The organism is Pseudomonas sp. dw_358 (assembly GCF_018449655.1).
GTDB lineage: Bacteria > Pseudomonadota > Gammaproteobacteria > Pseudomonadales > Pseudomonadaceae > Aquipseudomonas.
Genome location: NZ_JAAVUX010000002.1, coordinates 398,542 through 480,528 on the forward strand (window position 1 = coordinate 398,542; position 81,987 = coordinate 480,528).

General features: G+C 58.6%; 78 protein-coding genes, 1 tRNA gene and 1 pseudogene (1 of these 80 only partly in view). 28 read left to right on the plus strand and 52 right to left on the minus strand.

Going from position 1 to position 81,987, the window contains the following annotated elements; genetic code table 11:
- On the plus strand, positions 1 to 44 hold the end of the coding sequence (htpX, locus tag HB675_RS05390; protein WP_213876427.1) for a protease HtpX. 844 nt of this gene lie to the left of the window's left edge; 44 of the gene's 888 nt are visible here — the last part of the coding sequence; its start codon lies off the left edge, out of view; it ends in the stop codon at positions 42 to 44.
- Between the two features lie 152 nt (positions 45 to 196).
- Positions 197 to 964: a class III extradiol ring-cleavage dioxygenase gene (locus HB675_RS05395; RefSeq protein ID WP_213876429.1), complete on the plus strand. Its 768-nt coding sequence runs from the start codon at positions 197 to 199 to the stop codon at positions 962 to 964.
- An 81-nt stretch (positions 965 to 1,045) separates the two neighbouring features.
- Here the strand turns inward: HB675_RS05395 and HB675_RS05400 are convergent.
- Positions 1,046 to 2,744, minus strand: a pseudogene (locus HB675_RS05400) (DEAD/DEAH box helicase).
- 306 nt (positions 2,745 to 3,050) lie between these two features.
- A complete protein-coding gene (locus HB675_RS05405) occupies positions 3,051 to 3,752 on the minus strand; it encodes a spermidine synthase (RefSeq protein WP_213876580.1) in 702 nt (233 codons plus the stop codon).
- 219 nt (positions 3,753 to 3,971) lie between these two features.
- Here HB675_RS05405 and HB675_RS05410 point away from each other — a divergent pair, with 219 nt between their 5' ends.
- Positions 3,972 to 5,318 carry a 3-deoxy-7-phosphoheptulonate synthase class II gene (locus HB675_RS05410; protein ID WP_213876433.1) on the plus strand — a complete coding sequence of 449 codons (1,347 nt, stop codon included), beginning with the start codon at positions 3,972 to 3,974 and terminating at the stop codon, positions 5,316 to 5,318.
- Between the two features lies 1 nt (position 5,319).
- Here HB675_RS05410 and HB675_RS05415 read toward each other — a convergent pair whose 3' ends face one another.
- Positions 5,320 to 5,541: a DUF1127 domain-containing protein gene (locus HB675_RS05415; protein WP_256737466.1), complete on the minus strand. Its 222-nt coding sequence runs from the start codon at positions 5,539 to 5,541 to the stop codon at positions 5,320 to 5,322.
- A 96-nt stretch (positions 5,542 to 5,637) separates the two neighbouring features.
- Between HB675_RS05415 and HB675_RS05420 the strand changes: the two genes are divergently transcribed.
- Positions 5,638 to 6,492, plus strand: a complete 855-nt coding sequence (locus tag HB675_RS05420; RefSeq protein WP_213876437.1) for a LysR family transcriptional regulator — start codon at positions 5,638 to 5,640, stop codon at positions 6,490 to 6,492.
- Here HB675_RS05420 and HB675_RS05425 read toward each other — a convergent pair.
- Positions 6,482 to 7,231 (minus strand): sulfite exporter TauE/SafE family protein, encoded by a 750-nt coding sequence (locus HB675_RS05425; protein WP_213876439.1) that lies wholly within the window; start codon positions 7,229 to 7,231, stop codon positions 6,482 to 6,484. The genes HB675_RS05420 and HB675_RS05425 overlap by 11 nt on opposite strands.
- A gap of 192 nt (positions 7,232 to 7,423) precedes the next feature.
- Here HB675_RS05425 and HB675_RS05430 point away from each other — a divergent pair, with 192 nt between their 5' ends.
- Positions 7,424 to 7,897, plus strand: coding sequence for a MarR family transcriptional regulator (locus HB675_RS05430; RefSeq protein ID WP_213876440.1), 474 nt, complete (start codon positions 7,424 to 7,426; stop codon positions 7,895 to 7,897).
- A gap of 156 nt (positions 7,898 to 8,053) precedes the next feature.
- Entirely contained in the window at positions 8,054 to 8,473 is a 420-nt protein-coding gene (locus HB675_RS05435; RefSeq protein ID WP_213876442.1) for an organic hydroperoxide resistance protein, read from the plus strand.
- A gap of 73 nt (positions 8,474 to 8,546) precedes the next feature.
- Here HB675_RS05435 and HB675_RS05440 read toward each other — a convergent pair whose 3' ends face one another.
- Both HB675_RS05440 and earP read right to left on the minus strand, forming a co-directional pair.
- Positions 8,547 to 9,116, minus strand: coding sequence for an elongation factor P (locus tag HB675_RS05440; RefSeq protein WP_213876444.1), 570 nt, complete (start codon positions 9,114 to 9,116; stop codon positions 8,547 to 8,549).
- Between the two features lie 46 nt (positions 9,117 to 9,162).
- Positions 9,163 to 10,296, minus strand: coding sequence for an elongation factor P maturation arginine rhamnosyltransferase EarP (gene earP, locus HB675_RS05445; RefSeq protein ID WP_213876446.1), 1,134 nt, complete (start codon positions 10,294 to 10,296; stop codon positions 9,163 to 9,165).
- 135 nt (positions 10,297 to 10,431) lie between these two features.
- Here earP and HB675_RS05450 point away from each other — a divergent pair, with 135 nt between their 5' ends.
- The 3 genes from HB675_RS05450 to HB675_RS05460 all read left to right on the plus strand — a co-directional run bounded on the left by HB675_RS05450 (position 10,432) and on the right by HB675_RS05460 (position 13,203).
- A complete protein-coding gene (locus tag HB675_RS05450) occupies positions 10,432 to 10,887 on the plus strand; it encodes a hypothetical protein (protein ID WP_256737467.1) in 456 nt (151 codons plus the stop codon).
- Between the two features lie 31 nt (positions 10,888 to 10,918).
- A complete protein-coding gene (locus tag HB675_RS05455; protein WP_213876584.1) occupies positions 10,919 to 11,401 on the plus strand; it encodes a GreA/GreB family elongation factor in 483 nt (160 codons plus the stop codon).
- Between the two features lie 674 nt (positions 11,402 to 12,075).
- Entirely contained in the window at positions 12,076 to 13,203 is a 1,128-nt protein-coding gene (locus tag HB675_RS05460) for a DegT/DnrJ/EryC1/StrS family aminotransferase (RefSeq protein WP_213876448.1), read from the plus strand.
- Between the two features lie 97 nt (positions 13,204 to 13,300).
- Here the strand turns inward: HB675_RS05460 and HB675_RS05465 are convergent, their stop codons facing one another.
- On the minus strand, positions 13,301 to 14,665 hold the full coding sequence (locus HB675_RS05465; protein WP_213876450.1) for a hypothetical protein: 1,365 nt from the start codon (positions 14,663 to 14,665) through the stop codon (positions 13,301 to 13,303).
- Positions 14,666 to 14,982: 317 nt separating this feature from the next.
- Positions 14,983 to 15,072, minus strand: a tRNA-Ser gene (locus HB675_RS05470).
- Between the two features lie 211 nt (positions 15,073 to 15,283).
- Between HB675_RS05470 and HB675_RS05475 the strand changes: the two genes are divergently transcribed.
- Complete coding sequence (locus HB675_RS05475) at positions 15,284 to 15,967, plus strand: crotonase/enoyl-CoA hydratase family protein (RefSeq protein WP_213876451.1); 684 nt, start codon at positions 15,284 to 15,286, stop codon at positions 15,965 to 15,967.
- A 98-nt stretch (positions 15,968 to 16,065) separates the two neighbouring features.
- Positions 16,066 to 17,037: a magnesium and cobalt transport protein CorA gene (locus HB675_RS05480; protein ID WP_213876453.1), complete on the plus strand. Its 972-nt coding sequence runs from the start codon at positions 16,066 to 16,068 to the stop codon at positions 17,035 to 17,037.
- A gap of 30 nt (positions 17,038 to 17,067) precedes the next feature.
- On the opposite strand, the gene HB675_RS05485 is transcribed toward HB675_RS05480, so the two are convergent.
- The 10 genes from HB675_RS05485 to HB675_RS05530 form a co-directional block, all read right to left on the minus strand.
- The gene (locus tag HB675_RS05485) at positions 17,068 to 17,781 is read right to left on the minus strand and encodes an amidotransferase (protein WP_213876455.1); all 714 of its coding nucleotides are present in this window, start codon (positions 17,779 to 17,781) and stop codon (positions 17,068 to 17,070) included.
- Between the two features lie 539 nt (positions 17,782 to 18,320).
- Complete coding sequence (locus tag HB675_RS05490; protein WP_213876457.1) at positions 18,321 to 19,160, minus strand: transglutaminase family protein; 840 nt, start codon at positions 19,158 to 19,160, stop codon at positions 18,321 to 18,323.
- Positions 19,157 to 20,107 (minus strand): alpha-E domain-containing protein, encoded by a 951-nt coding sequence (locus tag HB675_RS05495; protein WP_213876458.1) that lies wholly within the window; start codon positions 20,105 to 20,107, stop codon positions 19,157 to 19,159. Before HB675_RS05495 ends, HB675_RS05490 begins: the two co-directional genes overlap by 4 nt.
- A 13-nt stretch (positions 20,108 to 20,120) precedes the next feature.
- Positions 20,121 to 21,530, minus strand: a complete 1,410-nt coding sequence (locus HB675_RS05500; RefSeq protein WP_213876459.1) for a circularly permuted type 2 ATP-grasp protein — start codon at positions 21,528 to 21,530, stop codon at positions 20,121 to 20,123.
- Between the two features lie 371 nt (positions 21,531 to 21,901).
- Entirely contained in the window at positions 21,902 to 22,243 is a 342-nt protein-coding gene (locus HB675_RS05505) for a ribonuclease E inhibitor RraB (RefSeq protein ID WP_213876460.1), read from the minus strand.
- A gap of 191 nt (positions 22,244 to 22,434) precedes the next feature.
- Positions 22,435 to 22,680, minus strand: coding sequence for a hypothetical protein (locus HB675_RS05510; RefSeq protein WP_213876461.1), 246 nt, complete (start codon positions 22,678 to 22,680; stop codon positions 22,435 to 22,437).
- A 139-nt stretch (positions 22,681 to 22,819) separates the two neighbouring features.
- Positions 22,820 to 24,895: an LTA synthase family protein gene (locus HB675_RS05515; protein WP_213876462.1), complete on the minus strand. Its 2,076-nt coding sequence runs from the start codon at positions 24,893 to 24,895 to the stop codon at positions 22,820 to 22,822.
- A 175-nt stretch (positions 24,896 to 25,070) separates the two neighbouring features.
- Complete coding sequence (locus tag HB675_RS05520) at positions 25,071 to 25,262, minus strand: PLDc N-terminal domain-containing protein (RefSeq protein WP_213876463.1); 192 nt, start codon at positions 25,260 to 25,262, stop codon at positions 25,071 to 25,073.
- A gap of 67 nt (positions 25,263 to 25,329) precedes the next feature.
- Positions 25,330 to 25,857, minus strand: coding sequence for a hypothetical protein (locus HB675_RS05525; RefSeq protein WP_213876464.1), 528 nt, complete (start codon positions 25,855 to 25,857; stop codon positions 25,330 to 25,332).
- 69 nt (positions 25,858 to 25,926) lie between these two features.
- The gene (locus tag HB675_RS05530) at positions 25,927 to 26,451 is read right to left on the minus strand and encodes an ankyrin repeat domain-containing protein (protein ID WP_213876466.1); all 525 of its coding nucleotides are present in this window, start codon (positions 26,449 to 26,451) and stop codon (positions 25,927 to 25,929) included.
- A gap of 360 nt (positions 26,452 to 26,811) precedes the next feature.
- On the opposite strand from HB675_RS05530, the gene HB675_RS05535 reads away from it, so the two are divergent.
- Positions 26,812 to 27,090 (plus strand): DUF3509 domain-containing protein, encoded by a 279-nt coding sequence (locus HB675_RS05535; protein ID WP_213876467.1) that lies wholly within the window; start codon positions 26,812 to 26,814, stop codon positions 27,088 to 27,090.
- Between the two features lie 84 nt (positions 27,091 to 27,174).
- On the opposite strand, the gene HB675_RS05540 is transcribed toward HB675_RS05535, so the two are convergent.
- Genes HB675_RS05540 through aroC form a run of 3 tightly spaced genes read right to left on the minus strand, consistent with a single transcriptional unit; the run spans position 27,175 to position 29,959 of the window.
- Positions 27,175 to 27,720 (minus strand): acireductone dioxygenase, encoded by a 546-nt coding sequence (locus tag HB675_RS05540; protein ID WP_213876469.1) that lies wholly within the window; start codon positions 27,718 to 27,720, stop codon positions 27,175 to 27,177.
- Positions 27,717 to 28,865 (minus strand): MFS transporter, encoded by a 1,149-nt coding sequence (locus HB675_RS05545; RefSeq protein WP_213876471.1) that lies wholly within the window; start codon positions 28,863 to 28,865, stop codon positions 27,717 to 27,719. Before HB675_RS05545 ends, HB675_RS05540 begins: the two co-directional genes overlap by 4 nt.
- 2 nt (positions 28,866 to 28,867) lie before the next feature.
- Positions 28,868 to 29,959: a chorismate synthase gene (gene aroC / locus HB675_RS05550; RefSeq protein ID WP_213876473.1), complete on the minus strand. Its 1,092-nt coding sequence runs from the start codon at positions 29,957 to 29,959 to the stop codon at positions 28,868 to 28,870.
- Positions 29,960 to 30,095: 136 nt separating this feature from the next.
- Here aroC and HB675_RS05555 point away from each other — a divergent pair, with 136 nt between their 5' ends.
- Together HB675_RS05555 and HB675_RS05560 are read left to right on the plus strand one after the other, a co-directional pair.
- Complete coding sequence (locus HB675_RS05555) at positions 30,096 to 31,067, plus strand: alpha/beta hydrolase (RefSeq protein ID WP_213876586.1); 972 nt, start codon at positions 30,096 to 30,098, stop codon at positions 31,065 to 31,067.
- A 441-nt stretch (positions 31,068 to 31,508) separates the two neighbouring features.
- Positions 31,509 to 32,315, plus strand: a complete 807-nt coding sequence (locus HB675_RS05560) for a hypothetical protein (protein WP_213876475.1) — start codon at positions 31,509 to 31,511, stop codon at positions 32,313 to 32,315.
- A gap of 21 nt (positions 32,316 to 32,336) precedes the next feature.
- Here the strand turns inward: HB675_RS05560 and prmB are convergent, their stop codons facing one another.
- A complete protein-coding gene (gene prmB, locus HB675_RS05565; RefSeq protein ID WP_213876477.1) occupies positions 32,337 to 33,245 on the minus strand; it encodes a 50S ribosomal protein L3 N(5)-glutamine methyltransferase in 909 nt (302 codons plus the stop codon).
- A 155-nt stretch (positions 33,246 to 33,400) separates the two neighbouring features.
- Here prmB and HB675_RS05570 point away from each other — a divergent pair, with 155 nt between their 5' ends.
- The 5 genes from HB675_RS05570 (at position 33,401) to HB675_RS05590 (ending at position 36,079) form a co-directional block, all read left to right on the plus strand.
- Positions 33,401 to 33,991: a cysteine hydrolase family protein gene (locus HB675_RS05570; RefSeq protein WP_213876479.1), complete on the plus strand. Its 591-nt coding sequence runs from the start codon at positions 33,401 to 33,403 to the stop codon at positions 33,989 to 33,991.
- Positions 33,992 to 34,129: 138 nt separating this feature from the next.
- Complete coding sequence (locus HB675_RS05575; protein WP_213876481.1) at positions 34,130 to 34,450, plus strand: hypothetical protein; 321 nt, start codon at positions 34,130 to 34,132, stop codon at positions 34,448 to 34,450.
- Positions 34,451 to 34,511: 61 nt separating this feature from the next.
- Positions 34,512 to 35,069 carry a Smr/MutS family protein gene (locus HB675_RS05580; RefSeq protein ID WP_213876483.1) on the plus strand — a complete coding sequence of 186 codons (558 nt, stop codon included), beginning with the start codon at positions 34,512 to 34,514 and terminating at the stop codon, positions 35,067 to 35,069.
- Positions 35,070 to 35,138: 69 nt separating this feature from the next.
- Entirely contained in the window at positions 35,139 to 35,684 is a 546-nt protein-coding gene (gene folE / locus HB675_RS05585; protein ID WP_213876485.1) for a GTP cyclohydrolase I FolE, read from the plus strand.
- A gap of 29 nt (positions 35,685 to 35,713) precedes the next feature.
- Positions 35,714 to 36,079, plus strand: coding sequence for a glutathione S-transferase N-terminal domain-containing protein (locus HB675_RS05590; RefSeq protein ID WP_213876486.1), 366 nt, complete (start codon positions 35,714 to 35,716; stop codon positions 36,077 to 36,079).
- A gap of 51 nt (positions 36,080 to 36,130) precedes the next feature.
- Here HB675_RS05590 and HB675_RS05595 read toward each other — a convergent pair whose 3' ends face one another.
- Positions 36,131 to 36,733, minus strand: a complete 603-nt coding sequence (locus HB675_RS05595; RefSeq protein ID WP_213876488.1) for a glutathione S-transferase family protein — start codon at positions 36,731 to 36,733, stop codon at positions 36,131 to 36,133.
- A 9-nt stretch (positions 36,734 to 36,742) separates the two neighbouring features.
- Positions 36,743 to 37,909: an aminotransferase class I/II-fold pyridoxal phosphate-dependent enzyme gene (locus HB675_RS05600; protein ID WP_213876490.1), complete on the minus strand. Its 1,167-nt coding sequence runs from the start codon at positions 37,907 to 37,909 to the stop codon at positions 36,743 to 36,745.
- An 82-nt stretch (positions 37,910 to 37,991) separates the two neighbouring features.
- Here HB675_RS05600 and HB675_RS05605 point away from each other — a divergent pair, with 82 nt between their 5' ends.
- A complete protein-coding gene (locus HB675_RS05605; protein WP_213876492.1) occupies positions 37,992 to 38,435 on the plus strand; it encodes a MarR family transcriptional regulator in 444 nt (147 codons plus the stop codon).
- Between the two features lie 97 nt (positions 38,436 to 38,532).
- Positions 38,533 to 39,726 carry a benzoate/H(+) symporter BenE family transporter gene (locus HB675_RS05610; protein WP_213876494.1) on the plus strand — a complete coding sequence of 398 codons (1,194 nt, stop codon included), beginning with the start codon at positions 38,533 to 38,535 and terminating at the stop codon, positions 39,724 to 39,726.
- A 149-nt stretch (positions 39,727 to 39,875) separates the two neighbouring features.
- On the opposite strand, the gene HB675_RS05615 is transcribed toward HB675_RS05610, so the two are convergent.
- Positions 39,876 to 41,831: a methyl-accepting chemotaxis protein gene (locus tag HB675_RS05615; RefSeq protein ID WP_213876496.1), complete on the minus strand. Its 1,956-nt coding sequence runs from the start codon at positions 41,829 to 41,831 to the stop codon at positions 39,876 to 39,878.
- 155 nt (positions 41,832 to 41,986) lie between these two features.
- Positions 41,987 to 42,748, minus strand: coding sequence for an SDR family oxidoreductase (locus HB675_RS05620; protein WP_213876498.1), 762 nt, complete (start codon positions 42,746 to 42,748; stop codon positions 41,987 to 41,989).
- Between the two features lie 151 nt (positions 42,749 to 42,899).
- On the opposite strand from HB675_RS05620, the gene HB675_RS05625 reads away from it, so the two are divergent.
- A complete protein-coding gene (locus tag HB675_RS05625) occupies positions 42,900 to 43,907 on the plus strand; it encodes an NADP-dependent oxidoreductase (protein WP_213876500.1) in 1,008 nt (335 codons plus the stop codon).
- Between the two features lie 78 nt (positions 43,908 to 43,985).
- Here the strand turns inward: HB675_RS05625 and pyrF are convergent, their stop codons facing one another.
- Complete coding sequence (gene pyrF / locus HB675_RS05630) at positions 43,986 to 44,687, minus strand: orotidine-5'-phosphate decarboxylase (protein WP_213876588.1); 702 nt, start codon at positions 44,685 to 44,687, stop codon at positions 43,986 to 43,988.
- 175 nt (positions 44,688 to 44,862) lie between these two features.
- On the opposite strand from pyrF, the gene HB675_RS05635 reads away from it, so the two are divergent.
- Both HB675_RS05635 and HB675_RS05640 read left to right on the plus strand, forming a co-directional pair.
- Entirely contained in the window at positions 44,863 to 45,030 is a 168-nt protein-coding gene (locus HB675_RS05635; protein WP_213876502.1) for a DUF2897 family protein, read from the plus strand.
- 92 nt (positions 45,031 to 45,122) lie between these two features.
- Positions 45,123 to 45,683, plus strand: a complete 561-nt coding sequence (locus HB675_RS05640; RefSeq protein ID WP_213876504.1) for a TetR/AcrR family transcriptional regulator — start codon at positions 45,123 to 45,125, stop codon at positions 45,681 to 45,683.
- Between the two features lie 18 nt (positions 45,684 to 45,701).
- Here the strand turns inward: HB675_RS05640 and fabF are convergent, their stop codons facing one another.
- From fabF to HB675_RS05660, 4 genes are all read right to left on the minus strand, one after another.
- A complete protein-coding gene (gene fabF / locus HB675_RS05645; protein ID WP_213876506.1) occupies positions 45,702 to 46,976 on the minus strand; it encodes a beta-ketoacyl-ACP synthase II in 1,275 nt (424 codons plus the stop codon).
- Positions 46,977 to 47,536: 560 nt separating this feature from the next.
- Entirely contained in the window at positions 47,537 to 47,848 is a 312-nt protein-coding gene (locus HB675_RS05650) for a helix-hairpin-helix domain-containing protein (RefSeq protein ID WP_213876507.1), read from the minus strand.
- A 112-nt stretch (positions 47,849 to 47,960) separates the two neighbouring features.
- Positions 47,961 to 48,845: a glycosyltransferase gene (locus HB675_RS05655; protein ID WP_213876590.1), complete on the minus strand. Its 885-nt coding sequence runs from the start codon at positions 48,843 to 48,845 to the stop codon at positions 47,961 to 47,963.
- A gap of 245 nt (positions 48,846 to 49,090) precedes the next feature.
- Positions 49,091 to 50,011 (minus strand): glycosyltransferase family 2 protein, encoded by a 921-nt coding sequence (locus tag HB675_RS05660; protein WP_213876509.1) that lies wholly within the window; start codon positions 50,009 to 50,011, stop codon positions 49,091 to 49,093.
- 218 nt (positions 50,012 to 50,229) lie between these two features.
- Between HB675_RS05660 and HB675_RS05665 the strand changes: the two genes are divergently transcribed.
- A complete protein-coding gene (locus HB675_RS05665) occupies positions 50,230 to 51,432 on the plus strand; it encodes an O-antigen ligase family protein (RefSeq protein WP_213876510.1) in 1,203 nt (400 codons plus the stop codon).
- A 104-nt stretch (positions 51,433 to 51,536) separates the two neighbouring features.
- On the opposite strand, the gene HB675_RS05670 is transcribed toward HB675_RS05665, so the two are convergent.
- Positions 51,537 to 53,534 carry a nucleoside-diphosphate sugar epimerase/dehydratase gene (locus HB675_RS05670; RefSeq protein WP_213876512.1) on the minus strand — a complete coding sequence of 666 codons (1,998 nt, stop codon included), beginning with the start codon at positions 53,532 to 53,534 and terminating at the stop codon, positions 51,537 to 51,539.
- A 75-nt stretch (positions 53,535 to 53,609) separates the two neighbouring features.
- Positions 53,610 to 54,644 (minus strand): glycosyltransferase family 4 protein, encoded by a 1,035-nt coding sequence (locus HB675_RS05675; RefSeq protein WP_213876514.1) that lies wholly within the window; start codon positions 54,642 to 54,644, stop codon positions 53,610 to 53,612.
- 267 nt (positions 54,645 to 54,911) lie between these two features.
- Here HB675_RS05675 and cysC point away from each other — a divergent pair, with 267 nt between their 5' ends.
- Positions 54,912 to 55,493, plus strand: coding sequence for an adenylyl-sulfate kinase (gene cysC, locus HB675_RS05680; RefSeq protein ID WP_256737468.1), 582 nt, complete (start codon positions 54,912 to 54,914; stop codon positions 55,491 to 55,493).
- Positions 55,490 to 56,869, plus strand: a complete 1,380-nt coding sequence (locus HB675_RS05685; protein WP_213876518.1) for an FAD/NAD(P)-binding protein — start codon at positions 55,490 to 55,492, stop codon at positions 56,867 to 56,869. The genes cysC and HB675_RS05685 overlap by 4 nt, the downstream gene beginning before the upstream one ends.
- A gap of 99 nt (positions 56,870 to 56,968) precedes the next feature.
- Here the strand turns inward: HB675_RS05685 and HB675_RS05690 are convergent, their stop codons facing one another.
- The 19 genes from HB675_RS05690 to HB675_RS05780 form a co-directional block, all read right to left on the minus strand.
- Positions 56,969 to 59,533 carry a hypothetical protein gene (locus HB675_RS05690; RefSeq protein WP_213876520.1) on the minus strand — a complete coding sequence of 855 codons (2,565 nt, stop codon included), beginning with the start codon at positions 59,531 to 59,533 and terminating at the stop codon, positions 56,969 to 56,971.
- 194 nt (positions 59,534 to 59,727) lie between these two features.
- Positions 59,728 to 60,129 (minus strand): GtrA family protein, encoded by a 402-nt coding sequence (locus HB675_RS05695; protein ID WP_213876521.1) that lies wholly within the window; start codon positions 60,127 to 60,129, stop codon positions 59,728 to 59,730.
- Positions 60,110 to 60,784: a methyltransferase gene (locus HB675_RS05700; RefSeq protein WP_213876523.1), complete on the minus strand. Its 675-nt coding sequence runs from the start codon at positions 60,782 to 60,784 to the stop codon at positions 60,110 to 60,112. Before HB675_RS05700 ends, HB675_RS05695 begins: the two co-directional genes overlap by 20 nt.
- Positions 60,777 to 61,745, minus strand: coding sequence for a glycosyltransferase family 2 protein (locus tag HB675_RS05705; protein WP_213876525.1), 969 nt, complete (start codon positions 61,743 to 61,745; stop codon positions 60,777 to 60,779). The genes HB675_RS05700 and HB675_RS05705 overlap by 8 nt, the downstream gene beginning before the upstream one ends.
- A gap of 162 nt (positions 61,746 to 61,907) precedes the next feature.
- Positions 61,908 to 63,209 (minus strand): glycosyltransferase, encoded by a 1,302-nt coding sequence (locus tag HB675_RS05710; protein WP_256737469.1) that lies wholly within the window; start codon positions 63,207 to 63,209, stop codon positions 61,908 to 61,910.
- The gene (locus HB675_RS05715; protein WP_213876528.1) at positions 63,164 to 64,153 is read right to left on the minus strand and encodes a glycosyltransferase family 2 protein; all 990 of its coding nucleotides are present in this window, start codon (positions 64,151 to 64,153) and stop codon (positions 63,164 to 63,166) included. The genes HB675_RS05710 and HB675_RS05715 overlap by 46 nt, the downstream gene beginning before the upstream one ends.
- Positions 64,150 to 65,082 (minus strand): NAD-dependent epimerase/dehydratase family protein, encoded by a 933-nt coding sequence (locus tag HB675_RS05720; protein ID WP_213876530.1) that lies wholly within the window; start codon positions 65,080 to 65,082, stop codon positions 64,150 to 64,152. Before HB675_RS05720 ends, HB675_RS05715 begins: the two co-directional genes overlap by 4 nt.
- A 1-nt stretch (position 65,083) precedes the next feature.
- Positions 65,084 to 67,540, minus strand: coding sequence for a rhamnan synthesis F family protein (locus HB675_RS05725; RefSeq protein ID WP_213876532.1), 2,457 nt, complete (start codon positions 67,538 to 67,540; stop codon positions 65,084 to 65,086).
- 18 nt (positions 67,541 to 67,558) lie between these two features.
- Positions 67,559 to 71,539 (minus strand): glycosyltransferase, encoded by a 3,981-nt coding sequence (locus tag HB675_RS05730; RefSeq protein WP_213876534.1) that lies wholly within the window; start codon positions 71,537 to 71,539, stop codon positions 67,559 to 67,561.
- Entirely contained in the window at positions 71,536 to 72,960 is a 1,425-nt protein-coding gene (locus tag HB675_RS05735) for an ABC transporter ATP-binding protein (protein ID WP_213876536.1), read from the minus strand. Before HB675_RS05735 ends, HB675_RS05730 begins: the two co-directional genes overlap by 4 nt.
- Complete coding sequence (locus HB675_RS05740; RefSeq protein ID WP_213876538.1) at positions 72,950 to 73,786, minus strand: ABC transporter permease; 837 nt, start codon at positions 73,784 to 73,786, stop codon at positions 72,950 to 72,952. Before HB675_RS05740 ends, HB675_RS05735 begins: the two co-directional genes overlap by 11 nt.
- Positions 73,787 to 73,913: 127 nt before the next feature.
- Positions 73,914 to 74,864 (minus strand): glycosyltransferase family 2 protein, encoded by a 951-nt coding sequence (locus HB675_RS05745; protein ID WP_213876540.1) that lies wholly within the window; start codon positions 74,862 to 74,864, stop codon positions 73,914 to 73,916.
- 146 nt (positions 74,865 to 75,010) lie between these two features.
- Positions 75,011 to 75,982, minus strand: coding sequence for an NAD-dependent epimerase/dehydratase family protein (locus HB675_RS05750; RefSeq protein WP_345945749.1), 972 nt, complete (start codon positions 75,980 to 75,982; stop codon positions 75,011 to 75,013).
- Between the two features lie 5 nt (positions 75,983 to 75,987).
- Positions 75,988 to 76,884 (minus strand): dTDP-4-dehydrorhamnose reductase, encoded by an 897-nt coding sequence (gene rfbD, locus HB675_RS05755; protein ID WP_213876591.1) that lies wholly within the window; start codon positions 76,882 to 76,884, stop codon positions 75,988 to 75,990.
- A 191-nt stretch (positions 76,885 to 77,075) separates the two neighbouring features.
- Positions 77,076 to 77,990 (minus strand): glycosyltransferase, encoded by a 915-nt coding sequence (locus HB675_RS05760; protein ID WP_213876544.1) that lies wholly within the window; start codon positions 77,988 to 77,990, stop codon positions 77,076 to 77,078.
- 113 nt (positions 77,991 to 78,103) lie between these two features.
- Positions 78,104 to 79,465, minus strand: coding sequence for a phosphomannomutase (locus HB675_RS05765; RefSeq protein ID WP_213876546.1), 1,362 nt, complete (start codon positions 79,463 to 79,465; stop codon positions 78,104 to 78,106).
- A 209-nt stretch (positions 79,466 to 79,674) separates the two neighbouring features.
- The gene (locus HB675_RS05770) at positions 79,675 to 79,980 is read right to left on the minus strand and encodes a LapA family protein (RefSeq protein ID WP_213876548.1); all 306 of its coding nucleotides are present in this window, start codon (positions 79,978 to 79,980) and stop codon (positions 79,675 to 79,677) included.
- Between the two features lie 21 nt (positions 79,981 to 80,001).
- On the minus strand, positions 80,002 to 80,295 hold the full coding sequence (gene ihfB / locus HB675_RS05775) for an integration host factor subunit beta (RefSeq protein WP_213876549.1): 294 nt from the start codon (positions 80,293 to 80,295) through the stop codon (positions 80,002 to 80,004).
- Positions 80,296 to 80,470: 175 nt separating this feature from the next.
- Positions 80,471 to 80,770 carry a hypothetical protein gene (locus tag HB675_RS05780; RefSeq protein WP_213876551.1) on the minus strand — a complete coding sequence of 100 codons (300 nt, stop codon included), beginning with the start codon at positions 80,768 to 80,770 and terminating at the stop codon, positions 80,471 to 80,473.
- A 256-nt stretch (positions 80,771 to 81,026) separates the two neighbouring features.
- Between HB675_RS05780 and HB675_RS05785 the strand changes: the two genes are divergently transcribed.
- On the plus strand, positions 81,027 to 81,485 hold the full coding sequence (locus tag HB675_RS05785; protein WP_213876593.1) for a transposase: 459 nt from the start codon (positions 81,027 to 81,029) through the stop codon (positions 81,483 to 81,485).
- The last annotated feature ends 502 nt before the right edge of the window (positions 81,486 to 81,987 follow it).

Here is an 81,987-nt window from a genome sequence, read left to right on the forward strand (position 1 = left end):
CGCCGCTGGAAGATCGCATCGAAGCCCTACGCCGTCGCGGTTGACCTCTGCCGGACATGGCAGGACCGAACTTGCTCGGTCCTGCCTTGGAGCCTGGAATTATCGATAGATACGATTATTTCACTTCAAAAGTTGACTTGGATTTCGATCAATCTGTCGCTCATGATTAAGCCATTCCACGTTCAGGACCCTAATCATGCTCCCCAGCCTGTTCATCTCCCATGGCTCCCCCATGCTCGCCCTGGAGCCGGGCGCCAGTGGCCCGGCGCTGAAACGCCTGGCCGCCAGCCTGCCGCGCCCCAAAGCCATCGTACTGGTTTCCGCCCACTGGGAAAGCCGCGAGCTGCTGGTTGCCAGCAACCCTGCCCCGGAAACCTGGCATGACTTTGGTGGCTTTCCCCCGGCACTGTTCGCCGTGCAGTACCCTGCGCCGGGCGAGCCCCGCGTGGCAGCACAGGTGGCCGAGCGCTTGAACGCGGCAGGCCTGCCGGCACGCCTTGACCCTCGTCGCCCCTTCGACCATGGCGCCTGGGTGCCTTTATCGCTGATGTACCCTGCGGCGGACATCCCGGTGGTGCAGGTTTCGCTGCCGACCCAAGGCGGCCCGGCCCTGCAACAGACGGTCGGCAAGGCGCTCGCCGGGTTGCGTGAAGAGGGAATTCTGTTGATCGGCTCCGGCAGCATCACCCACAATTTGCGCGAGCTCGACTGGCACAGCCGTGGCGACAGTGCCAGCCCCTGGGCTCAGGCCTTCCGGGACTGGATGGTAGAAAAGCTGACTGATGACGACGACGGGGCCCTCCTCGACTACCGCCGCCAGGCGCCCCATGCCCAACGTAATCATCCGAGCGATGAACATCTGTTACCACTGTACTTTGCGCGTGGCGCAGGGGGTGAGTTCACCCTTGAACACACAGGGTTCACCCTCGGCGCCCTGGGCATGGACATCTATCGCTTCGGCTGAAGCGTTGCCCGACAGATCGCCAGGCAAAAAAAATCCCCGACCAGGTCGGGGATTTTTTATCTCAACACGTCACACGCAAGATCAATCTTCGCGATAGCGACGCAGCTTCAACTGCTTGCCCGCGACACGAGTGTCCTTGAGCTTGGTCAGCAGCTTCTCGAGGCCATCTTCCGGCAGCTCGACCAGGCTGAAGCTGTCGCGTACCTGGATACGGCCGATTGCTTCGCGGGCCAGGCCGCCTTCGTTGAGAATGGCACCCAGCAGGTTCTTCGCGGCGATACCGTCGCGAGCACCCAGTGCAGTACGGCAGCGAGCACGACCTTCACCCAGAGGCATAGGTGCGCGACGCTCGCGATCACCACGCTCAGGACGGTCTGACGTGCTGCGCTCGCGCGGTGCGTTGTTCGGCACCAGCGGTTGCTCTGCCTGCACGGCGTCCAGGGTCAGGGCCTGACCGTTGGTGGCTTTGCGCAGCAGCGCAGCGGCCAGGGCACGCGGGCTGCAACCGATATCGGCGGTCAGACGGTCAAGCAGATCGCCATGGGTGCTTTCGGCATCGCCAACCAGCGGCGCGAGGCTGTTGGTCAGTTTGCGGATACGGGCATCCAGTACAGCCTGGCCATCAGGCAGGCGCACTTCAGCGACTTTCTGACCGGTCACACGTTCGATCACTTGCAGCATGCGGCGCTCGCGCGGAGTCACCAGCAGCAGCGCACGACCTTCGCGACCCGCACGGCCAGTACGGCCGATACGGTGCACGTAGGACTCGGGGTCGTACGGCATATCGACGTTGAACACGTGAGTAATGCGCGGAACGTCCAGGCCACGGGCAGCAACGTCGGTGGCCACAACGATGTCCAGACGGCCATCCTTGAGCGACTCGATGACGCGTTCACGTTGGTTCTGCGCGATGTCGCCGTTCAGGGCGGCAGCCTTGTAGCCTTTGGCTTCAAGGGCACTGGCCAGATCCAGGGTCGCTTGCTTGGTGCGCACGAAGGCGATCAAGGCGTCGAACTCTTCCACTTCCAGCAGGCGCAGGACAGCGGAGGTTTTCTGGTCGGCGTGAACCAGCAGGTGAGCCTGCTCGATCGCGGTGACGGTCTGAGTCTTGGTCTGGATCTTGACGTGATGCGGTTCTTTCAGGTGACGCTCGGCAATCGCACGGATCGACTGCGGCAGGGTCGCCGAAAACAGTACGGTCTGGCGGGTTTCCGGCATGGCCTTGAAGATCACTTCCAGGTCGTCCATGAAGCCGAGCTTCAACATCTCGTCGGCTTCGTCGAGCACCAGGTGGTTCACGGTGGCGAGCACTTTCTCGTCACGGCGCAGGTGGTCGCACAGACGGCCAGGAGTGGCAACGACGATTTGCGCGCCGTTGCGAATGGCTTTGAGCTGCGGGCCCATCGGGGCACCGCCGTATACAGCTACCACGGTGACGCCCGGCATTTGCTTGGCGTAGGTTTCGAATGCGGTAGCAACTTGCAGCGCCAACTCACGGGTTGGCGCCAGGATCAGGGCTTGCGGCTCGCGCTTGCTCGGGTCGATACGGCTCAGGATAGGCAGGGCGAAGGCAGCGGTTTTACCGGTACCTGTCTGCGCCTGACCAATCATGTCGTGACCGGCAAGGATGATCGGGATCGATTGCTGCTGAATAGCCGAAGGCTCTTCATAGCCGGTAGCGATAACGGCTGCAACAATAGTGGGGTGAAGTCCGAGACTGGCGAAGCCGCCGGTTTCCTGGGTCATGGGTCTGCCTCTAAGTGCATCCGCAAAGACCCATGCTCCAAAGCTGCGCATGCCTTGTAAGACTCGAGAGTCACCCTGGCAGCTTTGTCGGCGGGGATTTGCGAAAACGATTGAATGAAGGAATCGTCAGGGAGTGTCCGAAAGTGCCGGACATTGCAACCGAAGCGGGCTTCGGGGATTGCGCTACCTGAACATGGCCTTGTTAAAGGCCGGCGCGCACTATACCTGAAATCCCTGCTTACGTGAGGAATTTTTACAGGACCCCAGCGCCGCTGTCTAGAGGCGCTGAAGCGTTTCATCTTGCTAGCACCCACTGTCTCCGGGCATTAGAAAGGGGCGCCTAGGACGCAGGACGGATCTGGGCAATCAGCCCCTCCAGCGAATAGCCAAGACGCGGCGCCAGCGCCTGTGCACGCTGGTTCAGGCCAGCGAGATCGAGGGTCTGATCGAGGTCGGCAGGCACCATCACGATGACGTTGCCCTCCTTGACCGCCAGCTCCCAGTAATGTCGATGGTAGAGGCCACGCAGCAGCGCGGCGCCCAAGGGTTTGCCGTCATCGCCAGCCCACTGGTTGATCACCAGCCAGCCGCCCGGGTTGAGGCGCTGCTGGCAGGCTTCGAGAAAACCCCAGGCCAGATGTGCGGAGGACGGGCCGGTGTCCGTATAGAGGTCGACGAAAATCAGATCGGCGGGTTCGGCACTGGGCAACAAAGTCAGGGCGTCACCTATACGAACATAGAGGCGCGGGTCATCGTCCAGGCCCAGGTACTCGATGGCCAGCCGCGGCACGTCCGGCCGCAACTCGATGCATTCGACGTCTTCGAGGGGCAGAAACTGCAGGCAGGCCTGGGTCAGGGTGCCAGCGCCCAGGCCCAGAAACAGCGCGCTTTCCGGTTGCAGGTGACACAGCGCACCAATCAGCATGGCACGGGTGTAATCGTATTCGAGCCAGCTGGGGTCGGCGGTGAACACGCAACTCTGCTCGATGGCATCGCCGAACTCGAGGAAGCGATAGTCTTCCACTTCCAGCACCCGAATCATGCCGAAGTCATCATGGACCTCGGCCAGAATCCGCTCGACACGCTCGCGTGCACCCTGATCATCGTTGTCGTCTTCCACCGCACCGGCTCGTCACGAAAGCTTGAAGGCGGGGATTGTCGGGCACCTTGGCCCTCAAGGCCAACTTTTATTCAAGGCGTCCTGCGCAAGCAGCGGACTGTTAACATGCGTATCTAACCAAAAACAACAGAGCCTGATCCCATGACCCAACCCTGGAGCCCTGCCAGCTGGCGCGCCCTGCCGATCCAGCAGCAACCCCGCTACCCCGACACCGCGCATCTGGCCAAGGTCGAGCAGAGCCTGGCCAGTTACCCCCCGCTGGTGTTTGCTGGCGAAGCCCGCGAATTGCGCCGCCAGTTCGCCGAGGTCACCGAGGGCCGGGCCTTCCTGCTGCAAGGAGGCGACTGCGCCGAAAGCTTCGCCGAGTTCTCGGCGGCGAAGATTCGCGACACCTTCAAGGTGCTGTTGCAGATGGCGATCATCATGACCTTCGCCGCGGCCTGCCCGGTGGTCAAGGTGGGGCGCATGGCCGGACAGTTCGCCAAGCCGCGCTCGGCCAACGATGAAACCATCGCCGGCGTGAGTCTGCCGGCTTACCGCGGCGATATCGTCAACGGCATCGGCTTCGACGAAAAAAGCCGCACGCCCGACCCGGAAAGGCTGGTGCAGGCCTACCACCAATCCACGGCCACGTTGAACCTGTTGCGCGCCTTCGCCCAAGGCGGGTTTGCCGACCTGCATCAGGTCCACAAATGGAACCTGGACTTCATCGCCAACTCGGCCCTGGCCGACAAATACCACCAGTTGGCCAACCGCATCGACGAAACCCTGGCCTTCATGCGCGCCTGCGGCATGGACAGCTCGCCGCAACTGCGCGAGACCTCCTTCTTCACTGCCCATGAGGCGCTGCTGCTCAACTACGAAGAAGCCTTCGTGCGCCGCGACAGTTTGACCCACGAGTTCTACGACTGCTCGGCCCACATGCTGTGGATCGGCGACCGCACACGCCAACTCGATGGCGCCCACGTCGAATTCCTGCGCGGGGTCAACAACCCCATCGGGGTCAAAGTAGGCCCGAGCATGAATGACGAGGATCTGCTGCGTCTGATCGACGTGCTCAACCCGGACAACGACCCCGGGCGCCTCAACCTGATCGCGCGCATGGGCGCCGACAAGGTCGGCGAGCATTTGCCACGACTGGTACGGGCGGTTCAACGCGAGGGCCGCAAGGTGCTGTGGAGCTCGGACCCGATGCACGGCAACACCATCAAGGCCAGCAGCGGTTACAAGACCCGTGATTTCGCGCAGATCCTCGCCGAGGTCAAGGCATTCTTCCAGGTGCATCAGGCCGAGGGCAGCCACGCCGGCGGCATCCATATCGAAATGACCGGGCAGAATGTCACCGAATGTATCGGCGGCGCCCGCCCCATCACCGAGGACGGCCTCTCGGACCGCTACCACACCCACTGCGACCCGCGCATGAACGCCGACCAGTCACTGGAACTGGCGTTCCTGATCGCCGAAACCCTCAAGCAAGTACGTAAATAGCTCACTTGCGCAGCGGGTCGTCCCAGAACGGCCGCTCGCTTTCTTCGAGGATGTCGGCGCGGCTCAGACCGATGTCCTTGAGATCGCTTTCCGTCAGTTTCGCCAGTTCCCTGCGCTGCCGGGCCAGTTCGTACCAGCGCAGCACGTGGCCCAGGCTGCGGCGCAGCGTGCCGGCAACGTCGCCTTCGCGGCGGATCAGTGCATAACCTTTTTGACCTTTCATCGTCTTGCCCTCCGTGTGGGATGGCTCGAGTCTCGTCTCGACGTTAAGATCAATCCAACGAATGTTTCTTATGCACTGCATCTAGGAGATTGATGAATGTCCCACTACCAGAGCATCGACTCCGAAGTGCTGCGCACCTTCGTCGCCATTGCCGATCACGGCGGGTTTACGCGCGCGGGAGAAATGGTCAATCGTACCCAGTCGGCCGTCAGCATGCAGATGAAGCGGCTGGAGGAAGACGTCCTGCAGCGTCGGCTGTTCGAGCGTGACGGGCGCCAGGTGCGCCTGACCGCCGAAGGACAGGTTCTGCTGGGGTACGCGCGGCGCATCCTCAAACTGCACAGCGAGGTGTTCACCACCCTGCGCGAACCGCACATGGTCGGTACGGTGCGCATCGGTACGCCGGATGATTATGCGATGCGCTTTTTGCCGGGGATTCTTTCCGGTTTTGCCCAGGCCTTCCCGCTGGTGCAGGTGGAAGTGCATTGCGAAAGCAGCAAGAACCTGCTGCAACGCCAAGACCTGGACTTGACCATCGTCACCCGTGAGCCCGGTCAGGAGGTCGGCCAGTTGTTGCGCCAGGAACGTTTTGTCTGGGCGCAGGCGGCAGGGTTCTATCCCCACGAACAGTCACCGATGCCGCTGGCCATGTTCAACAACGATTGCTTTTGCCGCGCCTGGGCCTGCAACGCGCTGGACGCCGAGCAAAGGCCCTACCGCATCGCCTATTCCAGCCCGAGCCTGTCAGCGATCATGGCGGTGGTCAGTGTCGGCCTGGCGGTGACTGCGCAGTTGCAGAGCCTGATCCCCGCGGACATGTGCGTGTTGGGCGAGGCCGAGGGGTTGCCCTTGCTGCCCATGGCCAACGTCATGCTGCTGCGCAACCCGAGCACCCAATCGCCCATGACCGAAACCCTGGCAGAGCACATCGCCGAGGGTTTCAGGCTTTGAGAAACAGCATCACCGCGCAGATCACCAGGAACACGCAGAAGGCGCTGCGCAGCAAGCGTTCGGGCAAGGCATAGGCGACTTTGACGCCCCAGCTGACGCTGAGAAGCCCGCCAACGGCCAACGGGATGCCCATGGCCCAGTCGACATGGCCATGCACGCCATAGGTCAGCAACGTCACTGCAGTACTGGGCGCCGCGAGGGCCAATGACAACCCCTGCGCCACCACTTGCGTGGTGCCGAACACACTGGTGAGTACAGGGGTGGCCAGAACGGCGCCGCCGACGCCGAAGAAACCGCCCAGCAGCCCTGACCCCGCACCCAGCGGCAGCAGCCATTGCCAAGGATGGCGCAGCTGGCTGCTGGGGGGCGGCTTGCGCAGAAACATCTGCAGGTAGTTATAGGCCGCCAATGCCAGCATGAACACGGCAAAGCCGATACGCATGGCATTGGCGTCCAGACGCACCGCCAGGGAGGAGCCGAGCGCCGCCGCAACCACGCCGGACAACCCCAGCGTCAGCGCGTGGCGCGGATTGATCGGCGTACGTTGATGGTAACGCCAGGTCGCCAGCATCACGTTAGGCACCACCATGACCAGCGCCGTGCCCTGGGCCAACTGCTGATCCATGCCGAACAACAGCGCCAGGGCCGGGATGGCAATCAAGCCGCCGCCAATGCCGAAGATGCCCCCAAGGGTGCCCATGCCCACGCCCAACACCAGATACAGCAACGCGTTGATCATCCTGCCCCCCATGGCCAATGGCAGGCATGGTAACAGCTGACCCTGAAACCTTGTGCAACACAAACGAACTCTGCACCCTCTTGCCGCTCGAATCACAGGAGAGCAGTTGCAAAACGACGCTACTGGCACTATTACCCGTTGCGTTAAAGGTCTGGACGCCCATTTCAGACGTACCATGAAACAAGGATCAGCATGAACGCCGACCGCCCGACCGCCGACAAATCCGCAGCCAGCTGCGACGACCTGCTGCTCGACAGCCAGATGTGCTTCGCGCTGTATTCCACCTCATTGCTGATGACCAAGGTCTACAAACCGCTGCTCCAGGCGTTGGGACTCACCTATCCGCAATATCTGGCCATGATGGTGCTGTGGGAAAAGGATGGGCTGACGGTAGGGGAAATCAGCACGCGCCTGCTGACCGATCCGGGCTCGTTGACACCATTGCTCAAACGCCTGGAAGTTGAAGGCCTGCTCAGCCGTACCCGCAGCCGTGAAGATGAACGTGTGGTGATCGTGCAATTGACCGATGACGGGCGCGCACTGCGGGAGAGGGCCCTGCATGTCCCCGGGTGCATCCTGGAGGCATCGGGTCAGTCGGTGGAGCGGTTGAAGGCATTGCAGGCGGAGTTGGTGCTGTTGCGGGGCAGCTTGCAGGATTCGCTATAGCGCGCGCAGGTCAGGGCAAAGAGGAAAGCCACAGGTGACCGTTCATCTCCCTGAAGACTTCACTTACACATTTAACTTGCGTGCTAACTTATTGCGAACTAAATTAAATGCACGTGCTACCGACAACGCTCATCAATCACCTGAAAGGGCCTCATCATGCAAGTTCTCTACACCGCATCCGCAACCTCCACGGGTGGCCGTGATGGCCACGCAGTTTCCAGTGACAACGTGCTCGACGTCAAACTCGCTACCCCCAAAGAATTGGGCGGTGCCGGTGGCGCAGCAACCAACCCCGAGCAATTGTTTGCTGCCGGCTACTCGGCATGCTTCATCGGCGCCCTGAAATTCGTCGCCGGCCAACAGAAGCAAGCGATCCCGACAAGCACCGCGATCACCGCCGAAGTCGGCATCGGCCAGATCGAGGGCGGTTTCGGCCTGGACATCGACCTGCGCATCAGCCTGCCTGGCCTTGAGCAAGCCACCGCCCAGGCACTGGTAGAGGCTGCTCACCAGGTCTGCCCTTACTCCAACGCCACCCGCGGCAATGTGGATGTACGCCTGCACGTCTCGGTGTAAATTCCGCCCATGAAAAAACCGACCTGAAGGTCGGTTTTTTTTGGACTGCGATTCAAGCAATGCCGTAAGGCTATTACTTGGCGCGGCCTTTGTACGAACCGCCTTCGCGGGTATCGATCTCGATCAGGTCGCCGATTTCGATGAAGTCAGCCACGCTCAGCTCGGTGCCGTTCTTCAGTTTGGCAGGCTTCATGACCTTGCCGGAAGTGTCGCCACGGGCCGAACCTTCGGTGTAGTCAACCTGACGCACGATGGTGGTCGGCAGCTCTACGGAAACCAGGCGCTCTTCAAAGAACACGGCTTCGCAGACATCGGTCATGCCTTCTTCGACGAAAGGCAGAACAGCCTCGATGTCTTCGGCGTTCAGTTCGTACATGGTGTAGTCGGATGTGTCCATGAACGTGTAGCTGTCACCGCTGATGAAGGACAGGGTCGCTTCCTTGCGGTCCAGGATCACGTCTTCCAGCTTGTCGTCGGCGCTGTATACGGTCTCGGTCTTGTAACCGGTCAGCAGGTTCTTCAGCTTGGTCTTCATGATCGCGCTGTTGCGACCCGACTTGGTGAATTCAGCCTTCTGCACCAGCCAAGGATCGTTGTCGATCTTGATCACGGTACCGGGTTTCAGTTCTTTACCAGTTTTCATACTTGAATCCGAATTTGAGGGGATTTACAAAATTCCAGGCCGCGTATCATATCCAATTTCGGTAAAACTGCACCAGCGCTGCGGCAAGGTCTGGCTGAACGGCGAGGTTGGCGCACCATTGCTCGGCCTGCAAGCGCAGCTCGACGCGGTGCAGGCATAGCACTGGCCAGGCCAGGCCCATGCCCTCGCCACGGCTCCAGGCGTGCATAAGCCCGCGCAGGGCATCCGCTGCTTGCGGGCTCAGCGCTCGAGTATATAGATGCAGCCAGGCATCGAGTTTGACGATGTGAGCGTCTTCTTCCTGCGGATAAATGTGCCACAGCATCGGCCGCGCCGCCCATTGCGCGCGGATGAACGAGTCTTCACCGCGCACCGCATTGAAATCGCAGCACCACAGCAAGCGGTCGTACTGGTCTTGGGAAATGAATGGCAACACATTGATCGTCAACTGACCCCGCACATGGAGGTCGCCTGCTTCCAGCCATTCGGCCCCCAGCCACCGCCTCACGTCATCCAGCACACGCCCTTCCGGGACCAGTAGTTGCGTCGCACCGAGGCCCGTCGCCATTGCATCGAGCCACTCGGCGACAGCGGCATTCTCATAGGCAAACAAAGACACCAGATGGGCCTCGGGCTGCCGTTCCACGCCCAGCCGGGCCAGGAATTCACGCTGCGCTTCGCGATCGCCTTGCAGGGCGTCACGCTGCGCCAGCAGGCCGCTTTCACGCAACAGGCCACCGGTACCGGGGACGAAGCCCGGAAAGAAGAAAAACTTCTGCAAGCGATTGGACTGCAAGGACGGAAGGGCATGGCAGCCCACCACCCAGTCTTCGGCGCTGAGGTATTCCAGGTTCAGCCACAGGCACGGCCGGGCGCGTGCAGCCATGGCGTCGATGTAAGGCGGCGGCAACTTGCAAGCGAAAGCGCCGATGACGACATCGGCCACTTCGGTGGCCTCCCATTCGGCAGGCCAGCGGCGCACTTGCACACCATGATGAAACTGCTGGTCGGCATGCGGGTCGGTGTCCGGGCACAAGCGCGCGAAGGGTTGCAGGTCGTCGACCCAGAGCCGCACCTGCACATCGTGCTCGGCCTGAAGCTGTCGAGCCAGGCGCCAGGTCACGCCGATGTCGCCATAGTTGTCGACCACGACGCAGAAAATATCCCAGTGTGGCTTCATGCCAGTCTCCAAGGCTTCAAAGCTCGCCAGTATGCCAGCGTTGTTCGCCGGTTGGCCCCTTTGGCATGCACTAGCGCCATCAGCCTGACGGACATGCGACAATGCCCGCACCTTCCAGCCTGTATGGAGCCTGCCATGTCCAGCCATCCGCGTCGCCTCGTCGTCCTGTCATTCAACGGGCCTAAATTGGTGCTGTGCATTGCCTTTGGCGTCTGGCTGGGGATCACGGCCGCTTCGCTCACCGCGTGGTACGCCTACAAGGCGCTCTACAGCGCCCCGCCCTCGACGCCCGTGGCCGCCGGGCCCGTGATTCGTCCCGAGCCACCGGTGACCTACACCCCGCAACCGGACGCCAGTGCACCGCTGCCAGCGCCCAACGCGCCCGCGCCGACGCCGGGTGATAGCGACAACGCCGTGATGTTCGACCAATACCAGAAGAACCTGCGCAACCAGCAACTCAACCAGGCCGAACAGGAAGCCCGCACCAACCCATTGAACAAAAACAACGCCAAGTGTCAGTTCTGGTTACAGCAAGCGCAGACCGCACCCACGGAAAAGAGCCGCGAAAACGTTGCACAGCTCTGCCAATAAACAGGGTGTCGAAATAAAGAGGCTCATGGCTGTGGATAAATCGTTGTTACAAGCGCTGATTGTCGAGCGCCTGACCCAGGACCTGGACGTCATTCAACGGGCTGCCCAGACCGCTTACGAAACAGCCACCCATGAAGAGAATATCGCCGAGAACAAATATGACACTTTAGGGCTGGAAGCGTCCTATCTTGCCACCGGGCAGGCCCGGCGCCTGGAAGAAATCCGCCAGGGACTGCAACAGTTCCAGAAGTTGCCAGCCTGGCTGCCAGGTGCCGAGCACACGATCGCCATGGGTGCCTTGGTGCTCCTCGAGGACGAGCACGAGAACCATCAGTGGTTGTTCCTGGGCCCCTCGGCAGCCGGACTCAAAGTACATCTCGCCGGCCATGCGATCACGGTCATCACGCCTATGTCGCCACTGGGCCACGCCTTGATGGGCAAGGCGCTCGATGATGAAATTGATATCAATGTGGCAGGAGTTCGCCAGCACTTTTTCATCTCTGACGTGCTTTGAACACCCTGTCCGGCCGCTGTCCGGGACGACCGTTCGTCTGTTCGGTCCGCCTGATGGTGCGCGGTGTAGCCGTTTTGAAAAATCCTGCGGCGTGACTTGGCATCGAACCTGCAATCTCCCTCCGGAACGTTTAGCTCGCACACCTGAGAGCGGTGCACGAATGCATTGGGGTGGCTGTCGAAGTGATCAGGTTCTGTAGGAGCTCAAGTCGACGGACGGTGTCAAGGACGCTGGTCAGCGGCCGATACCCCAATTGCCATGAGCGATCTTGACGGCATAGCACCTTGCCATTACGCTGACATCACTCTGAGAATTGGATCACGGTTTTTATGGTAACAAAACGGTTACACGATTTTGTTATGAGTTGAAAAGTATCGTGTTCCACCGTAGGCACCCCTGCTGAACATTGGATGGGCCTGGCGCTTACGGTTTATCCAATCTGCAGGCTTCGAGAGTGATCGTAGTGTGCGTTAGTTAAAGCTGAGTTTTTTGTTGAAGTAAGTCTGCAGCGTTTTGGGAGATGCTCCTGTTCGCGTAGTCGCGCATCGCTCAATGAATTCGCCAGTGACTCATGGCTGTCACTGACTCATTTTTATTGGCATTAAATACCTAAGGACAGGTGCCGCCACCGTAGGGCGGGCACCGGGTTAATTGAACTTATTGGGGCATCACTCATGGCGATTCAGCTGTTCGTACCTAAATTTCGTGTCGATGAATGTCTTGAGGCCATTCGTGAATGCCTTGAAAAAGGCTGGACCGGGATGGGTTTCAAAACCGAAACCATGGAAAGCGACTGGAAAAATTACACCGGTCTGCCCCACGCCCACTTTCTGAGCTCGAACACCGTCGGCCTCCATCTGGCGATCGAGCTGTTCAAGAAAAAGAATGGTTGGGCCGATGACGACGAAGTCATCACCACCCCGCTGACCTTCGTGTCCAGCAACCACGCGATCCTCTACGCCGGCATGAAGCCGGTGTTTGCCGATGTCGATCAATTCCTGTGCCTGGACCCGGAGAGCGTTGCTCGCCGCATCACCGCCAAGACCCGCGCGGTGGTCTTCGTCGGCATCGGTGGCAACACCGGCCAGTACGACAAGATCGCTGAACTGTGCCGCCAGCATGGTCTGAAACTGATTCTGGATGCTGCCCACATGGCAGGCAGCCGAGTCAAGGGCAAACACGTCGGGCAAGATGCCGACTGCACCGTCTTCAGCTTCCAGGCCGTGAAAAACCTGCCGACCGCCGACTCGGGCATGATCTGCTTCCGCGAACAGGAAGACGACGCCCGCGTACGCAAGCTGAGCTGGCTGGGTATCAACAAGGACACGTTTGCACGCACCGCGGCACAGGGTGCCTACAAATGGATGTATGACGTCGAGGAACTGGGCTACAAGTACCACGGCAACTCGATCATGGCCGCCATCGGTATTGTTCAGCTAAAGTACCTGGACCAGGACAACGCCTACCGTCGCCAACTGGCCAACTGGTACCGTGAAGGCCTGGCCGGCCAGGCCGGCATCCAGATCGTCGACGTTGCACCGGGTTGCGAGTCTTCGACGCACTTGCTGCAAATTCGCGTGAAAAACCGCGACGCCCTGCTGGGCGTGCTTAACAGCCACGACGTGTACCCAGGCGTGCACTACCGTGACAACACCGAATACGCACTGTACTCGTTCGGTGCGGGCACCTGCCCGAATGCCAAGGCTGCCAGCGAAGAAATCATGTCGCTGCCGTTGCACATGAGCCTGAGCAAGGCCGACGTCGACACGGTGTGTGAATTGCTGATTCGCTTTACCAACTGATAGCCCATGAACCCAGCTCGCGGCGGGGTTCCACGTTTCTGACAGCCCGACAGTGCTCGCAGTTATTGAGCGCTGCCTGGGCTGTTTTTTTATGCGCCTACCAAAACCAGAAGGGCAGATATTTGGGAGTGGGTTCCACGGCGAACTGCAGCTGGTAACCGGCCGCGTTGAACAAACAGGCGTCCATCGAGAAATACGCCAACAACCCGAAGCCCATTACGATCGCGTTCCGATAGGGATGTTTCAGCAGGCGCGGCATGATCAGCCAACGCCCCAGCAACAGCACCATGCTACCGCCCAGCAACCCCGCATAGTCAGGTTGTAATGCGGTTTTAGCCCAGTGATTGTACACATAGACAATCAACGCCATCCCCAGGCTGATCGCCGGGAGGTTCAGGCAAAAGCGCAAGAAGCCTTCGCGCACCCGCGCAAACATCCCTTCTCTGTCGACGAACACATACGCCGCCAATAAGGCAATGGCCGGAGTGATCGACATCACGTAGCGCAGTTTCTTCGAGTTGGGGATGGTGAACAGCACCAACACCGCCAGCAACCAGACCGCGAGATACAGCAACAACGTCGTGTCGGGATGACGGGGCGAACGAAAAAAGTGTTTGAACTGCTTGACGATCACACTCAAGGCGTAAAAAGCCGTCACTCCGTAAGTGGCCAGGCCGAGGGTGAAATAGAAGTAGTAGCGCGGGCCGTGGTCATTGGCGACTCGACCCAGCCCCTGCATCATCAACACATCCATCATGAACGGCTTGCCACCTTGCAGGTAGGCAGCCCCGATCAGTGCAACGAGGCAGACGAGCAATGTCAGCCCGGCCAGCACCAGAAACCAGAACAAACGGCGCCACTGCCGACTCAGCGCATAGTACGAGACCACGATGAGGGTCGGCCCGATCAGCCCCACCGGCCCGCGAAACGCAAAGCCCATGACCAGCGCGACAAAGACCAGCGGCAGACGTGAACGGCCTGGCTTCACATCGGTGACATACACCAGATAGAAACTGATCACCGCAAACAGCGCCGGATACACATCCAGCGCCTGGTAAGTCACCGCATCCAGAAATGCCCAGGTGAACAGCGCAAACAGCACGCCATACATGCCCCACTTCTTGTCGTGCAGCGCGCCGAGCTTATAGATGAATACCAACATCAATGAGGCGGCCATGGCAATCGGCAAGCCCATGGACAGAATGGACACACGCCCGAATGGCAGGGAAACCAGGTATTCCAAGAAGGTGTTACCGATGGTGTAATCGGGATAAGGCTTCAAGTCATCGGCAATGGGAAACAGCGTCACGCCGTGCGCAAGCATGTACTGGGTGAAGTCCACAAAGCGGGTGGTGTAACTCAGAATGGCGGGCTTGTACTGCAACCCCATCAACATCAGCAGGCTGCCGACAAAGACACTCCAACACGGTCTACTCGCCAACCGTCTTGCCACACTGTTCATACTCGGAGCGCCTTCCCTTGAAAGCGCGCAAGTTAACATGTGGTTACAATCGGCTGCCTGAACGACAGCTGACGGCGTGTTGCGTCAGCCCGGTCGCAGCTCATTCATAGCCCGTAACGCCGACCGCAACTTCGAACAGCCCCGCGTCTGCTTCCCCTTAGCCCGCCCCTCAAAAAAAATCGCCTCGGCGCACCTGTCGAAGGCTGGCAAGCGTCGCATGGCGTTTCTACGCGAACTCGAAATGGGGGGGGAGAAGTGGGGACAGATACCTGCAAAAACCAAAAAGCCCCGCAATGCGGGGCTCTCTGGGTACAATATGGCGGTGAAGAAGGGATTCGAACCCTTGATACAGTTTCCTGTATACACACTTTCCAGGCGTGCTCCTTCAGCCACTCGGACACTTCACCGTTTCCTGGCAAACCTGTTCAGCCTGCCAAGGCGCGCTAATGTAGTCGAAAGCGCCGCTGATGGCAAAGCTTTTTTGCAATATTTTCATGCGCTTAAGGCCAACGCCGAATCCTGCACCGTGGCGCCCGTGACCCACCGGTCAGTCACGGCGCTTTACCTGCCCCTCGGCGGTGGGTACCTTCAGCGCAAACAATACCGGGAACCACTGCCATGACCGACCTGATCCACTATCAACTGGAAGATGGCGTTGCCACCCTGACCTTGAGCAACGGCAAGGTCAACGCGATTTCCCCCGACCTGATTGCGGCGTTCAATGTCGCACTCGATCGTGCAGCCCAGGACCGCGCCGTGGTGGTCGTTACCGGGCAGCCGGGCATCCTCTCGGCCGGCTATGACCTCAAGGTCATGACCTCCAGCCCGCAGAACGCTGTCGCGCTGGTGACCGCCGGTTCGACCCTGTCGCGGCGCCTGCTGAGCCACCCCTTTCCCGTCATGGTCGCCTGCACCGGTCATGCAGTGGCCAAGGGAGCATTTCTGCTGCTGTCGGCCGACTATCGCATCGGCGTTTCAGGGCCTTTCCACATCGGCCTGAACGAAGTGCAGATCGGCATGACCATGCACCACGCCGGCATCGAGCTGGCCCGAGACCGCCTGCGCCGTTCGGCATTTCACCGTTCGGTGATCAATGGCGAGATGTTCAGCCCCGAAAAAGCCGTAGACGCCGGCTTCCTCGATCAAGTAGTCAGCCCCGAGCAACTGCGCGAGGCCACCCTGGCCATGGCCGCTCAACTGAAAAAAATCAACATGACCGCGCACCGCAACACCAAGCTCAAGGTGCGCAAGGAACTGTTGCAGGCGCTGGATACGGCGATCCAGCTGGACCAGACCCTGTAGGCACCCTCGAATGGGTGAACCTCAAGTTAATTGCGGGTTCCGATGGAAGCAGCCACTCTGGCGGCCGTCCAACTGCCACCTGATCAAGAAGTCACGCCATGGGTCGAATCGTCGCCGCTGCCGTTTATAACGAAGGCAAGAAAGTCTGCAACATCAGCCTCGATGAAGGTGCCAAGTGGGCCCATACGCCTGGGCACTTCGTCTGGATCGGCCTGGAGCAACCCGATCAAGAGCAGATGCACCTGCTGCAAAGCCAATTCCAGCTGCATGAACTGGCCATCGAGGATGCGTTGGAGGTGCACAGCCGGCCCAAGCTGGAAACCTTTGGCGACGCACTGTTTATCGTGACCTATTCGCCCATCCGCGAAAACGGCAGGCTGGAGTTCGTCGAGACTCACATCTTCGCCGGGCGCGGTTATGTGATCACCTGCCGCAATGGTCACTCCAAATCCTACGCTCAGGTGCGTCAACGCTGCGAGGCGCGCCCTCTGTTGCTGGCCCATGGCGAGGATTTCGTGCTGTATGCCCTGCTGGATTTCGTCACCTTGTGCTACCAACCCATCGGCGAATCCATCCACGCCGAAGTCGAGGAGATCGAGCGCACGGTTTTGAGCGCGGAGATGCGTGAGGCCGATATCCAGAAACTGCACAGCCTGCGCCGTGACCTGCTGCGGCTGCATCGCTACGTATCACCCATGGTCGAGATTGGCGAGGAGCTACAGCGCCTGGACTTCCCGTTCATCGACAAGAACATGCGCCCGTACTTTCGCGACGTGCAGATTCACGTCAACCGGCAGATGGAAGATTTCAACATCATGCGCGACATCGCCAGCCAGACCATCGAGATCGGTGTGCTGCTGGAGTCCTCTCGGCAGAGCCTGGTACAGCGCAAATTCGCCGCCTGGGCGGCGATCCTGGCCTTCCCCACCGCCATTGCCGGCATCTATGGGATGAACTTTCAGAACATGCCAGAGCTGACCTGGCACTACGGCTATTACACGGTGCTGGGGGTGATCGTGGTCGGCTGTGGCAGTTTGTATGCGAGCTTCAAACGGTCTGGCTGGTTGTGAGCTTCAAGGCCGCATAACGGCCCGATGGCCTCATTCGGGTGTCGCCACAAACCTCATCATCCACTCGGCCACTGTCGGGCCATGGTGATCGCGGGACAGGCTTACGATGGCCTTGCCGTACAACGCCTCACCCAAGTGCGCCTGGCGTACTTCCAACAGCGCCCGCGAGTAATCATGGATGAACTCCGGATGGCCCTGGAAACACAGCACCTGATTGCCGATGTGGTAAGCGGCAAAGGGGCAGAACGCACTGGAAGCCAGCACTTCGGCGCCCTCGGGCAGGCGGGTGACTTGATCCTGATGGCTGATCAACAGCTCCAGCGCCTCCAATGGCGGCGACATCCAGCTTTCATCCCGCTTGAGTTCGTACTGGTGTACACCCACACCCCAGCCTTGCGCCGCCCGCTCGGTGTGGCCGCCCAAGGTCAGCGCCAGCAGTTGATGACCAAAGCAGACCCCCAGCAACTTGTCGCCACGCCGGTAGCGCTCCAGCAGGTAGGTTTTGAGCGTCTGAATCCACGGGTCGCTGCCGAATGAATCGGCCTTGCTCCCAGTGACCAGATAGGCATCGAAGTGCTCGGTGTCGGCTGGGTATTGACCCGCTACCACGTCATAGATCGTGCAATCGGCTGCCAGCGGCTGGCTCTGGAAGAGCCTGACGAACATTTGACCGTAGCCCTGGTAGCGCTCGACGAACTCTGGACGTACGTCATCGGTTTGCAGGATGCAGATGCGTAATGACATAAATAGACCTAAAACGATGAAAAACGAAAAATAACGATCAAAGCGTGCCTCGATTAATGTTCGTAATGCGATAGGGACACATCCGGCCACCCTGATGAACGGTCACCCCAGGCTGACGCCAGTGATTTGGCACCTGAACGGTCTAGCCGGGGCACCTGCGCCGACATGGCCGGAGGCCTTATTGCAATAGACACTTTTAATTTAAGCCCACTATATAAATTGATTCTAAGCCAAGCCCGCTGCGGCCTCTAAGGTTACAGGAGTCATCCCCCTTACCCTGCGGACGACAGTCATCGGCGCCCATGGCCTGAGGCCCGAACGGTAACCCCTGCGGGGCAAAACAACAACAAAGGCAATCGTCATGTTCAAACATTCGAAGGTTCGTCAGGCCGGGCTCATCGTCGCCGCCACCACGTTATTGCTGATCTTGCCCAACGTCGGCCGGCTGTTTGGCTGACTCATCAAGCACTGCTTCGCCCCTCCAGAAACACAACCGCCGCCCGAAGGCGGCAGTGGGTGCCTTGTAGCGTAGCCGATGATCAGCCTTGAGTCTGGCTTTGCGTCTGGTTCAAGCCGGGCCCGAAGCCTTGGACCTGCACCCCTGCCGTCGGCGTGACCACTACCTTGGCGTGCATCTGCTCGAAGCCACCCCCACGGCGCATGCCGCGTACCGGGCAGGCGTCCAGGTAATCCAGGCCGACCGCCAGCTTGAGGTGCCGCTCCGGGCGCGACAGCTGATTGGTTACATCGAAACTGTACCAGGCATCATCCAGCCAGGCCTCGGCCCACGCATGGCTGGCCAGGTGTTCGCTGTTCTCTGTGAACAGGTAGCCCGACACGTAGCGCGCTGGCACGCCCAGGCTGCGAGCGCAGGCGATGAAGGCGTGGGTGTGGTCCTGGCAGACCCCGGTGCGGCTGGCAAATGCCTCGGCGGCGCTGGTTTCCACCTCGGTGGCACCGGGTGTATAGGTGATGTGATGGTTCAAGGCCTGCATCAGATCGATCAGGGCATTGCGGTCCTTGTGCTTGCACTGCTCGGCCGCGAACGCACGGATCGCGTCATCGGCTTCGGTCAGGCGGGTGAAGCGCAGGAAAGGCAATGGCGACTGCGTCTCGTGCTCCGCTTCACGGGTCTCGTCGATTTCGACCTGTCCACGGGCGCCGATGATGATGGCGTTGTGCGGATCATCAATGGTCAGGACGTGAAGAATATTACCGAATGGATCGACCTGGGCCTTGACGGGGCGAGGCAGGTCCAATTGCCAGCTGAGCACGTGCTGGCGCTCGCTGTCGTGGGGAGTCAGGCGCAGGTACTGAATGCTCGCTCGTACTTCGTCATCATAGTGATAGGCAGTTTCGTGACTGATCGAAAGTCTCATACAGCCTCCAGATAAGAGCTGTGAATTGCGTTGCCCAACTGGGCGACCAGCGGGATTAATTCGTTCAACCATTCATGCAGACCCTCATCGAGGATCTCGCCGATGCCGGTGTAGCGCAGACGCGCATCCAGCTCGGCGGCCATGCGCTGCGCGGGCCGACCGTTGGCGCCTGGCAGCACGCCAAGGATGATGTTGATCTCCTCGGTGCAGGCACGCAGAGAACGCGGCACATCGGCGCGCAGCAACAGCATTTCGGCCACCGGCCGCGCCGCCGGGGCGTCGCGGTAAATCTCGGTGTACGCCTCGAACGACGACAGCGCGCGCAACAGCGCGCTCCACTGGTAATAACCCCGTGCAGAGCTGTCGTCTACCAGTTCGGCATCATCGCCGAGCATTTCGTAACGCGCATCGAGCAGGCGCAAGGTGTTGTCGGCTCGCTCGATGAACGTACCCAGACGAATGAACCGGAAGGCATCGTTGCGCATGATGGTGCCGTAGGTGGCACCCCGGAACAGGTGCGAACGCTCCTTGATCCACTCGCAAAAACGACTCATGCCGTAACGGCTCAATCCCTGTTCGGCAATCCCGCGGATCTCCAGCCAAGTGGCGTTGATGTTTTCCCACATGTCGGCGGTGATGCGACCGCGTACGGCGTGGGCCGAGGCCCGGGCGGCCCCCAGGCAGCTGTAGAGGCTGGCCGGGTTGGCCGCATCCAGCGCGAAGAAGTGCAGCAGGCGTTCGGCGTGGAGCTGGCCGTGACGCTCGAGGTAGTCATCCAGGGTACCGGTAATCAGCAGCGGCATGGCGATTTCATCCAGGCCATCCCCGCGACCGTCCTGGGGCATCAGCGACAGCGAGTAACTGACGTCAAGCATGCGCGCCAGGTTTTCGGCCCGCTCCAGGTAACGCGACATCCAATACAGATCCGAGGCAGTTCTACTTAGCATTTGGCACGCATCCTTAGTCCTCGACTACCCATGTGTCCTTGGTTCCGCCGCCCTGGGACGAGTTGACCACCAAGGAACCCTCGCGCAGCGCTACCCGGGTCAGGCCGCCCGGGACCACGCGGGTTTCGCGGCCAGCCAGAACGAACGGACGCAGGTCGATGTGGCGCGGTGCAATACCGTTCTCGACGAAGGTCGGACAGGTGGACAGGCACAGCGTCGGCTGGGCGATGTAGGCATGGGGCCTGGCTTTCAGGCGCGCACGGAAATTCTCGATCTCCGCGGCCGTGGCGGCCGGCCCGACCAGCATGCCGTAACCTCCGGAGCCCTGGGTTTCCTTGACCACCAGATCCGGCAGGTTGGCCAGAACGTGGGACAGCTCTTCGGGCTTGCGGCACTGATAAGTGGGCACGTTCTTGAGGATCGGCTCTTCATCCAGATAAAAGCGAATCATGTCGGTGACAAACGGATACACCGACTTGTCGTCCGCCACGCCGGTGCCGATGGCGTTGGCCAGCACCACGTTGCCCGAACGGTAAGCCGACAGCAGGCCCGGCACGCCGAGCATGGACTCGGGGTTGAATGCCAACGGATCAAGGAAGGCATCGTCCAGGCGACGGTAGATGACATCCACCGCCTTGGGCCCGTCCGTGGTGCGCATGAATACCTTGTCGTCGCGCACGAACAGGTCGGCCCCTTCCACCAGCTCCACGCCCATCTCGCGGGCCAGAAAAGCATGCTCGAAGAAGGCGCTGTTGAAACGGCCGGGGGTCAGCACCACCACGCTGGGGTTGTCCAGCGGGCTGGAGCTTTTCAAGGTATCGAGCAACAGGTTCGGGTAGTGATCGATGGGGGCGATGCGCTGAGCCGCGAACAGCTCGGGGAACAGGCGCATCATCATTTTGCGGTCTTCGAGCATGTAGCTCACGCCGCTGGGGGTGCGCAGGTTGTCTTCCAGCACGTAATAAGTGCCATCACCGTCGCGCACCAGGTCGACACCGGAAATGTGCGAATAAATATCCCGATGCAGGTTGAGCCCCTGCATTGCCAACTGGTACTGCTCGTTGGCCAGCACCTGCTCGGCAGGGATGATCCCGGCCTTGATGATGCGCTGGTCGTGATACAGGTCGGCCAGAAACATGTTCAGCGCCTTGACCCGCTGGATGCAGCCGCGCTCGACGATGCGCCACTCGCTGGCTGGAATGCTGCGCGGAATGGTGTCGAAGGGGATCAACCGCTCGGTGCCCTGCTCGTCGCCATACAGCGTGAACGTAATGCCGGCACGATGAAATAACAGGTCGGCTTCGCGTCGGCGCTGCGCGAGCAGCTCGTCTGGCGTGTCAGCCAGCCAGCGCGCGAACTCCCGGTAGTGCGGGCGGACCTGGCCGCCTGCGTCGTACATCTCATCATAAAAGGTGCGGTTCATGCCGTACTCCTTGTCACCCGGACCCTAGAGCCTTCGCAAGGCCCGTGCCATCGGCATTTATTCTTTAAAATCAACCAGTTGAAAAGACGAAAGACCCATTACGCACCAATCCAGTGCGGTTCGGGATTCAACTGAACGGGTGGCGCCTCATTGCGAAGCGCCGGGGATGTGGCATTTGTCTATCGGAAGCATAGACAGAGTTGATTTCAAAGACCTGCACGTGTCGTTAATAATTCATCCACCAGGCGGAGATTTTTTGACACGGGTCTCTGGCCGCGAACTTCCCTTTTGGCCACCTTGCTCGCAAGGTGGCCATTTTTTTCCGTCCGATGTGGACAACCCGGCCGATCGAGGCCGGCCGGGCTCACCTGTCACGCATTGATACGACGAATCTCCTGTTTGACGCCCCAGCCTTCGATTTCACCGCCCAAGGGCTCGATCACGGCTTCGAAGTCGTGTTCGAACTCACCGATGCCACCGTATGTGGCGTACATCAACTTGCTCAGTTCCAGGTGCCAGCCGCCATCGTCCTTTTCACTGACCTGCGCGTTCAGTGATTCGCCTCGAAACTTCCCCGCGGCCCTGCGGGCACAGTCTTCATCGGGAAAAGTGGCGTAGAACTCGATGGGGTGAATGCGGGCGAAATCGAAACCGCCCTCTTTCATGCGGCGTAACACGTGGGTGCTGATGTCTTCTTGATGGGCTGTGCTCATGAATCGTCCTCCTCACGTTTAACGACGGATAGACTTTCAGTACTGCCAGGATGACGCCAGCCTACGGCATGAACGTCCCCTGCTCAGCCACGGGCGCGGCTGGCCTAAAGCAAACAAGACAGGATCGTGACAATCCTGTCAGCAGAGTAACGCGGCGGGTGCGCCGTTGCTAGGGGCGCAAAAAAAACGTTTCAGGCGACGGCCACCCCTTCACTGATGTTGGTGATGGTGACGCCATTCTGAGTCTTGAGCGTCTTGGCGGTGGGCGCTGAGTCGCGACCCTCGAAGTCGTTGAGGTCCAATTCCGCGGTCACAGGAAACAATCGGGCGCGAACCAGCTGCGCCGCCTCTTCGATAGAGGGGCATTCGGCGAACTGGACGTCCATTTCACGGGAAACGCCATCTTGATCGCTGTAGCTGATTTTCCACTGTTTCATTGTTGTGTATCTCCTCGGCTGGAAGATGGGGCTGCATGAGAATGGACCGAGGGGTGGGGGTATCGTTCAGGTCGTACGCCGAATGGAGAGCACGGCGCCGCCCGCGCTCACAAAAAAGGCCCCGAAGGGCCCTTGATGCTTACTTGCTGGGCACCACCCCGGCGGTGTTGTCCAACAGGCTCTTGGTCGCCGTCTGGATAAACGAATCAAGCTTGCGACGCAGGTCTGGAATGTCCGGCGCGTCGATGATCTCGGCCTTCGGCGTGCGACCCAGCTCATAGTGGTAAAGCTTGGCCGGCATGTCCTTGGGCTCGACCAGAATGCGGTCACCCGAGATGATCGCCACGGTCTGCTCGTTACCCGATGGCTTGATCACACCGAAGCCCTTGTCCCCTTCCGGCAGGTTGAGCAGGTCACGGCCCCAGCACTGGTTGCGGGTTTCGCCGCCCAGACGCCCCATGATGGTGGGGACGATGTCGATCTGCGTGCCAACGGTATGGCTGACGGCGCCGAACTTGTCCTGGATGCCCGGCGCGATCATCAGCATCGGCACGTTGAAGCGGCCCAGGTCCATCTCGGTGATCTGCTGGTCGTTGCCGAACCCGTGGTCACCCACCAGGATGAACAGGGTGTCCTTGAAGTAGGCTTCTTTCCTGGCCTTCTCGAAGAACTGCCCGACCGCCCAGTCGGCATAGCGCATGGCGGTCAAGTGCTGGTCCAGCGTACCGTGGCCGGTGACGCGCTCCACCGGCAAGTCCTTGGGCAAGGCATAAGGCACGTGGTTGGACAGCGTCTGCAGCAAGGCATAGAACGGTTTGCCGGCTTTTTCCCGGGCGATCAGTTCCTGGTTGCCACGGTCGAACATATCCTGGTCGGAAACGCCCCAGGTCGGGTCCGAGAACACCGGATTGATGAAGTCGTTACGGCCGATGAAAGTGGTCATGCCCTGGTTGCTGAAGAAACCGGACTGGTTATCCCAGGCGAAGTCACCGTTATAGACATACACGTCGTTGTACTTGCGGGCACTGAGCAGCGCCGGCAGGCCGGACAGTTTGTGGGCACCCTCCGGGGTCTGCATCAGGTATTCGAACCCCGGCAGGTTGGGAAAGCAGCCCATGGTGGCGAACATGCCCTGGTGGGTGTGGGTGCCGTTGGAGAAGAAGTGGTCGAACAGCAGCCCCTCCTTGGCCAGTTTGTCGAAGTACGGGGTGATGCCCGACTCGTCGCCCAGCGCACCGACCGAGTGGCCGGCGAAGCTCTCCATGAGGATCACCACCACGTTTTTGATCGGCAGGGTGTTCTGCTCGGGCGGCGTGAAGTCGCGGCGCACGGCGGCGATGTCGCTGTCCACCAGTTTGTCGTTGGGGGTCAGCAGCATGTCGCGCACGGTCTGCTGGGCCTCGGCCACCGGCAAGGTACCCTTCCAGATGTTGTCGCGCTCGTCGGACATCTGGCTCTTGGCCGCGTTGATCAGCTGCAGGGTGCCGTTGAGGCCCAGCTGGTTGGCGAAGTTCGAGTCGGTGGTATAGGCGTCGCCCCAGCGCAGGGGCGGGCCCTGACGCAGCGTGCCACGACCGGCGAGGACAATGACGCCCAGCACCAGCACCATGACGCCAATGCGCAGGTACCACGACGCCGCCGGGCGGCCGACAGTGGCTTCCGGGGCAACTGCGCGCGGGCGGGTCAGGCGGTCGATGCCCTTGAACACCAGGCTCAGCAACCAGGTCACGAAAAACCAGGCCAGCAGGTAACGCACCACCGGGTAGCCGTACCAGATCATGCTCAGAACGGTCTTGGGGTCTTCCTTGACGTACTGGAACACCAGGCCGTTGAGGCGCTGATGGAACTCGCGGTAGAAGTCCATTTCCATCAACCCGAGGAACAGGAAGAGGCTGGAGGTGACCGTGAGCCAGAAGCGCCAGAGCCCACGCATGGCCATCAGCCGTGGGATGACCAGCGCCAGCGCCAGCGGAATCAGGGTGTAGGCCACCAGCCGCAGGTCGAAGCGCAGGCCGTTGCCGAAGGCTTCGACGAAGGTCGACGCGGGCGTCGTCAGAATCATCTCGCGGTTGTAGGCCAGCAGCGCCAGGCGCAGCAGGCTGAGCAGCAGCATGATAGCCACGCCGCTGAGCAGCATGTAGGCAAGGTGCGATTTGACGGTCGGTTGCAGGCGTTGCTGGCCCCGCTTTTGACCCAAGGCGTCCGTATTAGCCATGTCAGGGAAGGATCCGTTCAGTTCGAATAATAATGAGTGTGCAATGCACAGCGGCGCACATCTTACAGAGCCGGCGATTGTCAGGGATGATTTGTGAAAAACTTGTTATGTTTTTGACAGTGAAATGACAGGTAACAATTGCCGCCGCCCACGTTGCATGGGCGGCGGCGGCGGCCTACAGCCGGACGTTGCCACGGGGGCCGGCAATGGCCCAGATGATCAGCCCCAGCACCGGCAGCAAGAGAATCAGCAGGGTCCACAGGACCTTCATACCGACCTCGGCGGAGCTTTTGAACACGTTGAGGATGGCCCAGATATCCAGCGCAAGGATGATCAGGCCGACGAGGCTGTTGAAGGTGGAACCCATGGTGGATGCTCCTGAGGATGGTTTGCCATCATTAGGAGCGTTGGTGATGGCAAAGGGTTCCCTGACCTCACACCACGTTGGTGCGCAACGCTTCCAACGCCGGCGCAGCCTGAATCTGCAACTGCGCACACAGGGCCAACACCCGCGGTACATCTTCGCCAAACACCAGCACCATCTGTATTTCGTCATCCAGCAACTGACTGAAGTCCAACAGCACATAGCCACCACGGTCCTGGCTCAGCGCGCCCATCTGCACCTGAATGCGATTGAGCGCCGTCAACGCTTCGACCTTGGCCAGTTGTTTGGGCTTGATGTTGAAGGTCACGCCGGGGCCGAAGGAATCAATGATCTGCTGCAGCAGATCACCGTAACTGTCGGCCTGAAACAGCACCGTCTCCGGCAGGCTGCCCACCACCACCCATTCGCCCAGGCTGATCGGGAACGTGTCATCGTAATTGACGTCAGGGTTAGCGGCCAGAAAGCCTGCGGGGTCGGCATATGCCTGAGCGGCCTCGTCGGCAATGCGTTGAATATCGGCGTCGGCCAGGCAGCCCGAGCTGATCTTGCCCAGCAATTCGACGAGGAGAGGTTTCATGATCGGCCAGCCTGGTGGAAAAAAGGGCGCAAAGAATAACCAGATTTGCGCCTTTCGGACAGCGACCGGTCAGCCGGCGAGGCTCTGCAATTGCGCGACGGTGTCCTGCGCGCCCATGGCCTGCGCCGCACCCAGCGCCGTGATGCCTTTAGCGTCGCGGGCGTGCGGATTGGCGCCACGGCCGAGCAGATAGTCAACGATGGCCACGCGGTTGAACATGGCTGCCATCATCAATGCGGTACGACCATCGGCGGAGGCCCCCTCGACGTCGGCACCGTGTTCCACCAGCACCTGCACCACCGGCAAGTCGCCTTTGAAGGCGGCTCCGGCGATCGGGCTCTGGCCGTTATCGTTACGGATTTCCGGGTCGGCCTTGTGTTCCAGCAGGACACGCACGGCGTTCAGATGGCCGTGATAGCTGGCGAGCATCAGCAGGGTATCGCCCTTGTGATTGCGCAGGTTGGCCGGCAGCCCTTTCTCCAGCAAGCGCTGGAGCATGGCGGCATCGCCTTGACGGGCCTTGTCGAAGACCTGCTCGGCAAATTCGGCCGCTTCGTCTTCGTTCATCTGCCGGGCATCTTGCGTCGTGGACATGTGTGTCTCCTGGAGGGCGAAAGTGTGAAGAGTGTCGCGAAACCCGCGGGCAGGCGCCAACGGGATTTACCTATGGCCACGCTGCACGGAATTAATGAGCGATTCAGGGTCATAGACAGTAGGCGGCACGGGAAAATTTCCCCGCCGACGGCGCTGTTTTTCCCACCCTCCTTCGAATTCGACTGTGGCCGCCGCGCAAAATGCAGGGTGCACGAATGGCATTCATGCAAAATGCACGAAAGGCAAAAATTCTTACGGATTTAACTAACTGATTTTAAAGGGAATTTTATTTCTCGAAAGCTGGCACGTTGACTGCACTCCTCCTTAGCAAGTCTGCAAACCTAAAGCCAGGAGCTGCCAATGAACTTCCTTCAAGAAAAATTCGCATCCGTTTTCGCCGAATACGAAGTGGTCACTCAGCCGCGCCCGGATGGTGCTGTCCTGCTGACATTGCGTGACGGTGAAGGCAAACAGATCCGCCGCTCCATTTCCTACGCGCAGTTGAACACCCCTGAGCAATTGTCATGGGTCATCAGCGCCATTCGCCGCGACCTCGCCGGTCAAGCCAGCGAACTGCCGGCTATCAGCCTGCTGCAAAGCCAGAACCGTTTCGCCCTGCCGACCTACCATTCGGCCTGATCGTCAAGTAAATGATTGTGGGGTCAAACGGCCCCACTCAGCCTTTCCTGCCTGTACCCTCTGACCGCCTTACCTGATCGCAGTTCAGTCTTCCAGCCGTGGAAAACCGCTGGCGATTTCCTCTCCGGTGAATGTCAGCACAGCCCCTTCGACACTTTCGCCCAGGCGAAGGGTCACGAAGTTCGGCGCTTCTCCCATGTCCAGCCAATGGGCAACCCCTGCCGGTATCACGATAAGGTCGTGCTTTTCGCACAGAACCGCGTAGACGTATTTGTCGATGTGCAGGGAAAACAGCCCGCGCCCGCTGATGAAAAACCGCGCTCGATCCTCGTTGAGTCGATGCTCGCCCAGTAACCGATCAGGGCGCTCGGCCGCGTCCACCGGCAAGCGGCTGGAGCGCGCCACCTTGACGGTTTGGTAACCGCGTTCGGTCATCAGTCGATCGACTGGCTGCTGATAGGCGGTGATCATCTGCGAGTCGCTACTGTCTTGGCTGATGACCGCATCGGTCTGCCATTGGGCAAATTGCACACCGTGGACCGCCAGGGTCGAATTGATGTCCTCGGCGTGGGTCAGGATCTTGTTCGGCAGCTCGGGGCTCGACTCGTGGTAAACCGTCAAGATGCTCATAAGGCCGTCCTCTGTGAGGTGAAATACAGGATGATTGCTGCGATCAAGGCGACGACGCTGGCAATACCGAAGGTCAGGCTTGGGCCCAGGGTGTGCCAACTGTAACCGGAATAAAGCGCGCCCACGGCACCACCGGTGCCGGACAGCGCGGCGTAGAGAGCTTGGCCCTGGCCTTGTTCACGGCTGCCGAAACTGCGCTGGACGTAGGCAATGGCCGAGGCATGGAAGCTGGCAAAGGTTGCCGCGTGGAGAATCTGGGCAAACAACAGCAGGCCGAGGTACTGGGCAAAACTGCCTAGCACAACCCAGCGCAGCGCCGCCAGCAGGAAGCTGCCGATCAGCACCTGGCGCACGGTAAAGCGGGCCAGCATCCGGCCCATGACCATGAACATCAGCACTTCGGCCACCACACCCAACGCCCACAACAGGCCGATCACCCCCCGGCTGTAGCCGACCTGATCAAGGTGCAGGGTCAGAAACGTGTTATAGGGGCCATGGCTGATCTGCATCAGCGCCACGCAGACAAAGAACACCAGCACTTCGCGGCGCCTCAACTGACGCAGGAAGCCCTCCCCCACTCCCTTTTCCGCGTGCTCCACGGGCTGGGCATTGGGCACCCAGCAGCTGGCCACGACGATCCCGGCCATGATGAGCAGCACGCCATAGGGGTACAGGTCCAGAGTCTGCCATTCGAACAGACGACCCAACCCCACCACGGCCAGAATGAAACCGATGGAGCCCCACAGGCGGATCTGGCTGTAACGGGCGGTTTGCCCCTTGAGGTGCGCCAGGGTCAGGGTTTCCGCCTGGGGCAGCACCGCGTGCCAGAAAAACGCGTGCAGGGCCATGACCATGGCCAGCCACGCATAGGATTTTGCGAAGAAGATCAACGAAAATGTCAGCAAGGTGCAAACCGCGCCGACCCGCACGATCGTCAGGCGTCGGCCGGTGACATCACCCAGCCAGCCCCACAGGTTGGGAGCCACGCAGCGCATGAGCATGGGGATGGCCACCAGTTCGCCAATGCGCGCGCTGGCGAACCCCAGGTGATCGAAATACAGCGCCAGGTACGGCGCGGTGGCCCCCAGCAGGGCGAAATAGCACAGGTAGAAACTGGACAGCCGCCAGTAAGGCAGCGGCGCCATGCCTACAGCTGGCCCAACACCGGCGTCTGCACCTGGACGTGCGCGTTCTGCCCACGATGGCGCAGGAAATGGTCCATCAGCACGATGGCCATCATGGCTTCGGCAATGGGCGTGGCACGAATGCCGACACAGGGGTCATGGCGTCCCTTGGTAATGACATCCACAGGCTGTCCATTGATATCAATGGAGCGCCCCGGGGTGGTGATGCTCGACGTCGGCTTGAGCGCCAGATGCGCAACGATGGGCTGGCCCGAGGAAATACCACCCAGCACGCCGCCGGCATGGTTGCTGAGAAAGCCTTCGGGGGTCATTTCGTCACGGTGCTCGGTACCTCGCTGGGCGACACAGGCAAAGCCGGCGCCGATTTCCACACCCTTGACCGCATTGATGCTCATCAAGGCATGGGCCAGGTCGGCGTCCAGGCGGTCGAAGATCGGCTCGCCCAGGCCCGGCAGCACGCCTTCGGCAACCACGGTGATTTTCGCCCCGACGGAATCCTGATCGCGGCGCAACTGGTCCATGTAGGCTTCGAGCTCTGGCACCTTGTCCGGGTCAGGGCTGAAGAAAGCATTGTCTTCGACACTCTCCCAGGTCTTGAACGGGATCTGGATAGGGCCCAACTGGCTCATGTAACCGCGCACGACAATGCCGTGACTGGCGAGGAATTTCTTGGCAATGGCCCCGGCCGCCACGCGCATGGCGGTTTCCCGCGCCGAGCTGCGACCACCACCGCGGTAGTCACGCTCGCCATACTTGTGGTGGTAGGTATAGTCGGCGTGGGCCGGGCGGAACAGGTCCTTGATGGCCGAGTAGTCCTTGGACTTCTGGTCGGTGTTGCGAATCAACAGGCCAATGGAGGTGCCGGTGGTGCGGCCCTCGAAGACGCCGGAGAGGATTTCCACCTCGTCCGGTTCCTGGCGTTGGGTGGTGTGGCGGCTGGTGCCCGGCTTGCGCCGGTCCAGGTCACGCTGCAGGTCGGCCAGGCTGATTTCCACGCCCGGCGGGCAGCCGTCGACGATGGCCACCAGCGCCGGCCCATGGCTTTCGCCAGCGGTAGTGACGGTGAACAGCTTGCCAAAGGTATTGCCGGACATGCAGGACGCTCCGCGAATTCAGCCAAATCGATCAAGGCCGAACAGTATACGCGGGCTATCCGGTGACTTCATCTTTCAGGACCGAACCAAGCGTTATTGTGCCAGTCGAAATGGCACCTTACTGGATACTGGCGTGATGATGTTACGTGTGATGTTCTTGGCTTTCAGCCTTCTGATCAGCTCGTTGATGGCCAACCTGGCCCAGGCCGCACAGCCGGTGCTGCAACGTCCTGTCGACCTGCTGGTGGATAACGGCGCCGGGCAGCTGCATGGCACCTTGCTGCTGCCCAGCGCCTCCCACCCGGTGCCGGTGGTGTTGATCATCGCCGGTTCGGGACCGACCGACCGTGATGGCAACAACCCCGACGGCGGCCGCACCGACAGCCTCAAGCGCCTGGCCACTCTGCTGGCGCGCAACGGCATTGCCAGCGTGCGCTACGACAAGCGCGGGGTGGCCAGCGGCACTGCCGTCACACCCGATGAACGCAACCTGAGCCTGGATGGCTACGTCAATGATGCCGTCAACTGGGCCCATCAGCTCAAGCAGGACCCGCGTTTCGGCCGCCTGGTTCTGCTGGGGCACAGCGAGGGCGCGCTGGTTGCCACCCTCGCCGCGCCGGCAGCTGGGGCCGATGCGGTGATTTCCCTGGCGGGTAGCGGCCGTCCTATCGATCAGGTCTTGCGCGAGCAGATCCGCGAACAGCTGCCACCGCCGTTGGTGGTGCGCAGCGACCAGATCATCGACCGGCTCAAGGCCGGGCAATACGACACCGATGTGCCACCGGCGCTGCAAGTGGTGTTTCGGCCCAGCGTGCAACCCTACCTGGTGTCCCTGCTACGCCAAGACCCGGCGGCTGCCTTCGCCCGTCTCAAAGTCCCCGCCCTGATCGTGCAAGGGCGCAACGACATCCAGGTCAGCGTCGCCGACGCCGACGCCCTCAAAGCCGCCAAGCCGAATGCGAAGCTGGTGTTGATCGACGGCATGAACCACGTCATGCGCATTGTGCCCCGGGACCGGGCGGCACAGATCGCGTCCTACCAGAACCCGGACCTGCCGCTGGCCGATGAACTGGGACGGGTGGTGGTGGGGTTTATCAAGGGATTGTGAGGCGCCGTTCCCGAGCAAGCTCGGTCCTGCAGGGGCATGTAGGACCCAGCTTGCTCGGGAACCGGCCTATACCCACGCGAGCGAGCACGCATGACCATCCGCTTGTTCTTGCGCCATTTCTCGAACAACCAGACGGCCCAATTGCACGTCGGTAAACGTGGGATGGCGATGAAAGGTTGTCGTTGTAACCAGATAAATCCGGCCTATTTCTGAAACGCGGCCGATGCGCGTGTTGCGACCGTGGTAGATGGGCATGTCCGGTGCCTCGATTCTGATGGTCGCCTATTTTAGAACCCGATTCAGACCCCTATGAAAATCATCCATAACAGGATTTTGCGCCCCGCTCTGCCTGGAACCGAGCTTGCTCGGGAACAATCCACACCCCTGCCTAAGGTCCTGCGTACCTTGGCCGATACATTGGCGTGAACGAGGATCGCCCCGATGATTGAAGCCACTGAACGAGAAGAATCTGCCGCGGACCAGCCCGAGGCCGAGCAGGCGCCGCCCAAGCCGGAAATGCCGTGGGGGGATGTGCTTCCCGATCATTTCCGCATGTTGCGCCTGGTGCCGCAACCCACCGATCGCGCCACTGGCCTGCGGCCACTGCGCTTTGTGCAGTTTGCTCGCGTCGAGAAACACAGCATCGAACGCAGCCTGCTGCGCATGGAGATCGCGCTGCCGGGGCAGCGCCTGAACAAGGAAAAGAACCGCCTCGACGTGTGGGCCGATCACAAGACCCACATTGTCAGTTTCCAGCCCGACAGCGGGCTGCAACTGGAACCGGCCAATCGCGGCCTGGGGCGCTTCATGATTGCTCAGGCGGTGGCCTGGGCTCAACGGCGCTGGAGCGCCTACCAGATCGAAAGCACCGCCCTGGCCAGCAAGGATGGGCTCAACGAAGACACCCGCCTGCGCCGGGACAACGTGCTCAAGGCGCATGGCTTCGAGGTTCAGTACGCTGACCCGCAGCACCTCAAGGGCAATTTCAAGCAGGTGCCGGTGGGCGCCCTCAAGCCGGAATGGAACGGCGAGAAGGTGCAGATCGTCGAGATCCTCGAAGCGAGCAACATGTTGCAGGTCGCCGAACAGAACCTGCAGGACATGGAGAACAAGCTGCGCCAGCAAGAGCAGAACATCGGCAAGTACAAGCGCGATGACAGCAGCCTGCGCTTTACCATTGCCTGCCTGGTGACCTTTGCCGTGTTTCAGGCCGGGTTGTTGATCTGGATGGCCACGCACCATCGTTGAAGGTGCGTGGCGTGTGCGGCGTCAGATGCGCTCGGCAAACACAGCCTGGTGCGCCCGGCACTGCTCGGCCGTGAGCATGAACACGCCGTGTCCGCCCCGCTCGAAGTCCAGCCACGCAAAATCCACTTCGGGGTACAGGGCCTCGACGTGCACCTGGCTGTTGCCCACCTCGACGATCAGCAGGCCCTTGTCGGTCAGGTGATCCGCCGCCTCGGCCAGCATGCGCCGCACCAGATTCAACCCATCGTCGCCACAGGCCAGGCCCAGCTCGGGTTCGTGCTGATACTCAGCCGGCATGTCGGCGAAATCCTCGGCATCGACATAGGGCGGGTTGGACACGATCAAGTCGAAACGCTGCCCCGGCAAGCCATCGAAACCATCACCCTGGACGCTGTACACGCGGTCTTCCACGCCGTGCCGCTCGATGTTCTGATTAGCCACTTCAAGCGCTTCGAAGGACAGATCGGCCAGCGCCACTTCAGCCTCGGGGAATACATCGGCGCACGCAATACCGATGCAGCCAGAACCTGTGCACAGATCCAGGACCCGTGCGGGCGGTTGCGCCAGCCAGGGCTCGAAACGTTTTTCGATCAGCTCGCCAATGGGCGAACGCGGTACCAGCACGCGTTCGTCAACAATGAACGACATGCCGCAGAACCATGCCTCGCCCACCAGATAGGCCGCTGGCACGCGTTCCTCGATCCGCCGTTGCAAAAGATGTCGCACGTGCACGATTTCGTCTTCTTCCAGACGGCAGTCCAGGTAGCTGTCGGCAATTTCCCAAGGCAGGTTCAGCGCGCCCAGCACCAGCAGGCGGGCTTCGTCCCAGGCATTGTCGGTGCCATGGCCAAAAAACAGGTCTTCCCCGTGGAAACGGCTGACAGCCCAACGGATATGGTCGCGCAGGGTGCGCAGGCGGGAAGTGATCACTTTGAGCTCCTCGAAAAACGATCGGCGATTCTACCAGCAAGGTCTGTCGCCGTGGTTTGGGGCAAGGGCATTTTCAGCTTATGCACACCCAGCGATTCACATAAAGGCTCCAGCAGAGGAGAATGCATGAAAAGCCCTACCCAAAGGAGCCCCCGATGTCCGCTTTGAAGACGATGTTCCAACTCAGTGGCCGTGGTTACCCACCGGCCCATCTTGCCCATGCCACCCTGATCATCATCGATGCGCAAAAGGAATACCTGTCGGGCCCCTTGGCGCTCTCGGGCATGGACGAGGCTGTGGCCAACATCGCCAGACTCAGCGCTGCCGCCCGTGCCATCGGCCGTCCGGTGGTGCATATTCGCCACCTGGGCACCGTAGGCGGTCTGTTCGACCCCCAAGGCGAGCGCGGCGAGTTCATCAACGAACTGCGCCCCGAAGGCGACGAGCCGGTGGTCGAGAAACGCCTGCCCAACGCCTTCAACGGCACCGGTCTGGACAGCCTGTTACAGGGCCTGGGTCATCTGGACCTGATCGTCTGCGGCTTCATGAGCCACTCCAGCGTCAGCACCACCGTGCGTGCGGCCAAGGACTACGGCTACCGCTGTACCCTGGTGCGGGACGCCTGCGCCACCCGCGACCTGCCCAATGGCAGCGGTGTGCTCAGCGCTGCCCATGTGCACGAAACGGAAATGGCCATCATGGCCGACAACTTCGCTTCCGTGGCGCTGACCGCTGACCTTATCTGAAGCCTGTCCGGCCCCGAACGCCGGATTCCATCACGGACAATTGCGCCGTTCCCGGAACCGTATGGCCCGGGACGAGTCGAACGCCCCTGATCCATCAATCACGCGTCCACTGACGAAATGTCCATTTGAGGAATCGGAATGAAGTCATCCGATGGTTTCAACCCTCGGCGCCTGCGCCCGAGAGGCCAGCGCAACTGGGGCGCCCGCCTGGGTGCAGTGCTGGCGGCGGTGCTGGCCATGCTCGGCATTCTGCTGACCCTCGCCGGCCTGGCCACATTGGTCGGGCATCCGCCCCAGGCCACGGGTATGGACCTGTCCACCACCGGTGCCATCGTGCTGGCCGTGGGCGGGCTGATGGTGCTGTATCTCGGCGTGCTGTTCTGGCGCCTCTGCCGGCGGCGCATGCGCCGGGGTGGCGCGCTGGACATGTCGCCGCACCTGATGAGAAAGCACGATTGAACGGTCGGCTACCCCCTCCATAGAGCGAGTCGGATAGAATGGGCGCCTACGGAGGCTCGCCATGCAAGACGAAGATTTTTCCCTGTTCACCCAAGAGATGCGCGGGGTCAAGCCGATCAAGCACGACCGCGCCGACACCGGCAAAGCGAAAGTCGATCGCAAGAACCTGAAAACCCTGCGCCAGGCGGCCACCGTACGTCAGGGCGAAACCCTGGTGGACGGCCTGTCCGATCAGTTCGTCATCGACGTCGGCCCTGAAGACGACCTGCACTGGGCCCGCGATGGTGTTCAGGAAAGCCAGATGCGCAAGCTCAAGATCGGCCAGATCCCCTTCGAAGGCAGTCTCGACCTGCATGGCATGAGCGTGGAGAAGGCTCGGGAAACCCTCTGGGCCTTTCTTGCCGAGGCCACGAAGCTGGAAATCCGCTGCGCGCGCGTCACCCATGGCAAGGCCGTGCGCCTGGACGGCAAGCGCCCGATGATCAAGAGCCACGTCAACACCTGGTTGCGCCAGCATGCGCAAGTGCTGGGTTTTACCTCCTGCCAGCCCCGCCATGGCGGCGCGGGCGCTGTGTATGTGATGCTCAAACGCACCATGCTGGAAGGGCGCGACGAATAGACACATCTTGCCTCCGGGCGTGCGTGGCCGTACCCTTCGCCTCTGCAAAAAATCCCTACAGGTCAATCCATGTCCCTGGAACAGAATTACACGGCCATCCTCGGCCAGCTCGGCGAGGACGTCTCTCGCGAAGGCCTGCTCGATACGCCCAAGCGCGCCGCCAAGGCCATGCAATACCTGACGCGTGGCTACCAGCAAACCCTGGAAGAAGTTACCAACGGTGCCTTGTTCACCTCCGACGCCAGCGAGATGGTGATGGTCAAGGACATCGAGCTCTATTCGATGTGCGAACACCACATGCTGCCGTTCATCGGCAAGGCACACGTGGCCTACATCCCCGACGGCAGAGTGCTGGGCCTGTCCAAGGTTGCGCGTATCGTCGACATGTACGCCCGCCGCCTGCAGATCCAGGAAAACCTCGGCCGCCAGATCGCCGAAGCGATCCAGACCGTGACCGGCGCCCTGGGCGTGGCCGTGGTGATCGAAGCCAAGCACATGTGCATGATGATGCGCGGCGTCGAGAAGCAGAACTCCTCGATGATCACCTCGGTGATGCTTGGCGAATTCCGCGAAAACGCCTCGACTCGTGGCGAATTCCTCAGTCTGATCAAGTAACCCTTGATCCCCCAGCAAAGGCCTGCCCCATGTTGATGAAAGCCCTGCGGGTCGGCCTCGGCCAGATCATCGTCGTCGGTGACCTGCTGACTCGTCCGCGCAAGCACAAACGTAGCGTCGAAGCTCAGGCGCATGTCGATCAGGCCGCCAAGGGCCTGACCCTGTACCAGTTCCATGCCTGCCCCTTCTGCGTGAAAACCCGTCGCACCCTGCACAAGCTCAACGTACCGGTAGCGTTGCGCGACGCGAAGAACAACGAACAGGATCGCCAGACCCTGCTCAGCGAAGGTGGCCGGATCAAGGTGCCTTGCCTGCGCATCGAAGAAGACGGCAAGACCACCTGGATGTACGAGTCCAAGGTGATCATTGATTACCTGGGCAAGCGGTTTGCCTGACACCCTGCAGGATCGAGCTTGCTCGGACCTACAGGCGATTTGTCGCCTTCGCTACCCCCGCATCGGCACATGTCGCGGATGGCTCGCCACCCGCGTGAGCCATGCCTGAATCCCCGGAAACGGCGTCAAGTCAAAACCGCCCTCATGGGCCACATGGGTGTAGGCGTACAGCGCGATATCGGCAATCGAATAGTGCTCGCCCACCAGATAAGGCGTGGCTTGCAGCTGCTTCTCCATTACCCGCAAGGCCTTGAGGCCGCGTCGCTGACACACTTCGTATTCTTCCAGCCGATCTGCCGGCATGCCCAGGTAGAACTCAATGAAGCGCGCCACTGCCACATAAGGCTCATGGCTGTACTGCTCGAAAAACTGCCACTGCAAGACCTGGGTCCGTAGCCGAGGCTCGCCCGGCAGAAATTCACTGCCATCGGCCAGGTAGTTGAGGATCGCGTTGGACTCCCACAGAAACGTGCCATCTTCCAACTGCAGCACTGGCACCTTGCCGTTGGGGTTCATGGCCAGAAATTCCGGGGTCTCGGTTTCGCCCTTGAGAATGTCCACCGCCTGCCATTCGTACTCGGCACCCAGCAGGTGCAGCATCAACTTGACCTTGTAGCAGTTGCCCGACTGGTAATCGCCATACACCTTGAACATGGGTTCCTCCTAGGCCGCCTTGGCCAGTTGAGCCTCGCGGATGACTGCCGCCAGGCGGCCGAGCCCTTCCTGAAGCCGCTCGGGTGATACGTGACTGAAATTCAAGCGCAAATGACCAGGATTGCACTCGGGTTCGGCAAAAAAAGGTTCTCCCGGCATGAACGCGACGTTGCGCGCCATCGCGGCCTCCAGCAACGTCCGGGTATCCAGCGGTTGCTTGAGGGTCAGCCAGAAGAACAGTCCACCCTCGGGCAGGTGCCAGTCGGCCAGGTCGCTGAACTGGCGCAACAACTCGGCCTGCATCGCGTCGCGCCGCTGTCGATAAAAGTCACGCAATTGTGCCAGGTGTTGTTCGTAAGCCTCGGTGCCCAACCATTGCAGGGCCTGCCATTGGCCGACCCGGTTGGTGTGCAGGTCGGCTGACTGCTTGAGCCGCAACAGGTGCGGGAACAGGTCCGGGCTGGCGATCAGATACCCCACCCGCAGGCCCGGCAACAAGGTTTTCGACACCGTGCCGGTGTAGATCCAGCTGGCCGTGCGCAGGCGGCTGACAATGGGCCGCGACTGCACGCCGTCATAGTTGAGATCACGATAAGGCTCGTCTTCGATCAAGGTCACGGCGAATTCATCGAGCAGCGCGGCAACACCGTCGCGCACCGCTTCGCTGTAACGTGCGCCGGACGGGTTCTGGAACGTCGGAATCAGATAGGCGAAGGCCGGCGCATGCTGCTCCAGGCGGACACGCATCGCCGGCAGATCCACCCCTTCGGCGGTCAGGGGCACGCTCAGGCAATCGGCGCCGAACAGCTGGAAAATCTGCAGCGCAGCCAGGTAGGTCGGCCCCTCCAGCAACACTTCGGTGCCTTTGTCGATGTACAGCTTGGCGGCGAGGTCGAGGGTCTGCTGCGAACCGCTGACCACCAGCACCTGGCTGGCCTCACAGGGCACGCCGAGCAAACGCGCCTGGGCGGCCAGTCTTTCCCGCAGGGCCGGCTCACCTTCGCTCATGCCATATTGACCCATACTCACTGGCATACCCGTCCAGTCCAGCGCAGGCAACATGGCCTCGGCCGGCAGGCCGCCAGCGAAGGACATCATCTCGGGACGTTGCGCTGCCGCGAGGATTTCGCGGATCAGAGAACTCTTGAGGCGGGTGACGCGTTCTGAGAATGCCACAGGGATGCTCCTCTGGTCGGTACCAGTCAAATGGGTCAAAATGCTTGACCAAAACTACGCCGTCGAGACGGGATACGTCAATATGTTTGACCTTAAAAACACCTCCACTCAGCAAGCCGCCATGGAAGCGTTTTTTTACGGCTACCAGGCGTTCACCGCCAAGGCCGACGAAATGCTGGAGCGGCGTGGCCTGAGCCGGGTGCACCAGCGCATCGTGTTCTTTGTCGCGCGCTATCCGGAGCTCAGCGTCAAGGAGCTGCTCGATCGGCTCGGCGTGAGCAAACAGGCGCTGAACACGCCGTTGCGCCAACTGCTGGAAATGCACCTGGTGGAGAGCGTCACGCCGCCCAGCGACAAGCGTAAACGCCTGTTGCAATTAAGCCCTGAGGGGGCGAAGTTCGAGCAGGCGTTGCGCCGTGAACAGGTCAAGCTGTTGCAACGGGCGTTTGCCGAATCGGGTGAGGCGGCAGTGGAAGGCTGGTGGGCGGTGAACCTGAAATTGGCTGAGGGCGCCAGCGAGGCTTGAGGGTACTGTATGGCTGAATGTTTCAGCCGCTGTATCGCAGCGCCTCACCCTTTCCCGGTTTAGGCTGTGCGCCTTTCGCATCGACCAGGATGGCCCCATGACAAACCTCAGCAGCGCCCGCCTTCGGCCGCTGGCCGACTCCGCACCTTCAGCGATCATTGCCGGTTTTATCGCGATGATGACCGGCTACACCAGTTCGCTGGTGCTGATGTTCCAGGCCGGCAAGAACGCCGGGCTGTCCGCCGAACAGATCTCATCATGGATCTGGGCGCTGTCGATCGGCATGGCGATCTGCAACATCGGCCTGTCCCTGCGTTACCGCATGCCCATCACCGTGGCCTGGTCCACACCGGGGGCCGCACTGCTGATCACCAGCCTGGCCGGCGTACCCTACCCCGAGGCCATCGGCGCCTACATCACGTGCTCGCTGCTCGTGCTGATCTGCGGCCTGACCGGCAGCTTCGAACGGCTGGTCAAGCGCCTGCCCGGCTCGCTGGCGGCGGCGCTGCTGGCAGGCATCCTGTTCAAGATCGGCATTGAAATCTTCGTCGCGGCGCAACACCGCACGGGGCTGGTACTGGGCATGTTCCTCAGTTATCTGGTGCTCAAGCGTCTGTCGCCGCGCTATGCCGTGTTCGGTGCCTTGCTGGTCGGCGCCGGCCTTTCCGGCATGCTGGGGTTGCTGGATTTCAGTGCATTTCATTTGCAAGTGGCCCATCCCGTGTGGACCACGCCGGCGTTCTCGATAGCTGCCACCATCAGCATCGCCATTCCGCTGTTCGTGGTGGCCATGACCTCGCAGAACATGCCCGGCATCGCCGTGCTGCGGGCCGACGGCTACAACGTCCCCGCCTCCCCGCTGATTTCCATCACCGGCCTGGCCTCGTTGCTGACCGCGCCTTTTGGTTGCCATGGCATCAATCTGGCGGCCATCAGCGCGGCGATCTGCACCGGCCCTCACGCCCATGAAGACCACAGCAAGCGTTACACTGCGGCGGTCTGGTGCGGGATTTTCTACGGCATTGCCGGGGTGTTCGGCGCGACTTTGGCGGCGTTGTTCGCAGCACTGCCCAAGGAGCTGGTGCTGTCGATTGCCGCGCTGGCGCTGTTCGGCTCGATCATCAACGGCTTGACTCAAGCCATGAGCCAGCCAAAGGAACGCGAGGCGGCGTTGATCACCTTCATGGTCACCGCTTCCGGGCTGACGCTGTTTTCGGTGGGGTCGGCGTTCTGGGGGATTGTGGCGGGGGTGGTAACCCTGGTCATTTTGAACTGGCGCAAGGCCGCGTAACGGATATCGCTTCCGACAGATTCACGCCCCCCCTGTCGGGCCGAGCTTGCTCGGGAAGCATTCACGCGGCGTTTCAGATAGAGCCCGTATGACCTTCCCGAGCAAGCTCGGTCCTGCAGGGATTGGGTGACGCCAGGAGACCTCCTGCGCTACAACCGGAAATGCCCGACCATCCCTTTCAACTCCGTACCCAACTGCGCCAGCTGCACGCTGGACGCCGCATTGCCCTGCATGGCCAGGGCCGACTGATCGGCGCTGGCGCGGATGCTGGTGACGCTGCGGTTGATCTCTTCTGCAGTGGAGCTTTGCTGCTCGGCAGCAGCGGCGATCTGCTGGTTCATCTGCTGGATCATTGAAACCGCCGAAGCGATGCTGCCCAGCGCGCTTTCGGTCTGCAAGGCATCGCTGACCGCCAGCTTGACCAGCTCGCCACTGCTCTGAATCTGCTCCACCGACTGCCGCGCGCTGCTGCGCAGGGTGCTGACCAGCCGTTCGATCTCCTCAGTGGACTGCTGGGTGCGACGCGCCAGCGCTCGCACTTCATCGGCCACCACGGCAAAACCCCGGCCCTGGTCTCCGGCCCGCGCGGCCTCGATCGCAGCATTGAGCGCCAGCAGGTTGGTCTGTTCGGCAATGCTCTTGATCACCGCCACCACGGTACCGATGTTCTGGATTTCACCGCTCAGGTTCTCGATGCTCTGGCTGGCCGATTGCGCAGACCCCGCCAGCTGTTCGATGCGCTGCATGCTGCGGCGCACCACCACCTGACCACTGTCGACTTTGTCATCGGCACTGCGCGCTGCCGTGGCCGCTTCTTCGGCGTTGCGCGCGACGTCATGCACGGTGGCGGTCATCTGGTGCATGGCCGTGGCCACTTGCTCGGTTTCTTCTTTCTGAGTGCCGACTTCCAGGGTGGTCTGCTCCGTCACGGTCGACAACGACAGCGCCGAGCTGGCCAACTGCTCGATCCCCGCCTGCAAACCGCTGACAATCCCGGCCAGGCCCGCGCTCATCTGCTGCATGGCAAGCATCAACTGGCCAATCTCATCATGCCGATCCACTGCGATGCTGCCACTCAGGTCGCCGGCGGCAATCGCCTGGGCGCGGGCGATCACTTGCCGCAACGGGCCAACGATCAGGCGGGTCATGATCCATGCAGCCAGCAAACCCACCAGCAACGCCAGTGCCGACGAGGCGATAATCAACAGGGTGTTCTTTTTCAACTCGGCCTGCATGGCCTGATCCTGAGCCGTGTAGGCCTGATCGACATGGGCCACGACCTGATCGGCGCGCTCGCGCAGTTGCTGTTCGACCACCTTCTCCTTGGTCAGCAGATCGGTGTACTCCGCAAGCTTGTCACTGAAACCGCCGATGTTTTTCAGCACTTCGTCCAGCACGCTCTGGTAGCCCGCATCTTCAATCTGCTTGCGCAACTCATTGGCCAGCGCCAGCGCCTGGTCAGCTTCAGCGATCTTGCCCTGCCCCGCGCTGTCATCGCCCTTGCGGCTTTTGTCGAGGCGCACGCGAGCTTCCTCCATGGCCTGGAGCATCAGCCGGGAAATCTGCCCGACCTGCCCGGCCTGGGCAATGAACTCAGCGCCTTTCTGGCCTTGGGAATCCTTCAAGGTGAAGGTACCGTCGTCGGTCAGGCCGCTCTGCAACACGTCGAGGTTATTGGCCACGCTGGATACCGACCAACTGGCCATCTCCAGCGCCAGGTCCTTGGACTGGCTGATGTCCACCGACTGGTTGAACGCCTTCAGGTAATCCGCCAGGGATTGCTCGACATCGTTCATGGCTGCCACATTTCTGGGCGACTCCCGCTTCAGAGCCTCGGCTTGGGCCTTGAGCTGATCAACGTCCTTGCGCAGGGCATCGGCGTCCTTGGGGTCTGAGTGCAGACTGAACTGCTGCTCCAGCAAGCGCACCTTCAGCACGCTGCTGTTGAGCAGGGACATACGCTGCAGGCCGTCGAAACGCTGGCTGACCAACTGCAACGACCAGACGCCAATGGCCGCCACCAGGGCGGTCAACAACAAGACCAGGCTGAAGCCCAACCCCAACTTCCTGGCCATGCCCAGGTTGGCAAAACGGACCGACTTCATGCGCGCGATGCCTCTGCAAAGAGTGATGGCAATAAACCATTCAATATTCGTGCAGAGTTGCAGGGTCGTCCGACCACAGACAAGCGCTTGACGTCGGAATACTGGCAAACAGCCAGAAGTTGTCGGCCATGGATACGTCGATGCCGCTTCAGACCTCAGAGGGCCGTCATTCCGCCGTCGACCGCCAATGCCTGGCCAGTGGTAAAGGCTGCATGATCACTGCACAGGTACAGTACGGCTGCCGCAATTTCCTCGACCCGACCGATGCGCCCCACCGGGTGGACGCCCATGACGAACTCGCCCTTGCGCGGGTCGGCTTCACAGGCGCGGCGGAACATGTCGGTATCGATCACGGCAGGGCAAACGGCGTTGACGCGAATGCTTTTCTTCGCGTACTCGATGGCTGCCGATTTGGTCAGGCCGATCACCGCATGCTTGGAGGCGCTGTAGATGCTCATTCGCGGCGCGGCGCCAAGCCCGGCCACCGAGGCGGTGTTGACAATGGCGCCGCCGCCTTGGGCCAGCATCAACGGCAATTGATACTTCATGCACAACCACACGCCTTTGACGTTCACGCCCATGATGGCGTCGAATTCGTCCTCGCTCCCCTCCGCCAGCCTGCCCTGCTCGATTTCGATGCCGGCATTGTTGAACGCATAGTCGATACGCCCCCACAGGCTCGCAGCCCGCTCGGTCATGCCGCGCACTTCGCTGTCTCGGGCGACGTTGCAGGCAAGGAACTGCGCTTGGCCGCCCGCTTCGCGGATCAGTTCGACAGTGTGCTCGCCGCCAGCGGCATCGAGATCTACCACCACAACCTTCAAACCCTCTGCGGCAAACGCCAGCGCCGTCGCGCGGCCAATACCGTTGGCTGCACCCGTCACCAATGCGACCTGCCCGGAAAACGTCATGCTCATGGTTGACCCTCTGGGGATGGAAAAGACCACGAGTCTAGCGGCAAGAATGGCCCGTCGGGGTGAATGGCCCGGTATTCGCCAGCCCGATTCGCCTTGAGAAACGGTCGCGCCGGCACCATTACCTTGCACTCAAGCCGAACAGGAGCGCCACATGACCACCCCCAACAACCGTCAATTTCTTCTGGCTCAACGACCGGTCGGTGGGGTCGGGCGCGAACACTTCCAGTTTGCCGAGACGCCACTGACAGCGCTCGGCGAAAACCAGGTGCGGGTTCAAGTGCATTACCTGTCCCTAGATCCGGCCATGCGGGGCTGGATGAACGACAGCAAATCCTACATAGCGCCGGTGAAGCTCGGTGACGTCATGCGCGCGCTGGGGGTTGGCCAGGTGGTCGAGTCGAACCTTGCCGCGTACCCGGCAGGTGCTTTTGTCAGTGGCGCGCTGGGGGTGCAGGCGTTCTATCAAGGTGACGGCACCGGCTTGCGCCTGATCGACCCGGCGCTGGCACCGTTGCCGCTCTATCTTTCAGCGCTGGGCATGACCGGCCTGACGGCCTACTTTGCCCTGCTCGATGTCGGCCAGCCGAAAGCCGGCGAAACCGTCGTGCTGTCGGGCGCGGCCGGTGCCGTGGGTAGCGTGGCCGGGCAGATTGCCAAACTCAAAGGGTGCAGGGTCGTCGGCATCGCTGGAGGCAAGGAGAAGTGCCAGTACCTGGTCGATGAGCTGGGCTTTGACGCCGCGATCGACTACAAGCACGAAGACGTGAATGAAGGCTTGAAACGGGAATGCCCCAAGGGCGTGGACGTGTATTTCGACAACGTTGGCGGCGATATTCTCGATGCCGTGCTGGCGCGCCTGGCACCCAAGGCGCGGGTGGTGATCTGCGGTGCCATCAGTCAGTACAACAGCCAGACCGGGGTGAAGGGGCCGAACAACTATTTATCGTTGCTGGTAAACCGGGCGCGGATGGAAGGCTTTGTGGTCATGGACCACGCGCAGGGCTTCCCCCGCGCCGGACAGGAGATGGCGGGCTGGTTGAAGTCCGGGCAGGTGAAAAGCAAGGAGCACATCGTAGACGGGCTGGAGCAGTTTCCCGAGGCGTTGCTGAAACTGTTCAGCGGGGAGAATTTCGGCAAGTTGGTGTTGAAGGTGGTTTGATCTCTTGCGCGGCGTGCATTTCCTGAACAAGCTCGGCCCTGTACTTGCAGGACGGAGCTTGCTCGGGAACCCGCCCTGTCAGGCCTTCAGCTCTGCCGCCACCTGCGCCAACGCCTGCGCCGGATTCGCCGCCTGACTGATCGGGCGACCGATCACCAGGTAATCCGAGCCCACGTCCATTGCCTGGCGTGGGGTCAGGATACGTCGCTGATCATCCGAGGCGCTGCCCGCCGGCCGAATGCCCGGGGTCACTCGTTGCAACTTCGGGTGCGCCGCCTTCAGCGCCTGGGCTTCCAGGGCCGAACACACCAGACCGTCCAGCCCGGCCTTTTCAGCCAGCGCTGCCAGACGCAAGACCTGCTCCTTGGGCTCGATGTCCAGGCCAATGGCGGCGAGGTCTTCGCGTTCCATGCTGGTCAATACCGTCACGCCGATCAGCAGCGGCTTGGCGCCGGCCTGCTGATCCAGCACTTCACGGCAGGCAGCCATCATGCGCAGACCGCCCGAACAGTGCACGTTGACCATCCATACGCCCATTTGCGCCGCCGCCTTGACGGCCATCGCGGTGGTGTTGGGAATGTCGTGAAATTTCAGGTCCAGGAACACTTCGAAACCCTTGCCATTGAGAGTCTCGACAATACTCGGCCCACTGGTCGTGAACAGTTCCTTGCCCACCTTGACCCGGCACAATGCAGGGTCAAGTTGGTCAGCCAGCTTCAGGGCGGCGTCACGGGTCGGAAAATCCAGGGCGACGATGATAGGAGTCTGGCAAACGGACATGGGCGGGCTCTCGGGGCATGGGTGAAATCGGCGCGCATTGTAGCAGACCACACCCGCCTGCCCCAGTTGAATGCGCCGGCCCTCCACGGAACCACCGCCCTGGCTCGCCACTCCAACGTGAACAGCGAGAACCGTGCGAAAATCCTTCGCCTCATCGCTGTTCAAGGAGGGTTCCATGCCCTGGTATGCCTGGTTGATCTTGGTGGTAGCCATCGGTTCGATAGTCGGTGGTTTGATGATGCTGCGCGGCAGTGCCGACAAAGTCGAATTGACCGATGCCGAACGCGCTCGCGTACAACAGCGCAACGCCGAAATGGACGCCAAGGAGGCGCGCGATCGCTGATCTGACTGACGGGGGCCTGGAGCCCCCACGGCTTGCGCAGGTTCTGTTAGGATGTCAAACAACATTCCATGAGCCACGCAGTGGAGGCTCCCATGCGTTATTCCCAAGATCACAAAGCCCAGACCTACCAACGCATCGTCAAGGAAGCTTCGGCACGCTTTCGTCGCGACGGTATCGGTGCGACCGGCCTGCAGCCTTTGATGAAGGCACTGGGCCTGACACACGGTGGGTTCTACGCGCACTTCAAGTCCAAGGATGAACTGGTGGAGACCGCGTTGCGCGCGGCTGCCGAGGAATCCAGCGCTCGGGCCACGGAAACCTTTGCCAAACCCGACCCTCTGGCCAGTTTCATTGATATGTACCTGAGCAAGACTCACCGGGAAAACCCGGATGCGGGCTGCCCGCTGCCCACCATGTCGGCGGAGCTCGGCCAGCGCGGCGAGCCTAGCGCCATCACCGATGACAGGGTTCAAGCCCTGCTGTCGCGGATGTCCTCGGCCCTCGGCGAACCGGAAGCCGAGGACAAGAGCGTGATGATGCTCTCGTCGCTGGTAGGCGCTCTGCTGCTGTCGCGCGCCGTGCAGGATCCGGCGTTGTCGGACCGGATTCTGGAGACGGTGCGGGAGGCACTCAAGCGAGACATCCCGGCCTGACCCACACCGATCGCGGTGTTAATCGACCCAACGCTTGAACACCACGCTGGCATTCACGCCACCAAAGCCAAACCCGTTGGACAGTGCATATTCAATCGCCATCGGCCGAGCGCAACCGTGCACGATGTCCAACGCGGCCACCGCTTCGTCGGCATGCTCGAAGTTCAGCGTTGCCGGGGCGATCTGGTCGCGGATGGCCAACACGGTGAAGATCGCTTCCAGCCCACCGGCCGCTCCCAGTAGATGGCCTGTCGCTGACTTGGTGGAAGTAATCGCCACCGATGGCCCGTCACCGAACACCGAGCGTATCGCCGCCAACTCGCCTTTATCGCCCACGGGCGTGGACGTGGCATGGGCATTCAGATGCTGGATCTGCGCCGGCTCGATACCGGCCTGAGCAATCGCTATCTCCATCGCGCGCCGAGCGCCGCTGCCGTCCTCGGGCCCTGCCGTAAGGTGGTAGGCGTCGGCAGAAGTGCCATAGCCCACCAACTCGGCGAGAGGCCTGGCGCCGCGAGCCAGCGCATGACTGAGGGTTTCGATTACCAGAATCCCCGCGCCCTCCCCCATCACAAAGCCATCTCGGTCACGATCGAACGGCCGGGATGCTTTCTCGGGTGTGTCATTGAACGCACTGGACAAGGCTCTCGCCGCGGCAAAGCCACCCAGGCTGACCCGATCGATCGCCGCCTCCGCACCGCCGCATACGGCAATATCCGCTTCACCAGCCCGGATCAGCCGGGCCGCATCGCCAATTGCCTGCACACCCGCCGCGCATGCCGTGACTGGCGCACCCAGTGGGCCCTGCAGGCCGAACTCGATGGACACATGCCCGGCCGCCAGATTCACCAAAAACGAGGGAATGGTAAACGGGGACAGGCGCTTAGGCCCTTTCGCATCAGTAATACGCACCGCATCGGCAATGGCCGGGAAACCGCCAATGCCGGAGCCGATGATTGTGGCCGTGCGCTGCTTGTCACGGCTAGCTTCCGGCCGCCATCCAGCCTGCTCCAATGCCTGGCGTGCAGCCGACATGGCGAACTCGATAAACCGGTCCATCTTCTTCTGGTCTTTAGGCGCAACCGCCCAGTCCGGGTCGAAGCCCGCCTCGCCATCTTCCGCCAATGAAGGCACTACACCGCCCACTGCGGCGGCCAAACCTTCTACCACTTCGTCGGGTAATCTGCGCAGACCCGACCGTCCCGCTAGAAGCCGCGCCCATACTGGCTCAACGCCAGTTCCGAGGGGTGAAACCACGCCCATTCCTGTGACAACAATTCGTTCGACGCTCATGGACACCTGTCTTGGTTATCTGGCCTATCCAAACGAGCATGCCTCTCGACCAATGGAAGTTTGCTGAAAACCCCGACCCGTCTGGCCTGCAGCGCAGGAGCGCATTTGGAAAAACGGCGCGCACTCAATTGGGGTTTTGCAAAGCAAATTCCATGGGCTATTCTCTCGAATATGGAGGCAATGCCTTTTGGATTACAAATATAATTCAAAGCCTAATAAAAAGCATGTCATCCATCATGTCAAGGTTATCCCGGTGCCGGTACGTCGACCATGGTGAGATAGGCCTCCCCATCCGATGGACACCCCCCTCAGCAACAACGGCCACAGACGACAACCTGACAAAGCCCTCGCTTAGGAGTGTCGTTAATGGCTGCCTTTCTGATGTATTGGAGTGTTCTGTCCGTTGTGGGTGTGTTCCTGGCCGTGATCATGGTCAGAAGTGGTCATACCGAAGAGTCACAAGGCATGTCTCGCGTGCCTGCTCAATCGCGTACCACCCCCCCAAGTCAGTAGCCAGCCGGAATAGCCGCTGTCAGCGGCTATTGATTGGGGAACAAGCGTTATTCGACCGTCAGTTTTTCGATGTTGCGGTCGAGTAGCGACTTTCCGATACCTGTCACCTCCAGCATTTCATCCACCGACGCGAATTTCCCGTGGGCTTCCCTGTGGGCGACGATCGCCTGGGCTTTGGCATCGCCAATGCCTGAAAGCTCACGCCTGAGGGTTTCGGCATCCGCCGTGTTGAGATTCACCTTCGTGCCCATGACCGCTGCTGGCGGGGTGCCGGTTGCAGGCATCGAAACCGGTGCGGCATAGGCGGCCGCAGAAAGGCTGGTGAGTACCGCAAACAGCAGCGAAGAGAGGGTGCGCATGAGTGTAGCTCCTTGATAAGGGTAAGGTCGTACGGCTTCCTTGTGCCGCACAGCTAACCCTAGACAACAGAGCGAGGCTCGCCAGTCGATGATGCCGGGGAAGCGTTACCGGTTATGACACCATCAGCCGCCAGATCCCCCTGACGGTTTTCCTGTTCCAGCACTTGAAAGGAATCTGCGCGAGGATCTCCCGTGAGAGTTTCTTGTCACGCTTGCCACATTTGAGCAGCATGGACTGGCGAAAACGCATGCAGACGTGCTCATAGCCCGGATGGTCCTTGAACACCTCATAGGTTTTCAGCACGCTATCGAACATGAAACGCTGATTCTTGTAGGTGTTGGTGGCGTGCTTGCGATATTGCGCCAGGGGCTCGCCGAGCACGTCGATGAAGAATCCCGCCCGGGCGATCTTCAGCTCGATGTAGAGGTCTTCAAGACGAATCTCGGGATCGAACCCCCCCACCAGATCGAACGCTTCGCGCCTGAACATCAGCGTGGCGGCCATGGGGCCGGGCTTGCGATCCAGGAACAGGTCGTCGAAATCCAGACGACGGAACGGCAGGTCGCGTTTGCGCTGCTCGTTGCCTCCCATCACGGCGCCGTACTGGTCGATGATCTCTATGTTGGCCGAACAGATCCCGACTTCCGGCTTGCCCTGCATATGGGCGACCTGGGTGGCGATTCGGTGGGCGAACATGATGTCGTCCGAGCCAAACGGCACGATCAGACTGCCGCAGGCGCGCGCGATGGTTTCGTTCAGGGTGCGGGAAAGCCCGCGGTTTCCCTGGGATCTGAAATCAAAACCATGCCGGGCCTGCAAACGCTCTAGAAGCTCCACACTGCCATCTTCCGAGCCGTCGTCTACCACCAGCAGCTCGATATTCGGGTAGGTCTGCGCCAGCACGCTCATGACACTCGCCTCGACGTAGGCGCAGTGGTTGTAGCTGGCGATGATGACGGTCACAAGTGGACGGTCGCCGGTGTCGACGAATTCTATAGTCATGCCCCCGGCCCCTTTGCTAACGGGCCTGCCGCGGTAGATAAACAGTTGTCTGGAACGCTCGGACGTACAGCACGGATCGTGCCTAAGTCACTGAGCAGGCGCAAGTTTGGCATGACAAAAGTTTTAACTATAGTAATAACGGGTAACTGATTGACAGCGAATAGAGACAATTCCGGGGTTGTGTAGCCATCGTCCCACACGGGCATTTTGTGATCATCCATGACTGCCCCCCTGCCGTGTCAGGCTGATGTTTTCTTCAACAAGTTCCGGGGCCACAACAGCACCAAGCGTTTGAACCGTTGAAATGTCACTCGGTTCCACTGGCTAGGCGGTACTTGGCGCAATAACCTCCACGCGTCGGCGCGATCTTCACGCACCGCGTATTTGAGCGCCTTGTGCAGCAATGCGGCGCGACCAGACTCATAGGCTGGGTGGTTGCGGTACGGAGCAATGGCCGCCAGATCTGCAGTCAACACCTTCTTGTAACGCCGTGACAGGTTGTTCGGATGACGACGGTACAAGGTAATCAGTATCGGAATCGCGTCGACGAAATAGCCCGCATGGGTAATGCGCAGGGTGATCTGAAAATCCTGCACCTGGATGAACGGATCGTAGAACGCCGCTGCCTTGAGAGCTTCCATACGGTACAGCGCGCTCGGGGCACCACACACGCGCGCATCCGCCAGCGTCTCGGCGAAGTCGTAGCGACTGGCAACACGACGCTTTTCTTCCTTGAGTACCTTGCCCTCAGAGTCGATGTATTTACTGTTGCCAGCACAAATACCGGTTTCGGGATGCTCCTCCATGAACGCCACGCGGACCGCCACCGACTCCGGCAACATGATGTCGTCCAGATCAGGGGTGGCGACGTATTTGCCTTGGGCATAACGCAGCCCGTGATTCAGTGCTGCGCTGACACCTTGATTTTTCTGTCGGTATAACTGAAAGCCGTAGACCTGCTGAAGCCTCTCCAGCAACGCCCAGCTGCCATCGACAGAACCGTCATCGACGATGATGACTTCGAGATTCGGGTAGGTCTGCGAATAGATGCCGGCCAGCGCCTCCTCAAGGTATTTTTCGCCGTTGTAGCAAGGCGCGATGATGGACACCAAGGGAGTGGCAGATTCACCGTCCAGTGACGGAGTGGCAGTCGAGGTCATGTCGGTACGTATTCAGAAATAAAGGGACGAGGGAGGAGGCGACTCTTTGTTTGCAGGATTCTACAACGCACCCGAGCAAATGTAATGAGAAAGACTTTTGAGGAGGCGACCTTCACCAAGCTGTTGCAGCGTGTGGCCACCGGGAATGATTCATGGATCGCCGTTGGCAAAAATGACATCATTCGCGCCAAAGCACGCCTGCGGACAGAGAGTAAGCAATGGGTACCGGAGTCTCGACTCTTACAACGCGTCACCGTCTTTCGGAGTTCTTTCAGGACTACCTGATTCCCTTGGGCTGGGTGGTTATTCTTATCAGCATGTTCATTGCCGGGGACCGAGGGAGGGTTCACCAGCTCTTTTACATTTTCCTGGCGTTGCCGACGGTGATTCTTCTGACGTTACGGCCTCGGTTGCTGAAACCGCTGGTGTGCAATCCCCTTTTCGCAGCCATCGCTCTGTTTTGTGCTTATACGATCCTTACGGTCGCCTGGTCGAGTACGGACGATACCGCGCTTTCGTTGGCTCGTCGGCCGCTCTATGTGGCGCTGCTTTTGTTCGCGGCCGGAATCATCGGCATGCGCTCGGTTCAACGCCTCACCGACCTGACTCGATTGGCCGCAATCATTGCCGCGCTGACCGCTGCCATTTCGCTGGTGTATTTCCTGACAGTGCGCATGCCCCAGGGCAGCCCCCGGCTGGACGGTTATGGTGCCTTGTACAACCCGCTGCTCAGCGCCCACGTCTTCGGCGCCTTCGCGACCTTCTGGCTGGCGACCTGGTTGCAAGGTCGCAAGCTGAACAATCCAATGGCGCTCGTTTGCCTGGCCATCCTCTTGGCAACTCTCTTGGCCACCGGTTCTCGCACACCTTTGGTAGGCCTTGCATTTGCCTTGTGCTGGCTGGTCATTGTGGGAGATCGGCGCAGAGGCTTGATTGTCGTGGGTGCCATCGCGCTGGCGCTGGTGCTGGTGGTTGCCTGCTATCCCGCAAGCCTGGCCCAGCGCGGCGTTTCGTACCGGCCGCAGATCTGGCTGGAAGCCTTGCGTCAGATCAGTCAACACCCATGGTTCGGTCATGGCTTCGACTCGGGCATGACCGTCCTCATTCCTGGACTCGATCAAATTTTGGCCGACCCACACAACATCGAGCTAGGGGTGTTGTACACCGGTGGTATCGTCGGCCTGGTATTGTGGCTGGCGGTCTACGCCGTCGCCATGCGCTTTTGCTGGCAGAACCGACATGTGCCCATGGTGAGTCTGGCCGCCGCATGGCTGCTCTTCGGATTCGGCTCAGGGCTCACCGAGGGGATGGCATTCATGTCGCGCCCAAAGGAGCATTGGTTCCTGATCTGGATACCGATGGCGTTGATTTTCGCCTTGTGGGTGGCGCAACGAAAGCGGGGCAATGCGCACAGTCTATGAAAAATTGATTTTTGTTACGCTGAGAGCCGGGCACTTGGCTTGATAACAATACCCCGTGGTTTGCGCCGACTCCCGTCGAATCCAGTAGCGCGCGAACCCAAATTTCAAGAAGGATCTTTACGGCGCTGTATATGAACCCAATCAACGATTTCTCCATCTGGGGCATATCCCGCCACCGTATCACGCAACAACTGCCGCACCGTCGAATAGTCATTATCTCTGACGGCCTCCAAGAGGTCGGCAAGCCGCAGCTTCAAGCTGTCCCACGGAATCATGTCCTCATGGGCACTCATGATCATCGGGTGATCGGTGGCGACCACGTTGTTACCGATCAACAGCTCTTCAAACAGCTTTTCCCCCGGCCGTAGTCCCGTAAACTCGATCGAAATATCACCTTGCATGTAGTGTTCCGATTTGACGCTCAGGCCCGACAGATGAATCATCTTCTGCGCCAGTTCGACGATTTTGACCGGCTCGCCCATGTCCAGTACAAAGACTTCACCGCCGACGCCCATTGATCCGGCCTGAATCACTAACTGGGCCGCCTCCGGGATGGTCATAAAATAACGGGTTATGTTGGGATGGGTAACAGTTACCGGGCCACCGGACTTTATCTGTTTGTGAAAAAGCGGGATGACGGAGCCCGATGAGCCCAGCACGTTGCCAAACCGTACCATCGTAAAGCGCGTTTTGTTGACGCGAGCTACGTTCGCCGGATCACCAAACAAAACCGGTGCCATCTCTTTGCTCAGGGCCTGCAGTGTGAGTTCCGACAACCGCTTGGTGCTACCCATGACATTTGTCGGCCGCACTGCCTTGTCGGTAGAAATCAGCACAAAGTTGGACACCCCGACAGCCAGTGCGGCCTGCGCGCAATTCACAGTGCCCATGACGTTATTAAGCACACCTTCAGCGATGTTGTGCTCCACCATGGGCACATGCTTGTAGGCCGCTGCATGGTAGACCGTGTCGATTTTCCACAGGCGCATGACTTGCGTCAGCTTGTCCTTGTCCCGTACCGAGCCCAGCGTAGGCAGAAGCCGAACACCGAGTGACTCTCTGGCCTCGCGCCCCTCAAGCTCAGAGCAAATGGTATAGAGGTTGAACTCGCTGTGTTCCAGAAGGACCAGTACCGTCGGCCGCAGGGAGAGTATCTGTCGGCACAGTTCCGAACCGATTGACCCACCGGCCCCAGTGACCATAACGGCCTTGCCCTTGATGCAGTGCGCCAAAAGATGTGGCTGGGCCGGCACCGAGTCGCGGCCCAGCAGATCGGCTATATCAACCTCTTGAATGTCGTCGACCTTGACCCTGCCTGCAGCCAGATCCGAAAAAGCCGGAACGCTGCGCACATGGAGAGGATATTTTTCAAGCGAGGTCAGAATTTCCCGGCGCCGAGAGCGGGCAATGGACGGAAGGGCCAACAGAACCTCCTGGGCACCGGTGACCTCCAGCATTTCGTCGATATTTTTCGGTTTGTAAACCAATAACCCCGAGATGACCCGATCGGCAATGGCCGGATCATCGTCCACAAAGGCTACCGGCCGCATCGAGTGCCCCATCCTCAAAGCGGCTACCAACTGATTACCCGCGACTCCCGCGCCATAAACAGCCACCTTGACCAGGCCGCCGTCACGACCATTGGACGGGGCCGCCTGTATTCCGATAAACCAATCACCGTGGAAAAACTGGCGCATGCCCAGACGCAAGCCACCGATGATGACCATGCTCAACCACCAATAATTGAACACAATCGAGCGAGGCACAACCGTCTCATGATTGCTGTACCAGAACACCACAACCGCCAGGATCAGCGCCGACAAACTGACGGCCTTGATAATTGCAACCAATGCATCATTGCCAAAATAACGCATGACGGCTCGGTACATGCCGAAACGAATGAACAAGGGGATGGCCACAACGGGGGCGGCCAGAAACAGCCAGGCATGCACCTTCAAGGGATTGAAGATGTCCTCGATGCCTAAACGAACGATGAAGGCGGCCCAGAGCGCGAACCAGACCAGCAAGATGTCTGCCATCACTTGAATCAGTCGTTTCTGACGCCGAGGCAAGGACACCAGAAGGGATCGTAATCTATCCATAAATAATGAACCTGGCGGTTCTTCCTCCCCTCGATAAGAATTTTATACTCGCGCTATCTTGAAGCCCGATCACAGCTAACGCGTAGCGGCCACCGTCGGTGTTTCACGTTTGCCCGCCTCGAAGAAGATCGCAAGCGCTACCAACGGCAGGTAAGCGACAATGACACCCACGCAACCGTTCAAGCTCCCCGACGCCACAAGAACGGCTATCGGCAGCAGCCAAAGCACATTGGCCACGGCCACGCCCAAGGTGACTCGCCAATGGCTGCCGGCACGCCGAGCCGCATATTGATAAGCATGAGTCCGGTGAGCTTCATATACCTTGCTGCCGGTGAGCAGTCGTCTCAACAGCGTGAAGGTAGCATCCACGATGAAAACACCCAACAGAATGCACCATACCCAGAAATACACCGGATCAGTCCAGGCCGCCTGAATAGCCAGGACGCCCAGTGTGAAGCCGAGAAACCCACTGCCTGCGTCGCCCATGAAGATCTTTGCAGGTGGAAAATTCCAGACCTGAAAGCCGAGCACGGCGAAGGCCAGCAGCGACGGCAGGGTCAAAAGCGGTTCGTCACCGTTCAGCCAATACAACAGGCATGCACTGGCACAGACAGTAATCGCCTCGACACCGGCGATACCATCGATACCATCCATAAAGTTGTAGAGGTTGAGCATCCAGACAAAGAAGAGGATGCCAATGGCCATACGCAACCACATCGGGTCCAGGGCATAGGAGCCCAACTGTAGCGTCGGCATGCCTCCCAGGGCATACATAGCGATAGCGCTGGCAACAAAATGGGCGACCAACCTCCAGCGAGCCGCGATGTGTCCATGATCGTCCAGAAAACCGACCACAGCGACAATCCCGCCCGCGCCTGCAAAGCAGGCAATCGCCCAAGTGCCGACTTCACCCTGAAAATAGGCCCAGGCGGTCGCAACCACGAACCCCAGCACAATAGCGACCCCGCCCCCGCGAGGCGTTGGCATGACGTGAGAACTGCGAGCGTTGGGGACGTCGAGCAGATTCCTGGCCAGCGCGTAATGACGAACAATACCGGTAAGAACGCAGGAAAAAGCGGCAATGGTGCCGGCTAGCCACCAATCCATCATCCCGTTATTGCACTCATGATTCAGCATCCTGACAATAAGTCGGTAAAGGATACCAACAAAAGGACGTTGAGGCGGTGACAGCAGGAACAATTTCGTTACTAAACCGTCACATCCGCGGGTTGCCTTGGCGTTAGTATGCCCAGCACATTAACGAGGCAGCCAGTGCCCTACCGTGTGCCCTTGCTCATTTGACGCATGATCGCGCAAATATCAGGCATCGGCCCACCACCCAAGAATGCCAGCGTACTCGACTCAGGACATCGCACCATGCACAACCTGACCAGCCATATTCTGGCGACCACAGCCGAATCACGAGCCAGGCAAAAAAATCAGACACCGCGAGTGATTTGGCTCACTGGACTGAGCGGCTCGGGAAAGTCGACCATTGCAAACGCTTTGGAACAACGCCTCACCGCCACGGGCCATCATACTTATCTGCTCGATGGCGACAACGTACGTCTCGGACTCTGCAAGGATCTCGGGTTCAGCGACCAGGACCGCGAAGAAAACATTCGTCGCGTCTCCGAGGTTGCCCGTTTATTCGTCGATGCCGGGCTGATCGTCATAACTTCGTTCATTTCACCTTTCGAAAAGGATCGTGTACTGGCCAGAAGCGTGATTGGCGACAAGGCTTTCGTCGAGGTGCATATCGATACACCGTTGGCGGAGTGTGAACGACGGGATCCTAAAGGTCTGTATCACAAGGCGCGGCAAGGCCAGATCAAGCAATTTACCGGCATCGACTCCCCCTACGAAGTGCCTCGTCACCCTCACGTGTCAGTGATGACCATGAATCAGACCGTTGAAGCCGGGGTACAATCAATCATCGACCATATTGAACGACCATGACCACCTTAGTCATTATCGGCGCAGGTTTCAGTGGTACGGTTGTAGCCATAGAGTTTCTTGCGCGGGCCACAGCCGCTGACCAAGTGATCATTGTAAACCGCTCCGGCAAGATGGCGCGCGGCTTGGCATACGGTACAAACAGTCCTCGCCATCTGCTCAATGTGCCTGCGGGCAACATGACTGCCCTCGTCGACGACCCTGATTCCTTCCTGAACTATTGCAACGCGCTTGGGCACTCGGTTGAACCTGCCACCTTTGTGCCTCGGCACCAGTACGGCGAGTACCTGAGCCACTTGCTGGATCAAGCCATTGGCGATTCGTCCGCCGATTGCCAGCAACGGGTGGGGGAAGTCACCTCTGTCCAAAAGGATGGACACAAGACAACGGTCCACATTGCTGGGCAACCTGAACTGGTGGCTGATCACGTGGTGCTCGCGTTCGGGAACTTCCCGCCCGCTCGAATACCAGGCTTAGATGCCATTGATACCTTGAATCACTACGTGCCCGACCCTTGGATGCCGCTTCCGGAGGCACCGGCCGAGAAGCCTCTCGAGATTCTGTTGATCGGATCGGGACTGACCGCCGTCGATTCGATTCTGGAGATTTCCGCACGGCACCCACGTGCGCGCTTTACTCTGCTGTCAAGGCGCGGTCTGCTTCCTGCCGGGCACCGGGACAAACTTCCGGTCATTCCGTACGACGCCAGCATACGGCAGCGGATCGCTGCACAACCAGCGAGCGCACGCGAATACCTTAAAGCAGTACGCCAGGAAATCGCCCTGCATCCAGAACTATGGCGCGACGTTATCGCAGCGTTACGACCGATCACACCAACCCTTTGGCAGGCGTTGAGTGTGCGGGAACGTGCTCGTTTCCTGCGACATCTTCAGCCGTATTGGGATGTGCATCGCCACCGTTTGGCTCCAGCCACCTGGGACTACCTGCAACAGGTTGTCAGCACCGGCAAGGTCCGGCTGACCTGTGGACGCGTGCTGAGTATCGAGGGCAACAACGAAAAAATGCGTGCTCAGATTCAGCCACGAGGCGGCAATGATCCCCTACGCTTGACGTTCGATTGGGTAATCAATTGCACTGGGCCCAGCACGCGGATCCTGAAACTAAATTCAAAGCTGATTCGCCAACTACTGGCCGCCGGCACGATCGCCGTTGATGAACTTGAGCTCGGTCTTAGAGTCGCCGGTGACGGTGCCATCATCAACGCTCACGGCGAACGACTGCCATGGATCAGCTACGTCGGCCCGATGCTCAAAGCAGCCAACTGGGAAGCGACTGCCGTGCCGGAGTTGCGCCACCATGCCAGAGCACTCGCGATCAGGCTATCAGCAGCGCCACCTGTCGATAGCGACTTGGCCTGATTGAATTAAAAAATCGCCACTGGAGATGGAACGATTCGCGATATAAAATACGCCCCCCGGCAGATTTTATATCGCGAGCACGTTATAAATCAGTCGACCCTATTGATCAGCCTTATTTTTCTTATATCGACTTACAAGATCAGTGTATTCCTGATCCGTGATTGGCCTAAATGCCTCAAAAGCACGAAGTACGATGCCGTCCCCCATAGAAAAGATAACGCCCGTGTCATGGGTCGCTTGGCCAATGCCCTCACCTCGCAAAATATCCGTCTGCACAATCCTCATGCTGGATTGATGCTCAGGGCGAAGATGAGACTGAAAAGGGTCAGCCACTAAAAAAATCTTGCATTCGCGAGTACTGGGAAATGGAGGCCCATCAACGCTATCCACCTGGGCAAGGTACACAAATCGAGTATCAAACTCATGCCGCTTGACGTTGGGATCAATTTGACCCAATTCAAGAAACAGACCCTCATTGATTGTACGACCTGAAGCGACCAAGCAAAATTTCTTTTCAATGTTCTCAGGTAAATTCAACCAGCTCACCACTGCTGCGTAACCCGCTTGGTACTTCTGCTGCTTCGGAAGCCAATCGTCATAGGTGCTAAAGATTGTTGTACCGCGCCCCCCCTGATCTTTCAGCCACGTATTAACACCGTTACCAACGACGAGAATCAAGCAGAAACAAATTGTCGCACGGACACCATAACGGCGATGAAGAAAAATAGAGACTCCCCCTAATGAGGCACCCAAGAACGGCATCAGCAAATAAAAATGATGCCGCCCTGGACTTTGTATTTGCAGGAACAAAACGACCGATATCAATGTTGAACCGGCCAATATAAACAGCAGATTTCGCGCGGCGCCGAGCTTTACGAATAGCCCGAATGCGAGCAATGACAAGACAGGGATAAACAGACCAAAATATTGAACGAACAGTGCGATAACTGCTGAAAGTGGATAATCGTAGGATGCGTACAGTGTGGAGTAGTTATGTTTCCCCAACTCCGCCGACCAAGAAAACATGACCCAACACAAAAACGGTATCATCGCAACAGCAATGGTACACACCGATAGACAAACCTTTGAAAAGTATACCCATCGGTAACCAGGGGATCTCCACCAGCCCAGCAGAATCAATACCCCAACTGTTGCAATGACTCCGACAGTCGAAAACACATACCAGCGTCTAAAGATAAACAAAACGCTAAAAACCAAACCAAGTGTCAAACAGAGCGTGACAATCTCACGCGATGGCAACCAGGACGCGTGCTGATGGCAGGGCTGGTTCAACGACTCAACCAGAGATGTCGACAGCAGAAGGACAACCACAACCAAGGCTACACCGCCAATATCAGGCATCAAGTAAAGAGCGGTGCCGAAGTAAAGCGGCAAACCCAACAGAATTGGCAGGCCGGCGACAATCCAGGTCTCAGCAGCACCTTCAGGATACGTTTTGCGCTCGACCAACCGGCGAGAGAGTAGCGCCAACGATAAATACGCCGGAACAGCGTAAATAAGGATTATTGTCATGACATAACAAAGCCGCGTGGGGAAACCGACTAAAAGGTCCAACGTAGCCGGGGCGACAGCGGGTAAAAATGAGTAATCGGCTGTGTAGGAAGACGTGAACAGTCCAACGGCCTCCGCCCAAGAGGATGAATGCAATGCATTATATAAAACCTGAGTTTTGTCCCAATAATTAAGGAAATCCCAGAAAAAAACAAAGGTTGTGTTGACATGAGACCAATAAGCTATACCCAGGCATATCAGGGGCAGCACGCCTACCTTTAGCCCATCTAAAAACGTCCACTTCATACCGCATGAAACGGGGCTGGATTTTTTCTTTACATTCAGATAACCCACCAAAATTATAACAAGTACGGCGAGACACAACACCAGCACTTTGCCAACACGTTCCACGGAAACAAGTGCGCTCGGTATTTCAAAAGCCACATAAGTTGAATCATAGTCTGGCGTACTACCCGGAGGACCCGTACCGATAGCCAGTTCGACTTTACTGATGCCAGATCGAAGGGTGACGTTTCTGGCGATCCATTTTTTCGAGAGAAACTCCTGTTCCGATAGATAGAACGATTCAGGAGGGACAGCGTGACCCGTCGAGTCGTACGCAGTCAATTTCACGGAAATACCGTCACTGTCGGTTAAGGACCCATCATCCTTGAACATGCCTGCTTCGGGTTTTGTAAAGTAAACCCGAATGTTCGAAGGCGTCGAATCAAATGTACCTATCAGCACATTAGGGACTTTGGCATTCGAAAATGCCGGATGCATGAAGACAGCATTCATGGTGTCGCCCCACAGCGAAACAGCACTTGGCTGCGCCCGGTCATCAATGGCACCATCTGAGTAATGCATGCTGAGATTATCGGCACCCGGGGCTTGCACCCGAACCGCAGGGCTTAACATAAAGCCCACGAGGCCGCTACTGACGACGATGGCCAGCGCCGTAGGAGTTGGCAACCTGAGCGCCTTGAAGGTTATCCACAACACGATACCGATGAAGATCACGAGGACAGAGGAAACTGCAGACCTTATGCCAACTGACAAGACAGGAAGCTGTGAGTAAAAAAATATGAGAATCGGTACCAGGGCGGCACTCAGGATTACTGCAGTTATCCGCTGCCGATAAATTGAAAACATAACAATCCCTAAATAGTTAACACCGAAGATATCACCCTCCTTCACTTAGGGCGATGAAACTGGCTACGAGGACGCGCCGTCCGACGAGCAAGAAAATCGTCGTCTGGGTAAGACTCGACATCCTCTCCCCGAGCCCTTGGAATTCAGCATTCCCACAGCAAAAAAGCATTCTAGAATGGGCATACTCCACCCCATCAACTTATTCTATGTGACGGTGCGAACACATAGAAGCGTGTCAACAGATACATCACCGCCGTGTAAACGACGGCCGCGACGATCTGGGCAATCACAGGGGGTAACCCCACCAGGGTGATCGCCAGATGCAGAACAAAAACATTCAGCAGAAAAGCGATGATGAACGCAATCAGGTAACGGATGCTTTCCTTGACAAAAGCGCCCTCGCTGCGAAAAACCACTTTCTTTGACAGCACGAACCCCAGCACAAACCCTACAGCATAGCCGCACATGTTCGCGACCAGCGGGGATAATCCAGCGCCCATAGCAATAAAAATTACCGCGAAGCCTACTACTGTATTGGCAGCGCCGCTGCCCACATAGCGCCCCAGATAGAGGGATTCAGACCGCCATCTGGACATAATATTGCGCTCCTAGGGGCAGTCGCTTCAGGAATGGCTCCAGGGGTCGCATAAACGCCAGCGGTTTCGGGAAGAAGAGCGTGTAGGCATGCTGCTCGGATGAGTAACCAGCTTCTCGGGTCAACGCCAAGGCAGACCTCAGATTCAACATGTGGGCATCGGCATCGAAGGGGCAGCGCTCAAATATCCAGCGGGTCATGGGGTTATATGGATTATGTTCGAACATGAACATTTCCCCACCAGTGCCCAGAGACTTCCGACACAGGGTCAAGGCCTGCAAGCGCTGTTCCAGGGGAATATGATGGAAGACATTAGCCGCGACAATTGCATCGAATCGAATGTCGCCAAGCGCGCTCCAATCGCTGAAAAAGTGGGCCTCGGGTGAGTGACTGGCTGCCACCTTCAATGACTCAGGGGACACATCGTAGCCCCATATTTCGCTGTTGGGAAAATACTGCTTCAAGTAAGGCAGGCTACGGCCTGCTCCGCACCCGAAGTCCAAAATCCTGGAGACTTTCTTGTGCGCAAGGCGGTCGGCCATCAACGCTATTTTGTACTCGGCAAAATAGGTATTCTCGTTCAGGCCATCCGGTATGGTTTCACCCAAGACGCGATCATACCCATCTGCAAACTTGTCGAACTCTGGTTTACTCACGGGAGCCCTCCCCCTGCCATGTGGTACTGCCGACGATAAACTGCTGCTTGGCATTCAACTTGAGATAGGCGCGACCTAGATACTCTCCCACCATACCAATACACAACGTCTGAACGCCGCCAATAAACAGCACCACCGCAATCAATGATGCCCAGCCAGGTGGAAACTCAGGATGCAAGCTTTTGGCAACAATCACGAACACCACCATGAGCAGACTCAATGCCGCGAGCCCAAAGCCGAGGTACGTCGCCAGCCGCAGAGGAAAAATTGAAAAACTGGTCGCCATTTTCAACCACAGGGAAAACAATCGACGTAAATTATAGTTACTCTCCCCTTCGTGACGGGCCTGATGGACGATATCCACGGTGGTGATCGAACGCGTCACATCAAGAATGAGCCCATCGACGTACGCATAAGGGCCATCATACTTGATGACCTCTTTGACGATTTCGCGACGCAGGGCCTTGAATGAGGAAAGGTACAACCCTTTGGGTTTGTCCAGAAGCAAGGTGGCCACACGGTCATTGAAGCGGCTGCCGGCCTTCTTCCACCAAGTGTGCTGGCGGTTGACGTAGCGGGTATAGCAAACATCGTACCCGCCTTGCAGCGCTTTGATCATGTTACCGATGGCCTCGGGAGGATGCTGCAGGTCATCATCCATCAAAATGATCAGCTCACCACGCACATGATTTAAACCGGCCATCACGGCATTGTGCTGCCCTGCGTTACGGCGCAAGTTGATGCCGCGAATAAATGAATGCTCCGACGCCAGAGCCTGGATGACTGCCCAACTGTTATCAGGACTCGCGTCACTGACCAGAATCAACTCGAAATCCCTCTCCAACCCCTCTTTTACCAGTGCGGCCTGAGTTTTTTCTACCAGCGCCGGGAGAATGCTGGCACTGCGATATACCGGCACAACAATCGATAGCTTAATACTCGGGTCATGGGCATCTATCATGTTCAGTGATCATTCTCAAGAATTGGCGTGACGAGAAGTTTCAACGTCCCCGGGTCCCTGTCAAAATCTGTAACTTTCCAGTTTCAGACTGCACGCCCTTCAGGGTTCCCAAACGCGGATTACTCTAACCCGTGTTCCCCTACTTTACCAGCCAAGCGCCCCTCAAGCGGGGGCATCGATCTCTGTCGCCGTGGTGGCGTCCACTAGCAGTGTACGTAACCGAACCGCCATCTTTTCTCCCTCCGCATCCCAATCGGTCGCGGCCGCAAAAGCTAACGCATCGGTACTTAACTGCATCGCCAGATCAGCCGACGACAAGACTTTCTCCAGCGCGCCCGTCAGATCTTCCACCGTAGGCCTGGCCAGTACGGCAATATCATCCGTTAATAGCCACTCGGTGCAAGCCGCCCGGTTGCTGACCACAGGAACGCCACAGGCCATGATTTCCAAAGGCAACAGCGACAGATTGCTGAAAGAAAGGACCAACGCAGCATCGCAGGAGCCATACAACCGCGCGAGCTCGGAGGGATCCAGCAAGCCGGCATGCTCGCAACGAAAAGGCAGTGCATAGTGCCGCACATCCCAACCTGCAACCACAACGGTCAAATCTGGAACACGACGATTGAGTTCCGCCAGTACCAACACGCCGAGATCAAAGGCACGGCGCGCGGTGGGCGGCCGAACATAGAAGAAAACCCGCTTGCTGGCCGGGCGCTGCGCGCTGGGCGCAGGGCTGTACAAAGCTCGATCATAAGAGAAACCCAGCGCCAACGTCGGCATACCGAATTCGTCCGCCAGTTTGCCCGCCAGCCAACCTCCCGCAGTAAAACCCTCGAAGCCGAAATGGTAGGTTTGTTCGGCCAGGGCATATTCGCTGCCCGCGGGGTAAAACCAGGGCTCGTAGTCCTGCACAAAATAGCATTTGTGGGTGAGCGCCTGCAGATTGCGCAACGCATAAGCGGTTTGCCAAGAGGTGGCGATGCTGATGGCCGCGCTGGGTACCCCCTCTTTGACATACCGGACATCCGCGATTTCCATCCCGAACCATTGGGAGATCTGTGCTTTCACCTTGGCAATCGACAATGGGCTTTCATCGTCCACTACGATGACCCGACTGGTAAACCCATTACGCTCCAGATATTTCATGAAACGAAAAATATTCAGATGCCCGCCAGAGCCCTTGCCGATCGCCGGGATGTACCAGTTGATCGAACGCTGTCCTTGCGCCAATGACACGTCGGGTACTTGCACCGCTGGGGTACACCACAAAAAACGGTACGCGTACTCGATATCGGGTTTAGTCAGTAGCGAGCGTGAGCTTTTCAGCCGACGGTCCAATATTTTCAGGAATGAACCCAGGCCTTCCTGGCGGATGTGCTGGAGTGATTTTCTGATCTGCGAAGACAACAGGTGAATATTCACGATGCGTTTTTGACTCGTTTCAATTTCTTGTCCAGTGAACAAAACGCCACAAGCCTGGGAGTGTGCAGATCTTCCCGAGCGCCTAGCCATCCACCCAAAACCCGCATGAAGTTATCCAGCGGCATTTTGACCGCGTCCGCCACACCCCTCCAACCCAGCCGAAAAAGATGCCGGCGCACCGTCTGCACGTCACGCAATGTCAAACCGACCCAGCGGCGCAACAGCACCACCGGTCCCTTGGCCTGGCCATAGTGAAACAGGCCTTCCAATGCCATGCTCTCATCGAAGCTGCGCTGGAATCTTTCCCACAGACCATAGGTGTGCGAGTGATACACCACGGCGTCATGACAGTAAGCCTTCTTGAAACCAGCCTCGATGATACGTCGTGCCCAGGCTTGGTCCTCAGAGAAGTCGACCTCGGGATAGGGATGCTTCTCCCAGACGGAGCGGCGTATCACCGCATTGTTGTCAGAGAAGAAGTACAGCAGTTGCCGGTACCCAGGATCACGGGAATAGCGCTCGCGATCCAGAAGCTGCACCACGGGCTGCGCTTGGAAACCGGAAAAATGCTGTTCCAATTCCTGATGGGTGAAGACAGGCGCTTCTTGATAAGCCAGATGCCGGCCAAAAACACCGGCAATCTGGTCGTCTTGCTCGATGGCTTTGACCAACTCGCTTAGCCAGTAGCGACCCACTGGCAGTGCATCCTGGGTGATGAGCGCTATGTATTCGCCCGAGGTCTGCTGGATGGCCAGGTTTCGGGTGCGACCATGTTGGAACTCGGCCGGGTCGATGGTCATGACCTTGACGCCCGCAAAACTGCGCGCGACCTGTGCCGTATCGTCTCTGGAGCCCGAGTCGACCACAATGACCTCAAAAGGCCAGTCAGTTTCCTGAGCCATCAGAGAGGCCATGACCTCACGAAAAAGACGCCCACCATTCTTTGTGGGTATCACCACAGAAACCTTGGGCTGCGCTGCGTTCATTTAGCGATCGACCTGGCCATCCACGCAGCCGTCAGTCGCAGGCCCTCGTCCATGCCCACTTTGGGAGACCAGCCAAGCTCGGTGGCAGCGCGCCCGTTATCAAGAACGCTGACAGGAACATCGTACGGGCGGCCCGCCGAATAAACACGGTCGATTGGACGATCCAGCGTACCTTCGATACGCTCGATCAACTGATTGATGGTCACGCCGACGCCCGAGCTGATATTGAACACGCTGCATTCGCCTTTGTAGGCGATGGCAGCGGCAAAGGCGTCAGCGACATCGGAGACATAGACATAATCGCGCGTGACACTACCATCTCCCCAAATCTGCAGCGGCTCATGCTTGAGCGCTTTGCTGAGGAACACACCGACGGCGCCTTGAGCCGTTTCAACACGTTGACGCTCACCATAGGGATTGGTAACCCGCATGATCGTCGCGTCAATACCGTGCAGATGCTGGTACATCAGCAAAAACTTCTCGATGGTCAGCTTGGTGATGCCATAGGACACCAACGGCTCAGTCGGATGTGATTCGTCGATCGGTAAATAAACCGGTTCCCCATAGACTGTCCCGCCGGAAGAAATAAACAGGATCCGCGAGACCTTTTTTTCCACCATCGCATTGAGCATCTGCAAGGTGCCGACCAGATTGCTCTGGACATCGTAGATAGGATCGTCGTTGGAAGTTTTCGGCAGCGTGGTCGAGACCAGGTGCAGGACAACGTCCTGTCCCTCGAGTGCTTCCCCCACATCGTGATTGCTGGTCAGATCGCCGGTCACCCAGTCGACTGATTCATGCGCCAAAAAATCACGATAAGGCTGTACCCGTGGACGCTCGAAAATCCGCAGAGCATGACCATCCTTCAACAGTCGATCAGCGATCGCTGAGCCGATGAATCCGCCGCCGCCAAAAATAAGAATATTCATATTATCTCGTGATATTTTTAATATTGGTCAGCACTAGCGAATGACCATGGTGTTTTGCCACCAGCGGCACCAGGCGCTCAAGCGCATGCAGAATGCTGCCATCATAGGGCGTGGGTTCTTCAGGATAGTCCGACCAGGACAATCCTTGGTCATCCAGCAAACGCAGACTGTCGGCTCGCACCCAAAACATAGTACCGACCGGAAACACAATATGCCGTGGCAGTACCGGCATGCCGATTTTTTCTTGGAGCACTTGGGCATACGGTAGATTGAGCCCCCAGTCAACAATGTGTGGGTCGTCAGCAAACACAATGCCCACCTCCGGGTCTTGCAACATCCTTGAGATTATTATATCGGCCATCGGAAATTCTTTACCGAGCAGATTCTCAAGTAAAAAATCGTACCATATCCGTCCTACTTCCGGATTATCTTGATGCTTGCTCTTCTTTGTGTGCAGATGCCCGACAATGTCATACTCGCGAAGATGGCGCTTGCCAAATGCACTGATGAAAGGACCAATGTCCCTGCCTTTGTTCGGGACGACCTCAATCGCTATGACCTTGCCATCATAGGCCTTGCAAATTTCCTCAAGCGCTGACTTTACCTGTTCCGTCGGCACGCTCAGGAACAGATCTGGCCTGACCGTATTCCTAGCCAGACACGCCAACATTTCCTCAAACAAATCCGCGTAAAAAACATGCACATGCATGGCAATGCGCGTGCCTGGCGGTATGGACGACACCGGCGAGGAAGGGGTCAGCAGGTCACTGCGCCAAGGCCCGTTCGGTTGCCCTGCTCTGATATAGGACGCCAAAGGATCATGGCCCACCACATAATCGTCTGACTGCTCGGCGAATATACCGGGATGAAACCCTGGGAATAACTTGCGCTCTTCGATCTGCGTCGCCCATGCTCGAATGAATGTCCGCAGCGTATCAAACTCACTGGGCGATCTCAGGTAGCGCGGAATAAAATCCGACCGGTAGAGGCCTGAGGCGGCGATGGTTTCATAGTCAAGCCGTTCTTGCCGGGCCTGGGCTATGGCTCCCAAGGCCACCTCCTCCAACCCTGCAATATAGGCAGGCATCGAGAACGCCTGAGTGGCATGTGCTTGCATCACTTTGGAGACCCGGGAAAAGGCTTCCGGGTCGCCAAGCAGCGCGATGAGCTTGGTCGCCATGTCCGGCACGTGAAGGTAACGTGCGACGCAGGCTTCAGCTTCACCACACGCCTCCAACACGTCCACAATGCCCGTAGTGCGGTCAAAGCACAGGACTGGAAGCCCCACGCTCATCGCATCGATAGCCACATTGGGCAAAGGATCCAGCCTGGACGTGATGAGAACAGCCGAGGCTTCTTCATAGGCAACTTTTATGGCCGTGGTTTCAGGAATAAAAGTAACATGATTTTCCAGGCCCGCCCGAAGCACTTGGTCATACAGATAAGCAGAATATTGAATGTCTCGCTCGGGGTCGTAGCCTTTACCCACCCAGACAAAATGTAAGTTATCCATTTCTCCGAGTTCAAGAATACGCGTCGCACAATCAATAAACAAATCAACGCCTTTACGTAGCTGAATCAACCCAGCGCCGAGGACGATACGCTTGTGATCACCCTTCAGTTGCAGGAAGACGCTACGCAGCCTTTCCTCCTCATGTCGAAGCGACTCAAGATCCGTCTCGGAGAACGTGACCTCACATCGACCCTGAGGCAGAATCTCCACTGGGCAATGTGCCAACACCGGAAGCTCTCTCACCGCGCTCTGATGGATGACCTTCGAAGAGTACACCGTCCGCGTAGACCAAAACATCGCTTCCAGAAACGCCGTTTTGGGGCGAGTGTAAGCGGTGAACTCGTGGATCAGGGTGAGGGTGGGAATAAAGTTCGCGGCCAATCCGGTGAGCACGACCCTGGACTCGACACTGTTGACGATGGCGTACTTGATCGGGCACGCACGGCATATTTTGTCCATTAACAAGCGTGCGTGGTCGGGGCTCGCTCTTAGCCCCTTGGAATCAATAACCAAGGCCCCGGACAGACGAAACTCTTCTTCGAGTTCGCCGCCACCCAAAATCATTGCAATAACGTTGTAGCGACGTTTGAGCTCAATGATCAGGTTGAGACTCAACACGGGAGCGCCTGTCCTGGACGCCTCATGACTGATCACCATGACGGTCTCACGTGCAGGGTCGAGCTGGGCAAACTCGCTTTCAGTGGCGAGGGTTGGTGATTTGCCCACCCGACCTTCCTTCTGACCATGAAAAACAAAATGGCTGAAGGGATCAACACCCGCATCACGAATATCTGGATATTGGTTAAGGTAAAATTCAGCGTCAAATTCTACCTCTTTGCCACGCAGCGCCACAAAGGCTCTGGCGTACAGCCCCTGGCCCTTGGCCAAAAACATCTTTTTTAGTCGCGCGCCACTACCGCGCAATGGTTTATTTATCTGGCTCATTCGATGACTGCGCTAAAGTTAGTAGGTGACGCCCGAAACAACGGTCGTGGAAACGCCCATATTCCCGCGGGCACACGCTTGCGGAAGAAGCCGCGTGAGGATCCTTTCTCGTGACCGCACATCAGCTTTCTGGCTTTCCAGAAAATCCGTCCATACAGGGATGTTCTCGACCAAGGGAATGAGGGTCCCAGGGACCGCCCAGAACGCGCCGTTGACCGGATAAGAGGCGTGTTGGGAAGCGGGCCGGGGGAAGCCGAGCGCGTCGCAAAGAGATGATAACAAACTTGCTTCAGCCGGCAGAAACTCGAGATTGGGGTCCTCTGGAAACACCAGGCCGTTGAGGGGCGTTCCCTGCGCCCCCGTGAACTGCCAGCCGATCGCTTTCAACGCAGGATGGATGCCGCCGACAAGATTTTCGAGCACGTAGTGGTGATAGGCCGATGAAGACGTAAAATCACTCGCGGGAGGGGCAATCGCCATATCAATATGACCGATCATGTCGAGAGACTTATATGATGACGTGGACAAATGCGCCAACATCGTCTGCATCGGACACCCGCGACTGACCACCGTCTTCATCGGGACTTGAAGCTCGGCTTTGAGCCATTGACTCATCATGAGGCTTGTTGCTTCATCAGGCACCAACAGCACCACATCCACACGGGCGAAACTGTCGTCCAGCTTTTTGAGGACAGCGGCTAGCTGCTCCGTGGATGCAACGCTCAGGTAGAGGCGTGATTGGCATTTGATGAGCTCAAATGGGACCTCGCGCCAATCAAGGTGTTGAGTATCCCACACCCCTTCAGGTCGCCCCGCTCTGAGATAATGAGCCAATGGGTCCTGCGGTCCCACCGCCGCTCGGTTGAGGTCCTGATAGACCGCAGGGTTGAAACCCGGAAAGAATTTGCGGCGCAGGATTCCCCGCGACCAGGAGCGAACATACCTTCGACTTGCCGTTAACGCATCGTGCAAGTCGAGCCCTGCGGGGGGGTAGTAGCCGGGATCAAACAACTCTGACTCGGCAATGGTGACAGTATCTGCCCATTCTAATTGCAGCGTACTGACGTGACGGTCGGCCATGTCAACCAGCTTATCAACATAGGCTGGCATGTCGAAAACCTGCAAGGCCACTTCCTTGCTTAGCGACCCTACCCGGGTTCTTTCCGCGTCCGAGCTAGCCAGCGCAATGACTTTCATGGCCATGTCCGCTGTGTCGAGGTACTGCGCGACGCAGGGGTCTCCTAATCCGTGACGCGTCAGGATATCCGCGATACCCGTGGTTCGGTCAAAACACAAGACGGGCAGTCCGCACATCAAAGCATCGATAGCCACGTTAGGCAAAGGATCCAGCCTGGACGTGACCACGAGCATATCGCTGAGGCTGTAGACTTCCTGAATCAGGGCGGTCTCAGTGATGACACTAAATCGATCAGCGATGCCGGCACGTTGAATCTGATCAAAGAGATAGACCGAGTAGGCGATATCAACTTCGGGATCGTAATTGTCGCCAATCCAGACAAACCGACACCGCGACCCAACCTCCGAGTTGAGCACGCGTGTCGCGCACTCAATAAACAAATCCACGCCTTTGCGAATTTGTACCCGTCCCGCCCCGAGTATCACGATACTGTCATCTGCTTCACCCCGGGGCCGGATGGCATGATGCAGGCGTGCCTTCTCGGCAGACACCTCGTCTTTAAAACCCATTTCTCCGGGTACCTCGCTTTTACCTTGCGGGAGTACCGCCAGCTCGCAATTTCTCAGCTCCGGGATGACCAAGGCGGCACTTTCAAGTGTGACATCGGCTGAAAATACAGTCTGGCTCGCCCACAGCAGGGCATTTTGAATAGCCACCCGCGGCCGGGTATAGACAGCGAACTCATGAATCAAACTGACGGTTGGAATAAACCGTTCTGCCAAGGGTTGTAACGCGAGATACGAATCCAGACTGTTGACGATCGCAAACTCAAATTTAACGCTGTCCAAGAATGCGTTCAACGCCCACTGGACGGCTACGGGATGGGCTCGTGAAATCGGACCAGCAACGCTTGCACCTGCTGCACTGAAGGCGTTGAGCAGCGGCCCACCACCAAACAGCAGGACCACCACGTTGAAATTTTGAGTCAACCGTTCTGTTATGTTTAAGCTTAAGACAGGGGCCCCGGTGCGTGACGCTTCGTGACTGACCAGCAAGACCGTCTGCTTCAAAGGATCGAAGGTATCGAGTGGACGACTCAATCTGATGGCAGGGACACAACCCAGCCGACCCTCGAACTGCCCATGGTTGATAAAATGCAGTTCAGGATCCACCTCGCTGGCCGCGATATCCGCATACATTGCCAGATAGAATTCAGGGTCAAATACGACGCTGTCAGCCACTTCATCCGGAGCAATTCGAGCTGCCGGCTCAGCGCGGATCACGGACCCCTGTGAACCCTCCAGGGGAGCATCATCAGAGAGGTCCCGTTCCAAGGCCGTGACGTCAGCAAAAGACGGGACCGCAGGTGAACCCAGTCGTCCTTCCTGCACCCCATTGCAGAGAAAGTGAATAACAGGTGAAAGACCGGATTGAGCGACATCGGGATACGCTTGCAAATAAAACGCCTCGTCAAAAGCGACGCCGTCTGCCAGCGTGACCCGTGGCAATGCTTTATCTTTCGCAACCATGTTGAGCATGCGCCAGGCGCGCAAACTGAAGAAAGAGCGCCATGCACGAGCCAGTACCTCGACCTGCTCCAGCAAGCGCTCTTGAAGGGGCCGTAGCAACTGAAGCTCCGACCGTTGTGCCGCAGCGTGCTCCGAAATCGCTAGCAACTGCTGACTTAGCGCTTCGTTTTGCACCGTGAATTGCTGGATCGCTTGCGTGGCGTCCCGATTTTGGAAAAGCAGCTGATCATGCGCCAGCTGAGCCTCTTCGATTTTTTTGCGCAGGCTCTGCTGTCTTGACAAGACTTCTTCACGTTCAGCCAAAAGCTCGTCACGCTCGCTGACCAATGCAACCAATTCTGCCTGGGTGGTCACCCATTCCAAGTTCATCTCGGGTAACGGCAGCGTTGCTTCATTCAAACGGGCAGCGAGCTCAATGAGCCGGGTATCTCTTTCGACGATACCCTGATTCGCCATGACGTGAGCAAGCTCTGCTGCTGTCGTGAGCCGAGTGAGCGTCGCCATCTGCTTCAGCTCAGTCATCAAAGGCGCGAGGCGCGACTCAAACTCAGTGCTGTCCAGGGACAGACGATCGAGTGAGCACTCGTGCAGCAGGCGATACGTCCGGACAAGCAATGGATGGTCATCTTCCAGAGCGACCAGTTCCGCAGCGTCATGGTTGCCATGGCGCAGACCTGTATCGAGAAACTCTTCTGCGTAAGTCTTGAATGCCTCTTGCGTAGGGGGAACGAGTTCCAGCGCTGCAGCTATTCGCTCAAGCTGTTGCCGAGGCGCTTCCAGCAGTTCATCGTACTCAACGACCAAACGCTTATGCCGGGCGGAGTGAGCGACAGCCTGGAGCATATGCTCCAACCAAAGTACATAGGCTTTGACACTCGGCATGTGGTTACGAACCGCCAGCGACGCGGCCACATTCAGTGGATTACGCAGGGCAATGACATACCCGACTTCCCACCCCAGTTCGCCGAGCACGCGGGACCAATACGGTAATAACCTGGCGATCCGCGGATCCTTCATCCCCCAGACATCGAGACCCGTGGTCTTGGTCAGCAGCAACTGTTTTGCATGCTCTAACGACTCAACGATACTGGGGACGCTGAACAGATCAGGCTCTACCACCCCCATCAGATCGTGGGCGGAGTTTAAATGGGTCAACAGCTCGTTATTCAATGCAATGACGTCGCTGTCCTCCCAAAAGCCCGTCGGATTGTCCGGACCTGCGGGATGCAGATTACTGCCCAAAGACACGCCCAGTGTGTCGAGTGCTCGGGTAAGCGCGCTGGTGCCACTGCGGTGCATGCCCAACACAATGATGATTTTTTTTGCACTCATGAAGTCAAAACGCCTTCAACAAAATGTAGCGTCGGAACGCAGTTAAAGTCGACAATACTCGTCGCAAGACTTTGGGATTCGGGCATGACGCGAAAAGCGGCTACATCAAGAGCGCGATGCAGGAATGTTTCGATTTGGTCGGATATCCCGGTGACGCCGGCGTTCAAAAAATAGACGCCCGCGGTGAGACGGCAGGTGAATTCAAACTGTACATTCACACAGGCACCCGCCTCTACCCACTCTAATGCTTCGGCTACGGTAGGGGCCGACATGGCGCCACCGAGTTCGGCCCCGCTGACGGTCTTGATCAGCATGCTGAACCTTACCCGCTCTGACAACCGAGAAAAATCCACTGTATAGCGATAGCGATACTGCCGCCCGCGCACCAGGTTGTTTACCCTGACGCCCGTCATGGTGTAAATACCAGGCTCCCTGATACGGGCCCCCTTGTCTTCGTACTCTATCGTGCTGTCAGGCTTGAGCCCGGGATCAAAACTTTCATCCGTCGTGGGCTCCGGGTTCGACGCGAGGTCCTCGGAAGGCAACGCCGCCACACCCGTGGCCAGCGCTCCAGAAATGATTTGCTGACGTATGATCGACCGTCTATCAGAAGCGGCATACAGCATTTTTTGATAGTTACCCACCACTTGCTTGGGTAAACCTTCGGTCAACATGTCACCGCTGTCCAACAAGATCGCCCGGTCACACAGCTCCACGATGGCACTTCCAGCATGCGATACAAACAAGATGGTGGCGCCTTTCTGCCGGATCGCCTCGATTCTTGAAAAACATTTCCGCTGAAACAGTTCGTCTCCCACCGATAACGCTTCATCAACGATCAGGATTTCTGGATCCGCATTGATCGCTACGGCAAAGGCCAGCCGAACGGCCATCCCGCTCGAGTACGACTTGACCTGCTGATCGATAAAATCGCCGATATCCGCGAAGGCTTCAATCTCGGTAAATCGCTGATCAATCTCCTGGCGTGACAGCCCCAGGATGGTGCCATTGAGGTACACGTTCTCCCGGCCAGTAAAGTCGGGATTGAATCCCGACCCCAACTCCAGCAAGGCAGCGATCCGACCATTGACTTGAACATCCCCTGCCGTCGGACTCAATGTACCGCAAATAATCTGTAACAACGTGGACTTACCGGACCCGTTCTTGCCAATGATACCGACAGTTTCACCCTTGGCGACCTCGAAGTTTATATTCTTGAGCGCCCAGAATTCCCTGTAGTACTTGACGTCCGTGCGGCCCATCCGTTTTTTGACAGGGGCCACCAATAACTGCTGCAGCCGTTGACGCGGGCGATCATAAATATGAAAGCACTTGCTCAGGCCGGAAACTCGAATCGCCAAAGGAGACGCCGAGACCGGCGTCGCTAGAACCGGGTCAGACAGTAAAATATCAGAGGACATCAGCAAACCCCGAGCGCGTTTTCTGGAACCATGCATAACCGGCCGCCGCAACCAGCAGGGCGGCCACCAGATAGATGCCAAGTCCGAAAAAATCGGGCAGGCGACCCCACACCAGGACCTCGCGCATCTGTTCGATGATGAACGTCAGCGGATTAAGCAGAATGATGGACTGGTATTGCACGGGCAATGAGTGCACGGGGAAAAAAACCGGCGAAAGAAAAAGCATGATGGTGGTAATGATGCCGGTCGTTTGTCCGACATCCTGCAAATAGACCCCAAGAGAGGCAAGCATCCAGGCAAAACCCAGCGTCATGAGCAATAGTGGCAATATGACCAACGGGGCCAACAGCACAGTGACATGAGGCACCCCCTGAAACGCTGTATAAGCCAGCAACAACACGAACACACTGACCAGACTGTGGAACAATGCCGCCCCTAACGTGACCACCGGCAAGATTTCCAGAGGAAACACGACTTTTTTGACATAGTTGACGTTACTCAAAACAATACTGGGCGCTCGATTGATGACTTCGGCAAAAACAGCGTGCACAATCAGCCCGGTAAACAACATGATGGCAAACATCGTTTTGCTTTCTGCGGTACCGGGGGGCGAAATGCCCCAGCGAGACTTGAACACCACAGAAAAAACAAACGTATAAACACTTAACATCAGCAACGGATTCAAAAAAGACCACAGCAAACCGAGCACTGACCCCCGATAGCGGCCAACAACTTCACGCTTGGTCATCTGAAAAATAAGATGCCGGTGAACCACTAAACTTTTAACCAGTCCTAGCAGGGTGCAATTTACGGGTGAAGCACTCATTAAAATACCTGAACTTCAAGAAATGGATAAGCCATGCCGTCTGCTACGGAACGCCCTGGTTCGACGTGGCGACAATGGCATAACTGAAAGTGACGTGCCTGGCAGCCCAATGTAAATCGAGTCATATTCAAATTCTTTTTATCAAGACAGCCAACGCCAGGCCCAGATTACCAAAGACCGTCTGGCGGTACAGCCGGCTTGAGGCGATTAGAAACACCCTGGGTAATAAGGATGCCTGCCGGGCGCGATCAAACCGTTCCAGGACGTTTAGATTCATCGGTGTCAAATGATCTTGCACCCGCCTCAGCCCGCTGATATTGCGCTCGTTCCACTCGGAGAATGTACCGCCCAATAACCGTTGCAGTCGAAAGACTCGACTTCTCAGAGTGATGCCAGCACCGATTATATTTTCGGCGTGCTGCCGATAATCCAATGTGGGGACTTTGTCGTAATGGACCTTGCCGCCACACCCAGTGATGAGCAAGTAAGCCCACCAATCATGGCAGACCAGCGGCATATCACTGGGCGTCAGGGCGAGTACGCGGCAGCCCCCGGCATTGATCACCATGGTGTTGCCGCCGGCAATGTTCTGGGTCAGGGCATTTTTGAATGTGGGAGGCTTGTTGAACAGAGGAGAAAAGCCGCTTTCCTTACCCGCCTCATCCACCACGCGGGTACGACCGCAATAAAGCGCTGGGACTTCATCAGGCTGCAGGGTGAGCCAATCTGCCGCCCGTTCCAGCTTTTCGGCGTGCCATCGATCGTCCTGATCGCAGAAGGCGTAGAACCGGTGATGCCCGCTGGCCCTGCCTAGAACCGAAAGAAAATTTTTGGAGAAGCCCTGTCTGGGCCCTTTAAAAATCTTGAGGCGGTCATGGCCCCACGCTGCCTGATAATTTGAAAGGATGGCAAGCGTGCCATCGGTCGAGCCATCGTCTGAGGCGTAGACAACCCAATCTCCGCAGGTCTGTGCCGAAATTGAGTCCAGCTGTTCAGCCAAATAGCGGCCGCCATTGAATGTGCAGAGTAAAACCGCGACACAGGGCGTCGTACTCGAGTCCTTGATCGGCATCGTCATTATGACTGAGCTCGGCTGTCAACAGACAAATTGAAGATCCTTTCAATGGCAATCAAACAGACCTACCTAATTAGCAGAAGCGATAGAGTCTAACGTTTTTAATAGCAAAGCTACAGCATCGTATCATTTCGGACAGGCATCGGAATTCAGGTAAAATCAGGCTTCCTGATACGTTGCTTCCTGGCCCGGGCTGTCCGGCGTAGACCCTCCTTGAGGGATACCATCGGCGCCCAGCCGAGTACCTCTCGCGTTTCCCGGATATCGACCTGCAGCGACCCGCACAGCCTTTGTCCAACCTTACCCCGCCCTATCAACATCGTGGCTGCCTTGAGCAGCCCCATAGGTACAGGGAGCAACACGGTCTTGGAACCCAGAGCTTTGGCGAGAACGCGGAGCAGCCTCGTGGTCGAGATATCTTCACCGTCGCTCACCAGAAAAACTCGACCAGCGGCCAGCGGGTGGTGGATGCAGGTCACTATGAGATCCACCAGGTTGTCGAGACCTACCAGGCTGCGCCGATTGTCAACCGCGCCCAGAGGTAACGGCCAACCGCGGATCAGCCACGCCAGCATGCTTTCGAAGTTAGCCTTCACCCCTGGCCCGTAAACCAGCGGCGGCCTGACGATAACGATGTCCATAGAAGTTCGCCCGGCCAGCTCCCTCAGGCCTGTTTCGGCCTCTAGCTTGGACAGACCATAGGCATCCTCCGGCGCAGGCACATCACGCGCAGCAAAAGCTGTGCCGTTCTGTGTTTGCTCACCGTTGACCTTGATCGAACTGACAAATATGAAGCGCCGCACCCCGGAATGTGCAGCATGCCGAGCCAGAGCCAGCGTTCCCTCGACATTGCTTTGACGGAAAGCTGCCAGAGCCGATTGCGGATCCTCGGCAGCCATCACATGAACTCGCGCAGCAGCATGTATTACGGTGTCGATGTCGTCGAGCATGGGTAGCGACAAGGGGGTGTCGAGGTCATATTGCCGGCTCTGCACAGATGAAATTACAGACTGGACCGAGCGTATTCCTGCCACCGGCTCATCAACAGCATCTTCCACCAGTCGCGCAACAATTGCCCCGCCCACAAAACCACTGGCACCCGTGACGAACACCTTGGACATACCCGTCATTGCCCAAGCAGCTCCCTGAGCGTGTTCTCGACACTGAGCTGCCAATGAGGGAGGTACAGCGAAAATTCCGAGGTCAACTTGTGCGTGCTCATGCGGGAGTTCAAAGGGCGGACCGTAATCGATGGGTACTCTGTACTGGCAACCCCGTTGAGGCTATGGGCTTTCAAGCGCGCACCATGATGCTGCGCACGGTCGATCAAGAATTTCGCGTATTCATACCATGATGTTTCACCGGCATTGCAGACGTGATAAAGGCCGCCCACCGCACCGTCACGGTGCACAGCAGGGATCAATTGAGCCGCGACATCTGCGAGGAGCGCTGCTCCCGTGGGAGCCCCGACCTGATCGTTGATGACATTCAGCGAATCTCGCTCAGCCGCCAGACGCAGGATAGTTTTGGCAAAATTACTGCGCCGAGCACTGTAAACCCAACTGGTACGCAGTATCAGATGGCGGCATCCCGACAGTTGGATGGCCTGCTCCCCCCCCAACTTGCTCATCCCATAATGATTGAGCGGTTCTGCCACATCTGTCTCCGTCCATGGCCGATTGTTCGTGCCATTGAAGACATAGTCCGTTGAGTAATGAACCAGCAAGGCTCCCTGACGCTCTGCCTCCTGAGCCATAACGCCCACCGCCAAGGTATTGATCAACGTTGCTTCGTGGCGCTGGGTCTCTGCGCTATCCACCTGTGTAAAAGCGGCTGCATTGACGATGACATCTGGCATGACAAGGCGCAGCGTAGTCCTCAAGGCATCAAGCCGAGAAATATCGCCACTCAAACCGCCCGCAGCTGTATGACGGTCCAGCGCAATGACCTCGCCCAACGGCGCCAGCGCTCTCTGGAGTTCCCAGCCGATCTGACCGTCTTTGCCCAACAAAAGAATTTTCATGGTTGAATGCGCATCGCCTGATTCCGCCCTTGTCATGTACCACGTCCTTATCCGCCGACCACTCTTGAATCCGCAGCCTGCATGCAAAATCCAGCTATTGATTTTCACCCACCTCGACAGCCGAGTCCAGCCACGCAATTGTAACCGGTGACCCCACGCAAGCGGTGAATGGCAGGCTTGCGCCATGGCAACTATCGAAACGAAATCGCCGAGATGAGGCAAACCAGCGCGAACAGAAGCTGGTCGCGTCGGCGGCGGCGGCAGGCAGGCGCTCTCAATGCCAGATACAACAGGTAGCGCCTGCTAAATGACAGATAGCGATAGAACGCCGGGGTGTGCGGCGCCGCTGTCAGGCGGGAGATCAACTGAACCTGGGTGAACCAGAGACCTGATCCGATATCTGCCCACCGTTTGCGCAGCGATTTGACACTGGTGTTGGCACCCAGTTGGTTACTGGGATGCTGCCGGTACTCCATGGACGGTTCGGGATCGATATACCAGCGCAGGCCGCGACTCCGCACCCAGGAATAGATAAACCAGTCGTGAAAATTGACATCCCATAACGGCTTGAATACCTCACGCACATGGTCCTGCAGCGGCTGGGCGGTCGCGGTCGGCAGCACGTAGGTACAGCCAGGCCCCCCCGCCTCGAAAAGGTAGTCATATTTCACCTGAGGCTGGGACTTCTCGAGCACCAGCCGTCGCCCATCGGGCCAGAAGGCCATGACATTGCTGGAGTAACCTGCGTCTCCCGTCTGTGAGAGGTGCGCCACGGCTCGCGCCAACTTATCCGAATGCCAGATGTCGTCTTGGTCTGCCAGCGCGACAAAGTCGACCTGCGCCAGGTCGACTTGAGAGATCAGGTAAAAGAAGTTTCGGGCGGCACAACCAAAAGGGCCACCAAAGGGCAATACCTTTGTATTGGGGTGCTCGCTGGCATAACGTGCGCAAAGCTCAACGGTGTCATCAGTACACCTGTCTACGCTAATCCAAAGCTGCACACAGACACCTTGCTGCTGTTGGATGGACGCCAGTTGCTCGCCGAGCCATTCAGCGCCATTGTACGCCGCCACCAAAACAGCAACCCTAGGTATTCCAGCAATCAAAACATAGCCCGTTGATATGCAGCATTAGTCGGTGAACTCAAGAGTGGGTGAATCGCCCTTCAGGAATGGCACAGCAACGTATCGATACAACGGCTGTGCCTTTCCTGGGTGGGTCAGCCCTTGATCAGTGCTTCGATTTCCGCCACCCGCTCCGCCACCAGCGCCTCACTTCCACGGCTTTCTACGTTCAACCGCAGCAACGGCTCAGTATTCGACCCGCGCAAGCTAAACCGCCACTCAGCAAACTCAACGCTGATCCCATCCGTCCGATCCACATGCGGATTCTGCGGCGTATAGAAAGCCATGATCTTCTCGATCTTGCCCTTCACGTCGTCAACCTCGTAGTTGATCTCACCGCTGCAAGGGAACTTGCCGATGCGCTCATCCACCAACTGCGCCAATGACTTGCCGCTGACGCTCATCAACTCCACAACCAGCAACCACGGAATGTTGCCACTGTCGCAGTAGGCAAAATCACGGAAGTAGTGGTGCGCACTCATCTCGCCGCCGTACAGGGCATCTTCCAGGCGCATGCGCTCCTTGATGAACGCGTGGCCGGTCTTGCTCTGGATGGCGACACCGCCAGCGGCTTCCACTTGCTCGATGGTGTTCCAGGTCAGGCGCGGATCGTGGATGATCTTGCTGCCTGGCTTTTTGATCAACAGCATTTCCGCCAATAGGCCGACCAGGTAGTAACCTTCGATAAAGCGGCCTTTTTCGTCAAAGAAGAAGCAGCGGTCGAAGTCACCGTCCCATGCCAGGCCCAGATCGCAGTTATGTTCCAGCAATGCGTGGCGGGTCAGCTCACGGTTTTCCGGCAGCAGGGGATTGGGCACACCGTTGGGGAAGTTGCCATCAGGTTCGCCGTTGATGATGACCAGCTCAAGAGGCAGTTTTTCCGCCAAAAGCTTGAGGGTCGGACCGACTGCGCCGTTGCCCGGATCACACAGCACTTTGAGCGGCTTGAGGGATTTGACGTCGATGTAGGTCAACAAATGGTCGATGTAGGCGGACTTGTCATAAGCCTCGCGCACTTTGCCGGGAGTAGCGGCCTTCTCGTCGAAGTTGCCTTCTTCCACACGCGTGCGAACGGCGCCAAGACCAGTATCACCGCTGATGGGGCGAGATTGCTCGCGCACCAGCTTCATGCCGTTGTAACCCTTGGGGTTGTGACTGGCAGTGATCATGATGCCGCCATCCGCCTTGAGGTGGCTGGTGGCGAAGTAGACTTCTTCAGTGCCGCACAGACCAAGGTCAAGGACGTCGGCACCGGCTTCGGTCAGGCCTTTGATCAGAGCCAAGGCCAGGCCCGGGCTCTCCAGGCGCATGTCGCGACCGACAACGTAGGCTTTGCCGTGCAGTTCGGAGACAAGGGCGCGACCGATGCGGTAGGCGATGTCGTCGTTTAGATCAGCAGGTACCTGGCCACGGATGTCATAAGCCTTGAAGCAGCGTGTCTGAATAGGTGGGTACATGGCGCTCACTCGCTGAATTGTCTGGACGTATAGTTTATGCAACGTCAATTGACAGGGCTGCTACCGCTTTGTTTCTGCAGCGGTCGATATTTCCTTGCAACCCGCATTCTGACCCAGCCTGAGACCCTGGAAAAGCCCGAAAATGTTTAATTCATGGGGTATGCCGTATCTGGCTGGCTCGGGGGGGAGTCGGCCGCCCCCTTGTTTAATCAAGATGCCGTAGGTGCCGGCGTGACCACGGGCTTGGCTGACTTGGCGGCAGCGACTCGCTGGGCCTCGGCGCGCGTCAGACGCGAGCGACGGCGCAGGAAACGTTTGAGGCTGAACAGCAACGGGCCGATCAGCATGCCCAGCAACAGCCCACAGAGTACGAATACTGATACCGGGATGGCCGGCGACGACCAGGTCAGGAAATTCAACACCACGTCCTGCTGATTCTGCAGAACGAACACCAGGCAGGTAATCCCCACCACCAGCAATACAACGATCAATACCAGCTTTCTTAGCTTGCCCAACTGAATGCTCCTTATGCGCCCTCAAGCATGCTCTTCATCCTCATTGACCCGGTCACGAAGCTCTTTGCCCGGCTTGAAATGAGGCACGAATTTACCGTCCAGGCTGACCGATTGCCCTGTCTTGGGGTTACGGCCGACGCGCGGTGAACGGTAGTGCAAGGAAAAGCTGCCGAAGCCGCGGATCTCGATTCGATCACCGGTAGCGAGGCACTGGGACATTTGCTCAAGCATTGTCTTGATGGCCAGCTCGACATCCTTGGAAGAGAGTAGACCTTGATGGGTGACAATACGTTCGATCAGTTCCGACTTCGTCATATTTTTCCCTTCTTTATCAAGAAGCTAGGAAAGCACTCCGAAGGTTTTAGCATGACTTGGCGGATTTGAACAGCCCGCGTATTGACTTGTTTGGGCGGTGTAGGTTAGCGCAGCGGATTTGCACGCTTTTGCTGCACGAACAGGAACAAGGTCAGCGTGCATGCTTCAAAGTGGGTTACAACGGTGCCGCGTTGCAATGAACAACCAAAGTGCGGCTGTACATGCCGGGCGTCCAGCCCATGAAGCCATCTTCAGGCTCGGCGTCCTTCAGATCATCGGTTCTGGTCAGGACTCGGTAACCATAAGGGCGGCAAACGTGTGTGGCCTTTTTCTCGCACTTCGCCCATGAGGAGCCAAGGCCCGAGCAACTGATCTGCAGGCTGTCCTGGCCGCGGACCTTGTGAACCTTGACCGGTGTGGTACAGGCGGCCAGCGTGGTCAGGAGCAGCAATAACGGGAAGTACTTGAAGGTCATCCGGTAACGATCCTTGGCGGGCTTGCTGCTGCTCGGTATGAGAGCGAAATCCAGAAAGCCTGGGGGAATGAAGACTTGATGATGCTTGGGGTTTGGCTGGACGGCAAGGGCCAATGAGTGTGACCCAATATGAATAGCTTGCGGGAAGTAGATGACAGAAGGGTTACGAACTCATGAATGGAAACAAGCTGGTCCCGCTTTAGGTTAGCAGCAAGGGTAGGCTGGATATGACTACCTTATGGACGAGGCAAAGGATATGCCGGGGGATTTGAAGAGCCATGGATTACGCAAGTTTCGCTGTTCCGAGGTGTCCAGGGTCTACTTGGTGACGGTAGTGACAAACTACAGGACGCGTTTGTTTGTCGATTGGATGGCTGGGAGACCGGTGGTCGAAGCATTTCGCGCGGCGGAGCACGACGGCGAAGTACAGAGCCTGTGCTGGGTAGTCATGCCGGATCACATTCATTGGTTGATGACGTTACGGGCAGGATCATTATCCAGCGTGGTTGGCCGAATGAAGTCCCGCTCTACATTGTGGGTAAACAGACAGATGGGACATGAAGGACAGATTTGGCAGCGAGGGTTTCACGATCGGGCATTACGTAGAGAGGAAGATTTGCAGGCGGTGGCCCGGTATGTCGTGAATAACCCGGTTCGAGCCGGGTTGGTGAAAAGTGTCAGAGAGTATTCCCTGTGGGATGCGATTTGGGTGTGATGGTTGCTGACCTTCAAGCCCGCGCGAGGCCATCGCGACCAAGGTCGGCTCCTACGCCACATGGGAGTGCACCCACCACTGGCGTAGGAGCAGAGCTTGCTCGCGAGGGCCGTGGCGCGTTGTGCCGGGCGGATCGCGGTGGATGCATCGCGACCAAGGTCGGCTCCTACGCCACATGGGAGTGCACCCACCACTGGCGTAGGAGCCGAGCTTGCTCGCGAGGGCCGTGGCGCGTTGTGCCGGGCGGATCGCGGTGGATGCATCGCGACCAAGGTCGGCTCCTACGCCGTTTGGGTGTGTACCCACTGCCGGCGTAGGAGCCGAGCTTGCTCGCGAAGGCCGTGGCGCGGCGTGCCGGGCGGATCGCGGTGGATGCATCGCGACCAAGGTCGGCTCCTACGCCGTTTGGGTGTGTACCCACTGCCGGCGTAGGAGCAGAGCTTGCTCGCGAGGGCCGTGGCGCGTTGTGCCGGGCGGATCGCGGTGGATGCATCGCGACCAA

What these genes read in the sequence shown, in the direction of transcription:
- HB675_RS05395 (WP_213876429.1), top strand. Translation starts at nt 197, where the DNA reads ATGCTCCCCAGCCTGTTCATCTCCCATGGCTCCCCCATGCTCGCCCTG.
- HB675_RS05405 (WP_213876580.1), bottom strand. Translation starts at nt 3,752, where the DNA reads ATGATTCGGGTGCTGGAAGTGGAAGACTATCGCTTCCTCGAGTTCGGC.
- HB675_RS05410 (WP_213876433.1), top strand. Translation starts at nt 3,972, where the DNA reads ATGACCCAACCCTGGAGCCCTGCCAGCTGGCGCGCCCTGCCGATCCAG.
- HB675_RS05415 (WP_256737466.1), bottom strand. Translation starts at nt 5,541, where the DNA reads ATGAAAGGTCAAAAAGGTTATGCACTGATCCGCCGCGAAGGCGACGTT.
- HB675_RS05420 (WP_213876437.1), top strand. Translation starts at nt 5,638, where the DNA reads ATGTCCCACTACCAGAGCATCGACTCCGAAGTGCTGCGCACCTTCGTC.
- HB675_RS05425 (WP_213876439.1), bottom strand. Translation starts at nt 7,231, where the DNA reads ATGATCAACGCGTTGCTGTATCTGGTGTTGGGCGTGGGCATGGGCACC.
- HB675_RS05430 (WP_213876440.1), top strand. Translation starts at nt 7,424, where the DNA reads ATGAACGCCGACCGCCCGACCGCCGACAAATCCGCAGCCAGCTGCGAC.
- HB675_RS05435 (WP_213876442.1), top strand. Translation starts at nt 8,054, where the DNA reads ATGCAAGTTCTCTACACCGCATCCGCAACCTCCACGGGTGGCCGTGAT.
- HB675_RS05440 (WP_213876444.1), bottom strand. Translation starts at nt 9,116, where the DNA reads ATGAAAACTGGTAAAGAACTGAAACCCGGTACCGTGATCAAGATCGAC.
- earP (WP_213876446.1), bottom strand. Translation starts at nt 10,296, where the DNA reads ATGAAGCCACACTGGGATATTTTCTGCGTCGTGGTCGACAACTATGGC.
- HB675_RS05450 (WP_256737467.1), top strand. Translation starts at nt 10,432, where the DNA reads ATGTCCAGCCATCCGCGTCGCCTCGTCGTCCTGTCATTCAACGGGCCT.
- HB675_RS05460 (WP_213876448.1), top strand. Translation starts at nt 12,076, where the DNA reads ATGGCGATTCAGCTGTTCGTACCTAAATTTCGTGTCGATGAATGTCTT.
- HB675_RS05465 (WP_213876450.1), bottom strand. Translation starts at nt 14,665, where the DNA reads ATGAACAGTGTGGCAAGACGGTTGGCGAGTAGACCGTGTTGGAGTGTC.
- HB675_RS05475 (WP_213876451.1), top strand. Translation starts at nt 15,284, where the DNA reads ATGACCGACCTGATCCACTATCAACTGGAAGATGGCGTTGCCACCCTG.
- HB675_RS05480 (WP_213876453.1), top strand. Translation starts at nt 16,066, where the DNA reads ATGGGTCGAATCGTCGCCGCTGCCGTTTATAACGAAGGCAAGAAAGTC.
- HB675_RS05485 (WP_213876455.1), bottom strand. Translation starts at nt 17,781, where the DNA reads ATGTCATTACGCATCTGCATCCTGCAAACCGATGACGTACGTCCAGAG.
- HB675_RS05490 (WP_213876457.1), bottom strand. Translation starts at nt 19,160, where the DNA reads ATGAGACTTTCGATCAGTCACGAAACTGCCTATCACTATGATGACGAA.
- HB675_RS05495 (WP_213876458.1), bottom strand. Translation starts at nt 20,107, where the DNA reads ATGCTAAGTAGAACTGCCTCGGATCTGTATTGGATGTCGCGTTACCTG.
- HB675_RS05500 (WP_213876459.1), bottom strand. Translation starts at nt 21,530, where the DNA reads ATGAACCGCACCTTTTATGATGAGATGTACGACGCAGGCGGCCAGGTC.
- HB675_RS05505 (WP_213876460.1), bottom strand. Translation starts at nt 22,243, where the DNA reads ATGAGCACAGCCCATCAAGAAGACATCAGCACCCACGTGTTACGCCGC.
- HB675_RS05510 (WP_213876461.1), bottom strand. Translation starts at nt 22,680, where the DNA reads ATGAAACAGTGGAAAATCAGCTACAGCGATCAAGATGGCGTTTCCCGT.
- HB675_RS05515 (WP_213876462.1), bottom strand. Translation starts at nt 24,895, where the DNA reads ATGGCTAATACGGACGCCTTGGGTCAAAAGCGGGGCCAGCAACGCCTG.
- HB675_RS05520 (WP_213876463.1), bottom strand. Translation starts at nt 25,262, where the DNA reads ATGGGTTCCACCTTCAACAGCCTCGTCGGCCTGATCATCCTTGCGCTG.
- HB675_RS05525 (WP_213876464.1), bottom strand. Translation starts at nt 25,857, where the DNA reads ATGAAACCTCTCCTCGTCGAATTGCTGGGCAAGATCAGCTCGGGCTGC.
- HB675_RS05530 (WP_213876466.1), bottom strand. Translation starts at nt 26,451, where the DNA reads ATGTCCACGACGCAAGATGCCCGGCAGATGAACGAAGACGAAGCGGCC.
- HB675_RS05535 (WP_213876467.1), top strand. Translation starts at nt 26,812, where the DNA reads ATGAACTTCCTTCAAGAAAAATTCGCATCCGTTTTCGCCGAATACGAA.
- HB675_RS05540 (WP_213876469.1), bottom strand. Translation starts at nt 27,720, where the DNA reads ATGAGCATCTTGACGGTTTACCACGAGTCGAGCCCCGAGCTGCCGAAC.
- HB675_RS05545 (WP_213876471.1), bottom strand. Translation starts at nt 28,865, where the DNA reads ATGGCGCCGCTGCCTTACTGGCGGCTGTCCAGTTTCTACCTGTGCTAT.
- aroC (WP_213876473.1), bottom strand. Translation starts at nt 29,959, where the DNA reads ATGTCCGGCAATACCTTTGGCAAGCTGTTCACCGTCACTACCGCTGGC.
- HB675_RS05555 (WP_213876586.1), top strand. Translation starts at nt 30,096, where the DNA reads ATGATGTTACGTGTGATGTTCTTGGCTTTCAGCCTTCTGATCAGCTCG.
- HB675_RS05560 (WP_213876475.1), top strand. Translation starts at nt 31,509, where the DNA reads ATGATTGAAGCCACTGAACGAGAAGAATCTGCCGCGGACCAGCCCGAG.
- HB675_RS05570 (WP_213876479.1), top strand. Translation starts at nt 33,401, where the DNA reads ATGTCCGCTTTGAAGACGATGTTCCAACTCAGTGGCCGTGGTTACCCA.
- HB675_RS05575 (WP_213876481.1), top strand. Translation starts at nt 34,130, where the DNA reads ATGAAGTCATCCGATGGTTTCAACCCTCGGCGCCTGCGCCCGAGAGGC.
- HB675_RS05580 (WP_213876483.1), top strand. Translation starts at nt 34,512, where the DNA reads ATGCAAGACGAAGATTTTTCCCTGTTCACCCAAGAGATGCGCGGGGTC.
- folE (WP_213876485.1), top strand. Translation starts at nt 35,139, where the DNA reads ATGTCCCTGGAACAGAATTACACGGCCATCCTCGGCCAGCTCGGCGAG.
- HB675_RS05590 (WP_213876486.1), top strand. Translation starts at nt 35,714, where the DNA reads ATGTTGATGAAAGCCCTGCGGGTCGGCCTCGGCCAGATCATCGTCGTC.
- HB675_RS05595 (WP_213876488.1), bottom strand. Translation starts at nt 36,733, where the DNA reads ATGTTCAAGGTGTATGGCGATTACCAGTCGGGCAACTGCTACAAGGTC.
- HB675_RS05605 (WP_213876492.1), top strand. Translation starts at nt 37,992, where the DNA reads ATGTTTGACCTTAAAAACACCTCCACTCAGCAAGCCGCCATGGAAGCG.
- HB675_RS05610 (WP_213876494.1), top strand. Translation starts at nt 38,533, where the DNA reads ATGACAAACCTCAGCAGCGCCCGCCTTCGGCCGCTGGCCGACTCCGCA.
- HB675_RS05615 (WP_213876496.1), bottom strand. Translation starts at nt 41,831, where the DNA reads ATGAAGTCGGTCCGTTTTGCCAACCTGGGCATGGCCAGGAAGTTGGGG.
- HB675_RS05620 (WP_213876498.1), bottom strand. Translation starts at nt 42,748, where the DNA reads ATGAGCATGACGTTTTCCGGGCAGGTCGCATTGGTGACGGGTGCAGCC.
- HB675_RS05625 (WP_213876500.1), top strand. Translation starts at nt 42,900, where the DNA reads ATGACCACCCCCAACAACCGTCAATTTCTTCTGGCTCAACGACCGGTC.
- pyrF (WP_213876588.1), bottom strand. Translation starts at nt 44,687, where the DNA reads ATGTCCGTTTGCCAGACTCCTATCATCGTCGCCCTGGATTTTCCGACC.
- HB675_RS05635 (WP_213876502.1), top strand. Translation starts at nt 44,863, where the DNA reads ATGCCCTGGTATGCCTGGTTGATCTTGGTGGTAGCCATCGGTTCGATA.
- HB675_RS05640 (WP_213876504.1), top strand. Translation starts at nt 45,123, where the DNA reads ATGCGTTATTCCCAAGATCACAAAGCCCAGACCTACCAACGCATCGTC.
- fabF (WP_213876506.1), bottom strand. Translation starts at nt 46,976, where the DNA reads ATGAGCGTCGAACGAATTGTTGTCACAGGAATGGGCGTGGTTTCACCC.
- HB675_RS05650 (WP_213876507.1), bottom strand. Translation starts at nt 47,848, where the DNA reads ATGCGCACCCTCTCTTCGCTGCTGTTTGCGGTACTCACCAGCCTTTCT.
- HB675_RS05660 (WP_213876509.1), bottom strand. Translation starts at nt 50,011, where the DNA reads ATGACCTCGACTGCCACTCCGTCACTGGACGGTGAATCTGCCACTCCC.
- HB675_RS05665 (WP_213876510.1), top strand. Translation starts at nt 50,230, where the DNA reads ATGGGTACCGGAGTCTCGACTCTTACAACGCGTCACCGTCTTTCGGAG.
- HB675_RS05670 (WP_213876512.1), bottom strand. Translation starts at nt 53,534, where the DNA reads ATGGATAGATTACGATCCCTTCTGGTGTCCTTGCCTCGGCGTCAGAAA.
- HB675_RS05675 (WP_213876514.1), bottom strand. Translation starts at nt 54,644, where the DNA reads ATGATGGATTGGTGGCTAGCCGGCACCATTGCCGCTTTTTCCTGCGTT.
- cysC (WP_256737468.1), top strand. Translation starts at nt 54,912, where the DNA reads ATGCACAACCTGACCAGCCATATTCTGGCGACCACAGCCGAATCACGA.
- HB675_RS05685 (WP_213876518.1), top strand. Translation starts at nt 55,490, where the DNA reads ATGACCACCTTAGTCATTATCGGCGCAGGTTTCAGTGGTACGGTTGTA.
- HB675_RS05690 (WP_213876520.1), bottom strand. Translation starts at nt 59,533, where the DNA reads ATGTTTTCAATTTATCGGCAGCGGATAACTGCAGTAATCCTGAGTGCC.
- HB675_RS05695 (WP_213876521.1), bottom strand. Translation starts at nt 60,129, where the DNA reads ATGTCCAGATGGCGGTCTGAATCCCTCTATCTGGGGCGCTATGTGGGC.
- HB675_RS05705 (WP_213876525.1), bottom strand. Translation starts at nt 61,745, where the DNA reads ATGATAGATGCCCATGACCCGAGTATTAAGCTATCGATTGTTGTGCCG.
- HB675_RS05715 (WP_213876528.1), bottom strand. Translation starts at nt 64,153, where the DNA reads ATGAACGCAGCGCAGCCCAAGGTTTCTGTGGTGATACCCACAAAGAAT.
- HB675_RS05720 (WP_213876530.1), bottom strand. Translation starts at nt 65,082, where the DNA reads ATGAATATTCTTATTTTTGGCGGCGGCGGATTCATCGGCTCAGCGATC.
- HB675_RS05725 (WP_213876532.1), bottom strand. Translation starts at nt 67,540, where the DNA reads ATGAGCCAGATAAATAAACCATTGCGCGGTAGTGGCGCGCGACTAAAA.
- HB675_RS05730 (WP_213876534.1), bottom strand. Translation starts at nt 71,539, where the DNA reads ATGAGTGCAAAAAAAATCATCATTGTGTTGGGCATGCACCGCAGTGGC.
- HB675_RS05735 (WP_213876536.1), bottom strand. Translation starts at nt 72,960, where the DNA reads ATGTCCTCTGATATTTTACTGTCTGACCCGGTTCTAGCGACGCCGGTC.
- HB675_RS05740 (WP_213876538.1), bottom strand. Translation starts at nt 73,786, where the DNA reads ATGAGTGCTTCACCCGTAAATTGCACCCTGCTAGGACTGGTTAAAAGT.
- HB675_RS05745 (WP_213876540.1), bottom strand. Translation starts at nt 74,864, where the DNA reads ATGACGATGCCGATCAAGGACTCGAGTACGACGCCCTGTGTCGCGGTT.
- HB675_RS05750 (WP_345945749.1), bottom strand. Translation starts at nt 75,982, where the DNA reads ATGTCCAAGGTGTTCGTCACGGGTGCCAGTGGTTTTGTGGGCGGGGCA.
- rfbD (WP_213876591.1), bottom strand. Translation starts at nt 76,884, where the DNA reads ATGAAAATTCTTTTGTTGGGCAAAGACGGTCAGATCGGCTGGGAACTC.
- HB675_RS05765 (WP_213876546.1), bottom strand. Translation starts at nt 79,465, where the DNA reads ATGTACCCACCTATTCAGACACGCTGCTTCAAGGCTTATGACATCCGT.
- ihfB (WP_213876549.1), bottom strand. Translation starts at nt 80,295, where the DNA reads ATGACGAAGTCGGAACTGATCGAACGTATTGTCACCCATCAAGGTCTA.
- HB675_RS05780 (WP_213876551.1), bottom strand. Translation starts at nt 80,770, where the DNA reads ATGACCTTCAAGTACTTCCCGTTATTGCTGCTCCTGACCACGCTGGCC.
- HB675_RS05785 (WP_213876593.1), top strand. Translation starts at nt 81,027, where the DNA reads ATGCCGGGGGATTTGAAGAGCCATGGATTACGCAAGTTTCGCTGTTCC.